This window comes from Mesorhizobium sp. M1A.F.Ca.IN.022.07.1.1, from assembly GCF_003997575.1.
In the GTDB taxonomy this organism is placed as follows: Bacteria; Pseudomonadota; Alphaproteobacteria; order Rhizobiales; family Rhizobiaceae; genus Mesorhizobium.
In genome coordinates this window covers 1-115,343 of record NZ_RZST01000001.1, presented here as the reverse complement: position 1 = coordinate 115,343, position 115,343 = coordinate 1, and the positions used below count along the sequence as shown (strand labels likewise).

The window sequence follows — 115,343 nt, the reverse complement described above, 5'->3', positions numbered from 1 at the left end:
TCTTCATGCAATCAGTCGTAATGCCGGCTTTTCCTTCATTCAATGCGTTGGCCTGTCCCAGCACCATGTTCAGCAACCCTTTGAGCTGGTCTGTGCGTTCGTGCACTTTGGGTAGCTGGGTGGAGGTGAGTAGCAGGCGTACATTACGCCCCTGCAACCCGGCGAGACAGGTTTGCATCTCAATGGCCTGGGCTCGCAGGTACTGGGCCACATCGTCCACGACCTTACCGGCCTCCTCAGGCTTCATCTGGCGCACTTGGGAGACGACGCTTTGCTGACCGGCCAGATCGAACTGCAAAAGTTCGTCCAATCGTTTGAGCCGCTCCGTCAATACCTCCATTGACAACGCGGCGCCCCCGATTGTCGAGCCTGCCCCCGACGAACTCGCAGCCACCTCTTGCGCTCTCACCTGTGTACTCGCAACTTGATCCGAGCGCGCGAGAACCTTGGCTGCTGGCACTGTGCCGGCGTTCGCAGCGACTGGTGTTGATGGCTGCCCGGCGGCAGAAGTCCCGGCGCGAGCTGCCGACTTATGCTTTGACTTCCCTTTCCTTCGCGCTGTAGTGCCTTCTGACACTGCAGCCGTACCAGCAGTGTCAGCCGGTATCGCAGCGCCTGCCCTGGCCGGCATCGCAGCGCCCGCCTGGGCCTGTGGCGCCATGATGGCTGACGGCGGAGACTGCAGGTTCAACAAGTGCATGGCATCGTGCGCAGTGATCCATGCATCGTCCACGATCCGTTCGAACAGTTTCAATGGGAGGCCGGCATCTGGGTAGGTATGGCTTAGCTTGGTATGCACCTCGTGCAACGCCAATCCAAAATCCGAAAGCCGCTCCATGATTTTTTCTACAACCGCGCAATCATGAGCGTTGAGTGCTTTGCCATCATCCATTATGCCCTTCGCCAAAGAGAGGGCGCGAAGAGCTTCTTGAACGGCGCTTGCCATCAGCTGCACCACTCCATTTCGACCGACGAGGAGTTCCTTCAAATCTGGCTCGAACCTGCTCGCCCGCAGTTCAATCTTGGCCCGCGCAAGACCGATCCGCTCACGGACCAGCCAGATCCTGACACTCAGTACCGAGCCGGCACGCAGCCGCAGTGCGCACCGCTCGGCTTCCCGCATCACGGGCGTTCCACTGGATAGGCTAGCGGTGGCAGCGCAGGCGGATCGCTGCCGTTCGGAGCGCCATGCCTTTTTTTCCCACCACTTAATTGCCGCCGTATGGTGGTTCTCCACATTTAAAATCAACAGCTCCTGCCGGTCCGCCTGGGAGTAGGAGTAGAGTTTATCGACCATACCTGCCGCTTTCTTGGTCTTTTTGTCCAATTTCGTGATCGTCGACAGGCCAAGTTTGTCTACTTCATTCGCGGCGTCGCACACGATCTGGCAACATCTACGCACCTTGTCGTCTGGCATAATTGTCTGCGCCTCAGCCGCAGGCAGGCTAGCGCGGTACTCCAGAATTGCTGAGGCTGCATCGACGACCCGACTGATCAGCTCCACCGCCTCCTCGGGGACGTCGGTTTTCCTGGCCGCAGCCTCGCAATCAGTCAGTTGTTGAACAAGACTGTTCATTCTGAGCTGTGTCGGACTGATATCTTCATTTGACGATGAGCTGGTGCCTTCCACCTGCGCGGTTGATAGTTGGCTACCGACCGGCGCCATGGCTTCGCCCTCAGACATGGAGGGAGAACCGCGCCGCCTTGCGGCTGCGCCACGTGGCGCTACGGTTCCGCGTGGTGGCGCAGCGGCTCCACGTGGCGGTGCGTTCAGGATTTGATCTTCGCCAATCGAGGCGCCTGGCAGACTTTCGCGGGCATCGCCTGGACCGCGCGCAACTGGAAGGGAGGAGGGCCTCCTATCGGCGTCCCCAGAGCGCATCTGCTCCACAACGGAATCGAATGACTGTCCACCTTCTCCCGCAGCAAGACTTGATTGCGAAAGGGAACTGCTCGCCCGCCCCGCGCGGCTGGCTCCAGTTTCAGCCTGCGATTTCCGTGGTCGGCCAATGCCCTTCATATTGCGTCTCCGTAGTAGGCGAGAATGTGCTGCTATTGTGCTGGCGGCTGACGAGACCAGCGGCATCTTTCGGTTAACGTCACGGTCAGCCAGACCCGCGACGGCGTAATGTTCCCGCCAAAGTGCTTCTCAGTAGCAGGCCAAGATTGGCCCGAGCTCACAGGACTTTCGCAACGTTGCCATCGATGTCCTGAGATTATCAGCGCTTCAGTCCGCCGATTTCCAGGAACAGCGAATGAAATCAGACCAACTCGGCTAGCTCCCCTTCCTAGACACGTGCCTGACGATTTTATTGAGGCGTCACTCCTCTCGTTCGCCACCGACAAAGTCACACATTTGCTTCAGAGAAGCGTGTGCGTTGCGTATCGCGCGGGAAACCATTTCGATCTATAGTTACAAAAAGTGTCGAGACGGGACCTTTGGATCCGAAGGTCAGGCACGGCCGGCCTAGATAGACCGCTTGGCTGACGATTAGCTGACGATGGGAGTTCTCACGAACAGGGCAAGAAAATCCGACCGCTTCAAGCTTTCGATATGGTGAGAAGAGGATCCGCACCGGCCTCCCAAAGCCGGCAGACCATCCCATGTTCGTACTCGCCGACCTTCTCGAAGCCAATGAGCTCACCGCGCCGGGCCGTGATGTGCAGGCGAGAGAATGGTGATGCAAAGACCGAGTTCCTGCTCGTTGCGTGCGCCCGTGGAGCCAGCAAGAATACGGTCATTGCGGTCATGCAGCACGTGGACCGTGTCTCCTGTTCGACACCACAGCATCGAGGATGCAAACGAGCTGCTGCGGCTGCCATTCGGTCGCGGCATGCGTGGACGGCGGGATTGGCCGAACAGCCGAGATCGTGGTCGACTGTTCGATGCGAGAGCAACATCCTGCAGAGCATACGTTTTTGCGCTGGCCGGTTTTTGTCAAAAGCCGTCAGGTTCTCGAAAGCTCCCGCCCTTAGCTTGATCGAGGTTAACCTTTAACACGTCGCCGCCAATGGCAAATGCCGGAGTACCTGATGATAGCAGCAATTGGGAGTGGAGTTGGCAACCTCGGGACTTCCTTGATCCGAAAGGGCCATGGGGATTCGAAATCCGAGCATTCTGGTGATGGCAAGCCGGCTGGTGGCAATGATGGCAAGCCAGCTGGTGGGAATGATGGCAAGCCAGCTGGCGGGAACGATCGGGCGGATAACCGGACCGTTTCAAATGATCAACTTCAAGACAACTCACAGTCTGCAGCACAAAGTGAAGCCTTCCAAAGTATCCTGCGATCGTTCGCGTTCCAATTCGCGAACGATGCGATGGCTGAGGCCGATGAAGCTTTGGATGACACAGAAGATGCCTGACGCGGGAAAATCCGGCGTGAGGTCATACAGGCCGTTATTGACGGCACAACTCCAACAGAAAAAGGAATGATCATGGCTGCAGTTGATAATAATAAGAAATCAGGCAATACCAATACCAGTAGCGCCGGCAATACCGATAAAACTAACAGTGGCACTCCCGGCAATACAAGCGGAGCTGATGCTACTGCTTTTCAGGCGCAAGTGCAAGAACTAACCAATGTTAGCTTGGAGGCGACGAAAAGGAGTGTCCAGTTGCGCACTCTAACGACCAATCTCCAGACCATCAAGAAGGCCGCCGACGAACGCGTTTCGTAATGTCGGAAGCGGCTTTTAGACTGCCCCTAGCGCGTCTCCTTATTGACGCGACGTAGTCCCGAAATGAGCCGCATGGCAATTGCCGTGCGGCTTCTATCCTGTTTGAGAGATGCTCTGTGGATGACGCCGTTTCCCTCCGTTTCGAAGTGCTTTCGGGGCTCTATTGCGGACTGACCGGCAAGACGGATCTTCAAACGTGTTTAATCGGCAGCGGCTTCGATGCCGATTTGGTCTTTGTCGAGCAAGGACTGGCACCGCATCATCTTCGTGTAACTCTTCTTGGCAAGTCGATCGAACTCGAGGCGCTTGCACCCGGACTCAGTATCGAGGGCAACCGGAATATCGCCGCAGGCCAGTCCGTTGTTGTGCCCCTTCCTGCCGTCCTGCTCGTAGGCGAGATGTCCATTGCTTGGTCCGTGCAGGATGCAGAGCCGCCTGGTTCGACCGGCATACCGCGCCTACCGATCGGTGTGCTCGCCATGGTCATAATCAGCTCACTCGGGATCGGCGCGCTTTCGGGCATGTTCTCCTATCTTGGCAATGCAAGTGGATCGAGCCCCAATTCACTTCGGGCTGAAGTCGCGTCCAGAACGATCAGTCACCGCGCTGACAATGAACTTACGGGGGCAGCGGCCAAAGAGCTGCAGGAGGAAGTCGATCGAGCGGGTCTTCTCGACGTCAAGATTGGCTCCGCAAAGGGTGTTGTGACCGCCGAGGGCACCGTCACGTCTGAATCGGTCATCAGCTGGCAGAAGCTTCAGCAATCGTTCGATCGTCGCACCAAGGGTACTCTAACACTGGTGAACGGAGTGCTCATCAAAGAGGAGAAGGCGCCATCCGCAATCGCGGTCGAAGCTGTGTGGCATGGGGCCCAACCGTATCTTGTCATCGACAGCGAGAAGTATTTTGTCGGGGCCATTTTAGCTGATGGATGGGTAGTCGATCGTATTGAGGACAGCCGTGTGCTGCTGAGCAGGAATGGCCGCATTGCTGCTCTCCCATATTGAAAGCTCGCAGGCCCCATCAAGCAGCACTCTATGGCCAGCCAAACATCCTGTGGCGCTCGGTGCTGACAAGCTGGCTGCGTTGGAAACATTTGCTGCCCAGCCATTTCGCGCCTGTTTGTGGCTCTCATGCAGGGTCACGCGCTGGCCAAGGCCGAGGCGCCTTCGGAGTTCGAAAGCTACGTTTCAGGGCGTAACAGCAGAGTAAGTCTCAACCGATTGCAAAGGTGTCTCGATGGCCAACGTCCTGCGTGACTTCATCAAGCGTGCGCCGGCCAGCCCGGATTTAATGGTTGCGTTGATGCTGCTTCTGGCTGTCGCGATGATGGTCATGCCTATCCCGGTCGTGGTGGTCGACGCACTGATAGGATTCAATATGGGGTTGGCCATACTGCTGATGATGGTTGCCCTGTATGTCAGTACTCCACTTGATTTTTCCTCTTTGCCCGGCGTTATTTTGATTTCCACTGTATTCCGTCTCGCGCTGACGGTCGCAACGACGCGACTGATCCTGGCCGAGGGGGAGGCCGGCAGCATTATTCATACCTTTGGCGATTTCGTCATCTCAGGCAATATCGTGGTGGGTTTCGTCATATTTCTGGTCGTCACCATGGTGCAATTCATGGTCCTCGCGAAGGGTGCCGAACGGGTGGCAGAAGTGGCGGCGCGTTTCACGCTGGATGCTCTGCCGGGCAAGCAAATGGCGGTCGACGCAGAGCTACGCAACGGCCACATCGATGCCAACGAATCCCGCCGGCGGCGCGCCGAATTGGAGAAGGAAAGCCAACTATATGGCGCGATGGACGGCGCGATGAAATTTGTGAAGGGCGATTCCATCGCCGGGCTGGTGGTTATCTGCATCAACATGCTGGGTGGAATTTCGATCGGTCTGCTCTCCAAGGGCATGTCCTTCGGCGAGGTGCTGCATCACTATACTCTGCTGACGATAGGCGATGCATTGATATCGCAGATTCCGGCCCTTCTGCTCTCCATTACTGCGGCGACCATCGTCACCCGTGTGACTGGGACGGCGAGGATCAACCTCGGTACCGAAATGGTCAGTCAGCTCACGGCCAGTACTCGAGCCTTGCGGCTGGCGGCCGGCGTCCTGGTCGTGATGGGGTTCGTTCCTGGGTTTCCCCTCCCCGTCTTTCTGATGCTGGCCGCAGTGTTCGCTGCGGTAAGCATTGTCAAGGCTGATGTGCTGGGCGCCGGCACTGCCGATGCGAAAGATGGAACTGCAGCGGAGCCTAAGCAAGCCGCGCCTGCGAAGGAATTCCCGATCGCATTTTTTTTAGCGCCAAATCTTATGCAGGCGATCGATCAAGCCGAATTGCAAAAACATATTGGGCGCGTTTCGCTCCTGGTCACAGCCGATCTGGGCATTATCGTTCCCCGCATCCCTGTCTTGGTTGACGAGCAGCTGCCTACATCGCAATTCCGGATAGATGTCGAGGGCGTGCCAGTCGAACAGGACGCGATAGATCCAAGCCAGATGACGCTCCGAGCCGATGTAGCGCACGTCGACTCGAGCGGTATCCCCCTTAGGCGTGAGCCGAAAACGGACAGACTCCCGGTCGAACATACCCCTGCACAGGCCCTTACGGGCGCCGGCACGGAGCATTGGGCTCCCGGCGAACTCCTCGCCTTGCGCGTCCATGCAACGTTGACCCGCTACGCACCGCGATTGGTGGGCATCCAAGAGACCCGACATTTCCTGGGCCGAATGGAGCAGGAATATTCTGATCTTGTGAAAGAGGTGCTGCGCACGACGCCGATTCCTCGGATTGCCGATGTTCTGCGCCGCCTCCTGGAGGAAGGTATCCCAATCCGCCACACCCGTCTCGTGTTGGAGGCATTGGCCGAATGGAGCGAGCGTGAGCAAAACGTTGCCCTGCTGACGGAATATGTCCGTTCTGGTTTGAAGCGACAGATCTGCCACCGCTATGCCAACACCGAGGGCATCGTGTCCGCCCTGGTCGTCGAACGCGAGAGCGAGGATGTGATGCGTGGCGCGGTTCGAGATTCGGATGCAGGCCCCTATCTCGCACTGGAGGATCGGCAAAGCGAAGCGATGCTATCACAGATACGTCAGGTCCTTTCGAACACAGAACCGGGTCAAACCCGCCCTATTCTGTTGACGTCAATGGATGTCCGACGTTTCGTCCGCGGCTTTCTGACGCGAAACGGGATCGATCTCGCCGTGCTGTCTTATCAAGACCTCGCCTCCGACTTTACAATTCGCCCGGCAGGATCCGTCAAACTCCCGCACGGATCGAACAGCGGATTGTTAGAGTAGTTCCACCTTTCCTAACTGAACGCGACCCGCCTCCCTGATAACCGAGAGATAATATGAAATTTGTTAGAAATACAGTTTCTCCATCGCCTATGTTTCTGCGCCGGAGCTCACTTCTTTTTGCCGTACTCGCCATTCTGCCTTTGGGCGGTTGCGCCAGCTGGCAAAAGCCCGCTCTTTCCGTGCAGGAGACATCTTCCCCAGAGTTGCTCAGCGCCGATCAAATCGATCCGGCTATGCGCGAACGCATTTTGCGCGAAGTTGGTCAGGATGTTCAAGAGCGGGCTTTGCGGGATGAGGTGAAGCAGCACCCGGACAATGTTGATGCGGCGATACGGCTTACAAAAGCCTTGGTGGCCCAGAAGCGCCCGCACGAAGCGGTTGAGGTGCTCGACAGCGTCTTGGTTGCAGCCCCAGCAAACGTACGTGCATTGAATGCGAAGGGCGTGATCTTGGACATTGAGGGGCGGCATGACGCGGCACAGGCCCTGTATCGGCGAGCTCTCGAAACCGAGCCAGGGAATCAGATGGTGCAGCATAACTTCAATCTGTCGCTTGCCTTAACGGCAAGTCCGAACAGCCAAGGTTAGCACGATCGCAATAGGTGGGCACAGCGCATGTGCAGCCTATTCCCCGGCTCGAGACGCGCTCGGCTCCCATCATAGATGGCCTCTGAAGAGAGCCATATCTGCGCAAAGCTGTTGCTCCAGATCTGGCCGGCAGAGGTCGGCAGGAGAGCCGGATGACATCTCTCGGCCACCCGCAAGGCCATCCGCCTCGCTTCGTTGCCAGAGCGCCTTCGTGGTTGCCACGCGAGATACGCTCAGGATGGATTTGATTAATTCACGCGCGAATGCCTGCCTCTAACTTGGGGCAGGCGCGACCGCTCCCATAATGCAATACGCTGCCTCTAGGCCGATGGACGATGACGGGATACTTCCCCGAGACTTCAATGGTGGGGAGCAGCGCACCCGTCGATCCATTTGCTTTCAGCGTCAACCGCCACTATGTAGCGACACTTCGCCCGACTGTGTTTCAAGCTGCCCGGAGAAGTTTATGACAGAAGAAGCCCACAACACCGACATCCTCATCGAGCTCACTGCCGAGGTTGTATCAGCCTACGTCTCCAACAACCCCGTCCCGGCGGGGGAGCTTCCTGCCCTGATCGCCCAAGTGCACGGGGCTCTAAAAGGCACGGCCGGACTAATACCGGCAGAAGAGCCTGTGCCTGTGAAAAAACCTGCTGTCCCGATCAAAAAGTCGATCGAACCGGACTACATCATTAGCCTTGAAGACGGCAAGAAATTCAAATCGCTAAAGCGCCATCTGTCGACGCACTATGGTCTGACCCCGGACGAATATCGCGCCAAATGGGGTCTGCCGTCGGATTATCCGATGGTGGCGCCGAATTACGCCGCTACGCGCTCCGCCTTGGCCAAGACCATCGGACTCGGCCGCAAACCGAAAGAGCCGGAAGCCCCGGTGCCGGCGCCGGCGAAACGGACCCGCAAAAAGGTCGCAGCCTAAATCCGTATCAACAGTCGTTCGGGACGCGCGGCAGCCGTAGGCCCAATCTGCGCGGAATCAAAAGGCGGGGACGAGCCCCGCCTTTCCCGTCCAAGAGCCTCATTCCAGAGGAATTCGCGACGGCTCCAGCAATCGCTGCCGCGGCATTACCTGGTTGCATGCTCCGGCCGGGTTTCGAGCCGGTCAATGCGTTCGGAGTATGCCGCATCCTTGCCGCACGCGTTAGCCAGCCTTGCTGAGGCTGCCTGCAGAGGACTTGCCGGTGCGGCGATCCTGTTCGACCTCGTAGTTTATCTTCTGGCCCTCATTAAGGGTCGACAGGCCCGCTCGTTCAACAGCGGAAATGTGGACAAAGACATCCTGACCGCCGTTGTCGGGCTGAATAAAACCAAAACCCTTGGTGCTGTTGAACCACTTCACCGTTCCAGTCGCCATATATCCATTCCTTTGTAACAAGTCGCAACTTAGGCAGGCCATTCACGCCAGCCTGATTTGTACACGAGACTTTAGGCGCAGCAAAATCGGAAAATTGCAAGGCCCACTCGACCGCCTGATCTCCAGCAGCACCTGCCACACATGCGAGGCGCGTGCCAGACGAGGCGTATGCCAGACGTTTCGTCGTGCGCTGTCGCTCAAACGTCGACAGAAACAATGACCCAACCCTGCAAACTCGGCACATCTTGTGGACGTGCTTGGGTCGCTGCTCGACCGCAATACCCGCTCCTGACCGATATCGTCGGCCAAAATGACGATGTTTTTGTCATCAGACCGAAAGATCAGGCGCGCAGCGACACTGCACACTCAAACCGAGACCCGCGAACCTCGATTAGCTTCGGCCTGCTACGAAGCGCGGTTGCCTGCTTCTGAGGCGGGCCATTGTCGGTTTGAATCAACTGTCGGGTTCGGAACCCCAGACTGTCGGCAAGTTGACAATGCGCGTTCAGACGGCACAAACCACCCGATCGCTTGTGAGCGAGATGGTTTGGCAGATTGAGCAAGGGCGGGACTCAGCTATGCCGCCCAGGCTGCTGACAAGGCCAAAGCAGCGTAGGTGCGGAGTGAAATCCAAGGTCCACATGGGTCGTCGCGCGTCCCGTGCGCCTGGGAAGGCGCCGGCCCGGCCAAGCTTTTCCCAGATCGTCCGGATGACGCAAGCTTCGCTGAGCGTCAATGAACGTTCGGGCGATGACCAGGCGTCGTGCGTTGCAATCTGGACGGTCCAGGATATCCCAGCCCGCTTGGCTGGCCACACTTGAAGCTCCAGCATACCGGCTGGCACAGGCCAATTGGACTCTGCGCTGCCCTCAATGCGCTGGTGGCACGGTCAATGCTTGTCTATCGATCCGGCCGCCCATGCGTGATGCTGTCGGTCGACGTTCGCAAACCAGACCCTCGGCGAACCCAGCGAAGGGGCTCGCCGGTACGACGAGGGACCTTACCTCTTTATGCGCGGCATCATTGTCGAGGATGACATGTTGCCTTACACGTCGTCCCCTCGCGCTCGGGGCTTTGAGGGGCGGATGAAGTCCTGATGGCGGTGGCACTGCTGCATGTTTGCGTAAGACCCATCAGTCACGATCGCGTTGTCCTTCGATGTCGCGGTGCTGATAGGCGGGCAGATCGGTGTGCGCGGCGCCCGCCAAAGGATCGTCGTCACGCCGGAGGAGGCGAGCGCCGTAGCCGGCGCGCCGGCGAAAGGCGCTTTCTGTCGGATGCCCGACAATGTCGGATATCGCAAGTATCAAGGTTGGATCAAACCTTGCAAATCGGGGCTTTCTTACTTGGCACGGCGCATGCTCAGGTATCCGCAAACACCCAATGGATAACGAGCAGACTTCCCATGGCCCCACCAAAATACTGCCGAACGTTCCCCGGACGCATCCAAAGATGAGGCCCGCGTCAGGCCCGGCAACACGCTGACGGCTCATCTGGCTCGGCGTCGCGTGCCGATCCACTTTCTCCCAATAGGCGTCGGGAGACATAGAGCCTTCAAAATGAGGAACAAATCACTTTGCCAGGAACCCAGCCCATAATCCCACTCTCCCTATCAGAACTACCAAGCAAGCCCCGCACTCACGGGCTTCGCAGGACGTCCGTTGCGACCGAGTTGGGCGGCGCGAGGACGGCTCCGGTCCCCGTCGCATGGGAGGACGGCAAGGCGACGGATTTCGTGCTCGACAACGGCATGGAGGTGGTCGTCATTCCCAACCACCGGGCGCCGATCGTCAGCCACATGGTGTGGTACAAGATCGGCAGCGCCGACGAGCCGCCGGGCAAATCCGGCATTGCCCATTTTTTTCGAGCATCTGATGTTCAAGGCGACGACCAACCATGCGGCCGGCGAATTCGACCGCGCAGTGTTCGAGATCGGCGGCTCGCAAAATGCCTTCACCTCCTCCGACTACACCGCCTTCTATCAGACAGTGGCGCCGTCGGCGCTCGAGCTGATGATGAGCTTCGAGGCCGACCGAATGCGAAACCTCATCCTCACCGACGATGTCGTCAAGACCGAGCGCGACGTGGTCATCGAGGAGCGCCGCTCAAGCACCGACACCAACCCGCAGGACGTGCTCCATGAGGAGATCGACGCGACGCTGTGGCAGAACCAGCCCTATCGCATCCCGATCATCGGCTGGATGCAGGAGATCGAGCAGCTGAACCGCGTCGACGCCACCGCCTTCTATGAAAAATACTACTGGCCCAACAACTCCGTGCTGATCGTGGCCGGCGATGTCGAGCCGGAGACGGTGAAGGTGCTGGCCGAGAAGACCTATGGCAAGGTGGCGCGCGGGCCCGACCTGCCGCCGCGCATCCGGCCGGTTGAGCCCGAGCAGAACACCAGGCGCACCGTCACGCTCTCCGACGCCCGCGTCAGCGTGCCCAGTTTTTCGACGCAGTGGGTGGTGCCGTCTTACCATACCGCCAAGCCGGGCGAGGCCGAAGCGCTCGACCTGCTGTCCGAAATCCTCGGCGGCGGTAACCGCAGCCGGCTCTACCAGGCGCTCGCTGTCCAGCAAGGTATCGCTTCCAGCGCCTGCGCCTATTTCCAGGGCACCATGCTCGACGACACCAGGTTCGCCATCTATGGCGCGCCGCGCGGCGATGCCAAGCTGGCCGATCTCGAAGCGGCGGCCGCTGCCGAAGTCGCTCGCATTGCCAAGGATGGTGTCAGCAGCGAGGAACTGGGCAAGGCCAAGGAGCGCTTTGTGCGCGATATGATCTTTGCCGAAGACGACCAGGACGACCTCGCCTGCATATACGGCTCGACGCTGGCCACCGGCGGCACCGTGAAAGATGTCGAGGAACGGCCGTCTCGCATCCGCAGGGTTACCGCCGCGCAAATCAAAGCAGTTGCCGCCCGCTATCTCGCGTTCGACCGTTCGACCACGGGCTATCTCTTGCCCAAGACGGAGAATGAAGAGATGACGCTCGGCGCTCAGCCCCATGCTGCGATGAACATCCAGGAGGTGAAGTCCGAAAAGGGCATGATCGCCTGGCTGGTGGAGGACCACACAGTGGAAATCGTCAACATCGGCTTTGCCTTCAACGGCGGCATCACGCAGGACCCGGTCGGGAAGGAGGGGATGGCCAATCTGATGGCCGGCCTGTTCATCGAAGGCGCCGGTAATTACGACAGCGATGCCTTCCAGATGAAGCTCGACGATGCCGGCGCCGAGATGGGTTTGGAGGCGCAAAGACACTACATCTGCGGATCGGTGTGCATGCTTCCCAAACAGCAGGACGCCGCGTTCGGCCTGCTTCGGCTCGCACTCAACGCGCCGCGCTTCGACCAGGGGCCGATCGATCGCGTCCGCGCCGAGATTGTCTCCGACATCGTCGGCAGCGAGCGCGACCCTGACGCAATCGCTCAGCGCAAATGGCTGCGCGCGATCTATGGCACGCATCCTTTTTCGAGGCCGGGAGAAGGCACAAAAGAGAGCCTGGCCGGCATCACGCCGTCCGACCTCCTCGCCTTCCACAAGGCGATTTTCGCTCGCGACGGGCTCCATATTGCCGTGGTCGGTGACATTGATGCAAACACGCTGAGGGAAAGGCTCGACCAGCTGTTTGGTGACTTGCCTGAGCAACAAACCCTCGCCCCCGTCGCCGATGTCGTACCGAAGCTCGGCCAACTGGTGGAGGAGAACTGCGACCTGCCGCAGACTTCGCTGCGATTGGCCTGGCCTGGCGTGAAGCGTAGCGCGCCGGATCACTTCGCCACCGTGCTGATGAATGACATCCTCGGCGGCTCGGGCATGACTTCCCGCCTTTTCGAGGAGGTGCGCGAAAAACGCGGCCTTGCCTATCACGTCAGCTCTGAACTGACCCTTGACAAGCTTCTGGTTACGACAGAGACACGCTCGGACTGCGCCGCCCAAACGCTGAGCATCGTGCGAGATGTGGTAAAGCAGATGGCGCAGCAAGGACCGACCGGGGCCGAGCTCAAGGCGGCGAAGAAGCACCTGATCGGCACCTATGCCATTGACCGTCTGGGCTCGACCAGCTCGATTGCAGACCGGCTCCTGGATTTGCAGATTCACAAGGCCGACGTCGACTACAACCAGCGTCGCGCCCGCAGCATCGGTCGGGTGACGCTCAAACAGGTCAAGGCGGCGGCCAAGAAGCTGCTTTCGGCCGAGCCCGCCATTTTGGTGGTCGGCCGCCGCTGGGCGGCAAGGATGAGTAAAGAAACTCATCTCGCCTTCCTTCTTCCTTGGGGCTTCTCGTGGGAAGAGCGAATATGGAGGCCGGTGGGCCAAGCAGATCATGCAGACCCGCGGAGTCGTTTCGCGGGCCTTGCGCGGCATTGGCGGTCCAGGCGGGCCTCTCGCCGAAACGGCGCTCCTCAGCATGTATGCCGCCTTTTGCAGAATACACTCGCACGCCACCAGCAGGCAGCGGGTGGATGAAGCAAACATCCGGCTGCTCAATCCATCAACTGATGAACCGCGGGCACTCAAACTAACGGAACTGTTGTCGTATGTTTGGTCTACCAGCTGCTTTGCCGAGGCCCTAGGACGAACCCGCTGGTGCAGAATACACACCGACGGCCTGTCGACCTGGATGTTCGCTGCGTTGAGGAGGAATCCGGTATTGCCCCTGTGCCTGCCGATGATCCGCCGTCTGAAATCCCCGCACCTGTTTGGAGCCATCGACCGCCTGCCGGCACTCGGCAGACCGGTTGGCAATAAGACGTTCGAGGTCGTCAATCCGTCGACCGGCGAAGTTTTGGCAGAGCTTCCCGATATGGGCGTGGAGGAGACACGTGCTGCGGTAGACAAGGCCTATGTTGCGCAGTCGGGATGGGCCGCGTTGACTGCCCGAGAGCGTAGCGACGTTCTTTGGCGATGGCATCAGCTGATCATCGACCATGCAGGCGATCTCGCCGCGATTCTGACTGCGGAAATGGGCAAGCCGCTTGCCGAAGCCATGTCAGAGGTATCGCATGCGGCGGCGTATCTGCAATGGTATGCCGAGGAGGCCAATCGCGTCTATGGCGAGACGATCTCGGCACGCTCGACAGACCGCCGAATGCTAGTGATCAAGCAGCCCATCGGCGTTGTTGGCACGATCACGCCATGGAATTTCCCGGCCTCCATGGTGGCGCGCAAAATCTCGCCGGCCTTGGCTGCGGGCTGCACGATCGTGCTCAAGCCCGCTGAACAGACGCCGCTCGTGGCTGGCGCAATGTTCGCCCTTGCCCATCAGGCCGGCTTTCCCGATGGCGTGGTCAACCTGATCTATGCGTCCGAAGGTGATCGCGTCGGCCGTGAACTCTGCACCAATTCCAAGATCCGCAAGATCAGCTTCACCGGTTCGACCGAGGTCGGGCGGCTGCTGATGCGTCAGTGCTCTGACCAGATCAAGAAGGTTAGCCTTGAGCTCGGCGGCAACGCACCTTTCATCATCTTCGATGATGCCGACATCGACGCTGCTGTTGACGGTGCGATCCAGGCGAAGTTTCGCAATGCCGGCCAGACCTGCGTTTCGGCGAACCGTATTTACGTCCAATCGAGCGTTCACGATGAGTTCGTCAAGAAATTCGTGGAGAAAGTCCGGCACTTGTCGGTTGGCGACGGATTCGATGCCGGAGTGGACATCGGACCGCTCATCGACAGGCATGCTCTGGCCAAGATAGAGTCTCACATCGCAGATGCCATTGCGAAAGGCGGCACAATACGATGCGGGGGCCAACGTATCGGCAAGAATGGCACGTTTTTCAAACCCACGGTCCTCACCGAGATTTCCAGCGTCATGGCAGTCGCGCAAGAGGAGACATTCGGGCCGCTGGCGCCGATCATTCGCTTCAACGATGCGGATCAGGTCGTGCGCGAGGCCAATGACACGATTTACGGCCTCGCCGCATACTTCTATGCCTCCAACATGAAGCGGGTCTGGCGTGTGGCAGAGGCTCTGGAATATGGCATGGTTGGCATAAACACGGGACGCATGTCCTCGGAGGCGGCACCGTTTGGCGGCATGAAGCAATCCGGCATCGGGCGGGAGGGTTCCCGCCATGGCCTCGAGGACTATCTGGAAATGAAATATCTCTGCATGGGCGGGATTTGAAACCTGCTGCACTGTCTCTCCGCCCACCGGCCGCCCACCGGGGGCGGCCTGCGGTCAATGCCGCCACCTAATTTGAAGTTCCTAACGCCGTTGACCTGAAACACGGATGCCCGGCAGGAGACTGAGCTCGCTGCCGGGCCGGACATGCCTTGGGAGGGCATAAGTCAGCGCTCCTAGGGCCGATGGGGCCACTCAGTTCGTGCGCCTTTTGCCGATTGCGTTGCATGTGCCGTGCCAAGCAAAAAAGCATTGATAAACCGCCGATGGATCAGCTTTTGCCCTGTTGCGCACTCTACATTGTGGGATATGCGACAATGCCCAAGCGGTTGGATCGTCGTGTTGCAGACCCCCAGACGGGTCATGATTGCTATTCTTAGGACAGTGCGCAGCAAGCGCTACCCGCTGTACTACAGGCCCACCATTTCCATAATCAAGCGGTGAGTGCGATGTCTGACCGAGCTGTCGGTCCAGGGGACAGTGTGAGGTCTCAAATCCCTCCATATTGTTGCACCCGCCGGTCCAACAGGACTGCAGGTCCGGACTCAAAGGATCTTGGCTGCTATGGCGACATTGCGGTGCACGCCGCTTTCCGACCACTGATGTGGGTTCAGGTCGAGGCCGGCCCTAATGAACCACCGCCTTGGCAACTTCACCGATGTCATTGTGGCGTCGGCCGACGCCTGACCAGAGCGTACCCGCAAGGCGCCATGCAGATCTGTCGGCGGGCGAACTGTTGGTGACGGGTCAGCTGCGAGCGAACGTTCATCCACTGACGCACAGCGCGGACTGTCGCATTTCAAACTAGGAAATCTCTGTAGCCACCATTCATGAGCGCGCGGCCACGCGAGACGGCCCGACGGATGCGGTCGCGCAGATGATCGCGAGGATCCGCCCAGTCGGCATGGACGCGCCGTTGACCGATGAGAACTTCGGCGAGCTCGCGATGTGGTGCTCCGGCGAGCGAACCGTCGAGCGCACGAAGAACGAAGGACAAACGGACGCCGCGCTTTTCCGGCGCAAACAAGCGGGGGGGCAAATGTTGCCCTAGACTGAGAGCATTGAGGCACTCCAGTCCCCTCAGTCGATGCTTTAAAAGCACCGCGGGCCAGATGGCTTGCGTATGCAGGCAAACAGGGTGGAGGATATTCGCGCCCGAGACGGCGAGCTGCAGCGCGTGGTCCGCATTGCGAAGAAGAACATGCTGGCTCTTGTCGGGCGCCTGCAGGACGGTTGCACGACAGGGCAATGCCGAGAGTTCGAACGGCGGTGTCGGCGACGAGGCAGGCAACCGTTCCGCAATGAGCGGCAGCACATGGACGCACCAGAGCGGACACCAGAATACGACCGAAGCGCGGCCACAAGACTCCGCGAAACAGAACACCCCAGCGTGACAGGTCGCCGGCCGACGCGACCATATCGAGAAAGGGTCGGAGAGACCAAGTCTTGCAATGCTGGCGCGCAGCGGTCAGATCGCGCTGGAACGCCGGGTTGCGGCGTAAGAACTCCCAAGCCCACTCCCGCAGCGTCAGGCCAGCGGTGTAGTCGTATGATCTTTCATCCCGCCAATCGGCCTGATCCGCGCCAGTCAGGAGATTCATGACTGACACCCCCTGCCCGCGCCTGCGTGCGTAGAAACATTATGCCACTTCGCAAAGCACCGGCGAAGGCAGCAGACGTCGAAGGCACCTTTTTGTTGAAGCGTCAGCCATCGCCACTGTCGGCGACAGAAGATGTGCGCAAATTGCCACCAGACCGTTGAACCCGCACAGTGACGGCCAGCGCGACCTGAGCACGCCGAGGGAATTGATTCCGTCACCGTCATCGGCTCCTGCGTCCCATCCAGACGTCCCTTGAAGGCGCAGAAGCGCGGCAGTGGATGGAGCTGCCTGTCGGCAAGTTTTCGTAGCGGCGGCGCCATAGGCACGGTCATCGGAGGGTCTCCTGCGGCAAGTTTTCGCCATTGGAGGCCAATCTCCCCGCTATGGCAGCCTGTGCAGTTGCACAGGTGAAGCGGACCAATCAGGGGGGAGCTATGGCGGAAACTGGGTGATGACGGTTTGAGGAGAGCGGCGTATCGAGGCGGGTGATGAAGCCTGCCAGTACCTCTCAAGGAGAGCGATACGCCATGAACGAGACTATCAACATTGTTCGCCTTCGTCAGCCCGACGAAATCGGTGATACCTGACGGATGTACTTCGCAGCGGCGCGCGCAAATTGCTTGCGCAGGCGATCGAGATGGAAGCCGAGGCGTATGCTAAGGCGGTCGACTGCCTGACGAAGGATCAGAATGCGTTCCTGGCGTTTTACGATTTCCCCGCCGAACACTGGGATCATCTGCGAAGGTCCAATCCCATCGAAAGCGTCTTTGCGACCGTTCGCCACCGCACGGTGCGTACCAAGGGCTCGCTATCCTCGAAAACCGCCCAGCTGATGGTCTTCAAGCTGGTCATGGCCGCGGCCAGGACGTGGCGACGATTGAAAGGACAAAATCAGTTGCCGAAACTCATCGCAGGTGCCAGGTTCCTGGACGGAATCGAGGTCATCGAAACGAAGCCGCAGAGCGCCGCTTGATCAGCCTCGTCACCCAAATTCCAGCATAGCTCCATCGGAACTGCCAGCCTTCCTTGCCAATCAGGCGCAGATCAGCGCTGACGATACCGAGGACGGCGACGGCGATCACCTCCAGGCCGCCGAGTAACGACCCTCAAAACACCGCCCTGGGCCCGGCCGTCCCATCGGGCCTTTTCTGTTTCTGGACAAAGAGCAAACATACGTCCGCAAGCGACATTTACGAGAATGCCCCACTCGGGAGCCTGATCAACTATGGTGATCGTGCCCCCAAACAGCTTGCCCGACAGGACCTTCTCATGAACGCCCTTCCCGCACGAGCCGCCGGCATTCCGGCTGGCTTCCTCGATCAGACCGCGTCCGACCGGACCAGCCGCGCCACCCGGATTCTGCATGCCGCCGACCAGATCACGCCCTTCCTCGAACGGGGTCGGCCGATCGGCGCGAATGCAAGGGAGCGGGCTTTGCAAAGACCGGCAAGGCAGAATGGGATTTCTGGGAACTGGTCGAGGCCAGCCTGAACCGGTATCTTGTGCCTGCCCTCGGGAGTCGCTCTATCCCCCATGTGACCGACACCGACATTGCTAACATCACCAAGAAGATCGTCGCCGGGGGTCACCCGCAAGCGGCTAACACGGCCTTCTGGTATATGCGGGCATTTTCAACTGGTGTCGCAAACCGCCGCAACGGCTCATCGCGGTTTCCCCGCGAGGAATTGGAAAATCCGGCCCCGATCGTCAAGCGCAAGCGAGTGATGAACGATGCCGAACTGGCGGCTATCCGGTGTCGCAAACCGCCGCAACGGCTCGTCGCGGTTTCCCCGCGAGGGATTGGAAAATCCGGCCCTGATCGTCAAGCGCAAGCGAGTGGTGAACGATGCCGAACTGGCGGCTATATGGACGGGCTGTGAGCCCGAACCGGGCGATATCGGCTATTCGTTCGGCTCCATCGTCAAGCTGCTCATGCTGACCGGACAGAGGCGTACGGAAGTTGCCGCGATGCGTTGGTCTGAACTCAACCTTGAAGCCGGAACATGGGACCTATCGGCGGACCGCACGAAGAACGAAGAGCCTACGCTTATTCCGCTGTCCACACTGGCGGTGTCGGTCCCCCAGTCGGTACCGAAGACCAATGACACGTTTCTTTTCCCTGCGAGGGGCAACGGCTTTGGAGAACTGGACCCTTCACGATCTGCGCAGGACGCTCGCGACAAATCTCGGCAGGCGGCAGGTATTGCCACACGTCATCGAGCACATACTGAATCACAAGGCAGCGTCCCTGACAGACATAAGCGAAATCTACAATCTCTATACCTACGTCAAGCAAAAGCGCGAGGCGTTGCAGATGTGGTCAAATCACATCGAATGGCTGATCAAGCAGGCTGCGGAAATGGACGCTCTGGCGGCGTAGCTGCTGGCATGGGCGGAAGATGCGGCGCAACAATCGTCAGCGCCTCATCGAATTGGAGATCATGCTTGACCAGCAAATGTGCGGCCAATGCTTCGATGGCCGACCAGTGATCGAGTACTAGCCGGGCCGTGCGATCTTCGATCCGCCCCCAATCGGGGCGGCGCGGCATCAGGAACCGCAACTCACGATAGATTCGCTCGGCATTCGCGTAGTCGCCGCTCCCCTCATTCTCGTCGGACGCATTCATCGCCATATCGAACGGGTCCAGATAGCCTTTGAATGCGGATTCTGCAAAAGGACCTGCCAGATACGCAACTATCTGCCGGATCGCACCATCGCGTTCGAAATATCGATCAAAATCGTCCTGGAAAATCGGCTTTCGCTTCGAGGTGAATCCTTGCGCTGAATAAAAACACTTGCTCATGACAACACCAAGGTAATCTCCGTCACCGGGGTCGGGGTAAATACTAACACTTGAGAAAGCAGGGAATTCACGGTCGTCGTCGAACACCTGACGCATCAAAACGATGGCGGCCACCGCGTGCCCGGCTTCGTGGTGCGCCACAGGCGCGAGAGGTTGGGAGGCTACATTCATGCGGTGCGGCTCTCAGGTCTAGTTTGCATAGGACCGCAACCGTCGTGCCAACTGGGAAAATCGTTTCGGACAATGCGATCGCTCCGATAGCGTTGTGTCTCCTGTCTGACATGGTTGGGAAGTCGACACGCGCCCGTCGCAATGCGGTCGACCTTCCGCGCGAGTTGGGTGACCCGTGAAGGCGGCCGACCAGGACGATGTTGCGCTGATCGGCGACGAAGGCGCCGCCGGGGCGAGATCGCGCATCAGGGGTTCGGTGACCGGCGTGTCGGCGAAGTCGAAGTCGTCGATGTCCTTGGCCAGCGGCAACTTGGCGACGGCGAACTGGTATTTGATGGAGCGGGCCTGCTTCTCCGATATCTCGGCCTGCAAGAGATCACCGACAATCCTGGGCGGCTCGTGCTGTCGCTTGATGGCGACGCCCATGATCTCGTCATAGGCGCTGCGCATTCCGTAGAGCTTCAGCGCTCCCATCAGTTCCAGTACCTCGGTGCGTTCCATGGCTGTTTGTCCTCCTGAGACTGTCATAGCGGGCGCAGTCGGCGACCGGCTCGTGAGCCAGCGTCAGGGCCTGGGGAATGGAAAGGATCGTGCCCGCCGCCGGATCGCGGCTGCGGGCCAGGATGTTGAGGATCACCGCCGCCGAACAGACGCCATGCTCGAGCGCTTCCTGGCAGGCGCTCTCGACCGCGCTCAATCCGTCGGTCAGAACGCAGGTGAGGATCGACACCATCTGCCGGTCGCCGTCATCGGCCGCCCCTAGCTTGCGGCGCACCTTCTCCATGGCTGATGGCAGAACCCATTCCCGGAAAGGCGCGCCGTTGCGCAGGCCGTTCGGTTTGCGGGCCAGCACCGGCACGTAGTGCCAGGGATCGTAGACGACCTCGTTGCGGCCGAAAGAGCGTGCGTGCTCGCCGACGACCGCGCCATCCTGGCGGATGACGATGCGGTCGGCATAAGCATGGATCTCGACCGGCCGACCGACGGCGCTCGACAGCACCGAGTATTTGTTGTTGTCGAAGCGCAGCGTGCAGGTCTTCGACACCGACGCGGGAATGCAATGGTAGCCGTCGAAGCGACCGGCATAGGGAATGAAGCTGGCGCGTTCTTCTTCGAATACGTCCCAGATCGTGCGCTCACCCTGTTCGGGATGCCGACGCGCCTTGGCATTGGGCAACGCATTTGTCGGCCAGCCAGCCGTTGAGATCCTCCAACGTCTTGAAGCGCAGCCTCGGTGTGAAGAAGCGCTCGCGCACCAGCCCGACCTGGTTCTCGACTTGCCCCTTCTCCCAGCCCGCCGCCGGTGTGCAGGCCTCCGGCTCGACAAGGTAATGCCCCGCACATCTGCGCAAAGCGGCGGTTGTAGCGGCGATCCCTGCCGATGAAGATCGCGTCCACCGCCGTCTTCATGTTGTCGTAGATGCCGCGCGTGCAGGCGCCACGGAAGAAGGCGAACGCCCGGTCATGCGCGTCGAACACCATCTCCTGCGTCTCGCGCGGATAGGCCCTCACGAAGAACATGCGGCTGTGGCAGAGCCGCATGTGCGCGACCTTCACTGTCACCGTCATGCCGTCGAGCAGGACGATCTCGTGACTCCAGTCGAACTGGTAGGCCTCGCCAGGTGCAAAACTCAGCGGAATGTAGGCCTCGGCCACGGCGCTGCCGCGTTCCGCCGCCCAGCTCTGAGCATGCCGCCACCCCGAACTGTAGCTGCCGTCATAGCCGAGGCCGCGAAGCTCCTCGAAAATACGGATCAGCGTCAGCCGCTCCCGCTGCGGCTTGGCCGCATTCGCCGACAGCAGCCGGTCCAGCGTCTCACGCCAAGCTCCCATGCGGGGATAGGGCTGGTGCTTGCGCTCGTAGCGGAACTCCGTCTCCTCAGAACGCAGGACCTTGCGCACCACCTTGCGCGAGATCTTCAGCTCACGGCAGATCGCTTTGATCGACTTCCCCTGGACCAGCGACAGCCGACGTATCTTTGCAATCGTCTCCAAAACCAACATCCAAAACACAAACGCCTCCGATCAAACCGGAGGCATCTTGATGACCCCATCGTTAAGGGGTCCCGTTTGGACGAAAATCACCCCTTAAACAGGGTCCTCATCCACGAAAAATCAATGCACTACCTTCCAAAGCTGAGAGAGATCGCCACCGACCGCTTTGAAGGGGCTTTCGGCGGTCTCGTCAGCGAGGTTGTGGCATGAAGAAACATCAATCCACCGCATTGGGCCGAAGCATGCCACGGGCTCATGCCGCGGAGAGCGGGAAGATATTCTTGAAAGAAGCGGTCTCCGACATCAATACCGACAGGATCGGCAGTTTTCTCACGTCACTTGAGGTCGAGCGTGGCAGTTGCGACCCGCAATGCAAGGCTGGCGGCGATGCATACCTTTGCGCGGTCCCTGATCTCGGAGCACCCCGAATATATGGATACGCTGCAACTGGTGGTGACACTTCCCTTCAAGAGGGCGCGCGGGTGGCACCTGTCGAATATCTCGAAGGGCCCGGAAAATCAAGAGCGTCCTGGCGCGTATTGACCGCCGCACGCCTCTGGACAGCGGGATTACGCGCTGTTCTCGCTGATGTTCAATACGGATGCACGAGTTCAGGAAATCCTGAAACTTCGAATTTTGACCTTCGTCTGGTATCGCCCTGTCCCGCCGAGCAAAGGGGCTTTCTCAACGACCGCGGCACACCGCTGACCCGGTTCGGTGTTCGATACTTGCTGCGCAAACATTTTGATATGGCTGCGGGGGAAGGAACCACCCTGGCGGAAAAAGCATCCATCACCGCTCTTTGCGGCACACGACGGCCATCCACCTTGTCAAGGCGGGTGTTGACATCGCCACCATCAGTCAATGGCTAGCCACTCGGGGCTGAACGTAACGTGCGCTACGCCCGGGCCGGTATCGATATGAAGCGGCAAGCGCTCGAACAAGTCTTTCCCGACGTGATGTCATCGGCAAAAGATCAGACAATCATCGCTATGATGGCGGGATGTTACGCTGGCTGCAGCGCTTGTAGACGCTCAGTTATGTGGAGTTGTATCGTGGGAAGTCGCGCGTCTGTGGGCTCTTGCGTTGTCAGCTCCACATCTCTCCGCAGTGCACGTTGTCGCTGTCGAAGAGCCGTCTGTTCATGACTTCGTGCTGGCACGGCAAGGATTGTCCATATTGTGGGCGTCTTGCGCTTGCCGAGCTTGTCCGAAATCCAGCGCCGGATCAGGCGTGAACACTGTTGCGTAGTTCGTCAGCCAGAGCGCGGAGAACGTCGGCGCTCCCTTCCAGCGCCGTAAAAGCGTAGGGATTGAGGAACTGTCGGCCCCAGAACAGATTGCGATCTGTGCCGGATAGCGCAGCTTCCTCGCTGACACGCGGCCAATTCTCCGCAATGCATCGGAGCTGGCCTTCAACAATCGCAAGAGCTTCCGGCGCGCTGAGCAGGAAGTGATGCGCGGCTTCAAGGCACGACGCGATCCGGCTCATGCGGTTATTGCCGCTGATGAGCATGGCCTGGCTGGCCTCCTGGCCACTGCGGGCCTGCGGACAAATATCGTAAGCAGGCGTGAGGGTGAGCTTAGCCCCGTCCCAGAATGCCGCATGGTTGCGGGCATGATCGTCGGTGTTGCCGCAAAGTATGTTGAAGACAATGCGGCCGAACAACTCGCGCAGAGTTTCCGACGGCGCGGTGAATCGGTGGCGAATGATCTCCGCCAAATCCTGGTAGCTGGCGTAACGCGCCATCATCTCATCGAGCGCGAGCATCGTCAGCGCTGAGACCATGGATTTGCGTTGCCAGCCGCCCGTGACCTTGATCCGGTCGAATCGCTCGACGAGCAACACGTCCTTGCCTGCGGCGCGAACGAGCGAGACGGATGCCGCTCTGATGCCGCACAAGGCGGCAAGCCGCATGGCTATGAATTCTCCTTTGACGACGCTGTAAAGGTCGGCAGACGAGGAAAATTTCGCGACATGCTTGATGGCGTCGTCCTCGATCAGCGCCTTTGGCCTTGCGCCGCCGATCGAGCTGCCGTGATGCAGCGCCTGATCTAATTCGGAGGTGAGCGGAATACCTTTCTCTACCCGCTCCGCCGATTGGACAAGCTCTTCGAGAGTGGCATTGGCCAGTGCGCGCGGCTCGTAATTCGTGGGCGAAAACTGAAAATCGAGCGCGCCGATGCGGTCCGAGCCTGATTCCAGCAGGAACGTCAGTTCTGAAATATCGAGCCGCGCGATTTCATCGCCCTTCACACCGAATTTGCGGTTTAGGATAACCCGTCGTCCCCAGGCATCGGGGGCAGCATCGCGGATGCATCCCGGCATGGTTAGGCCAGGAAGCAAAGGCAATTCGCCTGCCTTCAGGGGCAGTTCCGGGAGATAAAGCGGGATCGCGCTGCCCAGTTCACGAAAGCTCCTGCCATAGTTGAAGCTGACGAGTCCGTCATGGGCATATAGCCGCCCGGCGACAACCGGCGCGGTCTCGCCCGGCAGCCAGACCCAGACATAGGCTTCGTCGTACTTGGGGACCTTAGAACTCATCGACGATCTGCTTGCCGGCCTTGTAGACGTGCTTCGGCAGCAGCGCGATGCGATCGTCCATGCGGCCTGTGAGGGCTGTGATGCCCTTGCCGTCCGCATCGAACAGCTTCACACCGACAATGGCAGCAGCTTCGAACATCAGTCCGATTTCAACTTTGGGATCGCCCTTCTCGATGCGCTGCAGGGTGCTGCGTGAAACACCGATTCTCTCGGCTAACTCCTGTGCGGTTAACCGGTGCTGCATCCGGCCCAGCCGGATGGTCTTACCGAAAAGGCCAAGCGCTTCCATTGCGTAGCGCGAATAGGTGCGTTTATGCGTTGCCGTCATTCGGGTCTCCGTGACCTATCCATGAGCCATATCACCTCATTTCGACCTATATAGGTAACGTCGCAGAGCGACTGCCAAAGTCAAGCCTCCGTATCGTATGATCCAAATCCCCCTGATTCGACTTTATATGCAGCAAGAGTTCGCATCACGGCTACGTTCGGAAAGCGAGGTAGAATGCGACGGGAGACGCAAGCGTTACCCATCCGAACAAGGACGGCGAATATTGCCTACGGCTCCTGCACAACCGGCCAGCTCTGCGCGCCTCGGGCGAGGCGGAGATCTGGCGCTGGACCGCGGACAGCCTTGAGATGCCTCGCATGAGTCATTCGATGGGCGGTCCCTGGTGCCACTACGCCAAGCGCGATGAAGCGTTGCGGTCTTCGTCGCGCGCAACGGCGAAAGCGTGCAGGAGGATGGCTCGGGTCAGGGTGGACAAGCATCTGCGTAACAATTTGCTTTTCGAGGACGGGACGAGTCCAGGTTGGCCGCTGCTCAAGGCGCTGGCTCCGCAGCAGAGCGGAGTGAACTGGAAAGTCTGGTCCGGCGTCGAGGCACGGCGCAAGGCCTGCCGCGACGGGCGCGGATAGTGCTGCTGGCCAGCGAGAGGATGTAGAACAAGGAAATTGCCTTACGCCTTGGTGCAACGCCCAACACAGTGGGCACATTGCGTCGGCGCTTTGCCGAACAGCGGCTCGATAGCCTTTACGATGAACCGCGTCCCGGCGCGCCCGATGAGGAGATTGCCGAGACGATCCGGTTGACGCTGGGAGACGACGCCGCGGGACGCAACCCACTAGCCTGACTCTGCAATCTTGAGGAGCGCCAAGTTTATTCTGGCGTGCGGCGAGCTCAACGCCGAGCCGCTTGGCATCGATGCACGACACGACGTGATGCGGCGGTGTCGCACGGGTTCTCACGGTTTGTGGCTTCGGGATCGCGCGGAAGGCCACGCTTTTCTGGCGGCTCGCGCACCGGTGCCAGACGGCCGTCGGGACCTTAAAATCGACGGGATGACCGGCGGACAACACCTCCACGCCGGCCATACCAGGCCTGGCGGACCGCCCGGACAATCCTGAGATCCTGGCCAACGTCGGCGCCGCTTGGATAGCCGCGATTGAATGGATTGCGCGCAGAGGCATTGTGCGTCCTTAATGCACGCATGGTCTTACGTGCTCAGCGTCAGAAACGACTGCGCTTAAAACGTCAGCTTGAAGCCGGCCGACAGGGTCAAGGCATAGAAGTCCATGCCAGCGCTATCCTTGTGGGCTCCTTGTTCGCCGGTCGCGATGCTGTAGGCCGTTTTCTAGCCTTTGTTGCGAAAATATTTGTCGACATTGCCGGCCAGGAAGACGCTGGCGCGGTCGGTCATCTGATAATCGATCTTGGCGCCGGCCGAGATGAACGGCACCGTGAAGAAGTCGTCCTCAAATCGCAGGCCGCGCCCCTCCTCGCGCAGCCAGTGATGGTCAACAGCGCTTGCATCAACGGTGAAGCCGCTGCGGAGCAGACCCGAGAGCGTCAAGTTCCCGAGCGTCGTGGTCGCTTTCGCGCCAAGGAACAGGCCGAAATAGCGCTGTTCGTAATCGATGACCGGTTCGCCGTCCGGGAACTTGCCGCGATCCTCGCGAAAGCCGAAGCCGTCCCCACTCTATATGTACGAACCGCCATAGGCCTTCCACTTCATGTTGGTGTATTTGAAGCCACCATGAAGGTTGATAACCGTGGCATCGTTGATCACGAAGTCTGGGCCTGCTGCCATGTCAAGGTTGATGTAGCGGTCAAGGCGGGTGTCGGGGTGGATTGACTGATCCGACCAATCCTGTCCGGCAATACGCCGTTGGCTGAGATGGTCCAGTTCTTCCAGACCTCGGCCTTTAGCCCGGTGGTCAGAACCGGCGCGCCGGTTTCCCAGATCAATTTGCTGATACGATTGCCCACTTCGTCGTAGAAAAGCTCGTTGCCCTTTAGCCAGGTGTAGCCAACGCCACCAAGAAACACGACGCTCTTGTCGGGCGCTGAATAGGTGGTCGAATGCGCCGCCATGGCGATGGTCGACGATGTGCAGAACGTGCCGAAAGCAAGAATTGCAAATGCTGATGTGCAGCGATTCATGGGGCCTCCTCGGGACATCCGTTGGTGATCTTTCGTTGAACGATGGCGGCTCACAGCGCCCGTTCGCAGGCGTTGTTTGTCGCGGCGACCATTGCTGGGCATTGGTGCAAAGACGTTGAACTCCGATGCGATGTCCGGGACGGCTTTGGTCATTGCCCTTTGTCTGGTGCGCTGCATAGAACGGCTTGGTCCGCCCACTACCGCGTTGCCGGGCCATATAAGAGATTTGGCCCGACGCGAGAGGCGGCACTCGTGGCCAGAGAACGGGATCGCACCGGCCGCCACGCTGTCAAAATGCCGAAGTTGGTGATCCGGCACGACGCTTAGCTTCTTCCCGCTCTTTGGCGATGAAGCGTTCCAGCGTGTGAATCTTGAGCACACCTGAAATCACTTCGCCGCCGAGAACCAACGCCGGCGTGACGTTGATGCACAGCTCCTTGGCGAGCGCGCAATTGCGCTCGAGGACGTTTTCGATGGCGCGGTCTTCCATGTCCCGCTTGAGCTGCTCAACCTCGAGGCCAACGTGTCGTGCGATAGTCAAGATGTCGAATTCGCTGAGCTGCGCGACCGCTCCGGGACGTGGGACTTTCAGTAAGCGCCCCGAACCAGCCTATTTCCTTTCACAGCCAACCGCGCCGCTTGAAAAAGAGATACGGAACCACGGCGGAGAGCACCATCAGACCCAGCGCAAAAGGATAGCCCAGAAGCCATTTTAGCTCGGGCATGGCATCGAAGTTCATGCCGTAGATCGAGGCAACCAGCGTCGGCGGCAAAAACACGACGGCAGCGACCGAGAAAATCTTGATGATCTGGTTCTGCTCCAGATTGATGAGACCCAGCGTCGCGTCCAGCAGGAAGTTGATCTTGTTGGACAGGAAGGTCGCATGGTCGCTGAGGAACGTGGCATCGCGCTGGACGAGCTTGATACGTTGCCGGATTTCCTTCTGCAACTTGCGACCGGACGACGCGACTGCCCAGCTGGTCGAGTCACTCGCGCTATGGTAGGAGACGAGCCGCGCGATGCTCACGAGACTCTCCTGAATTTTCGTCAGCAGCTCACCCTTCCGGCCGATTCGCTCGACAAGGGATTGAAGGTTGCGTGTTTTCTTCGAGGCGCTCGGAGACGTGTTGCGAAAAATTTCGCGTGAGAGTGCATCAATCTCGTCGCCGATGCGCTCAAGCGTGTCGGCCGCGCGGTCGATGATCGCTTCGATCAGACCCAGCATCACCAATTCGCCGGACGTGCAGGGAGGGCCGCTAGTACGCTGTGCTTTCGCCGCATAGATCAAGAACGGCTTCGGTTCGGCGTGGCGGACAGTGACGAGCGCCTGGCCCTTGATAACGAAGGTAACCGGCGCTTTGACAGGGTCCTCGCCCTCGATATTCGCGACCGCGGTGATCGTCATGAACTCGGCGCCGTCTTCATGATAAAGACGGTCCGACAACTCGATTTCCGCCATCTCGTCGCGCGTCGGGATATCAATGGCCAGATGCGCCTTAACAAGCTTCACTTCCTCAACAGTCGGGTTGAGGAGGTCGAGCCAGAGAGCACCGAGAGCTTCGGCCTCCGGCAAGCCGTCAATTGCTGTCAGATGGCCGTTCTGGCCCGTGTAGATGCGCAGCATTTATGGCCCCTTCGGCAAGGCAGTATGCCGCCCGCGGAGCCTTTCCGTAACCGGGGCTGAAGCGCTCTACACTGATCTCGGTCATTTTGGCCGCCGGCCGATTGTGCTGGCTTGGCTGGCGATCGCATTTCCGTGCCTGCTGCTTAGCTATTTCGGGCAGGGCGCGTTCGTTCTTTCCCGAGGCGGGACGATCTGACATCCATTCTTCGAGATGACCACGGCTGGACGTTGGTGCCGATGGTGGTGATGGCTACGGCGGCAACTGTGATCGCCAGCCAGGTCGTGATTCCGGCGCTTATTCACTTGTGCGACAGGCCGTCCAACTCAACATGCTTCCGCGCTTCGAAATCCGGCATACATCCGAAATGCAATTCGGGCAGATATACCTGCCGCGCGTCAACCTGCTGCTCGCATGGTCGGTCATGTTGCGGTCATCGGCTTTGGTGAGTCCAGCGCCCTCCCGTCAGCCTATGGCATATCGGTCACGGGCGAAATGGTTGTGACGACAATCCTGCTCCACGTCGTGATGAGGCGTATCTGGAGGTGGACGCTCCTCCCGGCGCTCGGCCTTGCGCTCGTCTTCGGGGTGGTCGATGTCGGCTTCTTCTCGGCGAATATCATGAAAGTGCTCGACGGCGGCTGGGTCTCAATCCTTGTCGCCGGCGTGTGGTCGTGATGACTTGGGTTCGCGGAACCCGCCTCCTCTTCGAGAAGTCCCGCAAGAGCGAAGTCCCGCTCGATTTGGTTGCCGAGCAGATGACTGCCAAGGTGCCGTCGCGGGAGTGGTTGGAATTGTGAGTTGGCGTAGTCTCCGGGGTGTCAACCTCGAATCATCCGGCCTTGCGGTGCCGGACAGGAGACTACGCCATGACAAGGACTACCATGAAAGCCGAAGCCGTTCATCCGGGGGATGAGGCGACGAGCTATCTTTTCGACAACTGGTTTGATCCGATCGAAGCTGGCCTGCGCGAGCGGGTGCGCGGCTTCATCGAGACGATGCTCGAGACCGAGTTGGAAGCGGTGCTTGCCCGTCCCCGTTATGGCCGGCAGCCGGCGGCGCGCCAGTGATGAGACCACCGGTGTCGCCGGCCACCGCCACGGCAGCCGGACGCGCACGCTGACGGGGATCTTCGGCACCACTGAGATCACGGTTCCGCGGGCGCGCCTCGATGTCGACGAGGACAAGACGGTGGAATGGAGGAGCAAGGCTCTGCGCGCCTATCAGCGGCGCACGAAGGCCGCCGACGCACTGATCGCGTCGAGCTACCTGGCGGGCACGAACACGCGACGCGTCCGTCGTGCGCTTGCCGCCTTGTTCGGCGGCGCGATCGGCAAGGACGTCGTCAGCCGCACCTGGCGCAAGGTGAAGACGGACTGGGACGCCTGGAAGGGTCGCTCGCTGGCCGACGAGCCCGATCGTGCGCCTGATCCTCGACGGGATGGTGGTTCGTGTCAGGCTCGACCGCAAGGCGACCTCGATCCCGCTGCTCGTTGTCATCGGCGTGCGCGCGGACGGCCACAAGATCCTGCTCGCGGTCAAGAACATGGGCGGCGAGACGACCGAGGCCTGGCGGGCGATCCTCGACGATCTCGTCGCACGCGGCCTCCGCCGCCCTGAGTTCCTCATCGTCGACGGCGCACCCGGCTTGGACGGGGCGATCGCTGGGCTGTGGGACGGGGTGCCGGTTCAAAGATGCACGGTTCACAAGCACCGCAACCTGCTCGCCCACGCTCCCGAGCGCCTGCACAAGGAGATCAGCGCCGATTACACCGACATGATCTACGCGGCCACGCCGGAGGAGATCGAGAGCCGCCGCAAGGCGTTCCTGCGCAAATGGCGGCTCAAGTGCCGGGCGGTGGCCGACAGCCTGGAGGAGGCCGGTGAGCGCCTCTTCGCCTTCACGCGCCTGCCGCCGAGCCAGTGGAAAAGCGCACCAGAACTACAAACGCGATTGAGCGTCTGCATGAAGAGTTCAAGCGGCGCATCAAGACCCAGACCGTGCTGCCTTCGGCCGAAACCGCGGCAATGTTGTTCTGGGCGTTGATTGCGTCCGGCGAAATCTCGATGCGAAAAATCGACGGATGGCACACGCTCCCCGCCAAGCCACTCGATCAGCAGATTGACCTCGCCGCATGAACCGATAACCTCAATTTGCCGGAGGCTGCTCCGCCAAATTCCAACACGATCCGCTACGGCACCGACTCCAGAGCCTTCTATGACAAATATTACACGCCCAGCAACGCCGTCCTGGTGGTGGCCGGCGATGTCGAGCCGGAAACGGTCAAGGCGCTGGCCGATAAGACGTAGGGAACCGTGCCGACGGCTCCTGGTCTAACCCGCATCCGCCCAGTCGAGCCGGAGCAAAACGCCAAGCGCACGGTGACGCTGACCGGCGTGCGCAATTCGGTGCCGCGCTTTTCCACGCAATGGATGGTGCCGTCCTATCATACGGCCGCACCCGGCGAGGCCGAGGCGCTCGACTGCTGGCCGACATCCTCGGCGGCGGGACCCGCAGCCGGCTATACCAGCAGTTTTCGACCGCATACGCGCCCAGCTTCTCTCCGAAATCATTGCCGATGAGCGCGAACCTCACGCGATCCCCGAGCTGGCCTGGCGGCGCGGACTCTACGGCACGCATCCGTATTCGAGACCGCCCAAGGGAGCCTGACCAGCGTAACGCCCGCCGATCTAAGCGCCTTCCACAAAGCCGCTTTCGCCCGCGACGGGCTGCATGTGGCGGTCGTAGGCGACATAGATGCCAAAGCCCTGAGAGCAAGGCTCGACCAGCTGTTCGGCGATTTGCCTCAGAAACAGGCGCTCGCCCCCGTACCTGATGTCACCCCGAAGCGGCGAGCGGACGCAGGTCGCAACGCCCTCCCCCAGACTTCGCTCCAGCTGGCTTTTCCCGCCATGGGACGCAACGACCCGGAATTCTACGCGGGACAGCTGATGAACGATATAGTCGGAGGCTCACGATTTACCTCACGTCTGTTCCAGGAAGTGCGCGAAAAGCGCGGCCTTGCCTACGGTGTCTCGTCCAGCTTGGAAGACTACCAGCCCAACATGCTTGTCGTGACGACGTCGACGCGCGCCGACAGGGCGGCCGAGACGCTCGACCTGATAAGACAACTAATCAAGGAGCTGGTGGACACAGGCCCAACAGCGGCCGAACTCGAAGCGAGCAAGAAGTATCTGATCGGCGCCTATGCTATCGACAATCTGGGTTCCTCCAGGCCGATTTCCGCCACGCTTGTCGGGTTGCAGCTCGACAAACTCGGCATAGACTACATCCAGCGCCGCCCGGCCCTCATCGAGCAGGTGATCCTCGAGCAGGCAGGGCGGCGGCGAAGAAGCTGCTTTCGGCCGAGCCCGCGATTATGGGCGTTGGCCCGTGACAGCGAATAATCCCACGCTCTACAATAGCTGAAGGACTCGCCGACCTACGTGTGGCTGATCCGACTATGGTGTGGCAGAATGAACGCCTTGAGTTCTGCCTGCTCGCCCTCGCAGACCAGGTTCTCTCCCGTGGTTCGATTCCCGACCCGAGAACGCCGTCGTTCCGAGAAAGTATTCTAACTTTTCCGTATGCCAAATACGGGAAAGTTAGAAACTCTTGAATATGAAGCGGACTATGCTAGCTTTCCCGTATCTCAGATACGGGAAAGTTAGAAAATGGCCCTTCACCTCGTTGGGGAAAACATCGATAAAACCCGCAGCCACTATCAGGCTGAAACGGGCAAGCTCGTCCAGCTAATGCGCGGCATCTATGTCGATGCCGGGGAGGATATCGAGGCCACGATACTCAAGCACGCCGTCCGCATCGCCAAATACCTGTATCCGAACGCTTACCTCTCGGCGGCGAGCGCTGTGCTTCTCGGCCCGACCCGGGATGGCCGCCTGTTCCTGAGCGGGCGACGAATACAGCGCAGGCGCTTGCGCTTGCTGGAAATCATTCAGAACGCAGCTCCCGACCACCCATCAGTCGCTCAAGCGATTGTCGATGATGGAATGGGAGAATTCCGGATCGACGTCTCCTCGATGCGCCAGCGCTTCCTCGAAGCTTTCCGCCTGCGCAGCGAACACGCGGCATCCATCGGCGAGACGATGCGCGAGGCAATCGCGAACCGCCTCATAGAACAATACGGCAGCGCCCAGGGCGCTGCCGACGCGACATGGGCGCTTGCCCGCGCGAACCAGTGGTATCGCGAGGGCGAGCACGCCGAGCGCTTTTTCCTCCGCCCTCCACTGACCACAGAACCGGCACGCAACGGAGCCGCGCTCGATCTGATCGTGGCGTGGCACGGCGCTCCGCTCGGAAATCTCACACATGATGGTTTTGAGTGGCGCTGGAATGCAGACGATCAGGGCCCGCCACTTGTTCGCCAGACCACGCCGGGCAAGCTCCCTCCTTTCATTCTGTCGCTGCTGCCTGAAGGCTGGCTTGAGTCAGTGTTGAACGACCGCGACGAGCGCGCGACGCTACGCTCGGGCAAACGCTACATGTCCAACATCACCATCGTCGAGCGTGCGAGCGATCTCTCCGCCCTGCCGCCCGACATCCTGTTAACCCGGCTCAATGGCTTCACTAGAAACACTGTCTTCACTGGCCAGTATGCAGGGCCGGGTCGCGGCGACCTGGAGCAGAGTTTCGAACGCAATCTCGCACAGATATTCGAGCGTACTGATACGCCTCGCCTTTCGGGTGTTCAGATCAAAGCGCCTATGTTCCTCAGTGCGGATGGCACCCTCTCTCCCAGTATCGGCCGGCCTTTTACCCACATTCTCAAACCTGCGGGTACGGGCGGATTTGAGGCCCTGCCAGTTATCGAATGGCAGTCGCTCGCTTTGGGCAGCGCGGCCGGTTTCAAGACGCCCGCGACAGCGCTCGTCCCGATGCCTGACGGGATGCCTCCGGCGCTACTCGTGGAGCGGTTCGATATCAGAACGAGCCTCGAGGACAAACACCTGCTCGCGCTTGAGGACTTCTGCTCGGTACTTGGCGTGCCCACCGAAGCAAAATACGACGGCACGATGGAGCGCATCGCGCGGGCACTAAGGCCGCTATCGACCTCTCCCGAAGAAGACGTCCTGCTTGTCCTGAAGCGATCCTTATTCGCCTGGCTGATCGCCGATGGCGACATGCACCTGAAGAACATGGCACTGCTGGAAATCGCAGAGCCCGGCAGCACGCAATTCAGCTCAGTTCGCATGGCTCCGCTCTACGACGCGGTCACGACTCGCGTGTTTCCACGCCTCGAAAAAGACCGGATGGCCCTCAAGCTGAACGGCAAGGACGATCGTCTGCGGCGCGCCGACTTCAAGGCTTTCGCGAGCACGGCTGGCCTCAAGGCAGCCGATGCGGATACCAGCATCGACGATCTTGTTGCAGCCCTCTCACGCGCGCTCAACCACCTCGAATTGCCGCCGCCTCTATCAGACGGCTCTCAAGGCGCGAAGATGGCGGAGCAAATGCGCGCGATTGTCCACGAACGCATCGAAGGGTTTGCATAGATGATCGATCTAACTGATACGCCGGTTTCCATGGACCGCACTTCCCAGCCGTGATGGGCGAGACCGCCCCGACAAAGCTTGGCAAGGGCTCGAAAGTTCAGGCTAATGATAGATGCTCAGTGGAGGGCCTATTTTCTAGCGCCGGCGACGTAACCGCTCGATCGTCTGCACAATCCCTCCGGGCGTCGGCTGGCGCAGTCGATGCGGTCGAGATCTCTGCTCGTCGTGGCAATGTTCACGGTGGTCTTTTTGGAGATCCATCCATTCCAGGACGGCAATGGAAGGCTATCGCGTTCTGACGACGCTTCTGCTGATGCGCAGTGGCTATGCTTATGTGCCTTACTCTTCGCTCGAAAGCGTGATCGAGAACAGCAAGGAGGGCTACTATCTGGCGCTTCGGCAAACTCAAAAAACGATCCGCAGTCCGAGGCCTAATTGGCAGCGCTGGGCTGTTTATTTCCTGCGCGCTCTTCAGCAGCAAAAGCAGCGGCTTGAGAAGAAAATCGAGCGCGAGCGTCTCGTGCTCGGTACGCTTCCGGAATTCTCCCTTCAACTAGTTGAAGCCCTCAAGGAGCGCGGGCGAATGACCATTGGCGAGATCGTCAACCTGACCGGTGCAAACCGGAACACCGTCAAAAAACATGTGGCAACCCTGGTCGAAATAAACCATCTAGCCCCAACATGGAACCGGCAAGGGAACGTGGTTTGGCAGACGTTAACACAGACTACTTTATGTGATTCAACCCACGAAACGCACCACGTCCATTTACTTTGAACACAATATGATAAGGAACACTCTTTCCGAGCTTAAGCCCCCGGGCAAAAAGTTTTCGAGGGGTGGTTGCCGCCGCCCTCAGTGCAATTAACCGGTATTGAGTTCCAGCTTGCCAGCAGCGGTTATCAGCGTGGCGTCGATGGCAAGTCCTCCTTTGAAGGCGGTCGCATTCGAGGGGAATGCTCTACAGGGACGACCCGCCGTAAACGACGCTCTTTCGAAAATCCCCGACCTCTTCCACCACAACGACCCCCCTTCTCGTTTTTTGGGGCGCGACCTGCACGGTCCCGAGCCCAGCTGGCAGATGATCTGCGTGCCTACGGTCGCAAAGAAGGCATCACCGTGCTGATTCTCGATTGTGGTCCCTTTTGATTTTCCACGCCCGTTTGTGGCGCTCGCGATGGGGGGCGGCAAGATCGAGGACTTTTGAAAGCAATTTCAATCCGATGATGCTCAAAAAAGGCATTTGGCTGCACTGCTGCTATTCGGACCGATGGCCGGTATGCGCGGTCGGGAAGCCGATGTCCATTGTTCAGTTTGCACCTGATGAGAACCGCAAGCCATCGACCAGAAGCGTTCAAGAATTCTCCCTTTCAAGTTGAGTGGATGGTCTACCAGCCGTATGGCCGAGGCCCTATAAGGACCCGCAGGTGCGGAGTACACGCCGAGGCTCTGCCGATTATACATATCAGCTGCCTTTGAGAGGAACCCGGTTTGCCCCTGTGCCTGCCGATGATCCGCCACTGAAATCCCCGGACCTGTTTGGCGCCGTCCATCGCCTGCCGGCACTTGGCACGTCAGTTCGCGAGCGGTCATTTGTGGTCCTCAACCCGTCGAGCGGCGAAGTGCTGGCAGGACGTCCGACATGGGCGTGGAGGAGACACGGGCTGCGGTAGACGAGGCCTATGTCGCGCAGCCTGGATGGGCGGCGCTGACCGCCCGAGAGCGCAGCGACCTTCTTTGGCGATGGCATCAGCTGATCATCGCCATGCAGGCGATCTCGCCGCGATTCTGACTGCGGAAATGGGCAAGCCGTTTGCCGAAGCCAAGTCGGAGGTTTCGCATGCGGCCGCGTATCTGCAATGGTACGCCGAAGAAGCCAATCGCATCTATGGCGAGACGATCTCCGCACCGTCTACAGACCGTCGGATGATGGTGATCAATCAGCAGATCGGTGTCGTCGGCACGATTACGCCATGGAATTTCCCAGCGTCGATGGTGGCGCGCAAGATCTCGCCGGCCCTGGCGGCGGGCTGCGCGATCGTGCTCAAACCTGCTGAACAGACGCCGCTCGTGGCAGGTGCAATGTTTGCCCTCGCGCAGCAAGCCGGCTTTCCTGACGGCGTTGTCAACCTGGTCTATGCGTCCGAAGGTGATCGCGTGGGGCCGCGAACTCTGCTCCAATGCCAAGGTCCGAAACATCAGCTTTACAGGCTCCACCGAGGTTGGCCGACTGCTCATGCGCCAGTGCTCGGACTAGATCAAGAAGGTCAGCCTCGAGCTCGGCGGCAATGCGCCCTTCATCGTCTTCGACGACGCGGATATTGACGCTGCCGTTGACGGGGCGATCCAGGCGAAGTTCCGCAATGCCGGCCAGACTTGCGTTTCATCGAACCGGCTTTACGTCCAATCGAGCGTTCACGATGAGTTCGTCGAGAAGTTCGTGGAGAAAGTCCGGCACTTATCGGTTGGCGACGGCTTCGCTCCGGGAGTGGACGTCTGACCACTCATCGACATGCATGCTTTGGCCAAGATCGAGTCCCACATCGCAGATGCCGTTGCTAAGGGTGGGATAATTCGATGCGGGGCCGAACGTTTTCAACCCACAGCCTTCACCGAGATCTCCAGCATCATGGCGGTTGCGCAAGAGGAGACTTTCGGGCCGTTGGCGCCGATCATCCGCTTCCACGATGCGGATCAGGTTGTCTGTGAGGCAAACGACACGATTTACGGGCTCGCCACCTTTCCATGCCTCGAACCTGAGGCGTGTCTGGCGCGTGGCCGAGGCATTGGAATATGGCATGATTGGCATCAATACGGGGCGTATGTCTTCGGAAGCGGCGCCCTTTGGCGGCATGAAGCAGTCCGGCATCGGGCGGGAGGGTTCCCGCCACGGGCTCGAAGACTACCTCGAAATGAAGTACCTCTGCATGGGTGGAATCTAAATGACGTCGCCCCGAGTTTCTCCAGTTTTGGGTTCGTTTCCGGCGTGGGTTGTGCGCTGCTGGGCGGATGAAGCGACGGGGGCTGGCGCGGAGCCTTTCGCATAGCGCAGCGCGAGCGACCGTCGCGGATTGAAGGTGGTGGCGAACTTGGCCGGTGTCTGCCAGGCGATTTGGGAGTGCGGCCGCGCGGTGTTGCAGTCGGCGCGCCACAGGCGATAGCGATGCTTGCCATGCGCATGGAATGCCATTCGACCGGTTCTGATCCGCGCAGGAGAGGATGGCGTTCGAGATGAACTGGCTGGCATTATCACTGACCAGTGATGAGCCGGTTCAATTCCCGGGCAACCAAGTGCCCTCGACCGTGCTGAATAGTGCGCCTTTGCCATACCGGCGGATTAGCGCGGCCGACCTTACTTCGGCATGATGCGAGCAATTTCTGCACCAGGCGCGCAACGTATGCCACTCCCTCAGATCGCCCAGCGATACGTCTGGGCCTGCATGTTTGCTGCCTTCTGCGATGGCTTGCCGACACTTTCGGCTCGCCGGGTGTGATGATCTTCTTCTGCGTCTTTCCCTCTCGGCGATATTGCCGTTCGGCCGTCCCGACCAAGGCCAAACCTCGGGCCGTTTTCCCGTTCCCGGGTCGAGCTTGAACGTCTCGTCGATGATGTTCTGGCGTGCTGCGAGCTCAACGCCGAGGCGCTTGGCATCGATGCATGGCACGACATATTGCGGCGGTGTCGCACGTGTTCGACGGTTTGGGCTTCAGGATCGTGCGGATGGGCCACGCTTTTCTGGCGGCGCGAAACACGGGCAATGCGCGTTCAAAACCTGACAAAGGCAGAAACTTGTCAGGTTCAATCCAACCGCCATCCGGGCACTGCGGAGGGTTTTCAAAGCATATTCATGCACTTGCGCGCTGAGCCCGCTGGCATGGACCTTGCAACGCTTGCAGCAGGACGGTATGCAATGGAGCAGACGAGGATGTTCTCTCCCCTGAACCGTGTGCCGTCTCTGAGAGGGAAATAAGCTCGTGCAGAAAATCTCACAACCTTTGACAACGGCTTTGGAGAACAACGTGGTGTTGCAGATCGAGTCCCCGGCTCCTTCGATTCAAGCGGAAACCTGGCTGCGTGGCGAGCCCCTCACCAGCTTCGAGCCCGGCAAAGTGTACATCGTCGAATTTTGGGCAACTTGGTGCGGTTCGTGTGTGGACGGGATGCCGCATCTGATGCAGCTGCAGGAGAAATACAGGGAAAGCGGCGTTGAGATCGTAGGAGTCGCGGCTAGTGAACGCGCTCCAACGGCCGATGAGGCCCGAAGCACGTTGGACGCTTGGTTGACGGAAAAGTTCCCGAATCTGAACTATCGGATCGCATTCGACTCCACAGGCGAAATGGACAAGCTTTGGCTGGAGCCCAGCTTTTCTTTCTGGATTCCCACCAGTTTCGTGGTCGACCGAGACGGCTGCATCGCCTTTATTGGTGAACCGACGGAACTCGATGAGGTCTTGCCGAAGGTGCTTAACGGCAGCTGGCGCACCAGCGATCAGGCAAAATCCGCCGATGCGGAGCGGATCGCGGAAGGCGAACCCATAGCGCGCGAACAAGCGCTGAAGAAGCCGATCAAGGACAGATATCGGGCGGCGGTGGAGAAAAAGGATTGGAAGACGGCGCTCTCGGCGATCGAAGAAGGCATCGCCTTGATGCCGGACAACCTCGGTTTCCGCCGTTCTCATGTGAATCTGTTGCTTCACAAAATGAAGGACATGCAGGTCGGCTTGCCCGTCATGCGCCAATTCGTTCGCGACGCGATCAACAGAAACTCCGAGAATTGGATGGTTGCGGCGTTAGACGAGCTCTTCTTTCCGAACCTTGACCATTCGCACTTTCCGTCTGCTGAGCGCTTGGCGATGGGAAAACAGCTGTCCGAACACATCCTGGCACTGAATCCCCCGGAAAGCGACAAACGTAAGCTCCTGCCTTATCGTTTGGCAGCCCTGTACTATCACGAGAGCGGCAACAAAGATCGGGCGATCGAGTTGATCGAGCTGGCACTGAAGTCGCAGGGCGGTCCGGAGCGTATCCGGGACCAAGATGAACAGGACGAAATATCGCATTTGCTGCAGTTCCTGGCCTACTTCAAGGGTGAGAAGGTTTGTTACGGCGCTCTGTGTGCGGCTCCAAACAATGGCCGATTCGACAGCTGGTATACCGTTTGCGGCTGACCGCCAGCTTATGTGAGGGACAGAATTGGCCGGGCGGACAGCTCTTGATGCGAACGGCGCAAACCCCCGCCCGGCTTGCGAAATCACCTGGGCCGCTCTTTTGGACCTAAGTCCGAAGGACTGCGGCCTTCTACGATGCCCGCCTTTGTTTAGGCGGGCTATGAGCTGAGCTACGGGTTTTGCCCGCTTCTAACCGTTCGCCAGCCTGGCGCAGGTGCCTCTCAACACCTCCACCACACCAAGGTTTCATGCGGGTAGCGAATTCGATCTTGGCGGCATGGCCATTAAGCACATGGGATGGCCTCGCTGGCGGCATGCCTGTGATCTGGTGCTGCAGCCCACGCTTGCCTCCGCCAGCGGTTCGATGAGGCAGCCTGTCGCACAATTGATATCAGGACTTCAATGCCGGAACACCGGCGCCACCCTCAATTCAATAAATGAGGTGTCGCGCACCACGGTTGGCTGCTTGATCCAGGCAATTCCGGCCGCCGTCATCCTCAATGAGGTGACCTCGACCAGAGCCTCGGCCTTGAATGGCATGATCGAGGTGCATGGGTGCGGCCACCGTCATTTTCGTCAATCCGAACGGGATTTCTTGCAACCGCTTTGCGGCTTTATCCAACACGCCAAGGGCCGCGCTGTCGACAGGTGGCGCGAGCTTGGCGCCGAGGCGTCCACGTCAACAGATTCTTCTGACAATCGGGACTTGTACGATCACCCCAGGGGGGCGAGAGCCCATGACGATCATCGTCGCGCCGGCCGCGATCTGAAGCAGGCGTCGGCGCGTCTCCCGCCTATCTTCTGGCGAGGCTTCGGTGAAAGACGCCGATGGCGGAACGGAAACACCAGGACCGGCTGAATAGATCCCGAGCTGTGCGATCGCGTTCGGCCAAGTTGAGGAAAGCGAGCTGAATGCAGGACTTTGCACGCTAGCACCGCGTTGCCGGGCCATATAAGAGATTTGGCCCGGCGCGAGAAGCGGCACTCGTGGCCAAAGAACGGGATCGCACCGGCCGCCACGCTGTCAAAATGCCGAAGTTGTGATCCGGCACGACGCTTAGCTTCTTCCCGCTCTTTGGCGATGAAGCGTTCCAGCGTGTGAATCTTGAGCACACCTGAAATCACTTCGTCGCCGAGAACCAACGCCGGCGTGACGTTGATGTACAGCTCCTTGGCGAGCGCGCAATTGCGCTCGAGGACGTTTTCGATGGCGCGGTCTTCCATGTCCCGCTTGAGCTGCTCAACCTCGAGGCCAACGTGTCGTGCGATAGTCAAGATGTCGAATTGGCTGAGCTGGCCGCGAGCAGCCATAAGGGCGTGATGGAACGCCTCATATTTTCCCTGTTTGCTGGAGGCGAGCGCCGCCAGTGCGGCAAATTTGGAACCCGGTCTCTTGCCCGGACAATGTTTGTAGACAACCTTCAGCATGGGATCATGCTTGAGGGCTTGCTGGATTGTACGGTCTTCCGCCCGGCACCGCGGGCAGTTGTAGTCCAAAAATAAGACGAGAGGGACGTCGCCATTCGGGTTGCCAGCAGTTGGCGCAGCGGCGTCGTTTAAGAGTGCGTCGCGCCGCTCTGGAATGAGCTTCCGCCAAAACGCGACGAGCCGGCTATGGTTTTCATGCTGGCGCACGTAGTCTTTGGCAACTGGACCATATTGCGTCGCCAGCCCGAAAAAAAGCAGGGCTAGGGCTGAAAGAGCGATACGGCCGGCTTTTGGCGTAAGGCATGGTTAGGCTCCAATTAACAGTGAACGGCAGGGCGGCAACGGCTGGCCTTTTGACGTCAAAGGGGGCACCGCTTTAATGCCTCACCCGCTGTTCGCGGATGACGGGAGGTCAAGGGGCTCGTGCTATTCGAAGAGATGCGGTGGGATGGCTGGGCCCAACAGCCGACCCATCCGTGAGCGGCGCTGTGTGCGTGCGAACTGCCCCCGCGGTCGCCGTTCGCCGAGCGGCTTCAGGCGGCCGAGTGCGATGGCTGAGCGTGACTGCAGCAAACACCTGCACGTAAAGCTGGGATAAGAGGGCTTAGGGCGCGCGGGACTCGCGCTGCGGTGTGCGGGATTATATTCAACAATTCTTGTCTCCTAACCGGATCGAGGCAGGTTCCTCCCTCCCGGGCATCTCCCGTCGCTGCGCTCCGGTCGAACGTTGCACCAAGGGTCCTTGCAAGCCCCGCGCCAATCGCGATGTCGGCACTTCAGGAAGTGATTGCGCGGGCGGCAGGTGGGCAGTGGTCAGCGCGCCTTTCCAGAATATCGCTCGCATAAACGTCCGGCGAGCGGCTCCGAGCGTACCTGCCATCGCCGGGCTCTGCGACAGCCTGAAATCTACGAACCAAATCCGAATCGCTCGTTGAGTCTCGTCCCTCCCAGCGCGGTAAACCGCGCCTCGATCTCGGCATTCCAGCAAGCCTCCCACGAAGTTCGCCCGCTGGACAGGGTGAAGGTCTGCTGTCCGATTAGCTGGTTTAAGATCAGCTCAGGCTGCGGCGGCCGCTCGATCTCGCAAAACTCTACAATTCTGCGAATGGTCTCGAGCTGAACTTCGCGTCCTTGGTCGCCTATGATCTGCTCATAGCTCAATCCAAGAACATTCTCCTGATCCGCCCACGGTGCCACTGGATGGCAGCGATCATTGAAAATGAAAGGCGCGATCTCATCGAAGTACTTCAGCATTTTGTCAGGTCCGTCCGGCTCATTGCGCCACGTAATCTCAGCCCTCTCAGGCGGGCACCAATCGCTGTCACCTACATATCGCATCTGCGACACAATTGCCGCACGCATTTCGCGCGAAAGAAAGACGATCTTGAAATCCGCTAAACAATGGCGAGTGCCGATGTCGCACGGTAGATGCCCATAGCCAAACTGACCGGGCTGAATAAAGCGCGAGGATATCTCGATCGGTATCCATAGAATATTTTCGGAATGAGTGAAGCGAGCTCGCTCGACATCCACAAAGCGGAAGTCTCCAAGATAGTCTTTATTAAAGAACACATCCGACTGTACAAGCCCGAGCAGTCCAAGCAGACGGGCATATAGGTGGGTGCCCGCCTTCGGAATGGAACATATCATAACCCGCGAGCTTGAGCGGCCGGCCGTCGGCTTGATTGACCAAGATTCATTCGAGCAGGGATAAAGTGGAAAGGGTTGACCCGCGATATCGCGCAGCTCTTCTGGAAGCGGGTGAAACATTGTGGTTTCCTCACTGTTGCAGCGGCTTTTTTAAACAGCCGGAGCCAATGCGCGACAGGACAAGTTCCTGACCAGCTTGACCCCAAGCAGTCGCGCCCTCTGTTGCCGTACCAGAGAAGTAAAGCCCGTCGCATGCGCTAGCCGCGAGACGAACCGCTAGTACGGGTGGCATCGGCAAGCTCGTGGCCAACTTGCTGAGATGAGCTATTTACCAAACGCCACGTCGGCGTTCCCTAGAGATGTAGTCACCTTGTCATGCCCCCGTTTTCGATCGGACGATGAACCTAATCATAGAAGAACGCAAGTAAGATTGGTTATGTCGCCAATATACTAATGAATATATTTTCCCAGACGGCACCGCTTGCGTTGCCGTGCAGTCGTCCCCACTGCCCTGACGACGAGGACACCACGGTTTGCGCGGCGCATGCGCAGCCAGTAAAGTAAGCTCCATTGACAGCATCGGGCCAGGAGACGTCGTTAAACGAGGCCACTCGCAAGACCGCCTCGCGAGCGGCCGAGCGCATGCCCTCGCGTCCATTGCCCCGACTGCCGAGACATGGGCGCGAACGGAGCGGCAGCCGGAATCCGATATCGACCTTGTCTATGATCTGCGTCAGTGAACCGTCAGCGAGACTCGAATATGCAGGGCTTTGCTAGGCCTTCGCGGGTCGACTGCCAGCTTGGAACGAACACTAAGACACATGCGGAAGCCCCGACATACACAGAAATTGCTGCTAGACATCATCTATGATGCAATTAACACGGCTCCGAATGCGCTCGCACGTATAGCTCTGTATGTTGCACAAGACCCCGAGGCTGTTCTGGCGCTGTCCATTGCCGACCTTGCGCGCAACACCGCTACCGGTTCTGCTTCAATTGTAAGATTTTGCCGAACCTTGGGACTCTCGGGATTTCGCGAGTTTAAGATTGCGCTCAGCGGCGAAATTGAGCGGCGGAAGTTGAGCGGCGAACTGGCTGAACGCGCGCCATCAGAAGCTGTAGACACAGCTCCTCGGATCGCCATCCTCAGTTCTGCTTTACAAAACTCAATTTCCGCGTCCGCTCGTGGTTTTGACGACCTTCAAATTAGTGGGTTTGCCAACCGCATCCGAGCGGCCCGACGCGTCGAACTGTTCGGCACGGGGCCGTCATCCGTCTGCGCTGATATTCTGGCCATGCGACTGATCTGCCTAGGTTTCCCCGCACATTGCTCGGGGTCCGCCACCGTGTCTCACGCTCTCGCGCGAGGGCTTGGCTCGTTGAGCCTCGCCATTGGCATTTCGTCGCGTGGCCACACTGTGGAAACCAAGGATTTTCTGGCTATTGCGCGCGAAACCGGAGCATACACGATTGCCATTACGACCCGCGTTGACTGCCCGATCGCCCGGACTGCGGACGAGGTGGTATTGTTTACCTCGGCTGAGGCTTGGCCACAGGCCGGGTCGGCGATGCACGTGCCGCCTCTGGTGTTGCTGAGCGAATATCTTTGCCAGTGTCTGCAGATGGCGGAAGTCTGAATCCCCACCAAGGCCAATTCGGGCAGTTCCGAGGTTATTTCCGGATCCCACCTCGGTCTTCGTCGCGCGTGCTCGCGTGCACGAGCCATTGAAGCGATAAACTTGAACCGCACTTTCGACTGTGCGTACTGCGTGCTTGTTACATGGAAACGACGAACTCACCGAGCAACCCTCTTGCCACGGCGCGCGGGTGTTTGGTGATCATAGGGGAAGCTTCAACAATTGAGAAGCTGACGAACTACTACACCGGGATCAAACCGGAGGACAAGGCAGGTTCCTCGTCGTTGGCAAGGCTGCAGCACCAGGTCGACTCCGTGACCTAGGCGGTCCATGCGCAAGGTTCGACGGCGCGCTCGCCGACTGAGTGGCGCTGGAGGGCCTCGAGAGGGCATGGGTCGGCCGCAGCAGCGTGGGACGCAGGAAGGCAGGCAAGATCCTGGCTTCCTTCTTCACCGACAGCAAGTCAGCGGCTCCTTTTGCCGGTCGGCAGATCGGTGGACCAGGTCGAGCTTCTTCCATGTCCACTTCTACGTTTGCCACGGTGTTCGGGAATTCCCGGGAGATTGGGGGCTGACATCTATCGCGTGCTGCCACGAAGGTTGGTATTGACGTATTTCGCGAGGTCTAGCGCGGAGATGCTACCAACCAATTGGTCCAGACTCATTTCGGCCGAGATTGAGGCGGAATGCTCCAGGAGTGCAAGGAGATCATCCCTGTGCTTCGAATGGTGGTTCTCCAGGTGCATCTCGACCTTTCGCGCGATGACGTCCGCGAAACTCGCCCTTGTCCCAAAAAGCGGATCGTTGATTAACGCCGTCGGTCGTTCCTGTTCGAGAACCCAATTTATCGCCAGGGTCCCGTTCGATCTCAAGAATACGATCTCCAGCTCCGCGTCGGCAGGTCGCGATGTGGCAATGGAGAACCCCGCGTCCGCCAGAGCCCTGGTATCCTTATCCACAGCCTGATTGAATGCGGCCAAATTGACATGATGAATGTCAATGTCGTTCGGCGCACGCTGGATGAACTGCGAAAGGACGCTACTGCCCGCTACCCAGCTATCTTTGCTCCGATTGCGCGAAATGGCGACCAACGCAATGCGCATCAGCTCGGGCATCATGCGCTTGTGGCCTTCTTTGATATTGAGAACAGCCTGTAAGTTACGTTGACGTCGGGATAGGTCCCGGCTCGCAGAAGCACAGATGTGAGATCATTTGAACCCGCAATCTTTTCAAGAAGGTCGTCACGGGCATTAGTGCCGAACCCAAGAACGATACGACCTGATTCCGTAAGGAACCTTGGGCCATCTGAAAGAAATCTCTCGAGCAAGTTGTACCCTGGATCGATCGCACCACCTTCGAGGTCGTGGACAAACTCGTAATCTTCTGGAGCGTAGCTCGACGGGTAGTTCCAAAATATGATGTCGAACCTTCTGCCAGGTGGAACATTGTTAAATATATCGCTTGCGATGACCTCGACGTTACTAATGCCGTTTCTTGCAGCATTCTCCAACGTGTTCGCGACGGCCCTCGGATTGATGTCACAAGTCAGCAACGACAGCGCGCCAGTCTTTGCCAACAGAAGGCCGGGAAGACCGAAACCGCAGCCGATTTCTAAGACGGTCTTTCCGTCGAATGGGGGAAAATTCTCGCTAATCCAACGCCAACTCTGGAAGTGCTCTGGAGGAAAAACCCCTTCCTGTACGACCAGATCCAGTCCGAATGCCTGCATCTGACGCGGGAAAGTGGCTTGTTGACTTGTCCGAAGCGTTGTCCTGATACGATCAAGTTCGCTCATTGTTCTCCGGCCTTCCGGCGCGGTGCCATGCCTGGTTGTTTTCCCGGCTCGACGGCATCAACGGTTCGCTTCAGTAAGCAATTCCAAAGAGGCATTGAAAACAGACCGGCCTCAAGAATGAGGCGGTCCCAAGATGAGCGGAGGGGTGCATACCGGAAGAGGCCTTCTAGACCGGCTCGATCCCCCTGGAAATACCGCTGGACGGCTGTCGTTAGGCCCGACTTTGCTGCGGTTAGGAGTGCTCTGTCGTAACAGAATCTTGCGTGGGCAAACGCGCTACCATCACTCCGATTGTCCGGCATCGGCGCAGCTCCCCTGTCGCCGAGAACGTTTAGCAACATTTGGAAAGATGAATGGGCAATGTAGCCGGAATCGAGAGAAATCCAAGCAGTCGCTTCGTCGCCCAACGACCGGCACCTAAGTATTCTCAGCTCAGCATCCATTACTTGATGACTATCGCTCACATGAAGGAGGTTCGTCACGGGATTATCGCAGAAAAAGAGACTACGTACGGTGCCGGATAAAGCCTGGGCCGGCTGTGTGTTACCCTTCAGTTTTTGCGACAAGTGCAGCGCATTAGGTCCGCTCCAGATCGTGGCGCAAACCGGACGCATGTCGAATAAGTCCAGCACCAATGGCCAATGCTTCCCGCCGGTGGAACAGGTAAGGGTATAAAACGCATCAATGGATTTGCGACTATGAATCGAAAAGAACCGTTCCGAGAGTTCCAAACCGGTTCGCCGGCGAATAAATTCGTCGAGCAGCGAGGTTAGGCCAGAGCGCGCGACTTCCGGGCCATACACTATCAGCGCCGTGGATGACATCATGCCGCCCCCCCCAAAGGGTCGCTTGTGATATGGGCCTTCCTGCTCGCGACGGTGATCCTAGTCGCTCTAACGCGTCTCCCTTCCAGCCAATCGGCGAGACGAGCGGGATGACGGGCATTAATCACAACGCCGGGAAGGCTTTTCTTCGCCATGAATTCGACCGCGCAGGCGTCAATCGAGGTGTGGCCGAGAAGGACAAGATCTTGAGCAGCGATCTGCTCTATAAGTGCAGCGGGATCGTCGGTTGCTCCACCGCGATGCACGCCATCGACATCTGTCAAAATCACCAGCTGTGGTGCCCCAGTTAACCAAGCGATCCACGCGGCAACGGCGTCGGATGTGACGTCCCAACTCCATTCCACTGGGTCAGCCGCAAACAGCAAACGGGAAGGCAGCAGCACTGGAATCTTCCCAAGTCTCGCGAGAGTTCGGCATTCGCCTAGGCTGGCCGATGGAACTAGTTTGGAAGAGAAGGCGGCATCCGCAAGCAAATACCCCGTTTGGTCCTGTGCTAGAGCACACGCATGATGCGCGGTACACGGATCTAATCGCTCGGCTGCATCAATCGCCTCAATTGCTTTGTCCGGGATGCCGCCGCCTGGAACAAGTAGGATTCGATGGCCCTTATCGGCGAGACGCTCAAGTTCAGCCAGTGCGAGCTTACACACGGCAAGATCACGCATGATGCTCCCGCCGAATTTGAGAACAATCGAAAAGCCATATGGTGGAAAACCTTTTATTGAGCAGTCCATCGGCTTGCCATCCCGCCCTCAGGCAACAGATACGATCTCAGGAATTTTCGAAGCTAGGTTTGGAAGCGCTGCCCAGACCTTTTGAAACGCGGCCGCGTACAATTTCATCACTTCAACGTCGTTTGGTGGAGCGATCTCCGACACGTAAAACATGGTGTTCAATATCTTCATGACGTTTGGAAAATCGGTCCTTGACCATTGGCCGCAGATATCCGGCAGATATTCAAAGACGGGCTTCGTCAGCCAGACCGCAACGGGAACTCCCTCGGCTTGAAGAAGCTTAATGATGAAATCCCTGGCCGTAGGGCCAGGTAGAAAACCGAGCTTTTCCGGCTCAAGACGCAACGGGAGATTCAGCATCGATTGTTGATGATCTGCTGGATCGAAAAGAGGCAGAAGCCCTGAGAGGTGGCCAATCTCCTGCCAAAGGAACCTAGCATTCCTTCGCCTTTTTTTAAGCTGCCGGTCAAGCTGCTTGAGCCTGTGATTAGCAATGGCAGCAGAGAATACATTGGGTCGGTAATTGTAGCCTTTGGAGTTCGGGGAGAATATCCTAGCTCCACATCGCGACGAGCTTGTCAGCGAAACATTATCTACATGGTGGATCAGAGCAGGGTCCCTCGTCAGGACAAATCCAAGCTCACCTGCCCCGAGGTGTTTAGCTCCGTTGCCGGAGAGAGAGAGTGCATCGCTCTCCAAGTAAGCTCCATTGACAATATCTTTCGCAGCGCCAATTGATTGGCAAACATCATCGATAATCGCCACGCCTCGCGCTCGCGCCGCCAATCTCAAGCTGGGAACCAAGAGGTTATTTCCGAACAGATGAGTTATGAGCGTCGCCGCGTCACCTGGCTTGATGAGGGAGGCCGCCATCTTCTCATCAACTCCGGCAAGGTCTGGCTCAACATCGACAAAGACCGGTTCGAGTCCACTGATCGTGATTGGGCCGACGGCTCCCGGCCAGTTCAAAGCCGACGTAACGACTCGGCGACCTCGGTTCCGGTAGTAGTCGAGAGCCACGTGAATAGCGGCTGTGCCGCTTCCAACGGCGCGCACAGACCAGTTACCCGACCAATCCGCTAGCCGCTTTTCGAGCTCAATCACCATAGGGTGATTGACGCGATGATATTTGCCGCTTTCGACAACATTTGCGAGCGCCTTCAAATGTTTACGTTTCGCAGCTGGCCAAAGAACAACTCGCCCAGCCGGCACCGTGGGATCTCCTCCAAAGAGCGCAAGAGAAGTGTCCTTCTGGTGGGCGCATCGTGTGCTTGCTGCCGTGGCTAAGCTTACATCCTTGGTCATATGATCTAGCCTGGTTGTGTTACATCGGCCATCGGCCACTCGCGAAGTCACGAGCCGAACCGACCCGTCTCTCGCATACTTTTGCGTCTTGCAACGAGGCTCGGCTAACCCACAAGAGCAGAGTCGCTCCTGAGAACAGGCTGGGCGCCGTAGCGCCCTCGCTACGTTGAGTTCAGGAAAGAGCTTTCAAGCTCGCAACCGGCGTATGAGGCGTCAACCTCGTCGGAAATGAACTCGCTGAACGATGCAGTCCCTCCTTCGTAAATCAACACCTAATAGCCCTTGACAAGAAGGGGAAGTGGTCCTCTGAAATATATTTATGGATATATTATTTATTCTCCGCCTACCTTTAGCCTCCTATCTGGGATATTTTAGTATCGGAAGTGACAACGCGAGGTTGCTTTTTCAGCCTCTAGTACCGGCACCATTTAAAAGATAAAAAGCGCAGCGCGGATGCGCAGGAATATCATCCCGCCAAAGCCGCGGGCCAGATAATCAGCCAACCTTGGCGAGCTGGGAGCACCCCGAGCTTCCGTAATTGGTTGAAGCACTCGCCGGACCGAGGGCCGGCGTCCAATGTTAGTAGCCCCTTTCGCGAACACTCCGGCTAGTGGGTTTGTGTCAGAATGACCTCCCGGGATCGTATTCTGAGCGCTCAGTGAGGATGTATCTCGTTGTAGTCATCCCACCGGGCGATCTGGCGGAGAACCATGGGTGATCATGCAAGGAGTGATGCGAACGCAATCACGCTTGAAGGTTTTGACCCAGGCTTCCGACACGTCGCTGGAGTGGGGCGCTTCACGGGCGTGGAGCAAGTAACGCGGTCAGCGCAGAGGCGAAGGCGCGTGTTCCTTGCCGGTGTAGGGGTGCCATTTTCCGACAGGTCTCGATCGGATGAGGCACCCTCGTCGATCCGAAGCGTCTCTTGACCGCCTCCAGCATCATATCGCACGGGACCCGCAGCCCTCCTGCGACGGCCCAAGCCGAATGGCTCAGCTACTCGGCTGATGTCGGCGAAAATCGCTCACCAATACTTCTTTGTAAACGTGAAGTTTGCCAGCTGTCTCCTGCTCATATTTTGCAAAGCGCGCGACACTGCGCGCTGTTCTACATCAAGGTGGTTAGTCAATGCGGATGCCACTGCGCTCGTAGTCTTGCCGAGCTGAGGCATTGCGTCAGTTAGCCTTGCAAGACTGGTTCGAAAAGCCGGGGAAAGCTCAGACGCGGTTATTTCCATGCGAAGGGCATGAGAGCAGAAACAGAACTTGTCGATGATATGGCAAATTTCGCAATTACATGCCCCCAGAGCTATGTCAGTGAATATTTCTTCCGCTCGAAGAGCGAGCTCCGTTGGAGATAACTCACCAGAGGGGGCGGTTCGGTCGAGAGGGTGAGTCCGTGTACGAGTTAGGGCGAAGGTAAGTGTTTCGCGCGCCACCACATACGAGTCCAATAGAACCCACTCGACCAGAGGTCTCGTAAAGTAGCCCCTTTGAGGAAAGGACACGATCTTCCCTTCCGCTGCAAGTCGGATAAGTGCTTCGCGTATAGGAGTCCGGCCGATGTTGAGGTCGGACGCTAGCTCTTTATCGCTGAGATGCTGCCCCGGCATGTGGGATTTGCTGTAGAGCAATTGAAGTACCGCGTCGTAGGCTGCATCGGCTTTTGCGTTCTTCTTGGCTTCAATAGCCAAACTGGGCATTTCTGTCCGACGACATTGGGCCGCATTTTTGCAGAACCACATCTCTACGCTTCCCCTTGTTTCGACGTCCTTTGAACGTTCGATTAGCAGAATTTGAGTTTCTGCGGCGTGCTATTTCTCGACATCCGGACATGACGCATGCACCGCGCGCCGCCTCAGCTGCATACACCATGCGTATGAGGTGTGACCATGGCCAGCCGTGGCGCTCGGATGCGGAAGCCTCAGAGGACCGGACGCGGAAAGATCTAGGAGGCGTTAGGCGCTCGACGCACCTGACCTGCGCGCAAACCATTTCCTGCGCTCGTCGCTTCGCCACGCTAGACGTCATGTTCCAGGGCTGAGATCGGTGGCCCGCCCTTTCGTGCGATTAAGAGACGAGGGTTGCTCGGATGGGCCGAGCCGATCCTCACGCACGGAGGGCGAGCCATGGGAGAGTATAGCGAAGCGTTTGTCGCGTTTGATGTAGCCAAGAAGAAGCACGCGGTGGCGATCGCGGAGGGCGGCCGCACCGGCGAGGTCCGGTTTGTCGGCGAGGTCGAAAATAGTCCTGCAGCGATAGAGCGGACGATCAAGAAGCTGGGAAAGAAGTATGATCGACTGCACGTCTGCTTCGAGGCCGGGCCGACGGGTTACGGGTTGTGCCGGCAGGTTCGCGATCTTGGTCACGACTGCATGGTGGTTGCGCCGGCCCTGATCCCGAAGCGGTCGGGCGAGCGGATCAAGACGAACCGACGGGACGCGGTCACGCTGGCGCGGCTGCATCGGGCGGGCGAGCTGACTGGAGTGTGGGTGCCGGACGTCGTCCATGAGGCTGTCCGCGATCTGGTTCGGGCCCGGGAAACTGCAGGCGACGATCTGCGCCGTAAACGCCAGCAACTGCTCTCCTTCCTTCTGCGCCATGGCCGGATCTACGAGGGCGGCGGTCATTGGACATTGGCGCACCGGCGCTGGCTTGCCCGCCAGAGCTTCGAGCATATGGCGCAGCAGATTGTCTTCCAGGAGAAGATCGACGCGATCGAGGACGCCGCTCAGCGGCTACGCCGCCTGGACGAGCAGTTGCGCACCATCGTGCCGACCTGGTCCATGGCACGGGTCGTCGAGGCCTATCAGGCGATGCGCGGCGCCTCGTTCCTGGTCGCAGTGATCTTCGCGGCCGAGATCGGCGATGTGCGCCGCTTCGATACGCCGCCGCAGTTGATGGCCTTCCTCGGCCTGGTTCCGGGAGAGCGCTCGACTGGCGATACGGTCCGCCGGTCGAGCCTTACGCTCGCCGGCAATCGACGCGCCCGCCGCGCCTTGGTCGAAGCGGCTTGGACTTACCGCTACCCCGCCAGGGTCAGCGAAGCGCTGAGGCTCCGGCTCGAGGGTCTGCCGAAGGCTGTCCGCGACATCGCCTGGAAGGCGCAAATCAGGCTCTGCACTCGCTATCGCCGCCTGAACGCCGCCGGCAAGAAGCCACCAGTGGTCGTGGCCGCGATCGCACGCGAGATGGCCGCCTTCTTGTGGGCTATCGGTCGGGAGGTCGCACCGTCATAGACAGGTCTCGACCCGACCCGCTGCACAGCGTTGGGGGTGGGGCCACGGTGGGGAACTCCCGTCGCTAGTTATGTGGCCGAGCCAACCCGCTCGACGCCCGCCCTCTAGACAGAGGACAGCCCCGAGACGAAGACACGGAAGGCGGTATCCAACCCGCGGATGAGAGTCTGATCAACCGTCGTCTCAGAGCTCCACCCCCAGCCCTGTGCAGCTTCAGCCGATCCGACTGCTTCGCCCACGCCGAGCAGACCATCCGTCTTGCGCTCAGCCTTGACAGGGAACATGAGAGACTAGCGGACTGCGCAACCCTGACCAGTTCCGCCCGGCGAGCGCTTACCACGGGGGCTTTGAACCCACTCTCGGTGACATTTCTTTACACCGCCGACTAACGGCCTTTAGATCCAACTTGCCGCGGCCGTACATCTGTCGTTTCACCAGTTTGCGCTTGGCCCTCTCTTTGTTCGTAGACCATACTTCGGTGGTCGCCGCACGACGGCCGTCGTCACTAACGGAGCGACCGTTCTGACGGAACTTCCCGGGGTGGCATCTCTTGTCATTGCCCTCGGAGAGGCCCGGCTCCGACTAAAACTACACTTGGCGATCTGAAGAGCGAAAGGAAGGCTTCGCTGAAGGCGGTGTTGGCACCAACAGAGATCTTACCAAGCGTTCGCACAGCTATGCTTTGGTTCGCGAGGCATTGGGAGTCTAGCATTTCTGTGCCCCTTCAGACACTCGGCGATGCACTCACTCAGAAGAGCCATTGAAGGCATAAGCGTTGCCGGTCCAGGTTCGGCCAAGGCCCGCGCCGGAGCTGAGTAGGAGCACCTCATGCGCCACCTCAGAGACTGGCGATTTGTCACGCGTCGTTATTGCAAGCGTATGCGCTCCTCGGTCGCGGCCAGTTCTGAGAAAGGCGACGGTCTCTCGCTCATATCTTTCATAGGAGATGCCGATAGCATAAGCCGAAGCGTCCAGCCCATGAGCCAGACCGCGAGCGATGTTCACAATCCGGGGTCCCCAGCTAGATCAGGCGGCTGTGACAGTAGCTCTGCGCAGATTGCGGAGACGCCCATACCAATAGCTTCGACACGCGTAGCACTCTGTAGTCGCTCCGTCAGGCGCTCGATCTGGGCGTAGTCGAGAAGGCGAGCTGAGGCCTCAACCGAATGTAGGAAGGCCGCGCTCAGGTTCGCACAATTTCCGGTCTTACATGCGAGTTCAGTGGCGAGGTGCTGTGTCAGTCGCCGGGCTTTATCGCGCTCAATCTCCCCGGTAACGCCACCCTGAACTCGCGAAACCCAGAGAGGCCAAGAGTACGGCAAAAACGCAAAACCGACGCTTCTCCGCTGTTTGTTTGACTTACGAGTTTGGAGATAGATAAGTCCCCAAGAAGCTCGGGGTTTTAGGCAACAAAATGCGCGATTCTGGATTGTGAGCTAGGCCCGCTGGCGACCAGATCGCATACCGCATCCCGCACCAAGCTTGATGACCTGTCCGCCATTGCACTGCCCGCCGGGGTATGGTGTTCCGGATGCAGGCGCGGGCGGACCGTCCACGCCGCTGCCCTCTTTCTACATTGGGCAAAGCAAACCTTTAAGTTCCGCCAAGTTCAGCAACAATGCCTCCGGCTCAAAGGTCCGGAGGTCATTCCTCAGTCGACTGGTATGGTGGCGGGCGCCCCCGAATGCGCAGTAGCGCATATTTGCATTTCGCGCGGCACTAAGACCGATGACGCTGTCCTCAATGACAAGGCACTCTCTGGCAGACACGCCCATGATTTCCGCCGCCAATAGCAGCACAGAAGGGTCAGGCTTCCGGACACCGATGTCATCGGAGGAGAAGAACCGTGAGCCTACAAGCCCCAAGAGACTGGCGGCTCTCATGCGGTGGATGAGTTCGAAACGAGATGTGTTCGATGCGACACAAAAGGGAATGGAAAGCCACTGGAGCAGTTCAATCGCGCCAGGTGTCGCCGACAGGGTCCCAGAGGCGGCCAGCTGGATCTCAGCCGCGGCCGTTTCCATGAAGTTCTTCGGCAGGCTTACACCGACAAGTCTTTCCAGATGCCGTTGTTGATCGTCCCGCTCAACACCGGAGAGCGTTGCCGTTATTTCATCTGGATGCACCTGGACACCTTCCGCGGCAAGTTTTGCCGAAATCACCTCCGATGCTACGATTTCCGTCTCCGCAAGGGTGCCGTCAAAATCGAAGATGATCAGTCGAGGCCGCGACCGATCGGACGTTTTGATCGATGGTGAAGCCATCATTTCGGATCACCGGGACGAATGACAGGCAGCTGATCAAGTCCCTCGTGACGATGGACAACGACATCCGATCCGTCCAACATGACGACATCGTATGATGGCGCAGCCGCCACAAATATGGGCTTGCCATATTGTTCCCAGTCCAGAACGATATGCTGCGCCGTGCCACGGCTGGCAGTAAACGATATGCCCGACAAACTGCCTGCTGCAGCAACATGCCGGTGACCAAAGAGCATGTGGCGGACCGATGCGTTTTTCCGAAGGATGGAAAGGAGCCGATCGGATTCCTTCATATCGCTCGTCTTAAAACAAGGCACATGCAAATCCGCCGGCGTATGGTGCATAGCAACCACGACTGGTCGGCCGGCGGCACGGAAAAGCTGGTCCTGCAGCCATTCAAACCGGCCACCGTCAAGACAACCGAAATGGCTGATGTCGTCCTTTGTGTCGAGCAAGACGACGAGCCAGTCGTGCAAGTCGACAGCCGCCTGAACGAATCCTTCCCCGCCGAATACGCCTCGAAATGCGCCGCGGTCATCGTGGTTGCCGATCGTCAAATGGACCGGGAGCCGGACCTCCGACAAGATCTCGCGCAAGAGTGCGTAAGCGGCTGGATCGCCTGTATCAGCAAGATCGCCGGTAATAAGGATGAGCTTGGCATCTGCGTGTACGCACGAGACATGGTCCAAGGTGTCGCGCAATCTCTGCGCCGGATCGATGCCGTAAAGCGTCTTGCCAGGGGCAACAAAATGAGGATCCGTGATATGAATGATTTTCTGCATTGCTCCACACTCAGATTGGGCCCGACCCTGGGAGGGACAAGAGACCGCTGCTGCGTCAGGCCACTTGATTGCCGTCGTTGTGGTGACCATCTATTTCAGGCGTCTGACAGCGAACCGTGAGCAGTGAGGGGTCGCCCCTCTCTGCCGCCCGGATCGAGGTGTTCGATTCCAAGCAAACACTTGACCGACGAACGGCAATAAATGTCGCGAGTTGTAAATGCTCGGGCCGCATAAGGGACCTCGGTCGCTATCGCTTTCGGTTGATCATGAAGTAACTCGTCCATCATCGAAACGGTGCCACGGGCCTGTGCTTCGAGCTCCGGTGAGTTCCCCCACGCAGACACGAATGCTCCTTCTTGACCCTCAATTGTAATTTGTGAGCAGCTCGGTCGAACACCGTTGAGTGTCGCTTGCGCGCCCGCCCCATGCCGCATCCGCCTGTCAGACTTCGCCGATATCGAATGCAAGGGATATCAAGTGGACGGAATCGCCGGGACAGTCGGTACAGGAAGACATTTTTGTGGGGTTGAGTGGATGGGAAGCTGCTGCAGTTCACCTTACGGCACCTGCTGCCACCGGGTCCGCCTCCTGCCATTTTGTATTGGGCTGGACTTCGCTCGTCATCAGCAGGACGCTAAGTTCTTCGGCTGATCGCGCGACCACCGCAGCGCCGGCTGACAGCAATCGTTGACCGTGGTCGTCGTGGCAGTGGCCGCCCGCGGTGAAACCGATCACCATCATCCCCGCGGCCACACCGGCTCGAACGCCTGCAATGCTGTCCTCGACCACGACGCAGCGCGCTGCCTTAGTGCCCATCTGGGCGGCAGCGAACAGGAAGAGGTCCGGTGCAGGCTTACCGGCCTTTACCATGGCGGAGCTGAACACGTGGGGATGGAAGTATGCCCAAAGTTCCGTCAGTTCAAGACCAAGCCGCAGCTTGTCGGGGGCGCTGCTCGATGCGACGCAGCGCGGCAATCGCAACTGATGCAGGAGTTGGTCAATGCCGCTGATCGCTTGCAGTTCCGTCTGGTAGCTTTCCTTTATCCTGGATTGCACGATGACGTCGAAGTCGCTGGGTAGAGGGCGGCCCCAGTCTTCTTCGATCATTTTCCGCATGGTGGCTGAGGAAAGGCCGGTAAACCGCAGAATCACATCAGAATACGACATGGGATAGCCAATGCGGGTAAGTTCTTCGGCATCGATTCGACTTGCCAGCGTCTCGCTATCGATCAGAACGCCGTCGCAATCGAAGATGACCAGTTCATAAGAGGCCTGTTGATTCATTGCATGCCCTCGGGAACCCAACCTTCTGCGGAGACCTCGACCACATGTCGGTCGCTAACTTCGAAGCGATGCACCAGGACCCCATCAACGTCGATTATCGCGATGTCAAAAGCGGGCGCATCCTCGACGAAGTCCGCGTCTCTCCGCGTGAAATGTGGAATGATCTGATGCGCCACGCCGCGGTTTGCACTGAAAGGGATGCCGCTCCAGGTGCCGCCAACATCGACATGCACATGGCCGTGGAAAATGTGCTGCACATTGCCGGCGCTGACAATCGCCTGCATGATCGGGCGCCAATTCTCGGTGCTCCAGGGTTCGAAATGCGGCAGGCCGATCGGCTGCAGCGGATGATGGACGAAGAGGTAGGCCCGCACATCCGACGCCTCGGCCACCCGGGCCAGCAGCCACTCGAGCCGACCATCGTCCAAGGAGCCATGACCGAAACCTTCCACCAATGTGTCGAGAAAAATGAGGCGCCCGGCAGATCCGTCGTGAACCGACTGGATAAAGCCGTTCTCATCGCGCGGCTCTCCAGGAAACGCCCGAACAAAATTCTCGCGGCTGTCGTGATTGCCGAGCAGAAGGCGGGCGGGCACGCGCAGTTCCTGCAGCACCTCGCGAAGCAGGACATAGGAAGCGAAATCTCCCTCGTCAGTGAGATCGCCAGTCACGACGCAAAGCTCGGCGTCGGCGTGATCGCGGTTGATGCGCTCAATGGTCTTGCGAAGCCGTTGGGCAGGATCGAAGCCGAAGAGCATGGCGCCTAACGGCACAAGATGGGGGTCGGTCAGATGAATGAGTTTCATGGATAATCCCGAAAAAGGGAGGGATGCCGCACAGGAGCGTGCAGCGTCTCGGACGAGGCGATCAGTTCGTTTTCGGCAGGAGTGCGCGAACCTCGGACGCCATGTCTGCGAGAGCGGCTTCCGGTTCCTTGGATCCAAGCGCAATAGCCGTCATCTCGTCGCGGAGGACCTCCCCGATCTGCACGCCGTTATCACCAGGCCAGGAGAACCACGGGCGGGCGCGGGGCGTCTGAAGCACGCTGGTGTACCAGTTCGGGTGCTTATCGTAGAAGCCGGCGAGATGATCCTTGTCGAGGGCAAGCGTGTTGGTCGGCATATAACCAGTATTCGGCACGACAATGCTCTGGCCTTCAGGACTTGTGGTGAACTTGACGTAGTCCCAGGCGGCGGCGCGCTTGGCGGGATCGTCGGTAAGGATTATCGCAACCATGCCGCCCGTCGGCATCGTCGCATCTTCAGCGCCGAGCGGCTGCTTGGCTGTGCGGAGCTTGAACCGATCTCCAATTTCACCTTCGAAACCGCTCACACTGCCGGCAGAGGCGAAGAAGAAGCCGAGCTTGCCGGAGGTGAAGAGCTGCCGGGCGGCATGGGAGTCGATCGCCGGCTGAGCGCCGTCGGTGTGGAACCGCTTGAACAGCTTGACGGCAGCCTGGCCTGCAGGACCGTCAAAAGCGATGTCGCTCTCCTTGTCGTTCATCATCTGGCCGCCGAAGTTGCGTACCAGGTTCTGCGTGGCCCAGTCGTCCGAGCCGAGCTGGTAATACATGCCGGACGTTCCATTGCCGAGCGCACCGACCTTGCCGGCCAGTGCGACGAAGCTGTCCCAATCGGTCGGAACCTTGTCGGGGTCGCCGCCCGCCTGCTTCACGAGATCGGCATTGTAATAAACGACCGGCGTCGACATGGCGAAGGGAAGTCCGTACAGATGGCCCTCGATTCTTGCCAGAGACAGGATTTGTTCCGTGTAGCCCTTATCGGCCAGGTGATGGGCGGCAACGAGATCGTCGATGGGCTTTACGAGCCCGCGCGTGACGAGCGGACGGAGCACGTTGAAGCCGACATAGTGAACGTCCGGCAACTCGCCTGCCATGCTCTGACGAATCAACGTCTGGACAGCTTCGTCATAACTCGGCGCAGCAGCGCGGAAGCTGATCTTGATTTCCGGGTGGCCCGCCATGAAGCGGTCTGCAATTGGCTTGTGGATCACTTCGTGTTCGGGCCAGGCGTAATAGACATTGAGTTTCGTCTCGGCTTGCGCTGGCATGGCTGCCGCTGCGACACCGGCAGCAAGGATCATTGCAACTGTTTTCACATTGCTCTCCTGAGTTTTGAGATGGGGGTTTTTAGAGACGGAGCTAGTGTCGGCCGAGCACCAGACCTCGGATGAAGTGTTTCTGCATGAGAAGGAAAAAAGCGACCAAGGGAGCAGTTACGAGAACGCCCCCCGCCATCAGCGCACCGACATTTCCGGCGCCCTCGCCGGCCTGCCGGAAATAGGCAATGCCGAGCGAAGCCGTCATCATGTCGGGATTGGTTATCACCACCATTGGCCAATAAAGATCGTTCCAATGGGCCACGATAGAGAAGATCGAGAAGGAGACGACGGCCGGCCAAGCTGCTGGCAGCATGATCCGCCAGGCGATCGATAGCTCGCTGAAACCGTCGAGCCGCGCCGCGTCGAGCACCTCATCGGGAAAGGTCACGAAGAACTGCCGGAACAGGAAGATGGCAAACACCGAAATGATCCAGGGCAGAACCAGAGCGGCATAGCTGTCGAGCAGTCCGGATTTTGCGAGGGCTATGTAGATCGGGATGGTTGGTATCTGCACCGGCACCAGAAGGCCGAGCAGGACGCCGACAAGCAGAATAGGGCGGCCCGGGAAGGACAGCTTGGCCAGCGCATAGCCACATGGGATGGCGATCGCGATCTGCAACACAAGAATTGCCAGACACACGACAAAGCCATTTGCCATGAACCGAAGCAGCGGAATTGCCGAGAGCGCAGTGCCGTAATTGTCGATTGCGCCGTGAAGGGTCGGCGTTGGAAGCAGGCTGCCGTCAAAGATCTCGCTCTGTGGCGTCAGCGAGGCAAGGATCATCCACAGAAACGGAAAGACCATGATGATCGCGCCGGTGACAAGCACAGCATGCGAGACAATGCGGGAAGAGGAAGATTGCCCCAGGATCATCACTGGCCTCCATTTGCTTTCCAGCGCGCCCGACGCTCGGAGACGCGCATCTGGACGAGCGACAGCAAAGTCACGAAGACAAAAAAGGAAACGGAGATCGCAGAAGCATATCCGACGCGGAAGAAGCGGAAACCTTCTTCATAAAAAGTGTAAAGAACGACGGAGGTAGATTTCATCGGCCCTCCCTGTGTGAGGACCGCGACCGTTTCGAAAACCGAAAAGGCGCGGATAATTGTCATCACGGTGACGAACACCGTAACTGGCGCCAGCATCGGCCAGGTGACCAGAAGGAAGCGCTTCAGTCCCCTGTCCGCCCCGTCGATAGTCGCAGCTTCGTAGAGCTCCTCTGGAATGGTCGAAAGGCCAGCCAGGAAAAGGATCATGTTGAAGCCAACCAACTGCCAGACGCCGATCGCCGCGAGCGCATATATGGCCGTCGCCGGGTCGGACAGGAACCTGACGGGCGATGCGCCCAGGAGCTGCAGCAGCGTGTTGGCAAAACCCAGACTTGGATGCAGGATTGCTTCCCACGCGGTCGCGAGAGCAACCAAGCTTGCAGCCACGGGCAGAAAGTAAGCGGTTCGATAGAGAACTGCGAACCGTGATCTAGCGATCAAAACGGCGACGAGCAGCCCCCACCCGATTGCCGTCGGCACGACCACAGCCACATAGAGCGCGGTGTTGCGCAGACTCTGAGCAAAGCCAGGGTCGGTCAACATGCGCGTATAATTAGCAACCCCGATGAATTGGATTCCGGCCAAGCCGAGCGACGCATTCGTGAAGGACAGAAAGGAGACAAGAATGGCGGGTCCGATGACAAGGGCAACAAGCAACAGCGTCGCCGGCACGGACAGAATTATGCCAGCTTGCGCCTGGGCCCGAGCCGGCCGGTACCTGCATGCAGTGTTCGGAGCTAAGGAACTGAGCGGAATGTCGTTGGCTAAGGCCATGTCAGGCTGCCCCGCTGTGATCGCCACGCTGGCGCGAGCCGTTGGAAGGAAAGAACCATGCCTTTTCAGCGTCGATGGTCAGTCCCAGATTGTCGCCGTCACGCAGTGATCGCGCGCGCTCGGCGGAAATGCGGGCGACGAACTGAGCGCCGGCCTCGGCATCGACAAAGACGTGAGCGTCGATCCCTGCGTGCTCAATGCGCGTGACGCGAACCGGCAGGGCTCCTGGATGATCCTTCTCAGCCAGGGTCGCATGCTCGGGGCGGAAGGCCAGCGTTCCGGCCAGCCCGGATCCGAGCGCGTCGCGAATGATGATCCTGCTGCCGCCGATCATGAGCCCGCCGCCTATAGGTGCGGCCACTGCCAGCTCGTTCAGGAATGGCTGCGCCAGGAAGCGCGCTACGTCTAGATCGACGGGTTCGCGATAGAGATCGGCAGGGGCTGCGACCTGACGGAGTTCGCCGCCAAAGATGACTGCGACGCGGTCTGAAAGCGCTGCCGCCTCGGCCTGGTCATGGGTAACGAAGATAGTCGTCGTTTCCATTTCCTTGTGAAGCCGTGCGATCTCGCCACGCGTATGGATGCGCAGCGCTGCGTCCAAGTTTGCCAAGGGTTCGTCCATCAGGAAGATCTTCGGCTTGCGCACCATGGCGCGTCCCAAAGCCACGCGCTGGCGCTGCCCGCCCGACAGCGCCGACGGTCGACGCTCGAGCAGCGCGTCGAGCTTGAGAAGCCCTGATGTCTGCCGGACCCGCTCTTGGATCGAGCGTTTGCGTTGGATGGCTCCGGGCAGCAGCGCGCCAATCACAGGAAGCCGTTCCAAGCTGCTTAGCTCACGCATGACCAGCGGGGCAGCAATGTTGTCGTGCACGCTCAGATGCGGATAAAGGGCGTAGCTCTGGAACACGAAGGCTAGGTCGCGGTCCTTCGGCGCCACCGCGTCCAGCCCCCTGCCGCCTGCACGCACATGGCCCTGGTCGGCACGCTCCAGCCCCGCGATGATCCGAAGAAGCGTTGATTTACCACACCCGGACGGCCCCAGCAGTGTCACAAACTCCCCCGCAGCAACCCTTAGACAGATGCCGCGCAGGACATCAATCGCGCCAAACCGCTTGCCGATGTCGTCGATGTGAAGGTCTAACGCTGCCATTCCGAGTTCCCTTTCGGTGGGCGTGACTTCTATCGGTGCTTTATTTCATTTTCGTGACAATATGGAGTTTAATTTCATTTGGCAACCGGTTTATCCATCGCCTTTCCGAGCGCCAGCATGAGGCTTTCGATCACAAAGATCTTGCCGATCGTCGATGTTAGGGTGCCGCCGATCGGGTGGTCTTGAAGGCCGGAGGCCTGCAGGGTGAAGTCAGCCGCTTTCTCGAGCGGGCTGCGGGCGCGATTGGTGATGGCGACGGTCAGTGCCCCCGCAGAACGGGCGCCCTTGAGGAACTGGACGGTGTCAACCGTGAGGCCGGAGATCGAAAGGCCGATCGCAACGCATCCGGGACTAAGCCCGCTGGCGACTTCGTGAGCCATGTTGGAATTCCTGAACGCAAAGGCCGTTAGCCCGACACGCAAAAGCCGATAGGCAAGCAGTTCTGCCGTTATACCGGACATTCCGGCGCCGTAGAGGTCGATCCGTCTGCTTGCCGCAAGCGCGGCGGCGACCTTCGCGAGAGTTTCGGAATCGGCATTGTTGTGTGCGATGCTGAGGTTTTGCGCCATGGTGTCGTGCAAGGATTGCAGAGCGCTATCCGCAGTTCCAGCAGCAGTAGGAGGCAGTCCCGGGCGGCCAATCTCGGCCGCCAATGCCAGCTTGAAGTCGCGGAAGCCGGAAAAGCCTATCTGCCGGCAAAGCCGCAATATGCTCGCTTCACCACTGGCCGCGAATTCACCTAGCTCCGCGACCGATTGGTGCAGCACCTTTTCCGGGTTTTCCAGAATGTATTTGGCAATGCGAGCGAGCGCATTGGGCAATCGATCGATGTCGTCCTGCAGGCGAGCCAAGATGCTCTCGTGCGATGCCGCTTTCATTGCAGGTGAGTTGACGCTCATTTCCACAATCCTCACCCCTTATGAATGAAGGAAAGAGCAGCGAGATACCATAAATTATCGATCAATTTCTGGACAATCGACCGAGGGCGGCCCCAAGGTCGCGAGAACAATGCCTCGCTCGTGACCATCCTGGCGTCGGTCCGCCAAGGTCAATAGTCCTCAATTCTCTCCGGGCCGGATCCACTTCTAAGCATCATTGCGGAAAAGCTGCGGCCTAATAGGTCGTATTTCAACCCCCTGTGATGGTGGCTATCCCATAGGTCATAATGCTCATTGGGGTCCTCTTTATGATCGAACAGCTCTCCTATTCCAACATCGTGATATACATTTAGTTTGTGACGTCCATCATAGTACATCGATGCGCGAGACCCTCGGCTGCCGCGGAACCTGAGGGAGTTGTGATACTCACTGACAACGTATGGCTTATGGCAATCCAGTGAAGTGTTCCCAAGCAGCATCTGGTCGAGTGACAGCCCCTGCATGGCCTTTGGGACCTCAAGCCCCGATAACGAGAGCAATGTGGGCGCAATATCGACCAGCTCGACAAGTGCATTCGACACCGATCCTTGGGCTGGGCTGCCAGGCACGGAAATCACAAGTGGGACATGCACCACACCCTCATAGAACCGGCAGCCTTTGTAGAGCAGGCCGTGGTCGCCCATCATATCACCATGATCGCTCATGAAGACGATGATCGTGCGATCCAGCTGGCCGGTTTCCGTCAAAGTGTCTAGTATCCGGCCGACCAGATCGTCCACCTGTGCCACCTCGGCGTGATAGGCCGCTCTCATCTCCCAAATATTGAACTTCGTTGGTGGCGCTTCATGCGTAGGTCCTGCCAATTCGTCGTTGTGCGCCTCACCCGCGTCTGTTGCTGCGTGCCAAGGATCCACCGCGAATTTCGCTTGCTGATCGACTCGTTCAAATTTCTTCTGGTGCTCGAGATCAATCGGCTTGAACGCAGGATCAGGCATATCATTTGGATTGAACCGCCTGAGGTAGTCTGGCGGGGGATTGAGGGGCGGATGAGGCGCGTCGATGTTAACGCCTAAATACCAACTACGATCAGAATGCATCTTGATGAAGCGCTCAGCCCGATCGCCTGCCCAACGCGCCTGCCGATATTCTGCGGCTGGTCCCGGACCATAGTGTTGGTCAAGATAGGGTTTGAAGTAGGCTTCGGGATTGATCCCTTTTGACCACATCCACGCATGATAGTCGTGGTTGCCTGACCACTCCGGAAATGGCTCAGGGCTCCAGTAGAACTCGGCAAATCCATCATCGGGGCGCTTTTCTATCATGCCACGTGTGGCAGACAGGTGCAGCTTTCCTATGTGCCCTGTATAGTATCCGGCGTTCGCCATCAGTTTTGGGAGCAAAACGAGATGCGAAGGAAATGTGCCGGCGCCGTTCTGATGCACTTGGTGTGCGATCGGATACAAGCCTGTCAGAAAGCTCGTTCGGCTCGGCGTGCAGATAGGGCTCTGACAATACGCACGGGCGAATGCCGTGCCCCTCGCCGCCAGGCGGTCAATATTGGGAGTCTGCGTGCCTTTGAACCCTAGGCACTGCAAGGTGTCCCAACGCTGCTGATCGCTGCAAATCCAGACTATACTAAAGTTCCTCAACTCTCATCCCACGCGCTATGAAGGTTCAGTTCGCGCGCGCACCGGCGCGCAAAACCGCGCCGGTGGCGACGTGTAACGGCTATTTCAGGTATCCAGCGCGCTTCACGATTTCGACCGCATCACCTTGAGCATCGTCCAAGGCAGCCTCTGGGCTCTTGCTCCTGACAACCGCTTCTTGCAGGGCACGGCCAAGGCGATCGCCGATCTCCTTGAATTCTGGAATGCGAGGATAATACCACTCGGGCGCCCCGCGAAGCGTTTCTGCATACGTTGCCGCAAACGATCCATGGCCATAATCATAGTCATGTTTCGCACGGATTTCCGGATCGTCCCACAGCGATGTCCTGGTGATGGCGACAAAGGTGCTGTCGAGCGAAATCCGCTTCATGAGATCTTTACTCGTCGCCCATTGAAGGAAGGCCGCTGCAGCTGCCTTGTTTTCTGATGCAGCTGGAATGACATACGCCTGTCCCGCAAAGGGCGGGAACCTCCCACTTACGCCGCCAGGGGGCAAAGCAAACCCAAGCTTGCCGACGACCTTCGACAGCTTGGGATCGAGAATGCGACCTGCGGTGGGAGCGCCTTCGACAGTCATAGCAATGCGGCCCTGCTGCATCGCGATGACAACATCATCGAAGGTTGCTGAGATGCTCCCAGGCACAGTGAAATTGGTCATCACATCCGTGTACCATTTCAGCGCCTCCACCGCAGCGGGCGAATTTACCGTGGGCGTCAGATCCGCTGGTTCGTTCGCAAAATATTTACCGCCAAAACCATAAAGAACCTGGCCCCAAAACCATATATTCTCGCCAGTATCCGGTTGACCCCGTAGCGCCGTGCACTGAATGTCTGCCTTTCTCAGCAGATCACAATCATTACGGAACTCTTCCCACGTTTGCGGTGGCTGTTTGATTCCGGCTTTCTCGAACAAGTCGGCACGATAATACAGGAGCTGTGTCGCCGCGAAATGCGGAAATGCCAGCTGTTTGCCGTCCTTATTGTAGAGGCGCAGCACGGGAGCGATGAAATCCTGTACGTCCGCACTCTTCATGTCTATGTAATTATCGAGCGGCTCCAGGATATCGCCAGATGCGTATCGCCCGAACTCCTCGCTCCCTAAATATACCACGTCGTAACTATCTGAACGCGTTAGGAGCTCGACCGACACTTTTTGAACGGTCGGCGCATAACCGAAGAGATCAAACTGCACTTCAGCGCCAGTCTTCTCTGTGAATTCGTGCGCGAATTTTTTGAGCTCCAAATCGTATGCCGAGTTTGTCGATAGGACCTTTATTTTCACGCCGTCATAGCGCTGCTGAGCCGACGCTCCGCCGCCGACGGCAACACCTAATGCAACAGCAAGAATTCCAAGACATCTCATTGCTTTTCTCCTTGAGCTAGCGTTTCACCCTTTCACGGAACCGGTCGTTGTTGGGCCGGCGACGTATTTTTTTACGAACGGCACGAACACCACGATCGGGACCAGCATAAGCACGCATGCGGCTGCCGCCTTGCCCCAATCGGTCCCCTCAAATGGGATGAAATTCAGTATTGCGACGGCGGCAGTTTTCGCGTCATCGCGTGTCAGTGTCAGCGCGAAAAGAAACTCATTCCACGAACCAATAAATATCAGTATTGCTGTTGCAATGATACCAGATTTGGCGATGGGTATCGAGATGAGCGTCATCGTCTGCAGCGTTGACGCGCCGTCTATCATCGCGGCTTCTTCAATTTCACGCGGCACTTGGTCAAAAAACGCCGACAAATACCATATCGCAAGCGGAACCGCGAACATTGTGTTGACGATGATCAGCGCAATCTTCGTGTCGACGAGGTGTACTTGGCGAAAAAAGAGAAAGTAGGGGATGATGTAGATCATCGCTGGCGCCGCCCGGAGTGCCAACACCAGCGTCAATAGCCTTCGCATCGCAGTTTTCTGCAAATGAGAGATGCCAAAGGCTGCCGGGATCGAAAGCGCCATGGTCAATATGATGGTGCTGCATGAGACCACAATTGAATTGATGAGCGCGGAAGAGAAGTCCTTGTCAGCGATTGTCGCGGTATAGTGCTGAGCGGATGGCTCCCTCACGATCACGGGCGGCCATTGAAACATCTCGGTCGGCTGCTTGAGAGATGTCGATAGGGTCCACAATATCGGCGAGAACAGGAATAGCGCAAAGGCAGCGGAGACAAGGTATCCGTAGATGCGACGTCCGAGGTCCCGACGCATGGGCTCACCTCCCAACGCGAGGGGCCGAGATTTGGCGAGTGGATGATATTCGGAGATGTGACGTCCAAAGTATCGATGCATGGGCTTACCTCCCAACGCGAGTGGCCGAGATTTGGCTAATAGACCAAAAACACACGCCGACGATCGTTGTTGTGAATGCCACGAGAATTGCGGCGGAATAATCTAGATCGAGATATGTAAATGCGGTCAGAAAAGCGTAGAAGTTTAGGGGTTCAGTCGCCCCAGCCGGCCCGCCACCTGTCAACACGAAGATCACGGGGAAAATCCCAAGGACCTCTAAAGCTTGAAACACGGCGACGGCTCCCATCGCAGGTAAGACAAGCGGTATGGAAATATGCCATTGCGCCTGGGCCCAACTTGCTCCGTCGAGGTTTGCCGCCTCATAAATCTCGTCTGGGATCGAGTCCAAAGACGAGAGAAGCAGCAAAGCAACGATGGGAACGCCAAACCAAATCGATACGATGATCACCGAGATCAGCGCTGACGTTTTGCTTCCAAGTAAGTCAGCTTCGAAATTGTGACCGAACAAGCTTGCGAGATAAGACAAGCCGCCGACACCAGGAATGAGGAACAGCTTCCACACAATTCCGCCTACCGCTGGCGGAACTACGGACGGAAGCAGGAAAGCTGCTCGCATCCACCGTGTGCCAACGAGCTTTTCCTTAAGCGCTATTGCCAACGCTAATCCACACAGTAATTGGAGGACGACGGGGACGACGACCAAAATGAACGTAACCAGCGCGGCGTTGATAAACCGACCGTCGGACAAGAACCGCGCGTAATTGTAAAGCCCGATAAAGCGCGTCCTTTCCGGGAAGGCTATGTTGAAGTCCCCGAACGAGAGGGCAACGACAGCTGCAATCGGGACGAGCGTCGCGAGACATAGGAACCCGATCGCGGGTGTAATGAGCGCCGAAGACACTTTAGGCCGGGAAGATGCCATCGTCCGTTAGTCCTGGAGTTATTTATTCTCGCCCTGAATGGGTCCCCAAGCTGCTGCCAGCAATGCTAAAGCGAGCTTCAGTAAGCAGAGGGCGTCACGATGCAGTGTTCCCCGTGGTGAGCTATTCGCGGCCGTCGACGTGATGAAGTGCCGAGACAATTCCACGGTGTATAGTTTTATTGTAGGGTTACCTTTCCAAGTTTCATACGCCTTTGGAAACAGAATGCTGCGCAGCATTCAATCGGCAGGCGAAGCACGACGCATTCTTGCCCGTCAACGGGCTCGAGACAGCGGGATCACTGCCACTGGCTCGCCATTGCTGTCTTGATCAGGGCCAAGAAGGATGCCCGGAACGTGTCATCTCGTGACGCGCGTGCTCAGACCCGGGGCTCCGATTCATTCACGGTCACCTTTGTGTCATTTTGGCTATAACGAAACTGGGCATCAGTAAGTCCGGCCGCGTCGGACAGTTCTGCGGCTAGCAGCTGAGCGGGCAGGATGTCCACGATTGATCGTCCCACACGGTTCTGCAAAGATGGCACCTTCACAACTGCTAGGTTTTTGGCGTCCTGAGGCGACTCGCTTGCGGTTACCAGAAGAACTGCACAGCCGATTTCAGCCAATTCCTGCGCCAATCGCACTTCGCGGCCGTCACCAAATATCAAAATCCCGGTTGCCTGATCCATCGATTCCATCGGGCCGTGCAAGTAGTGCAGCGTGTCTGCGACGCCGGTGGGCACCCTCGCAGCCTCGCGAATGAGCAAACAAGCCTCGCCCGCCGTACCCAAAGCCGATATCGCGCCAACGCAATCGATCGCCCGCTGGTCATGAAACATTTCTCCAATGCGTGCCATCTTTTTCGCAGAGGTTTCCAAGACCTCGCTTGCTATCAGAGGAATGTCGTTCCAATTGAAGCTGTCTTCACCGCAGAGCGCATCTATCAGCAGCCCGCCTGCCAGCAGCGAGCCTGTGTAGCCGGTGCTCGACGGCAGTGAATCCGGACCGGACTCGAAGCGAAGTGCTGCCGAAGCGGTGCGTGACAGCGGGTCGTTGCCTCCGCTTGTAATCGCGAGGGATGGTAACGTGCTGTGGATGGTGAGTGCAGCGATTGGCTCGATGCTTCTTCCTCCGACAGAAAAGACTATGATCGCGTCGCCAGGGTCCCCCGGCTCCATGAGATCGACTGCGCGCCAAGTATTTGCTCGTCTGCCGCGGCGTTGCAGCTCACCGGCCACTACCCCCGCTGCCTCGTAACTCGCGCCTATTCCTGTAACGACGACAGTCCCCTTTTCAAATGGCGCGAGATCAAGGTCGCGAAGCTGCGTTCCGACCACTTCCAAGGTATGGCGAAACTGATTGGGTTGACGGGCGATCGTTGACCTGTAAATCATTGGATATCCATATGTTGAGAGACAATTGAGGTCTCTGGGCCATCCCCGGCACTGCAAAGTTGCCGCGCCAAGACGCAGGCGCCTAAGACCGGCGGCTTGTCGAGGAAGGTGACCGCCACTGTCGCCCCGAAACGATCGGAAATTTGATGGGAGAACGCATTGGCTAAAAGTGGCTGGGCGAGGATGACCCCTCCGCCTACCACCACGTCTTTGTCGGACACGCCCGCCAACTTCAGGTGGTGAACTAATTGGGTCAGGGCCGCTGCGCCCTCGTCAATAACGCGCTTAGCCAACGACGAGCCTTCATTGGCTGCGTAGAAGATAACGGGTGCGTGTCGCCCCAGAGCCGAGGCACCGCCTTCCTTCGCGATAGCGGTGCCGATGTTCGTGGGGCTATTCAGTCCAAATGCCTCACAAAGCGCTTCGACAAGCGGCTCTGACCTTGCCCCTCCGAGGTCAATGTGCCGTCGCACTGCTCGACCAGCCTCACGTACTAAACCGGGAGCGCTCCCTTCGTCTCCGATTGCCCAGCCCCAACCGCCTGCGACATGCATCCTGCCTTTCTGGTCCCGAGCAACAGCGATTGAGCCAGTTCCCGCGACGACACCAATTCCGCTGGAAAGCCCCATGGCTAGGGGAAATAGCTCTGCATCGTTGACGACCCTCAACGGGCAGGCAAAATGATTAGAAAGTGGTTTTTGCAGGATGGCACACTCGGCCTCATCATCACATCCATGAGAGCCAATCGCGATGCCGTTGGGAGTGGCGCCATCCGCAAATCCGCTGATTAGCGCGATTAGTCCAGGAATATCGTGGTCATAGGCTCCACAACGCCATTCACTGGTCCTCACCACCAAGTCGCGGCCCATGCCCTGTTCCAGGCAGCTTCTCAAATGCGTTTTGGTGCCTCCGATGTCGACACCAATCGATATAGAACCCATCTCGTCATCTCTGTTCGCATTCGCGCCCAGCGGCCGCGGTCCCAGTCTCTCGCTGAAGGAATACCACTTTTTTTTCGTCTGCGGAAGATGGTTTTTTTCATCATGCGCGACTCTCTCCCCGCGCGGCGATGATGGTCAAATGCCGTGCAAAAAGGCTGGCAGGCGGCTGGGGGCTCTAACGAAAACAATGTTCACGGCTTGGCAATCTGCTGAAAAATTCCTATTGCTTTCACTGCCCGTGTCAATCAAGCCTAGGGAGCTGGAGCTCGGCGACATCAAGGGAATCGTAAATGCAGGAAAAGATCTTGGCGCGCTTGCGTTCGTCTCAGCCCAGCCTCAGTCCGGCGCTCCTTCGCATCAGTGAGTACGTCCTTAACGATCCCGCGAAGGTCGTGAACCAAACTATCACGGAGGTTGCTGACGGATCCGGATCGAGCGAAGCGAGCGTCTTGAGGTTCTGTAGAGACATCAAGTTTTCGAGCTTCCAGCGTTTCAAACTGGCATTGGGGATCGAACTCTCCACTCACCAGACAATCAGACACGCCAGCCCGTCTGGTGACGTCATCGACGACACGCTGTCGACGGCCATCACCGCGCTCAAGCAGACAAAGGACCTGTTGAACCACGCCGCTCTCGAATTGGCGGCAAAACAGATCATACGAGCAAAAAGCATAGATCTGTACGGGTTCGGCGGCTCTGCGAATGTGGCCCGATACGCGCATTACTTGTTTGTTCGATTCGGACTGGTGTCGCGCGTGCTGGACGACCCACATCTCGCCGTCATGAGTGCAGTGAATCTCGGGCCGAAGCAAGTCGCACTGGCAATTTCGGAATCTGGCTCGAGCAAGGATACAATCAACTCACTTATGGCGGCCAAGGCGGCTGGCGCATTTACCATCGCAATCACCTGTCATATACGCAGTCCGATCGCTGCCAACGCGGACGCTGTACTGGGAGCATCCTCAACAGACACGCCCATCACGCGAGGAGCATTCTCCAGGGTCGCTGGACAATATTTGATCATCGACATCCTCGCCAACATGATCGCTAAAGATGGCAGCAAGTTCCAGGCGGCTATGCAGCGAACCGCAGAAGCCACCATAGATAAAAGCTTTTAGCCGAAACGTTCGCGCAGGTAGTCGTTCAGGAAGCGACCGTCCGGGTCGAAGCGAGCCCTTTGAGAAATAAAATCCCCGTATCTTGGGTACAAGGCTTCGATCTCGGACCGGCCCAGGCTGTGAAGTTTGCCCCAGTGCGGACGACCTTTTACCCAGGAAAAGATTGTCTCGCAATCGCGGATGAAATCCCAGTAGTCCTCTCCTGCTGCGCCGGACACCGATATCATTGCGGTCTTCCGCTCAAAGTATGGACTCAACCAAATATCGTCAGCCGCCACGGTTCTATACTCAACCGGGAATATCTGCGACGGATGCTTCATCTGGATCAGCTTGCGTATTTCACGCAATACCGCCGGACCGTCCTCGTAGGGCACCGAGTATTCGCATTCGTTATGGTTCGGCATCGGAATTGAACCCGGAAATATCCGATAGCTGGGCCCTATTCTCTCGCCGGCCTGTGCTTCGACAGCTGCTGACGGCTGAGTTGTGACGTTCAGCGTTCTGATTTCGCAGACATCAGCTTTACTGCGCGTACGACCAATGCCAGACGTGTCGGGCAGGCTGTATAACGATGCCGAGTGTTCGGTCGGGCACCAGAACACGCGGAGGCTCCGGTTTTCCTGACATAGCTGATCCAAATGATTCATGCATTCTTCAAAATCCTCACGCCATATTTTGTCATGAAGATCAAAAGCAGGAACAAGCTTCATCGTGACGGAAAGCACCACGCCAAGCATTCCGAGACAAACTTTCGCAGCGTTGAGGACATCGATGTCTTGCGAAGCATCGAAATTGGCGATGGATCCATCGCCCATCGCTATCCGCATTCCAATTATCGGGCCCGCTAAGCATTGCAAACTATCGCCGCTGCCATGCGTACCCGTCGATACGGCCCCGCTCATCGTCTGCAGATCGATATCGCCCTGGTTGGGCAATGCCCAACCAGCAGAACGCAGTTCAAGGCCAACGTCACAAATCCGCGTTCCGCCGCGGAGGGTTACGCTGCCGTTGGTTGGGTCGATATTTTCGATCCCTGTTAGACGCTCCGCGGAGATTAGAACTCCGTCCGTGGGGACAATCGGCGTATAAGAGTGCCCCGTACCCACTACGCGGACGCGCAGATTGGTTGAAGCTGCTGTCTTGATCGTTCTGCAGACGTCATCGTCCGAACTTGGCATTTCGAAATGCTTCACCCGACAAACCTGATTGCTCACCCAGTTCCGCCAAATCATGCTAGGGCCGAGTGTCTGCGCTCTGGTCTCTGAAGAAGGCAATGGAGTTCTCCTTGCGTGTGTTTTCTCGCTGCTAGGTGCTGGGGCAGCCGCCTCGGCCCGCCAGAATAGGGTCGTCACGCTGTGCCCAGCGCCGACTCATTTTGGCAGGCATGACGGATATCATCATCGACCTAGATACAAAAGAAGATTATCTCCATTATAACTCGGTGCCCCGGCAGACCGACCATTGGCGCGGGGCAGCGGTGACCGCTGGTGGTCCACACTCGCTTCTCCCGTCGATGCGAACGGAAAATTATCGTTTCAGAGCCTTCCCCCCACAAGAGCCGACGACTGGCACCGGCCGGTTGCGTCGGGCCTCACCACGTATTTCGTGCGAGGCTTTCGCCGAAGGACGCGTATGCTGTCTTGTGCACGTCAATCAGCCTGTTGGACAGTTCTGGCTCTTGGCCCGGCGGCCTTGCAGTGCAGGAGCGTTTGGCGAGTCCTGGCCCCAGCTCTTGACCTTGTCCTTGCCCTTGAAGCGCATCATCAGACGCCGCCTCATAGAGCGCGCGCCGCACGTCGACGTCGCCTGCCTTCGAGATGCGGCCCTGAACGTCGATCGAGGTGCCCGACTGCCGGCGTCGCGACCTCAGCCCGAAGTAGGCCGCGACGTCGCGCGAGCGGCGGAACCGCGTGGGATCGTCCATCGCCGTTCATGAACGAAAGCGCCGTCACCGGACCGACGCCGGGGATGAACGCAGCGCTCGAACCGTCGTGACGCACTCTTCCATCGGACGGACGGAGCATCGAAATCGAGCGCGGTCCGGCTGTCTCATTGTCGGCGCGGCGGCAGGCAGGATAACGTGGTTCAGTCGTTCCTGGTTTGCATCGGTGCTCATCCGCCGGAGCGGATCTCCTTGCTCAGATGGGGTCCGTCAGCGCGCCGGCGCCATGCGTTTTATCTGCCGCCGCACCGCTCATCGATGCGCTCCCAGCAGCTTGCGGTCCTTGACATGGGCGCGCCGCGTGGCATCGGCCTCGCTCGCGGCCGCATCGCCGACGTAAACGTCCATCGCTCCACATGGCGTGTATGATCACCGCCAGCTTGCGCGCCACCGCAACGCAGGCCTTGCGGTGGCAGGAGCGTTTGGCGATGTCCCGGCCCCAGCTCTTGACCTTGTCCCTGCCCTTGAAGCGCGTCATCAGTCCTGACGCCGCCTCGTAGAGCGCGCGCCGCACGTCCGCGTCGCCGGCCTTGGAGATCCGTCCCTGAATGTCGATCGTTGAACCGGACTGCCAGCGCCGCGACGTCAGCCCGAAGTAAGCGGCGACGTCGCGCGAGCGGTGAAAGCGCGTGGGATCGTCGATCGCCGTCATGAAGGAGAGCGCCGTCACCCGACCACGTCGGGAATAGCCATGAAGCGCCGGCACGGCTCGCTGTGCGCGACGATCCTCACGACGAGATCATGCAGCCGGCAGTACTGTCGCCACAGCGCCGCGCGCGCCGTCAGCATGGCGTCCATCAGCTCGGCCGACAACGGATTGTCCGCCACCGCCTGGCGTACCGCGCGTTCGAAGGCGCCACGTCCGACCTTGCCTAAGGCGGATGCCGAACGACTTCAGCGAGTGGCGGATGGCGTTCTCCAGGTCGAGGAACTTCGGCCTTCAGATTGCGCCGGTGCGTCAGCAAAAGGCGCGTCCGGTAGCTCAATGGCTCGACGGACACGAACTCCGACGCCATGCTCGAACATCAAGTCGGCAAGTTGGCGCCCATCGAGCAGAATGACGCGTTGAGACAGGTGCTTCACGAATTCGTGGGCATGTGGGCTGAATGTCGAGGTGGTCACGAAAACACCCTTCGTCGCTCCTAGCCCTACCAGACTGCCGACGAATCCTTGAACATCAGGTCGCCCAATAGCGTTTGCGACAGCATAACGCTTCGCTTGAACATACACCGATCGAGACCGAGCCGATCCTCGTTGATTACGCCATCAACCCCGCCGTCGCCCGAGCGCCCAAGCTGGGCGGCTGCGTTCTTATGCGATCCGCCATAACCCATGGCGACAAGTAGATCGACAATGAGCCGCTCAAAGAAGGCCGGGCTGTTTTGGCCTATCCTGTCCAAAATGTCTGCCCGCAAAGCGGTTAGTACCGCCTGATAGGCACTTTCGATCTGCTCTTCCGGCGTCGCCTCCGTCGCGACGTCGGATGGCGTCTCCCCTGCACTATCATCGGAGCCGTTGCCCTTGTAAAACTTCCTAAACTCTGGGTGTTTCAATAGCAGCTTCACGTCGATGCGGTCAGGGCCGCTGGTGAGCAATGACAGACCTGCTTCGGTGGCAACGAACCGCCCTCGTGCGGGAGAGGCGAGCAGTCCCGCTTTGCTCATGTAGAATTTCGCCCAGTGGATACGGTTGTGTAGCACGTGCTGCTTGCCGCTCGGCAACAGCTGCTCACGCTATTCAGCGGTGAGACCAAACCGTGCAGCAATCTCGGCCTCGGCTAGTGGGCGGAGGTTTCGTCCTTCGAAGAGACCTCAAGAACCGGGAGCATGAGCGATTGGTAGTCAGGGATCGGCATCGTGCTTTCAGCCTTCGAATACACGGAATGCAGTTGAGGCGGCGAGCGCTGACACGTGGGAATATCCCCGACTGTCGGGGGCATTACTGTCGATCGGCTTCGCTGAGCTTGACCTGCGGCAACTCATCGCCGCGACACCTTACTCGTGGAGGCAATCCCTTCGCCAGCGGGGGCCTCCGACGGAGTCGCCAAAGCGAAACGCGCAAACCTACCCAATCGCGTTCCAATTCTTGCTTACGAACAAGCCAGTCTGGAAGCACGCTGTCCATCGCTTTCCAGAATTGCTTGGAGTGGTTGTGATGCAGCAGGTGAACCTGTTCGTGTAGCACCACGTAGTCGATAACCTGTACCGGCAGCTGTAGAAGTCGCCAGTTAAAGTAGAGTGTCCTATGCTTGCCGCACGAACCCCAGCGGAATCCAAGGTCCCTCACAATCACCTTAGATGATTGTCTGCCCGCTTAGTCGTTCAAGCTCGGCCGATCGTGATCGGAGCCATGCAGCCCCTTCGTCCATGAACCATCGCTGAAAATGTAGAGCAGCCTTCGGAGATCGTGGACAAGCGCGTGCGCCGTTACGATTTGACGGTGAGTGGTTTGAGCTCAGGCGCAGTGCAACGAAAGTATCTTCTATCTCGGCCGAAGCTACCGACTTCGCAGCGTTGCGGCGCGTTGGACGATCTCGTCGAGCACATATCCGTCCTGATCAACCGCTCTCCACACCCAGGATTTCTGACCGTTGATGCGCACCACGACTTCATCGAGGTGCCAGACATCGTTTTCGTTTGCGCCTTCGGCGTATGCGGCGGGCATAATCAGGCAGTGCATCGGCACCATCGGAGGATGGTCTCGTGGGGAACGACAATCCCGCGATCGAGCAGCATTTCCCTGACATCGCGCAGACTCAGATTGGAGCGGAAGTAGCCAGATAGCACGGGCCACAATTTCGATCAGGTAGTTCGATCACACGTCATTTCGTCAGTATCGATTGTCGCGCATCTCGGAACCAGATCCGCCCTGCGTGTGAACGATCTTGAAACGAGATGATGTGGGACGACAATCGGTATTTGACCACTACCATTTAAATAGAGATTCTTTGGCCGCTCGCTTCCGCTGAGCTTGATAAAGCGCTGACATTAGCACGAAACAATGAATGGGAGGAGGAACATTTCATGTCGCAAGAACTCGAATATCTTAGCCGTTACGTCGCTGCGGGCCGCCTGAGCCGACGTGAATTTCTCGGCCGTGCGACGGCGCTCGGCGTTTCAGCGACGTTCGCCAATTCGATCCTCGCCAGCGCTGCGCGCGCGCAGGGGCCTGTCCGCGGCGGTATCACCAGGGGCGGCCTTAGTGGTGCTGGGGCAACCGACAGTCTCGATCCGGCGACGTCCTCGAAGATTATATCAAGATCGTGGATATGATCAGGCGCTTAGCGTTATTGCGAGGAACGTTAGTGAAGGAACTTCAAGCGCGTCGTAACGACACTAGCTCCTGCGAAACGTGATCATCACCTAAGTGGAAGAACCGGAGCTGTGGCCGAACAGCGACAATCACCGCAATAGGTCGGAGAACAACCCGCTGCGCGGGATGGACGCGCGTGGTAAGGTAGAGGTCACGATCCGGTTGCCGCGCCCGCATTGAGCGTCGTTCGGCGGGGCAGAGCATCACAGGCTTCGTCAACAAGAAGCCTGACCACCCCCACCCTGTTCTCGATGCACCGATCAGCCCGCCGCGCCAATGGTTGATTGACGACATGACCATGCGCCGGTTCAGCCAGGAGGCGCAGCGCAACTACGTCCGCGATGTCGGGCGGTTCGCAAGCTTCCTTGGCCGATCGCCTTGCGAGACGCTGTGTTAGAGCAGCCAATTGTTATGCGAGTGCATCTTGCTTAAGCAAATTGCACTTTTGCCAAACGTCTTTATAGACAAAATGGGCTCTGGCGTAGAGGATTAGAATAGCCAATGGGAGGGGAACGAAATGCACAATGGTCGTAAAGAGAGCGAGCTGCTCGCCCATGCAAGACTGGTCCACGGCAGCGTAGAACGACCAATACAGGGCCGCTAGCCCGAACAAGGATGTGACGGCCGCGCAGCATGTTACCCAAGTGGCCAAACTATCGTCATTGATGACGATCTCTCGCTTTGCCGATTCCAAACGTGCCCGAAGGCTGCCGGCTGATGAGGGGTTTCTCACCTTTCTTGTTCCGATTAACGTTTCGATTGCCGCGATCTGGCGTGCAAGCGGTCCTCGAGGAACGATTGCCAGCTCTCTAAAAATCGACAGCGCCAAATTCAATCCGAACGCTAGTTGAAGCAGTCCGGAAAACTCATTCAGACGAAAACACTCTGTTGCGAGCGACTGAGATGCCATTGAAACTTACCCCCCGACCTTCGGCAGTGGAAAGCATCCGCCGCGCGCGACGATTGTCAATTGAAGCGGTCGCGATTGAGGCGAATATCCGACCAGATTTCTTGACTGAAATGGAAACAACCCCAACCGACGTCAGCAAGCGAGTGGCGTTTTCACTTGCCTCCGCTCTGGCTGTACCGGTCCAGTTCCTGTTCGCCAAAGACGTAGAAATCGACGCCAATATGCCTGATTTTCGCGCCGCCAATAATAGGCCAGCGGTTCTTACATCGGCAGGACTAACGCGAATCGCGCGTGCTCGTTCTATCGCCGCCTACCTGGCGGACCGAGCGTTCGAAGACTGCGCCAGGTTCGCCAATACAAATAGCGTGACCATCCATCAGCAGTCGACCGCGCGAAAGCTATTGAAATCGCTCTATGTCCCCGTCCAGCGCGTCGATGGATCGGTGGATCCTACCCTAACGTTCAGGGAGACGCGTGTATCGCTAGAGCGGAAAGGCATCATCGTGCTCTGCGATAGGGTAGCGGACCCGTTCCGTGGGTTTTGTTACTCTCCTACCGGTGACTTTCCCATCATCTTCGTGAATACAACCGGGCAGCGGCCCGCTACCAAGCTGTTCACACTGATGCATGAAGTGGTGCATGTGCTCCTTGGCAAAACGGGAGTTTCAGACCCCGCCATTCTCAACAACCAGGTTGAAAGATTCTGCAACTCGGTGACTGCCTCGGTCATGATGCCTGCGGAGGAATTTTCCCAAGCCTATAAAAGCGTCGCGGGAAGGGGTGCTAGGGCCGTCGTTGATCTCCTTTCCAGACGATTTGGCGCCAGTAAGCAGGCGAGCGCCTTACGCGTCTCTGATTTGGGCTTGAGCAAAGGCTTTTACGCTGCGTGGTCTGCGACCCTGCCGTCTGAAGTCCCCATGATCGAAGAAGAAGACGAAGGTGAGGAAAACAGCGGGGGCGGTGGAATTAGCTCGCAGATTGCCAGGTTCGGATATCTTCTGCCTAACATGCTCACCGCCGCGGTCGACAGGAAGGCAATCTCTCAGTTCGATGCGTACCGGCTCACCAATCTGAAGCCAAGTACGATAAAGCAGATCGCCGCCATCGGTGTTAACCGGCTGGGGCCATAACAGCATGGCCTATAGCGGCATCAACTTTGTGCTTGATCTAGAGGCATGCCTCTATTTTAGCGAAGCTGGCGGAAACCTGAAAGCCGCTCTGTTCCAACGAGCGAAAGTCGAACGCATTGCGGTACCCAAAGAGGTTTTCGACCAGGTTCGTATCTTCGACAAGAGCTTGGCCGATGAGATATCGGAGTCGGACATCGAAATTGTCGAACTCGATTCCGACGTATACGTGGCCGCTTGCGCACTCAACGAAATCTTTATGACCTCAGGGCATCGGTTAAACGCGGCCGCAAACGAAAAGGTCCCCTTCATAGCTCTCGTCCATTGTGCGCAAAATGGCGCTAAGCCGCCATGCCATTTGGTATCCGGCGACAACGGACTCCACTCCTCGTCGATGAGAAGCCTCTGTGCCGCCCTGAAAGTCCCTTTCATGGAAGTCACCAGCTTCTAGCAGCATTTTGGCGCTGTGCGGGAACTTGGTGTGGGACCAAGTGGCAGCTTTGCTCGAAAACCCATCTAAGCGACTGTGCCCTTCCCGAGAGATGGGTGCACTTCACCATGTCTCCGGTATAAACCGTAACCTATGTGTCCAGAATGGACCCCTGATTTCTTTGGCGCACCCTATCTCTTAGAAACTTTTAGGCAACTTGAAATGCCGAGCGACGCTCGAATCCGAAACTGCGCTCCGACTTCCGCCCTCGTGCTTACGTGGTTGCTTACGCGAGAGATCGGTGCTGGTTGGAGAGAACGTCATGACTAAGATCACCAAAAGGGTTGTCGACGCCGCCCAGGTCCGCGAAAAGGACTACGTCATCTGGGATGAGGAGCTGCTCGGTTTCGGCCTTCGTGTGTTCGCATCCGGCAAACGCAGCTATGTCATCAATACAGGGCAGCCGGCCGCTCGCCTCGCTACACCATCGGCCTCCACGGGATTGGACGCCCGAGACGGCACGACCGGAAGCGAATGTCCAGTTCGGCCGTGTCGCTCAAGGCGACAATCCTGCCGACGAGCGTGAACTCGACTACAAAGCAATCACCATCAAAGAGCTGTGTGCGCGATATATCGCCGATCTGAACGCGGGGCTTAACCTGCAAGCGGTATGAAGCCCAGCTGCCGATTTAGTATTTCTCGAAGGTCGGATTGTAGTCTTTACAGGCCATTTCGCTCAGAATCGAATTCGAGTCGCGCAAGGCACGTAGCAAAGACGGTTTAGTAAGGCCGGCCAACGTCACTTTCTCTGCCGAAACGCCAACAATGACGCGCAGAAGAACGGCGAAGACGTGACGAACGAGATCAAGAGAGTGATCGTCCGGCCCAATAGTCGCTGACTGGTCTCTTTCGCTTCTCGCCATGCCAGCGAGGATTGTTCATGAATGTCAGCGTGTCTCCCAAATTGGTGGGCACGCCATGAGCGATGTCATTCCTGATCGCAAACGCGAGACGGGCTGCATTGCACCATGTCTCAAGCAGGGGTGCGCTCCTCTCCTGCTGGCAGGGTTGAGGCGAATGTTTCAAGCATCCGATCAAATCAGAGATCATCTTCGCGTCGGTCTCGGGTCGAATGCCCGTTGGATTGGCGCCCTCGAGCTTCCACAGTGCCCGCTCCAGGTGATGTTCGATGGCGGCGGCGAAGATGATGATCGCCGCGATACGCTGGCTGACCATGGGCGTCAGCCCAAGCCGCTCTTCGAGGGTGTCGGCCCTTCCATACGTCATTACAGGGGTAGTTTCATCTCGCTCACTCCTGACCGTATCCCCACAGCCGTTTCTGCCGCGCGATCTTGAGCCCGACCGTATTGATGGAACCCCCGGCCGCAGGGCAGATCCCCTGCGATAGTCACGGAGCGAGGAAAAATCCATCCAAATCGAATTATCCTCGTTGATGGACTTCGTGACGTGAATTTCCGACGCTAAAAAGGTCGAAATGCCAATTCTTCTCAGTAGGATCAGGCTGTCGAATTACTTATCCTAAGGCATCATCGTCATCTTCGGAAAGGACGCCCCGATGACTGACGAGCGTTCCCGCGGCCGCCCTCGCGGCACAGGCAAGAACGATACAGTCTTCCTGACCATGGTTGCAGATCTCATGGTGAAGACGCCTGGCCTGAAGTATACCACAGCCATGACGCGCATCGTTCGGCAGCGCACGGACTGGGATGCGGCGAGTCCAGAGGCGGCGGTCCGTCGCTGGCAAGTGAAATGGAAGGTGCAAGGTGAGGCACTTCTCGCCGCTGCGCATGAGCGCGCCATGCCGAAGCCTGTAGCTCGGATAGGCCGTCATTCGCGCTTGCCAGACATGAGCGAGGCGCAGGCGATCGTCACGCTGATCCTAGATGCCGTGCGGAACCACGACCCCGTTCATTACCGCTCGCTTGAAACCACACGCTAACTCCCTGCGCTGAGTGTAGGTGATTATGGAATTCGCGGAGCGGCAATAGTCATCGTAGGATTACAACGTTGGCAACACTTTGCGACCTGGCAACACGGCTACCTCTTGTGATCGGGGGACTGCTCGACCGCGAGACCAACCTCAAGCGCGGTAGGTTCCGGGAAGAAACCATGACCGACATCCTCACGGGCGCGCTGGCCGCGTTCGCCGGTCCAGAGCTCGTCATCTCCTACCCGATCGAAAAGGACACCGGGGGTGATCTTGATCTGCGGTTCTGGAACGTGTCTGAGGGTCGCGACCTTTGGGTGCGGATCCAAGCCAAGCGCCTAAACGCCGCCGTGGTCCAAAACAAGAACCGCTCCTACAGCGAGCTGCTGCATAGGCCCTCGCCCAAGCATGACTATCAATTCCGCACCCTGCGGGACACGCCCCCGCCGTGGGTCCCACTTTACCTCTTCTACAATCATGCGAGTGTGACGATGGACCCTAACTTCAGGGGGCTGGTCCCCTCTGTCAGCGGGGCGAACCTAGCCTTTGCGAGCGACATCGCCGCCGAACTGGAGGCGAAGCTCGCTGGTGCCAGTGGGACGCCGAAAACGGGAGCGCTTAACAAGCGTCTGTCCATCTGCGGCCTCATTTCTTTTGCCTCGAGGCACTACTTTGTCCTCGGAGCACGGTTCGGAGCGAGACGGTTCCGACACCTGATACGGTCTCTGCCTTCCTGAGAGAGCGATATGTTCGTAGCGCCCCTGCCAGGCCTCGCGAAAGGTACGGGGACGAAACCTTCCGCCGGCTATCTGAACCTCATGAGCTCATGACAGCTGATGGGATTGGTCGGACCTTGCAGGACGGTCCGGCGGTACGTATCGACCGGCAGCTCGATTACCCGTTAGTCACGTTCATCTCCGGTCGCACCGGAGACTCCCGTACGCCTGTCATCAGCGACGTGCCCTCACAGCGAGGCTGAGCTGGGGCTCGCCATTAATAGGGATTGGCTGGCTAAATTGGGGGGCGGACTAAAGACATTTGAGCCCAGCGGCCCATTTCAGGCAAAGCTTGCGTAGTAACTTTGCGCCTCATTTTGGCTCTGGTCGACTTCCAAGCACTTGACAAACTACTGGTCAATTCGTCGATCCAGCGGAGCGGAGGTCGGAAGAGAACCGCGTCGCGTGGAGCCGGTCCATCTCTGTGTCGAACCGGTGCCACAGAAGAACGCCCTCCTCACCGAGCATTTCGCTGTCGCGTTGGAAGCGGTTCTCCTCGTGCACGGCGTCCAGCGGATCGCGCCAAGGGAAGATTGCCGTGGCTTCGAGCTTGGCCAGTGTCGTTTCCAGACGCGATCGGATCGCTACCCGCTCTGATTGCGATAGCGTGTTGCGTTCGGCGTCGTCTTGCGCGAACAAGTCTGCTTGAGCGAATCTCATGGTGGCAACTTATGCTCTCGCGCATGCGGCGGCAACGGTACAGCCTCAAGCGGGAGGGGAAAGTGGCAAACAGTTGGCGCGGAGATCGTCTGCCCGACATCGTCCGATCGATGGCTTCCCGGCCACGACACGAGGCGTTGCGGGGCCTGATCACGGAACTGCTGCGAGAAGGCTTCGGCGCCGCGTTCAGCGAGTTAGAGCACGAGCGCTACCTTGTCGACAACAGTGGGCGGATCGACGTGGCGTGGGGCGCCACCGTGATCGAGCTGAAGAGCGATCTACGGCGCGAAGAGCGTGATGTCGTCGCCCGTATGCCCGACTATCTGGCCGATGCAAGCCGCGGCAGCGCACCTGGCCGTACCACCGTCGGTCTTGCCACCGACGGCGCGACGCTGCTCGCTTACACGCTGGATCTCGGCAGGCTCACGAGCATCGGCCGCTATGACGTCGACGTCGACCACCCCGAACGGTTGCTGACCTGGCTCGAGCCGCTGCTCTCGCCCGTTCCCGAGGTGATGCCGACACCGATCGCTGTCGCGCTCGCGTTCGGTCGATACAGCCTTGCCTTCGGCCGCGCGCACGCGCAACTGCAGCGCCTGTGGTCCGAGGTCGGCGACCATCCCGAAGTGCGGTTGAAGCGGAACCTGTGGGATGGGTTGCTGCGCCAGGTATACGGCGATGACGTGGGCAGTGATGCGCTGTTCCTCCAACACACCTACCTGACTATCCTCGTGAAGGCGATCGCGGCGCGCGTCCTCGATCTGGAAATTGGCGATCCGGCGGAGATGCTGTCGGGCCGGTTGCTGGCGAATGAGGGTATTGTCGGCGCCGTCGAGGCTGACTTCTTCGACTGGCCCCTACTCGCAACGGGCGGCGATGACCTGGTGCGTTCGCTTGCCGCCGAAACGATTCGTTTTCGCCTGCGCGATGTCAAGGTCGACGTGCTCAAGAGTCTCTACGAGAGCCTGATCGACCCCGACGAGCGCCACGACCTCGGTGAATACTACACCCCCGACTGGTTGGCCGCGCGGGTGGTCACGGCGGCTATTCCTCGCCCGCTGGAACAGCGGGTGCTCGATCCGTCCTGTGGCTCTGGGACCTTTCTGTTCCATGCGCTTCGCCGCCTGATCGAAGCCGGTCGGCAGGCTGGGGTGCCACCAGCCGAGATCGTCGAGACTTGTGCCGATCGCGTGTTCGGGATCGACGTGCACCCTGTCGCGGTCGCGCTCGCGCGCGTCACGTGGCTGCTGGCACTCGGCGATTTGGTACAGGATCGGCCGCCCACGCTCAGCGTGCCGGTTTATATGGGCGACTCGATGCAGTGGAACCTGCGACCGCTGGGCGCATCGGCCGAAGTGCTGGTCGACGTGCCGCCCAACGATCCGCCCCTGCGCATCCCCGCCGGCTTGGCGAGCGACCAACATCTGTTCGAGCGTGCGCTCGACGAGCTCAACCGCGGGCTCGACACGCTCGCCGAGCCGGAGGCCATTCGCCATGCCATCGCTCTCGCCGGCGCGACCACCGAGGACGCGGCCATGCTCGGCCAAACGTTCGCGCAGCTCAAGGAACTCTATCTTGACGGCCGCAACCACATCTGGACTTTCATTCTGCGCAACTTGCTGCGCCCAGTGTGGCTGTCGCATCCCGATCACCGGGCTGACGTCCTGATCGGCAATCCGCCCTGGATCGTTTATCGCCACCTGAGCGCGGACATGAAGGACCGGCTGCGCGAGGCGCTGCGGAGCTACAATCTCTGGGTCGGTGCAGTCTGGCCACACAACAGGACATGTGTGCGCTGTTTTGGGCGCGCGGCGCGGAACGCTACCTGCGCGACGGCGGCGTGCTGGCGCTCGTTCTGCCCTATGCCGCGCTCAACGCTCCCGTGTTCGCCGGAATGCGCGACGGGGGCATGGAGCGCGTGCGGGTAGCGATCATCGGCGGTTGGGGTCTGGAGCGGGTGTGGCCGATCTTCGGTGCGCAATCCGGCAGCAGCACGACGAGCACCTGTGTGCTGTTCGGTGAGCGTGACCGTGCCGGGCCGCCGCCGGCGGAATTCGATCGCTGGGTAGGTGTGCTTCCACGGCGTGATGCCAGCGAGGCCGAGGCGGCCGAGGTGCTCGCGCATATGCGCGCGGCTTGGCCAAGGCCGAGAACGCTACTTGCTGCATCTCCATATCGGACACGCTTCCGTAATGGTGCAAGCCTCTTTCCAAGGCGCTTTGTTCTCGTGGAGTATGCCGCAGCCGGACGCCTGCAAAGCCGCCGCGATGCGCCGCGCCTGCGCGGCCGTGTTGGTAGTCTCGACAAGCGGCCGTGGACCGGCGTCGAGCCTCCCGAGGGCCCGGTCGAACGCATATTCGTGCGTCGAATTGCGCTGGGAGAGTCCGTCGCACCTTATCGGGTCCTCGACCTCGTGACGGGCGTGGTTCCGATGGAGAGCGGTGCAATCCTCACGGCGGCAAGCGCTGACGCACGAGGCCATCGTGGCCTTGCGGCGTGGTTGCGCGATGCCGAAACGAAGTGGAACGAGCATAGCAACAAGGGGGTAGACGGCGCGCCTCGTATGACGCTGACGCGGTCGCTAAACCACCTTCAAAAACTGGTGGCGCAGGCGGCGAGATCGCCGATTCGAGTTCTCTACACCAAAGCTGGAACGCGATTGAGCGCGTGCTGGCTAGAGGACGACGATGTGATTATCGACCACAAGGCCTATTGGTCGGCCGCCAACTCACTCGAAGAAGCCGCGTACGTTGCTGCCGTCCTGAACACGAGTATTGTGCTTGATCGCGTAAAGGACCTTCAGCCAGTCGGACAGCGAGATCCGCGTGACTTCGACAATCTCGTCTGGACGCTGCCTATCCCTGAATTCGACGCTTCCGAGGCACTGCACGTGGACCTTGCCGCGGCGGCGCTGCACGCTGCCGGAATCGCCGCCCGCATCGAACTACCCGACAGCGCGCACTTCACCGCCAAGCGGCGGGCGATCCGGCAAACACTAGTCGACGACGGCGTAGCGGAAACGATCGAACGCCTTGTCGACGCGCTACTTCCACCTTGACACCCGCACTAGAGAAGGTCCGCTATCGGAACCAATCCGCCCGTCCCCTGCCGTCCGCTCCCGGGCCTTATGCTGCCCCTTAGCCTGACGAATTGCAGAGTGCCGTTAAACCAAGTCATATAATTCGTGTCCACTTGCTATGCATTCAAATGTTAATATATTGTGCGTATGAGAGGTCGTAATTTGTCATAACCTACGCACAGCTCGCACACTCCAAGGCGGTCTCAGGCTTTGTCGATAGCCTTCAGGAGCCGCGCACGCCTTATATCTCGCCGAAGCGCCTGTCGCAGGCGCTGGGCGTGAAGGTGGCCAATCTGGCACAGTTGACCGGGGTTCATCGCAACACGCTCCGCAATCCCTCATCGGAACGCCTGCAGGGCCGGATGCGCGAGATGGTACAAGTGATCTCGGCCGCGACGGAGCTCACCGGCGACGTCGACAAGGCGATCTACTGGTATCGCAACGAACCGATCGCCGACTATGGCCACCACACGGCTGCCGATAGGGTGCTACAGGGCTGAGCATGCTCGTCGCGTTGGTTGAGGACGAGGGGCACGACCTCATTCCCCCGCTTGCCCGATCGGCCCTACAGCAATTGCGTGAGGTGCACGAGAAGGTCGGTGAGCTGGACCGACAGATTCACATCTGGCATCGTTCGCACGAGTTGAGCCGTCGCCTCGAAACGATCCCCGGCATCGGTCCGATCACCGCCAGCGCAATCGTTGCGACCGTGACAGATGCTTCCCTGTTCAAATCCGGCCGGCAACTCGCGGCTTGGCTTGGCCTGGTGCCGCGACAGAACTCATCCGGAGGAAAGGATCGGCTCGGGCGGATCAGCAAGCAAGGCGATCCCTACATCCGTCGCCTTCTTGTTGTGGGAGCCCATGCCGTGCTTCGCTTCTGTCGTAAGGGCAAAGCGGCACCCACTCGCTGGGCTGCCGAGCTTCTGGCGAAAAAGCCGTACAACGTCGTTGCGGTGGCCTTGGCAAACAAGATGGCCCGGATCGTCTGGGCGCTGATGACTACGGGCAAGCGCTTCGCGGATTCACCGGCGTAGTGACGTAGTCGCAGAGGATGCACAGAGGTTGGTGAGGTGCTGATGGTGTGATGACCGACGGTCGAACCGGGATCGGAAAAACCCGCTCAGTGGGTGCCGCTCAAAAAGCGCGTTGACCTGTCTGGGATCCGATCCGCGGACTTCAAGGCCAGCGGCATGAACAGGCCGCACTCAAAGGCCGAATACATGCCTGCACCCGACCAACCTGTCATCAATGTCAGAAAGCCCTTGCCACGCGGAGGCTGTCCATACATGCACTGTCTTCTCGGATCCGAGACCGGAAAGGCCGCGCTCGGCGATCTCGATCTTGGCGCCGACTGCGTGCGGCACGCACGAATGTTTTTCGACCGTCCCGACTATGACCTCGCCTCAGCAGTCCCGGGCAGCTTCGCGATCGCGCCCGCTCCAAAGATGGTGGACGCGCTCACGCGCGACTATGCCAATACGGCGGCCATGATCTTCGGCACTCCGCCGAGTTTCGATGACATTCTGGAATCAGCACGGCAGATTGAGCAGGACATCAACACCCATTCCTAGTCGCCTGGCCACGTCGCCGGGGCATCATCAAGGCGGTGTCGAGCAAATGGTCTGCTACTTCAAACCCGAGGGCATCGAAAAACATCACGCTGGCCGAGAGGACATGCATTGGCAGTTCGCTGAACTGCGGGATCGCTTTCTTGGTCGTAAGTATCAAACCGAGCGTGGCCACGAGTTCGAAATCACCGAGAGGGACACGGTCTTCGACGCGACGCTGACTATCCAGGCAGCATTGGCAGCCGCACAGCAGGCTGCGGAGGACGAGGATTTATTAGGCGAAGGCACCGCCGACGTGCCCCCTGTAGAGTCGCCTGACTGGCTTCTAACCAGAGAAGAAGTAGCCATTCTCCAAGAGGCCGGCGTCGAACTGGAAGATGAGTACGCGCGCAACCTCGAGCGCTTAATGGAGGGTCCTGCACAGTCTCCGTTTCGTCTCCCAACGCACCAAAAAGGCAACTGCGCAGAGCAAGCCTTCTATCCATCAATCTCCCTTTTCAAAATCATCATATCTCTGACCAACACTGCGATATTTTTCGCGGCGGAAGGAGCCAGGCACAGTCATTTCATGCGCAACAGCATTTCTCAGTTTCTCAGCTCGCCGGAACACGTCGGCGGCCGATGTCGCGCTCCGGGGGAGCTCTATTCCTTTTCGAACAATATCAGATTTGTCGCAGAACTGAGTGAATAGGATCTCGTCCACAAATCCATCATCACTCTTCGCATCGGCGATCACTTGAGAAATCTTCTTTCTTCTTTCGGCGCTAAGCTTCTCCAGCCAGCGGCCCGGCGTTTCGAAGCGTCTCCCTATCGCATCCGCCATGGACATCTCGAATGCTGTCACGAGAGCAAAGAGCGCTGCTCGCACTGGCAATTTCTGCATGCTGAAATGCTGACGAGACCTTCGATCTGGCGTGAGGAAACAACTAGGGTCAGGACCCATTAAATTGTTGAGTTGAAGGAGCGATGATGATTCAAGGTGGCTGGAGGTGGCCACCATGGGTGATTTGTTACTGCTGTCGCCGACGCAGATGCGGCGGATCGAGCCATTCTTTCCACGCTCGCACGGGGTACCTCGGGTCGATGACCGACGGGTGCTGAGCGGGATTCTGTTCGTGATCCGTAACGGGCTGCGCTGGCGGGATGTGCCGGCCGCCTATGGTCCGCACAAGACGATCTACAACCGGTTCATTCGCTGGAGCCGGCTGGGTGTGTTCAACCGCATTCTGGCCGAACTCTCGGCCCGGGGCGGCGGCACAGACAAGCTGATGATCGATGCCACCCATCTCAAGGCGCATCGCACGGCAGCCAGCCTGCTCAAAAAGGGGCTCTACCCCGATGTATCGGACGGACCAGAGGCGGTCTGACCACCAAGCTGCAGGTGGTTTGCGACGACCAGGGACGTCCGTTGCTGCTGCACCTGAGCGAAGGCCAGGCCAACGATCACAGAACCGCCGCTGCCGTGCTCGACGAACTGCCACCTGCCCGCCATCTGCTGGCCGATCGGGCCTACAGTTCCACTGGCTTCCGCGAGGCGCTCATCGGCAAGGGCATCACACCCTGCATCCCGCCTCATGCCAAGCACCGTGTCCAGCACAGCTATGATCCGCTGCTCTACAGGCAGCGCCACAGGATCGAGAACATGTTCGCCCGCCTCAAGGACTGGCGACGCATCCACACTCGATACGACCGATGCGCGCACACATTCTTGTCAGCAATCGCCTTCGCTGCAGCGTTCATCTTCTGGATCAATGAGATGCTGTAACGGGGCCTGCGTCGTGCGCTGCCCGTTACCGATTGCATGCTGACCGGTTGCCGCCGACGCTCCCGTATCTGATTCTGACAGGAGGATTACGGGATGAAACTGTTCATTGGGTTGGATGTCTCACTCGCCAAGACTGCGGTCTGCATTGTCAGCGAGCACGGCAAGATCGTGAAGGAGGCTGAGGTCGGCAGCGATCCCGCGGCGCTGACGCAATTCGCGCTGGAGCAACAGGGCGAAATTGCGATGATCGGGATGGAAGCCGGGCCGTTGTCGCAATGGCTGCACCGGGGGCTGACCGAAGCCGGCCTGGAAGTGGTTCTGATGGATACCCGGCAAGTGAAGGGTGCTCTGAAAGCCATGCCGATCAAGACAGACCGGCGCGATGCTGAAGGTATTGCCCGGCTGCTACATTTGGGCTGGTTCCGGCCAGTCCATTGCAAGTCGGTGTCTGCCCAGGAGATCCGCGCACTCCTCGGGGCGCGCAAATCCATCCAGCAGGGCGTGATCGCTCTGGAAATGTCCTTGCGCGGGTTATTGCGGAACTTCGGCTTGAAAGTCGGCGCAATCTCCAAAGGACGGTTTGATGCTCGCATTCAGGAACTGGTTGCCAGCAACACTACGCTGGTGGCGGCAACCGAGCCGATGCTTCGCGCCCGTGCCACCCTCCGCCATGAACTGGCGCGACTGGAGCGGCATGTGCGCAGCCTAGCACAGGACGACCCGACCTGCCGCTTGCTGATGACCATGCCGGCCGTTGGCGCGGTGGTCGCATTGACCTTCAAGTCGGCCGTGGATGATCCGGCTCGGTTCTCGTCGTCGAAGAAAGTCGGCCCGTGGGTCGGCCTCCCCCCTTCACGGCAGCAGTCCGGCGAGCGCGACGTGACAGGCGGTATCACCAAAGCCGGTGACGCCCATTTACGCCGCGCCTTATGCCAGGCCGCAACCGTCATGATGAACCGGGGCCGTGGGTCGTGGTTGCGGACATGGGCCTCGCGGGTCGCGAAACGGCGCGGCACCAAGCGGGCCATGGTGGCCTTGGCGCGTCGGATCGGTGTGATCCTGCATCGGATGTGGCTGGACGGAAGAAACTTCCGCTGGGAAGGAGCGCCAGAGCCGATCCATGCATGAGCTAATCTCCGTGTTGATGTCTGCCTGAGCGCAGACCTGCGAGGTCCCCGACCCGGGACGTGGTCCCGATGACGCCGCGGTCTGGACTGATGCCGCCCCGCCGGGCGAGCACGCCAATGAGATGGGCGCATCGGAACCATATTGGACAAGCATCATGTTGGCGGCCGCCGCGCCGACCACGGACCGAAGCATGAACCCGGGCAGAACCTCATACGGCAGGAAAGCAGGCGATATAGCACAACCAAAATGCAATCACGCTCTCCGCGCACCCGGATGGGCGATCCCTTCTTGCATCAAATTTGCCTTGACGAGGACGGCCCCGTTACCGAAGTCCTGACCCTAGCCGACACGGCCTTTGGTCGGCGTCTCGGATGAAGTCTAGAAATGCTTGCGTCGGCTCCAACCAACGTCTCTTCTGGAGCGGAAACACGCTCAGAGATTTTTCCACTCGGCGGTGTCGCGTCGAAGAAGCGTTCTGCAAAGAATAGTCCCCCGAAACCACCGTCATGAACCACAGGGACATAGCTGTGACGATTGATATTTCGCGTAGTTAGATCGGAAACCGACTCGCAAGTCATAAGATGAGCTCTAGGTGTCATTATCATTCCAACCGTAAGGCCTGCCTGTACGTGCCAATTTCCGCACTTACGTCGGCGAGTTCTTGATAATCGTTTTTCCGCACGAAACTTAAGCTCCCATGGGAGAAGGCGAGGAAATCAATGCACGGGTAGCAACAACGAGCCTGTCTCTCGAGTAATTGTAGAAGCGAGAATCAATTCTGAGTTTCACGTTTGAAGGACGATTCCCAGTGCAGCGTCTGGACCCGGAGGCGTCTAGGAATCCAACAGCAGCATTCAACCAGAACCGAAATTCACCCACGTCGAAATGCGCAATGTTCGAGCGTATGGTCTCAGCGGCATGCTTTTCATGGACCCGCGCCAGCTTGCAGATTGTCATTGCCAGCATGATTGGCTGGTCGTTAGCCCGCTCCCACAGGAAGTCGTCGTCTAGAAATGATGCTTCGTCAGCATCCGAAAACTCGAATCCACGAATGTCCCGTACCTCGGCAAGATTTTCATAGGTATGACTGTGGAAATCACCGATGAGCGTCAAGTGTGGTGCCCATCGATCCATCAGTTCGCTCTTCAGGCGGACAGCCTGATCGTTGGGCTTCACGCTGTTCCGTGATCGCTTGGCTGAAATGCTGAGACTCATAAGATCGACATGGAAATGGGTCGTTCCTTTCGAGTCCTCGCGACTGAAGCCCCAAAGATACCCCAGCGTTTCCAGCTTTGTTCGGCGCGGACGACCATCTCCGAGAACATAGGCTTCCAGTGTGGCAAGCGTAATAGTGTGACGAGCTGCATCAGAAAGGGAAATGGTGAACTTCATCGTGCGTTACCTGAAGGTGCCTCCGATTCGTTTCCGATCAACGGCCAGCCACGATCCTCACTGGGGCTTCGCTGGTCCAAATCGCGATATATCCGACCTAGTCGGCCCGAATCCTGACCTTGATCAGGATCTCGCACGCGAAGTCCTGACCAAGAAGCAATCGCTGGTACGTCGGGGGCTTTATCGTTCCCGCCTACGACGGTGTTGCGCCTGTGATACCTGACGGCGAGGAAACCATCGAAGAAACCGCCGACGACCTTCTCGCCAGTGAGACGCTGGACTCCGCTGTCGAGGAGGAGGTCGATGAGAAGGATTCGACTGACCAACCACCGCGGGACAGGTTTCTTCCGTCGTCGATAGGGTTGACGGTGGTTCTTCCGGAAACGGTGAGTCAAGTCACGCTGCGCGCAACATGGGGGAACTATAAGACGGAGCCCCCATTGCCCGATGCGCTCCTCATTCCCGAAGTGTCGGGAAAGGGCAAGCCAAAGCCAGAAAAGCCCGAGAACCTCCGTTGGGTTCGGGTTTCCGGCGAAGCCGCGATCGTCCTCGACGTCACTCGGAACCAGTCCGGGATCCCGCTGCCGGAAAGCGCTGCGCCTCACAGGCCGGGCGGCGGCATCGAAGTCGCCGTTCACACCGTGTGCTCCGTTAAAAGACTCCGGAAGGGGCTGAAGAGCGTCTGCGCGTCATCACCGTCTTCTTGGTAAACCGTCGACGGAGCACAAAGGCTCCGTACAAGGACGTGGCCTACGCGTTCCAGACCCGGATCGAGCTCGAATGTGCGGATGGATTTTATCCGCGCAGCGACCTGTCCACCTACCAGTCCGATGATTTCGAACTTAGGCTGGGCGATCTCCATTATCGCGATGTCCGCGAATATGCCGTTGGTCACAACACATCTGCCGGCTGGCAAGAACGGCGTGACGCGACGAACGATCCGCTCCCCGTGACGCGTGTTTGGACCGATTTCCTTCCGCAGCAGGAGGTGGAGCGTGTCGTCCCGGCAAGGAGCGATGGCGTCGAGTTCGGCATGGAGGCTCTCGCTCGGGCTGCCGTTTCCGGAGCCGAAGCGGTCAGTGCAGCCTTGGATTCACTGCCTGAACTTTACGCCGAGTGGCGGCGGGGTCAGGAAGGAATGATGACAGGGCTTGCGCCGAGACGGCTAAAGACGGGCCAGGCGCTTCTGGAAAAAGTTGACACCGCCGGCAGCAGGATTCGCGATGGGATAGATCTCCTTAAGCGTGATACGGTGGCGCGTGAAGCATTCGGCCTGATGAATACGGCGATGGCGATGGCCAACCGCCGGCGCGAGGCAGTGATCCAGAAGAAGCTGCCGGGCGATGTAGACCCGCCAACATGGCGGCCGTTCCAGCTAGCCTTCGTCCTCCTCAATCTCGTTGGCGTGACCGACCGAAACAGTGGTGAGCGTGAGATCGTCGACCTGCTTTTTTTCCGACCGGCGGCGGCAAGAGCGTATCTTGGACTTGCCGCCTATGCGATTGTGCTGAGGCGGCTCCGCGGATCTGGCGTGCTGGGTGCGGGCATCAGCGTCATCATGCGCTACACGTTACGCCTGCTCACGCCGCTGGTCTCGTCTGCGCGCTCGAATTCCTGCGGACCCATGATGACAATGGCCGGAAGACGCTTGGCGAATGGCCGATCGAGATTGGACTCTGGGTGGGCGGCGCAGCCTCACCGAACAATCCAGCCGCGAAATTCTTCCGACAAGGACGCCGCGACGACCTGGCTGAAGCGGTACCAGAGCAGACCTAAGACGAAATCCCCGGTGCCACTGAAGGCATGTCCGTGGTGTGGTGAGCCCTTCAAGCCAGAGAGCTTCCACTTCACGCCCAACAGGACGGCTCCGCAGAATCTAGTGCTCAAATGCGAGAACGCCGAATGCGACTTCACGCGGGATCGACACCTGCCGGTGCTCGTGGTGGACGAGCCAATTTACCGCCGTCTTCCCGCATTTCTCATCGCCACGGTGGACAAATTTGCCTCCCTTCCATGGATTGGCAAGAGCGGCGCATTCTTTGGACACGTAGACCGGTATGATCCGGACAAGGGGTTCTTCGGCGCGTATGGGCCAGGCGAAGGTCGCCCCTTCGGAAACGGGCATCGGCTCGATCCGCCGGATCTTGTCATCCAGGACGAACTGCACCTGATCTCTGGCCCGCTTGGAACGGTGGCCGCACTCTACGAAACAGCGATCGACCTGCTGTCGTCGCGGCCGGGTCTTCATGGACTCATTCGTCCAAAATCGTCGCTTCGACCGCGACCGTCCGAAGGGCGGAGAAACAGATCGCAGCCTTGTTCGATCGTTCGGAGACGGCCGTATTTCCGCCACCCGGCATCCACCGTACCGACAGCTTCTTCGCCAGGACTGTGCCATCGACACGAGAGCCAGCCCGCCTCTACATCGGTGTGGCGAGTCAGGATCGCGGGCCTAAACTCCTCTTTCTTCGGAGCATGCAGACCCTGCTGGCAGGCGCGCAGGCACTGACTTCCAGCCCGACGCAAGAAGGGGAAGATCCCGCCGATCCGTATCTGACAGTGCTCACGTATTTCAATGCGCTTCGCGAGCTTTGGGTGGCGCTCGTCGCATCTCCTCAGAACTCCGCTGCTTCCAGCTGGCGGCTGAAACCCACAGGCGCAGCCAGCTTGGTCGCTAACCGCATCGATCGCCTCATGGTGTCTGCCATGAATCCGTGTTCGTGAAGCGCTCCAGAGCGAAGATGTTGGGCGTCAACCAAGTTCACCAATGAGCTTCACTGCTCGAGTTCTGCACGGTGTCACCGACTGGCGCCGGAGGTTGATCCGGTGATTAGGAGGAGCACTCGTTGTCGGATTCTCGACGATGTCGGACATGTGACACAACGCTTCCAGAGCGATCGCATTGTTCCGAAACGATTTTCCCAGTTGGCACGACGGTTGCGATCCTATGCGCAAAAGCCCTGCGATGCCGCACCGACTGGAAGAACTCATCAATGATCACGCTTTTCGAACATGTGGGCGCCGCTACCAACACTGAGCGTTCCCGAGCCGACGGAAGCCTCTATCCCTTCTTTCTGAAGGCTGTCCGGACATGAACGCATTTGATGTCCGTCCAACGCTGGATGCTCCCGACGACGATCCCTATCTCTGGCTTGAAGATGTAGAGGGCGAGCGGGCACTTGCCTGGGCCGCCGGCCAGTCGGCAAAGACCCTGAAGCACTTCGGTGGAACGCAGTTCGAGCGCGACCGGGCGGCTCTGACAGCCATTTTCGACAATTGCGACAACCTTCCCCTGATCGCGCGCCGTGGTCAGTACCTCTACAATTATTGGCGAGATGCCGGAAATCCACGCGGACTGTGGCGCCGGACCACCCTTGCCGCCTACATGAAGGCGGATCCCCAATGGGAGCTACTGCTCGATCTAGATGCTCTCGCGGCTAGCGACGGAGAGGATTGGATCTGGGACGGCGCGTCCGTCGAGCCGGAGAGACGGGAAAGAGCCGTTCTGCGCCTGTCGCGCGGCGGCAGCGACGCGGTCGTGCATCGCGAATTCGACCTGATCTCTCTGAGCTTTGTCGCCGACGGTTTCAATCTCCCCGAGGCCAAAGGCTACGTTAGTTGGCTGGACCCTGACGCGCTTCTGCTTTCCAGTGCGCTTGGTAATGGCATGGCCACCCGCTCCGGCTATGCGCGCACCGTGCGACTGTGGAAGCGTGACGCGGATCCCCTCACCACGCCGGTAATCTTCGAGGCCGGGTTCGAGAGCCTCAAGGTGTCTGGTCATTCGGACCGCACCGGCCGCAGCGAGCGCCTTTGGTTCATCGAGAAGCCGGCCTTCTTCGAGAAGATCAGCTGGATCGGCGACAGGAGCGGGCCGAGGAGGCAGATCGATCTTCCTCGTGACGCGTCGTGGCGGGTCTTCGGCGACTGGCTGGCGGTAAGGCCGCGCAAGCCGTGGACGGTGGGAGGCACCACCCATCCCGCCGACGCGCTGATCGTCATCTCGCTTTGCTCTTTCCTCGCCGGCGGACGCCGTTTTGAGACCCTGTTTCAACCAGGGGAAAGGCGCTCTCTGCAGTCATTCTTCTGGAATGACGGGAAGCTCATTATCTCTTACCTCGTCAATCTCGTACCGCGTTTCGAGATGTTCACTCCCGGCCACCAGGAATGGACGCGCCGAGTCCTGGACACCCTGCCGGCCGAAGGGACTGTCCACGTCTGGTCATTCGATGCGGCAGTTCACGAGACCAATGGAGAGGTCCTGGTCTGTGCTCAGGATCCGATCACGCCGCCGCAGCTCTTGCTATTCGATCTCAATGCCGCGCCGTCTCTCAGCGCTTCAGCAATCCTGAAGCGCAGCCCGGAGAATTTCGATGCATCCGGACTGGTGGTCACGCGCCACGAGGCAGTCTCTATCGATCATGAGCTGATCCCCTACACGCAGGTTGGTCCGGCGAACGGGAACGGAGATGCTCCGGTTCACCTTTCCGCTTATGGCGGGTTCGGCACATCACTCCTGCCCTACTACAACTCCCCGCTGGGCAAGCTGTGGCTCGAGCGCGGCGGCACGTGTGTGGAGGCGAACATCCGCGGCGGCGGCGAGTTCGGCACCCGCTGGCACGATGCCGGGCGCAGGGAGGGCAAGCGTCTCGCCCATGACGATTTCGCCGCCGTTGCCGCCGACCTCGTGCGAAGGGGCGTCACCCTGCCGAGGCGGATTGCCGCTGAGGGCGGCTCAAATGGCGGCCTGCTGATCGCAAACATGCTGACCCGCTATCCTGAGCATTTCGGGGCTCTGTTCTGCACAGTTCCGCTTATCGACATGCGTCGCTACACCAAGCTCTTGGCGGGCGCGAGCTGGATCGACGAATATGGCGATCCGGACAAGGCTCACGATTGGGCTTTCCTAAAGGAAATCTCCGCCTATCACGCCGCGGCGCCGGGACAGCCCTATCCGCCTATCCTGATCGCCACCACGAAACGCGACGACCGCGTCCATCCGGGCCATGCGCGCAAGATGGCCGCAAAACTGCAGGCTCTTGGCTATCCCGCTTACTTCTACGGGGCCAGCGCAGGCGGGCACGGCTACGGCAAGGACAATCGGGAGCAAGCCGCATTCATCAGTCTAGGCACCAATTTTCTCCGCAGCGTAATCGGCTTCAACGATCACCTTCCGGAGATGGCGGTACGCGTTGCAACGCAAGAGGAGCATTTGAGCTCCATCAACAATTCATTCGAGCAGGAGACGAAATAGTGCAGTGCATCCTTTCTGAACATCAAGGAGTGAATATCATGGCGAGAACGCGAATGGGCGTAGCGCGGGCAATAGCAGCGGCGGTGGCCCTAATCATGGTGGGACAGCAGGCCGTCGCCGCGGAGCCTGCGCAAGCAGAGACTGTCCTGGCGGAGACGGGAGCCTCGGTCACCGAAGCGCCAAGCCCTTGGCAGGTCCGCCTGCGAGGGTTGGGCGTCGTTACGAAAGATCTGGGCTACGTTGATACGCTTCCCGGCTCCGGTCTTTCCTATTCGGACACGGTGACGCCGGAACTCGATATCTCGTATTTCTTTAACGACAACATCGCCGCCGAACTCATACTCGGTACCACCTATGCCAACATCGCGGGCCAAGGGACGATCGGTGGGTTGGGCAACATCGGCAAAGTTTGGCTGCTGCCGCCTACGTTCACGTTGCAGTACCATTTTACCGATCTCGGCGCGTTCAAGCCTTATGTCGGCGCCGGCGTGAACTACACGATCTTCTATAACCAGGACACCGGCAGCGCTGACGCTCTCAAGGTGAAGAACACGTTCGGCACGGCGCTGCAAGTCGGATTCGACTACATGGTGGACCAGCACTGGGGCCTCAACTTCGACGTGAAGAAGCTTTTCCTGAAGCCGGACTTCGACGTCACGGTGGCCGGCGCAAAGCTGACGGGGAAGGCGGAGCTCGATCCCTGGCTGATAGGCGCAGGTGTCACCTACCGCTTTTGAATATCAAGTGAAGTCCGCTTCCCAACTGCCGGTTTAAAATGAAGGGCGCCTCGCGCGCCCTTTTTTACGGTCGACACTGCAGGGCGAGACCTCATGAAGCCATTGTCGAGAGGGCGGGGCTCTCTTCCGGCGGACCAAGAAGGTGCATTGGCCAACCGGCCTCGCGCCTGAGATCGAGTGCTTAGAAGCGCTTTGGATCGGGACGGGCTTTGGTATTGTGGGTGGAATGCTTCGGCCAAATCCTTTGCGGCATCGTCTCCCGGACGTCATGTGTGAGCTTCTTTGTCAGCGCAAGGCGAACACGGATCTCCTAGCAGGCCGTTGAAGAAGTGTCCCGTTTGGCCTTGAGGATTGCCTCGTCGCCGTTGTGATAACGAAGGTGATCTCGATGGAGCCGTCGTCGAGCAGTTCAGCATGGCCGTCGCCTGTGACCTCGTCCATTTCGTTGAATCCGACCCATGTGAAGAAGACCGTCGACGGGCCGTAGCCGAGTTCGAGGGTTAGATGAGCCAAACGCCAGTGGGGCGTCCTGGGGACGACGCGCGCGAGATTCTGGTCGTGGTGGCCAGCCCAATACAAAAACCGAAGAAATGTCCGGATGTGAGAAGTTGCTGCGGTGCGGGTACCGGAGGTCGCCGAGAGTGACAGCCGATGTTCGACAGCGGCAAGGACATGCTCAGCCGTCAACGCGCCGAGGTCTTGGCCGGAGCGCCAGACGTCGGTCTTCGACTTGCCGATGCGGCGCATGACCTCGCCGGTGCCGACGCCGTCGGCGGGCAAAAGCACGATCTCGGCGCGCCAGACATGCTTTTGCGGGGCGTTGCGATCCCTGATCAGCGCCGTCAGACGGACGCGATCGGCCGACGAAACGGTGAACGATCTTCCTGTGCGCATGCGCCAGACTCGCACGCGCAGGCCAGAAAGGGAATCTCTGATTGGACTCCTATGTCAGGCGGGAACCACTAGAGGCCGAGACCGCCGATGCAGACATGTTTGGTGTCGAGATAATCCACGATGCCCTGGAGGCCGCCTTCCTTGCCGAGGCCCGATTCCTTGACGCCGCGGAACGGCACCTCCGGCGTGGTGATCAGGCCTTCATTGACGCCGGTACTTCAGTCCTTCCATCACGCGGAAGGCGCGACCGAGATCGCCGGTGTAGAAGTAGGCCGCGAGGCCGAACTCGGTGTCGTTGGCGAGCGGCGTGCCCGACCTGAGACATGGGTGACGTTTTGTACCGGACACGGATGAAGTGCACCCCTCGGGTGAGCGTTTGCTCGATAATATCCACTGAAGTGAAGCAGTCGGTCTTAATGCTGGAACTCATGCCACCCGACCGACCCGGGAATTCGCAGCAGCGGCGCCGTCGAGTGCAGAACGAATGCCGTCAACCAAGGCGTCGATCTCGCTTTCGGTGATTACATAGGGCGGACAGATTGCAAGCACGTCTCCCATATTGCGGATCATGACGCCGTGCTCGCGGCACCGCCGCTCGACATCGCCGATCCTCAGCTCGGGCGCGAAGACGCGACGGGCGCACGATCCTCGACGATCTGAACCCCCGCGATGAAGCCGCGGCCGCGGGCTTCACCGACAAGCGGATGGTCGCCGAGCGCGTCCGCGAGGGCTCCATGCAAGTGATCGCCGAGACGACGCGCCTGGGTCACGAAATCGATCTCGCGGTAGATCTTGATCGCCTCGGCGGCGACGGCCGCTATCACCGGATGACCGGAGTAGGTGAAACCGTGACCGAACACGCCGACCTTGTGGGCCTCGTCAGCGACGCATTGATAAATCTTGTCGGAGATAATGACGCCGCCAATGGGCAGGTGACCGGATGAAAGCCCCTTGGCGATCGAGAGCATGTCCGGTTCCATGCCAAATGTCTGGCTACCAAACCAGTTCCCGGTGCCTCCGAAGCCGCAGACCACCTCGTCGGACAGCATGAGGATAATTTCTCACTTTCTTGCGAAGATCGGGGGTGACCACGGTCATTCGTATTACGCGAGATCCGCGAGGCCAAAAACCATCATACCAGAGGAGGCGAAACTGCTATCTAGGTGTTTAGATGCAAGAAATTAATCCTGCATTGTTCCCGCACCAGGAACACCCGAGAGGATACCAAGCCGTATTGAACCTTGTTGAAAATGCTCTCGGCGCGCTGGGCGTTATAATTTCTCGAAGGCGATCACAAGGACGTCGCGATAAGCGTACGGCATTTTCAGGTTTTCGGCCACAATCGACGATACATCGTGAAAGGTTTCGCGGTCGTTGCAGATCACAAAATCATTCGGGGAGTTCATTTCGACCTCGCCGAGGAACTCCTTTGAGGCGTCGGTGATCATGCTCATGCCGCCGGTGACGTTGACCCGCCCAATCATATAGCAAGCAATGAAGTCCACCCCGTCCTGGTGAAGGCCCTCGGGTGCCGGTTTGCCGTTTACACCATCGCGCGCGACAATCCGGTAGGGATGGATCTTGATATTCCAACGATCATGTCGGGCGGCTTCACATAGAATTCTGCAGAAACCTGTCAGAATCTTTTCTAAGACGGGATGGTCTATAAAGGAGTTTTCAAGGGGCTCGAAGTGGCGCTTGAAGCCGCCATTCAGATGATTGACACTTTTTGATTGTTCGTAGGGGGCGTGGGGTAGGAGCCTAAAGATTCTGTCAGTTGCGTCATATTCAAAAGCGCTATAGCGCCGGTAACGATATGTTCCGCCGTCACGCATGTATTCATCGAGAAGAAGTCGATTCCAATGGTCAGCAAAGTTCTTCCAGGCTGCATCAATTTCGATGCCAAAGCAGGCTGCGGCGCGCTCGCCTTTTGAAAACCACCATCCATTTGTCACCAGACCGTCAGTGCATTGTTGACTGAGGTTGGCCGGCGCCTGGGGTGCGTTGTTTTCCACGGGTGTCTCCCTTTTGGCGACTTGGCGAGGACGGAACGCTTTGGACGACGCTATGTGGGTTGCGGCTTGGTATTCCCAAAGGTGGCGGTCCCTAATGTATCTCGGCGTCCTGGCTCGGATCGACCGAGGTAAAAAGCGTGTGTGATCGACTATGTAGCTGACGCTCCCGCTAACGCCCTCGAGGGCGGATGCAATGGCCCGTTCGCACATCTGGTGAATAGTACTGCCCCATGCACCTGAAACCGCCTCTTGGGACCAGGCTTGCTCAAGCCCTTGCTTCAAAACGATTGATGCCACGTCAAGAGAAGCGGTTTCGAGGTGACGCAGCGCGTCGAAGATAATGGCCGCCGCAGGGGCCTCGCGGACTTCGAGAACCTTTTGGCCGGTTGTGATGTGTTCAAGCCCGACAAAGCGGCCGTGCCCGAATTTGCCGACCGTGTTATTCAGGAACGGGATTGCGTCGACCAATGCAACATCACGGTCATCAATTGACACGAGACTTCCGTCTGCAAACCCGAGTTTGATCTCTACCGGCTGCTCTGCGGGAATGTTGCGCGTCCAAGCAAATGCCTCCTCGGGGATGGAAAAGTTCTCGGGATCTTCCAAAGGCCCCGACTCGAACTCCCGACACCAGAGGTTTTCGTCCGCGCTCCACGTACGGTCCGCCACAAAAGTCGCTCCACACTTGGACAGGTCGGAGGTCTTCTGTTGTCGGGATATCACAGAGCATTCATACGGACTGCCGAAGTTGCCGGAAAATCCTGAGCGCTTAATGCTATTGTTAAGGCGCGGAAGACTGTTTTGAGAAAGGTTTGCTGTATGAAGAACCAGCCGTGAGCCGATTGACCTTGCATGATTAACAACCAAAGATGCGATTATGGGACGGCTCAACGAACTGCTCAACGGATAGATGCCAAGGTACTTGGCGTGGGCTCGAATGGCTGATTTCACGCCTTGTTCGACAAAGGCATCCCGCCCTTCGAGGCAGACAAAGCGCGCGCCGAACATGGCTGCCGTCCGTTCCAACAAAGGCTGATCGATGCGCGTTCCGACATCCGCTGCGACAGCTTCAATGTTCGCAAAGCCAAGGCTTTGCAGCTTGTAGAGAAGATAGGTGCTGTCGAGACCGCCGCTGAACATGGTTGCAACTGGTGCGGTTCGGTCCGGAAAAGCCTCCAGATCTTCAAAACTCGAAATGCCGCCGATGGCGGGTTTGGTGGAAGCCAAGATGGGGTTCATTTGGATGTCCTGCTCTCAAACCAGATGCCAGCAAACGTCCCAGCGAGGACGAGGCCTGCGCCTATCAAGCTCGGTACTGTCAAAGGCTCATTCAGAAGAAGGTGCGCTAGAACGAAACCAAAAAAAGGTTCTGTTCCCATCAAGAAGCCAACCCGTGTCGGTGTGGATTTTCTCACTGCGGCATTTTGAATGTAGAATGCAGCGAGGGTGCAGAAGAGTGCAAGGAAGGCAACAGCGCCCCAAAACTGAAGGGTGGCCCTCACAACAAGGCCTGAAATTCCGAACTGAGCGACGGCCAAAACGAAAGTAAGTGTTGCCACCGTCGATCCCTGGATGGCCGTCAGGGCTGCAGATGAAATCTGCCGGCCGGCCAGAAGGCGTTTGGTGGAAACGACCATAACCGCTCGCAGAATCGCGGCCCCCAAGACAAGCGCGTCACCCGGGCTGAACCTGCTGATCCCGCCAGTGAGAATGCCGACACCGATGCACGCTATGGCAGCACTTGCCAAAATGCCCGTAGGTGGAAGTCGCCGTGATAGCCCATAGTCGATGATCGGCGTGAAAATCACACAAAGCGATATGATCAAGGCCGTGTTCATTGCGCTTGTCGATGCAACGCCGTAAGTTTCAGCAATAAAGATGCAAAAAAGTATTGTTCCCAATGCGAAGCCGCGGATGAAATCGCCCCAGGAGACCAATGCGATCTCATGTCTTGCAGCCACTGCCGTAATGATCGTAGTAATCAGGAAGCGATAAAGAACAAGTATCGAAACCGGCGCGTAGAACAGTGCGCCTTTCCCGACCGGATAGCTCGCCCCCCAAACGAATGCGACTCCCAGCAAGGCTAGATCCACCGAGAAAGATGGCGTCCGTGTTTTCCTGACAGGTATTGGAGAACTTTCGAAAACGTCCACCTTCAAAGTTTCCTTTGTGTTAGCCATCCACCCTGCTGCGAGGGTCAAACAGATCAGGTCGTTCAGCCTCTTGGGCGATCCGTGCCGCGGCGTACTTGTTTTTGGCAACGCAAGTGCCGTGCCGATTCGGAAAACCATTGCTAGACAACAACCTGGTCGCCTTGATAGTTCGGCGGTTCATGTCCATAGTTGTCAGAATGCCGACAATGACTTCAACTGCAGGGATCCTACCGGCAGGGCCTCAAGGCGAACACGCGGCTCCTAGATGCCGACAAGATGGCTGGTTCAGCCATGCTGCGACAGTTGCCTGTTTTTTTCAGTTCCTTTGCTGTTCGTGCGCTAACCGCAACGCTCCATACTAGTCTCGCGTGCCTGTCCCCGTGGGGTGGGCGGCAGAAAGCGATTAGGCCCGCTGAAAGAGGCGAACCGCATCCGAAGGACCGTAACCAAGAGAAGGACCTGAAGCGAGAGCGAAGGTTGCGGGAGGCCGCGGCGGGCCTAAAAGGCAATGCCGACCGCCCCAGGAAAGGCTGACAAAAACCGCAGCGGCCGACTGTCCAATAGGGTGCGCCGCGCCAGGGCGAGCCAAATGGCAGGGGCTGCCGGGGGGCCCTAAGAAAAGCGTGGGTTCACGAGCACCCGGCGCGCGCCATCAGGCCGCCAGCTACTTGGAGGGCGGGTGTATCAGGCCTGTTTGTCGGGCCGAACCAGATCCATGTGGCTGACGCCCAAGGCCAATGCCAGTTCATAGATCGTGATAATTGTCGGATTTCTTCGGCCTTTCTCCAAGCCGCTGATGTACTGCTGACTGAACCCGGAAATCTCCGCAAGCTGCTCCTGCGTCAGACGCTTCCTTTGCCTGATCCTCTGCACATTCCGTCCGACCAACTTGCGCATATCCATGCACGCAAGCCAGCGGATCAGGCGGCTTGAGTTTATCAACTATAATATGTAATCCACATTTAGCAGCCAGAGGGCTTCGCCGGTCCATTCTCCGGAGATAGAATTAGCGATGTTACAGCCCAAATCGAACACGCCGTTTGCCGACGAGGTCCCCTGGTCGGACCGCATTACAGCCTACGACAAGGACCACTTTACAACCTATATGAGGCTCCTGGACGCCTCAGCCGACAACGCCACTGAAGAGGAAATGGCCCATGTGATCCTCGGCATTGATCCGGCACGCGAACCGGAGCGCGCACGGAACGTCCTTCGCAGTCATCTCGACCGTGCAAACTGGGTGGTGACGAGCGGCTACAAGGATTTGTTCGCCAGTTGACGAAATGGGCGGTGCGGTCGCTTCGCTTGAAGCAACGAAGTCGCGTAACCACCATGCATCGACGCATCACCACAGCGCGAATGCGCTCGAAGATGATCGCGAGGACTTCCAGTCGGCGCGGATGGCCCAGCCCTTCGCTGTCTCATCGTTTTGTCCTCCGCTCGCCAATGGCTGCTTCCCAGGAAGCGGTGCGGCGGCGAGTCATGACAGGAACGGGCCCGCCGTCTGAGCCGCACCGCATCCGAAGGACCGGATGGACAACCTACTGAAAGCTCACAGCTAGCTAAGGGTTGCGGGACGCCGCGGCGGGCCTAGAAGGATGCGGCGCCACCTGCTGGGAAGGGCACAACAGAGAGAATTGCGAGAGTCTAACGACGCGCTAGGAGGAGGCGCAGCGGAATGGTCGAGACGCCCTGAGCCAAGAAAAGCGGGGATCGACCCACCGGCACCCGGCACGCGCGGTGATGGGCGCGGGCGCCCACTACGTCCGCAGGCTCAACAGAATCTCACACGGATCAGCGTCGAGGGCCGCAGTTACGTCGAGAAACTCAATGATATCGAGACGCCGCTCTCCACCCTCATATTTCGCCACGAAAGATTGCGGACGGCCAAGCATCTCAGCCACCTGCGCCTGCGTCAGCCCTTTGACCTTGCGCAGTGAGATCAACTGGGCCAGAAACCGCTGGTGGCGGGGAGATCGAAGAGATTTTGGCATTTAGGTGAACCGGTCAGGTAGAGACCGGCTCAGCGACTAATCCCCGTTTCGGATTATCCCATTTTGGGATATTCTGCTTTGAATCCAGCGATCAACATGCGAGGTTCGCGGCAGACATGAATCGATCAACGGGAACAGATAGGATTCAAAGCCCAACACTGCTCGACGAAGTCCCTTGGTCTGACCGTCTTACCGCCTACGACAGGGCGCACTTTACCACCTATATGAGGCTCCTGGACGCCTCAGCCGATGAGGCGCCCCAAGAGGAAATGGCCCATCTGATCCTCGGCATTGATCCGGCACTTGAACCGGAGCGCGCTAGGAAGGCGCTTCGTAGTCATCTCGACCGCGCGAACTGGATGGTGACGAGCGGCTACAAGGAATTGTTCGCCAGCTGACAAATGCGCAGTGCTCGGTCATACAAGTAGGCAGTTCCTGTGGCAGCCAGTGGTCAGGCTGATCGGGACCTGCACCACAGACGCGCCGGCAAAATGGACTCGGTGGCGAGCACAATTCAGTTCCCAGGAAATCGGGGTTTTGGCAATTGTCCGAGCGTCTGACGTGATAGAAGGTTCCGCTCTGTCTGGATGGGTAATAGCCCGGAGCAGCACTCCATATCGTGCCGGCGCTCGACGCAGAATGGTCCACCTCTTCGCTTTCAAGCCGGATAACCGAAAGCCATCGCCCTAAGTCAACGGTTAGAGATTACCGGCAGGCAGGTATGCAAGCGGGCCATTCTCGGAAACTATAAACCGCACGACTAGCTCGTCAGCGACGAAACACCCGCTCGAGCACCGGTAGACTAAGATCACCGGCGCGGACTGGAAGGATACGGCTGCATCGCCCTGACCGAGCCGGCGGAACAGAAGATCTCGGCATCCAGTCAACGCTCGATACAAAGCGCGCGATCGAATGGACCAAGCACAACCGGATCAAAAAGCTTCTCAGAGAATTGAGGACCCTTCGGACCCCAAAAGGGCTATAGCCTGATTTTGGGTTCGCACGCCTAGCTTCTTCTTGGCATTGTCCAAATGAAAAGCGATCGTGCGTGGCTTGATGCCCAAGATGCGGCCGGTCACCCAGGCTGAATTACCCCGCGCTGCCCACCGCAGGCACTCATATTCGCGGGATGTCAGCGAAATCCCATCCACTGTTCGATCGCTCGGAAGTTTGCGGCGAACGCAACGATGAAAGCAGGCCGCCATCAGCTGAAGAGCTTGTTCGTACCGCTCAGCGACCCGAAGAAATACTGGACGAGGCTCATCGGCGGCAAAAGTAACCGCAGCGATGCGGCCGCGGAGATCGACAATTGGGATCGTCAAACCGCAGCAGATGCTGAATTGAGCCGCCTCATCGAATAGCTGCTGTTGAGCCGGCGACATTTTATCGCCTCCCAAATTCGATCCCCAGTGAAACGGGCAGCCGCCATTTCGAGCACGCAAGACCACAGGATCGAGTTTCTCATACTGATTTTCCAGATACTGTCTGGTCCAGCGGGGTGGATAGTTCGAAATTAGCCTCGGTTTGCCGGAAGGCCGTGCTGGCAAGGAGAGGTAGGCAAAGGAGATTAGGTCAAGTCGTCCGGCCGCCTCAGCCATGGCATCCCGGAAATCTGCCTCATCGATACTCTGTGACAGTCTTTCAAGGAATGTCTCGAAAACAAGTGGCAGGTCCCTCGTCATCGTCGCGCTCGATTCTTCCTCTTTCTGCACGCCTTCCGGCTGCGTCGTGTATGTCCCGACAAACGCGATTGACTTCGCGGGCGTCGCTGCGCTGACCAGGCTCCAGAATGCTGCCACACTTTCGATCTTCGCCGGTCATCCCAATCATGCTGGGCTCGCCCGTTGGGCGTCTGGCAGACGCCTCTTGATCTTTCAACAGCTCAATCAGAGAATCTCCATGCATTAAATCATGACCGCCCCCGCACCGTCCAAATCAGGAGAAATCATCCTGCGCTGACCAAAAGCCATCATTGACCCAGCTTTTGCAGGAATTTGGGTCGGCACGAGCATAACAATTCGGATAGCCGCTCATCCCCCACCCGGGGCGCCGTGATCCGGAACGAAGTGTTGCGATGCTTTCTTTTCATTGATAGGCAAATCGTCTCAACAATATTAAAATGCCTTTTCCTTGTGAACGGGATGGGCGTGTGAGTATCGTCCTTTTATATACCTGACGTGATAAAATTCACCGCAATGATTATTCTGCTCTTTGTGATGTGAAGGAAGATATCTTCGGCGTTGCCGCGCTTTGGAACCGGCGACCGTGGCCCGCTGCAATGATGTAAAGGGCGAGTCTAAGCTCAATCTGCATCGGAACGTGCAGATGACCTTTACCAGACCCTCGATTCCGGACGGGCCATAATGATTCTGATTACGTGGGTCAAAAAGGGCGCCCTGCCGGCGGGGAGGTACACCCGCAGGGCGCGCCGCACAGAGGTCCTGGTCGTTGGGCAACAGGACAGCGGCGGCAGAACTGATTCGGTTACAGCTTGCGATCGAAATCCGGAACATGGTGGGCGGGTTGGGTGGAATTTGTTGGTTGAGCCAAGGAGGTCGCTCGCTTATATCAGCTTCACTGGACCGATTTGCACGATTCATCGTCCATTCGCGCAGGGAATCGGCGTTTTACCCCCCAATGCGTAGACCCAGACGTTTGCAGGCTGCCCGCAAAGCCTTTGACCGGTAGCAGGAGCCACTGTCGGTTATCACGGGCTCGACCCGGATGCCCAGCTTGGCATAATAGGCGACGGCGGCCTCCAGGAGGCAGCGGCGCTCGCCTTGCGCTCATACGGCATGGCCTGCACGAAGGTGACGCGAGAGGCGCCGTCAATGCAGACGTGGACGAACTCCCAGCCAATGCCGAGATGCCGGTTGACCGTGCCTGTCCGCCGTCTAGTGATGCGATGCCCCACCTAGACTAGCCGATGCGGCCAAGTTTCTTGAGGTCGGGATGAATGAGTTTGCCCGATGCTCCCGTTCATAGCGGCGAACGGGTTCGGGTTCCAAGGCGCTCAGCTCCTTGAGGCCCAACCGGTGTAGAACGCGGCTGACAATTGCCGGCGAGACACCCGCCTCGGCAGCGATCTGCTTCCCCGTCCAGCGCTGGGGACGCAGCCGCTCGATCGTCTGCACACGGATCTGTGACGATGTCGGACATGAGACACAAATCCCGTCAGAGCGACTCATTGTTCTGAAATGATTTTCTCATTTGGCACGACACGTGCTGTCCCAATCTACCAAAGCACTGCCGCGCCGCACGGACCAATCCCATGATCACGTTCGCCGAACATGCGTTCGCCCCCGCGACACCGAGCGTTCCCGAGCCGACGCAAGAAGGTGCGTTTGCTTTCCAATCGGCATCGAGTAACGCCGGCACGTCGAACGTCCCGAGCTTGGCTACGGCTAGACGATACCGGAAAGTTCGTGACCACAAACGCAACTTCCAGAGCAATCCGTTCTACTCATTCGCCGAAGACAGCCGCACTTGGATCGGAAAGAATTTAGTTGCGATGGCGCTCGCCCGACCAAGCGCGCGCCATCGGATCAGGACAGGTGCTTTCCGCCGTTACATGCCCGACCAAGACTGTTCTGGTCCTGGCGCCATACGGCCGCGGTCCGTCGCCCGCCAGCCCGCCATACGGCTCTGGCCGGGCACTCTCGCGAGGGCGACAAGGGATAGCGACCTGCGGTGGCCTCGTGGTCTCGCCAGGCTCACCATTCATCCCGAACAACTGGACGGCGCGCCCCCCTGGCTCTGGCGAGGGTGCCGAAAAGAAACTGAACAGGAGCTTACAATGATAGTCGCACCAGAATTTTGCCGGGTTGAGGTATCGGAAATGAAGCCACTGCCTTCCAAAGCACGAGCCGTCATAATCGGAGGGGGCGTGTCGGGGTGCTCCGTCGCATATCACTTAGTGAAGCTAGGATGGACGGACGTGATCCTGCTCGAGCGTAAGCAACTTACGTGCGGCACGACCTGGCACGCCGCCGGATTACTCAGCGAGCTTCGCGGGTCTAGCGACATGACGAAATTGACCAAGTACTCAATGCAACTCTACTCGAGCCTGGAGGAAGAGACAGGGATTGCAACCGGACTTCGCCGCGTCGGCTCATTGTCTATCGCAGTTACCCAAGAGCGCAAGCACGAGCTCTACAGGCAACTCTCTCTCGCACCCGCCTACGGCGTGGAGGCGCGAAAGATCTCTGTGCGAGAACTCGAGGGAATGTACCCTCATATCGATGTGTCTGATGTCACTGCTGCGCTTCATTTCCCTAATGATGGACAATGTGATCCAGGCAACGTCGCGATGGCGCTGGCCAAAGGCGCACGCCAGCGTGGCGCCGCAATCTTTGAGGGAGTGAAGGTAGCCGGTGTTCAGGCGAGGAACGGACGGGTGTCGGGCGTGACGTGGGAGAAGGATGGTGAGCGAGGGGTAATTGAAACAGATAACGTAGTAAACTGCGCGGGGATGTGGGCACGGGAATTCGGCGCCAGAAGTGACGTCGCGGTTCCATTGCATGCGTGCGAACATTTCTACATGGTTACAGAGCCAATAGATGGGCTAAATCGACTGCCGGTCCTACGAGTTCTCGACGAATATACGTACTACAAGGAGGATGCAGGGAAAATTCTCTTTGGGGCAGTCGAACCGAAGGCGAAGCCGTGGGGGATGAACGGCATCCCGGAAAGCTTCTGCTTCGATCAGTTGTCCGAGGACTTTGCGCATTTCGAACCCATTGTTGAGAAGGCTCTCAAGCGAGTTCCGATGCTGGCAACAGCCGGTATTCGTACTTTCTTCAACGGCCCGGAAAGCTTCACTCCGGACGACCAATACCACCTCGGTGAAGCTCCTGGTGTTAGGGGCTATTGGGTCGCATGTGGTTACAACAGTACAGGAATAGCTGCCTCAGGGGGTGCGGGCTTAGCGCTGGCGCAGTGGATGAATGACGATGAGCCGCCCTTCGACTTGTCGGGCGTGGACATCCGTCGGATGGAGTCCTTACAGAAAAACCGTTTGTATTTGAGAGAGCGGGTTTCGGAGGTAGTGGGACTCTCGTTTGGCAACCACTTCCCCGCTCGTCAGATGACAACAGCACGCGGCATTCGACGCTCGCCAATTCATGAACATCTCAAGGCACGTGGGGCGGTGTTCGGTGAGATGGTGGGCTGTGAGCGAGCCAACTGGTTTGCCAGGAAGGGCCAGGAGCGTGAATACCGATACTCCTGGTATCGCCAAAACTGGTTCGATAATCAGCGCGAAGAGCACCTGGCGATACGCGAACGCGTTGGTATCTTCGACTTAACCTCATTCGGAAAAATCCGAGTGGAGGGCCGAGACGCTACCACGTTCCTCCAGCGACTTTGCTCCAATGATGTCGACGTGCCGGTTGGCCGGATCGTCTATACGCAAATGCTGAACGAGCGAGGCGGGATCGAGAGCGATCTGACCGTGAGTCGTCTCACGGAGACTGCTTTCCTGCTGGTCGTGTCAGCCCTCACATTACAAACCAATCTCTGTTGGCTTAGGCGGCATCTAGGCGACGAGTTCGTTGTTATCGTCGATGTGTCGGCGTCGGAAAGCATCCTGGCAGTGATGGGACCGAAATCGCGCGAACTGCTCGGCAAAGTGAGTCCGAATGACTTCTCCAACGAGAACAACCCTTACAGCACCTGGCAGGAGATTGAGATCGGGATGGGTCTGGCGCGGGCCCATAGAGTGGCCTCTGTCGGCGAGCTGGGCTGGGAGATCTACATTTCGACTGACCAAGCCGCACATGTGTTCGAAGTAATCGAGGCGGCGGGTGCCGATGTCGGACTCAAGCTGTGTGGGCTCCATGCCCTCGGCTCGTGCCGCATGGAGAAGGCATGTCGGCACCTCCCCGATGATGTTGGCAGCGGGGATCACGTGCTCGAAGCGGGGCTGGGCTTCGCTGTCAAGACGGCAAAGCCTGGATATATTGGCCGCGATGCGGTGCTGAGAAAACTTGAGGCGGGACTCGACCGTCGGTTGGTTCAGTTCCGACTTAAAGACCCTGCCCCTCTACTTCATAAGAACGAAGTCGCTTTCCGAGACGGTCGGATCGCCGGAACGGTTACTTCCGGAGACTACGGGCACACGCTCGGTGGAGCTCTCGGCCTTGGCTATATACCGTGCAAGGACGAAAGCGAGGCAGCTCTGCTCTCCTCTTCTTACGAGATTGAGATCGCCGGCGAGTGCTATGCCGCGGAAGTCTCCCTCGAACCGATGTATGACCCGAAGGGCGAGCGGATGCGGGCTTGATTTACCAATTGGAGCCGTTCGGCATGCACGAACGTATCCTAAGTATCGAAGCTCGCAGGCCGCGCCTAATAAACGGCCTTCTGGGCCTCGAAGGCGCGGTTCATGAGCCAATTGGTGCGGATGCCACGTGTTCGACTGGATTCAGCTCGAGCGCGAACGCAGGGGATGGGCGTAATCGCCGGGCAATCGAAATGCAGGCCTTCCCGTTCAATGCAATCAAGAAGAACTGTTCGTTTCACTCTTCTACTCTTCTACTCGCCGAACGAACGCCAAGTTGCAAGAGGTATTCGCTACCGAGAGCGCGGTCGTCGTCGGGTCGACATGAGGCCGCCGGATAAGGACTTTGAAGGGATGAGCTTTGAGCAGCAATCGCGGCGCTGTGACACAAAGGAGGCAACTGAGACAGCAGAATGAATTGGCCCGCGTGCCCGTGGCAGTTTGTCGACCTGCCGTTGGTCACGTGGTGCCCAGCATGGGTGGGCGTCATGTCGGTCTTGGCCAGGTCTCTTCGATGATGCCCAGGCCGGACGGATCGATCGAACCGTTGTAGGTGTGCCGCTGGGCATGGCGGGGACTTAGACCAGGGCGGTCTTTCCCGCGCGGCCAGCGCCATTTTTGAACGTGAGTCGGCGCAAGTACCGGCCCAACGTTGAGGTATGGCCCCAGGCAGCGTCCGGCCAGGGGCGGCCCAAAGATTGGCATCGGCCAAACCGTCGAGGCTCTCACTAAGACGAACCTTCAGAGGCAGGTCACCAACTACAAGCTGGTTCGCCGGTAAACTGAGATGTGACCTTTGGATTCATTGGTGAACGCGCCTCTCGCCCAATCTCCCCAACGCTCCGCCAACTCCAGCCCAACGCATTCGGCCATCGTATCGAGCTCCTGGTGGTAAACGTACCGAACGCGTTGTGGTAAACGTCGGACGGATGTACCCGAAAACCAGAGGATGGTCGAAGTCAAGTTCTGGTTTACTGGATCATGGAGTACCGCATTGACAAATGTATTCTCATGATCAACGTAAGTTGTAGTCGTTTTCTGACCGCCCACAAAACCCTCCAAGGGTGGAACACGAACTTCTATTACCACAACCCCCTGCTCTTTTAGCGCCTCCGCAGCCGATCGAAGGCAAGCTATTTGCTCTTCGCGCGTGGAGAGCAGGGTGAATGTGCCATAAACACAATAGACCAGATCGAAGCGTTGTTCTGAGCTGAAATCGGAAATGTCCCCCTTCCAGGCTTTGATCAGATCAGTTCGTTTGGCGAGAAGTTTTAACATGCTGTCTGAATTGTCGATGCCTTCGACCCTGACTCCCCGCTCGCTCAACGGCACCGCTACGCGCCCATTGCCAATACCGAGCTCAAGAGCCGCTCCTCCTCTGGAAAGTCGCTCAAGGAGGGCAGCAGTTTCGTCTGCCTCCGCAACTTTTCCTAATAGGGTGGTAAATTTTTCATACGTGGAAGCCATACTCTCGTCATAGGCACTCTCGGACATGCTATTCTCCACATTGGACCATCGTTTGTTTTCATTGTTACGGAAGTACGCTAAAGTAGTTTTTCCGTGTGTAAATTGGCAAATTTTGCTATATATCGCAAAGTTATCGGAGTTTTAAGCCAAAATATTTCATCTCCGTTCGAGAAGTCGCGCATCATTCAACGAACTTGATATCTTTCGGATAATCGGATATGTTCGTGTATGTTTGTGTTATTTCCTCGTCCGCTTTTATGTCTCTAGTTGCTACAAGGTTTGCCCATGCGCCGGATTCTTCATCAGTCCAAACTGTTTCTGAATTAGGGTTCACAGAGTGATTAACTAACGACGCCATTCCAAAAACAACATAGCGTGCCAAAGGACCAATCTTTTGATTCTTATTACCACGCACGAAGTAATATTGAAGTATTCCTGTAATATCTATAACGCTTGCTTGCCGATCGTCAAATTCCCATGTTGGAGCCCGCTCAATTAAATCGCCCGCCTTGAAGGTGACATTGGCGAATAATCCACGACCTTTTCGGGGAACTGTCTTCACATAGAGAGCGTTACTGCGATCAAAAACCCTATCGACCATCGTGTGTACCTTCTTGTGCTGAGCTTGGAGCTGATGGGCAGTCATTGAGATTCCGGACGTGATTCACCAGCAATGCTGACTTCAAAGAAGTCCGCGGCGTGTTGATCGAGTGCTCGGCTACGAGGCCCACTGTTCTCGCCGCAAACCTCCTCCTTCACGGAGGTGCCATTGAGGCCTCAGCCAAATCCAAATATACTTTCGTCACTTCTAGTGCCATGCCCTTGATAACGGGCATCCGTTCCACTAAGATGGGATCGGCACCCGCTTCCAAGGGGCGAGATTCTAAGAGATCGTTCCACATTCTCCGTGAGCGAACATAGCTTGTTCTCAACCTCGTCATACCTACCAACATGCGTGGGTGACGTTAGCTGCCAACCTCGGCTCTTACGTTTCTTCCAACCAACCCGGTTCACGTATCTTGCCAAGGGTTGGACCACGTACTCGAATGGGAACTGATCGGCTACCGCATCAAAGACGCCTCGGGAAACGATATCGAGCTCTGGTACGAACCGCAGGCATTTGCCATCAGCATCCGGCCCGAACCGCGATCGGATCGGCCCGATCGAACCAGGCGAGTTCCTTGGACTTACAGCTTCCGATCGCACGATGCTCAGCATCTACAGCGGGGTTCATCACCTGGCCAACAGGCGAACCACATCGCGGTCTGTTTGACACCCTCGCGCTGAAAAGGAATTGTCGTTCTAGGAATGATCGTTCCTATTCTTTATGGCTGGCAGCTGTCGACGGCGCTCGTTCGTTCCGCAACCGGGCGATCGCCACCATCTGCGCGAAATCAAACAGTCAAAGCGCGCACATGAGGCCAAGCATCATGGACGAAGTCCCCTGGTCAGACAGCATCACGAGCTACGACATGCAACATCGCACCATTTACCTAGGCGTCCTAAACGCCTGCGCCTACAATGCCAGTGTAGAGGAAGTGGCCGATCGCATTCTCGGCATCGACCCGATCCTTGAACCGGTCCGCGCCCGTAAAGCAGTCCGCAGCCATATCGACCGCGCCAACTGGATGGTGACGTGCGGCAGCAAGCACCTGTTCGGCGGCTGAATACGGCGCGGATTGCCACGCCTTTTCAGACGAGAAAGTCCAGATACGCGCCATTCATCAGTGCGCGGCCACCCGAAACGGCGCGGCGGATGCGATCGCGCAGGTGATCGCGAGGATCGTTTCAGTCGGAGTGGACGCGCCATTGGCCGATCAGCGTGAGGGGGGCGCCGGCGCATGGCAAAGGCTCGTTCGAAAAGGGCCTTCCCCGTCGGTATGATATCGGGACTGACTGTCGCAGAGTCACTCGTCTCGAGATACTTGATGCTGCCGCCGGCGCCGCTGGTCGGAGGAGGAGAAGCTGCTGATCGTCGAGGAGAGCTATGGACTACGCGGCAGGCATCGGCGATGTCGCGGCGCCCCGGGCTTTCCAACCCACTGCTGTTTGCGCGGCGCAAGGCGCATGGCGACGGTCGGCTTGGCGCAGCTGGCGTCTGCGGTTCTCGTGCCGGCGATGATCGTTCCGGATCAGCGGAAGAAGCAGAACCGGCTGGCAGGCGCATTGAGGTGGTGAGCGTGAATGGTAGCAGGGTGACCGTCGAGCCCAAGGTGGACGTGAAAGGACCGTTTCGGATCATGCGAGGCCCGGAAGCGCTGCGATGATCCCGATTGCGACGGGGTGCGGGTGTGGTTGGCGACCGGACACACCGAAATGCGCTACGGTTTCCCCCAGCCTTGCTCTACGCGTGGAGGAGACCTTCACGAAGGATAGCTGAGCGGTGATATGCAAATACGAGAGCATTCACCACTTGCCTGCGGATCGTGGATGGCTGGCCGACAATGTCAGCGTAGAGGAATGGCCGATCTCATTTCTCGGTCTCCCGATCCTTAAACCGGTCCGCCGTAAGGCTGTTCGCAGCTATATCGACCGCGGATCGCAATGACTGTTCGCCGGTTGACGCCCAGCCCGGGTTCCCACGCAGTCGAACTGACACCAGAGATGACGCCGCGGGCGCAGTCGCGGATGTGATCGCGAGGATTATTCCAGCCAGACTGGACGCGACAGTCGCCGAAGAGCGCCTCAGCGACGGTAGGTGCCAGCGTGACCCGTCGAGCGAGAAAGACGAGGCTCCCGTCGTTCAGCAGCCGACAGGCTGCCCCCGCGCCAGTGAGCGAAGCCGGATGCCCGAGACCGCCAGAGCTGCCGGAGAAAAGCGGGCATCGTTCATGAGCACGCGGCGCCGCCGTTGTTCGAGGGTCTTTCGCTTGATCCTTTCTCGTTGCAACAGGATGGTCTGGCCGCGTCCGAAGTAGACGTCGGTCGGGGTGAGATTGTCGAGGCTTTCGTGGTAGCGCCGGTAATTGTGGTGCTCGACGAAGGCGGCGATCTGCCTGTCGAGATCGCCGGGCAGGAAGTAGTTTTCGAGCAGAATCCGGTTCTTCAGCGTCTGATGCCAGCGCTTGATCTTGCCCTGGGTCTGGGGATGGCTGGGCACGCCACGGGTATGCTCCATGTTTTGATCCGAGAGCCAGTCGGCCAGGCCGCCGGCGACGTAGCACGGGCCGTTGTCGGAGAGCAGCCGCGGCCGCTGATGCACCGTCGCCCGATCGCAGCCCGATGCCGTGAGCGCCAGGATCAGCGTGTCGGTGACGTCTTGCGCCCTCATGGTCGTGCACAGCTTCCAGGCGATGATGTAGCGGGAGAAGTCGTCGAGGATGGTCGACAGGTAGAACCAGCCCCAGCCGATCACCTTCAGATAAGTGAAGTCGGTCTGCCACAGCTGGTTCCCTTTAGACCATCGACCAAGAAGCCGAAGACTTTTGCCTCGTCGTCGTGGACTTATGAGGGCGGCTGCAGTGTCCCGAAAACAGCGTCCAGTCGTCTCGCTGGTAACAGCACGCCAACGGTGACCAATGGAGGGGCCTAGCGAAGCAGGGCCGCCCAGCACCTCGCCCCGCTCCATCTCCGACGGCCTATAAACGGCGACGCACGGAGCAATGCCGCGAGCCACAGCAGCAGACCGGGCCAAATGTCCGGAGCACCAGCGCGCGAAAGCACTCGTAGTAAATGGCGCCGTTTCGCGAACCGCGTGCCATTAAAAACTGTCGAGGGCAGAAGATGGACGCAAACAGCGACCGGACCGCCAACACCGCGCAGGGAGTGCGGTGTGAGCAGGTAAAAGGCATCGTTTCACAGCACAGTCGACTCCTGAGTTCCGTTCCAGACTTTCCTGGAGACGCGGTAGCGTGGAGGCTGAATTGCAAGCCGTTCGCTTGCGTCGGGCTCACGCGCAGCCGGTCTTCGTCGTTCAGATCGTTAGTCAAGGGATTGCCATTTAGAGCCGGGTACGTGAAGCGTCGCTGGAGCGAAGGTGCTGCGTGCCAACCAAGCTCGCTGGGAGTTTTACTGCTTGAGTTTGCAGGGTGTTCCTGCGAGCTCGCACAGGAGACCGATCAGGCGATTAAGTTGCACTGTCGTCGGATCTCTGACGATGTCGGACATGACGCCGATCAACCAGCTTCGGGCGATCCTGCTGGAGCGCGGCCACATCATCGCCTAAGGGCCGCGCCGGCTTGATCGGGCGCTCGATGAACTGCTCGCCGATGACGACTTCGCCGTAATACCAAAGGCTCTGAGGGCTGACTCTCTAGGGGTTCCCGCCTCGACTGATCCGTGATTCCTTGTTGCGAGGAGGATTCGGGCGATGGGATCAGCGGTGAAGATGCGGACGGACTATTCGGCTGTGG

87 protein-coding genes and 22 pseudogenes (1 of these 109 running past the window's edge) are annotated in these 115,343 nt (G+C 58.6%); 52 read left to right on the top strand and 57 right to left on the bottom strand.

The window, feature by feature from the left end; translation table 11 throughout:
• Positions 1-1,684: the 5' portion of a hypothetical protein gene (locus tag EOA75_RS00550; RefSeq protein ID WP_029354840.1), read on the bottom strand. It extends 431 nt beyond the left edge of the window; only the first 1,684 of its 2,115 coding nucleotides appear in the window; the start codon lies at positions 1,682-1,684; the stop codon falls past the left edge of the window.
• Between the two features lie 1,349 nt (positions 1,685-3,033).
• On the opposite strand from EOA75_RS00550, the gene EOA75_RS33830 reads away from it, so the two are divergent.
• The 6 genes from EOA75_RS33830 to EOA75_RS00520 all read left to right on the top strand — a co-directional run bounded on the left by EOA75_RS33830 (position 3,034) and on the right by EOA75_RS00520 (position 8,505).
• Positions 3,034-3,363, top strand: coding sequence for a hypothetical protein (locus tag EOA75_RS33830; RefSeq protein WP_091595908.1), 330 nt, complete (start codon positions 3,034-3,036; stop codon positions 3,361-3,363).
• 72 nt (positions 3,364-3,435) lie between these two features.
• A complete protein-coding gene (locus tag EOA75_RS34760; RefSeq protein WP_224570034.1) occupies positions 3,436-3,678 on the top strand; it encodes a nodulation protein NopA in 243 nt (80 codons plus the stop codon).
• A 116-nt stretch (positions 3,679-3,794) separates the two neighbouring features.
• Entirely contained in the window at positions 3,795-4,685 is an 891-nt protein-coding gene (locus EOA75_RS00535; protein ID WP_029354836.1) for an EscD/YscD/HrpQ family type III secretion system periplasmic domain-containing protein, read from the top strand.
• A gap of 232 nt (positions 4,686-4,917) precedes the next feature.
• Positions 4,918-6,981, top strand: coding sequence for a type III secretion system export apparatus subunit SctV (gene sctV, locus EOA75_RS00530; protein WP_029354834.1), 2,064 nt, complete (start codon positions 4,918-4,920; stop codon positions 6,979-6,981).
• Positions 6,982-7,034: 53 nt separating this feature from the next.
• The gene (locus EOA75_RS00525; RefSeq protein ID WP_101918715.1) at positions 7,035-7,568 is read left to right on the top strand and encodes a tetratricopeptide repeat protein; all 534 of its coding nucleotides are present in this window, start codon (positions 7,035-7,037) and stop codon (positions 7,566-7,568) included.
• Positions 7,569-8,034: 466 nt separating this feature from the next.
• Positions 8,035-8,505 (top strand): MucR family transcriptional regulator, encoded by a 471-nt coding sequence (locus EOA75_RS00520; protein ID WP_091595855.1) that lies wholly within the window; start codon positions 8,035-8,037, stop codon positions 8,503-8,505.
• A 222-nt stretch (positions 8,506-8,727) separates the two neighbouring features.
• Here EOA75_RS00520 and EOA75_RS00515 read toward each other — a convergent pair whose 3' ends face one another.
• On the bottom strand, positions 8,728-8,940 hold the full coding sequence (locus EOA75_RS00515; RefSeq protein WP_008874821.1) for a cold-shock protein: 213 nt from the start codon (positions 8,938-8,940) through the stop codon (positions 8,728-8,730).
• A gap of 1,672 nt (positions 8,941-10,612) precedes the next feature.
• On the opposite strand from EOA75_RS00515, the pseudogene EOA75_RS00510 reads away from it, so the two are divergent.
• The 3 genes and pseudogenes from EOA75_RS00510 to EOA75_RS00500 all read left to right on the top strand — a co-directional run.
• Positions 10,613-11,918, top strand: a pseudogene (locus EOA75_RS00510) (pitrilysin family protein); the annotation flags it as partial.
• A 9-nt stretch (positions 11,919-11,927) separates the two neighbouring features.
• Entirely contained in the window at positions 11,928-13,415 is a 1,488-nt protein-coding gene (locus EOA75_RS00505; protein ID WP_329608815.1) for a pitrilysin family protein, read from the top strand.
• 184 nt (positions 13,416-13,599) lie between these two features.
• Positions 13,600-15,075 carry an NAD-dependent succinate-semialdehyde dehydrogenase gene (locus EOA75_RS00500; RefSeq protein WP_127323349.1) on the top strand — a complete coding sequence of 492 codons (1,476 nt, stop codon included), beginning with the start codon at positions 13,600-13,602 and terminating at the stop codon, positions 15,073-15,075.
• A gap of 796 nt (positions 15,076-15,871) precedes the next feature.
• Here the strand turns inward: EOA75_RS00500 and EOA75_RS00495 are convergent.
• Positions 15,872-16,387 carry a DUF2285 domain-containing protein gene (locus tag EOA75_RS00495; protein ID WP_236473688.1) on the bottom strand — a complete coding sequence of 172 codons (516 nt, stop codon included), beginning with the start codon at positions 16,385-16,387 and terminating at the stop codon, positions 15,872-15,874.
• Between the two features lie 869 nt (positions 16,388-17,256).
• On the opposite strand from EOA75_RS00495, the gene EOA75_RS00490 reads away from it, so the two are divergent.
• The 4 genes from EOA75_RS00490 (at position 17,257) to EOA75_RS00475 (ending at position 19,053) form a co-directional block, all read left to right on the top strand.
• On the top strand, positions 17,257-17,646 hold the full coding sequence (locus EOA75_RS00490; protein ID WP_268931540.1) for a transposase: 390 nt from the start codon (positions 17,257-17,259) through the stop codon (positions 17,644-17,646).
• A gap of 296 nt (positions 17,647-17,942) precedes the next feature.
• A complete protein-coding gene (locus EOA75_RS00485) occupies positions 17,943-18,164 on the top strand; it encodes a hypothetical protein (protein ID WP_127323343.1) in 222 nt (73 codons plus the stop codon).
• A gap of 44 nt (positions 18,165-18,208) precedes the next feature.
• Positions 18,209-18,553, top strand: a complete 345-nt coding sequence (locus EOA75_RS34755) for a hypothetical protein (protein WP_236473687.1) — start codon at positions 18,209-18,211, stop codon at positions 18,551-18,553.
• Between the two features lie 221 nt (positions 18,554-18,774).
• Complete coding sequence (locus EOA75_RS00475) at positions 18,775-19,053, top strand: tyrosine-type recombinase/integrase (RefSeq protein ID WP_126057763.1); 279 nt, start codon at positions 18,775-18,777, stop codon at positions 19,051-19,053.
• Here the strand turns inward: EOA75_RS00475 and EOA75_RS00470 are convergent.
• The 3 genes and pseudogenes from EOA75_RS00470 to istA form a co-directional block, all read right to left on the bottom strand.
• Positions 19,016-19,591: a hypothetical protein gene (locus EOA75_RS00470; RefSeq protein WP_127323342.1), complete on the bottom strand. Its 576-nt coding sequence runs from the start codon at positions 19,589-19,591 to the stop codon at positions 19,016-19,018. The two genes, EOA75_RS00475 and EOA75_RS00470, sit on opposite strands and share 38 nt — an antisense overlap.
• A 241-nt stretch (positions 19,592-19,832) precedes the next feature.
• Positions 19,833-20,149 (bottom strand): annotated as a pseudogene (locus EOA75_RS00465) (ATP-binding protein); the annotation flags it as partial.
• Positions 20,082-21,652 (bottom strand): annotated as a pseudogene (istA, locus tag EOA75_RS00460) (IS21 family transposase). The pseudogenes EOA75_RS00465 and istA, both read right to left, overlap by 68 nt.
• A gap of 272 nt (positions 21,653-21,924) precedes the next feature.
• Between istA and EOA75_RS00455 the strand changes: the two are divergent.
• Positions 21,925-22,515, top strand: coding sequence for a hypothetical protein (locus EOA75_RS00455; protein WP_127313432.1), 591 nt, complete (start codon positions 21,925-21,927; stop codon positions 22,513-22,515).
• A 355-nt stretch (positions 22,516-22,870) separates the two neighbouring features.
• On the opposite strand, the gene EOA75_RS00450 is transcribed toward EOA75_RS00455, so the two are convergent.
• Positions 22,871-24,187, bottom strand: coding sequence for a HipA domain-containing protein (locus EOA75_RS00450; protein ID WP_091595870.1), 1,317 nt, complete (start codon positions 24,185-24,187; stop codon positions 22,871-22,873).
• On the bottom strand, positions 24,177-24,515 hold the full coding sequence (locus EOA75_RS00445) for a helix-turn-helix transcriptional regulator (RefSeq protein WP_029354813.1): 339 nt from the start codon (positions 24,513-24,515) through the stop codon (positions 24,177-24,179). Before EOA75_RS00445 ends, EOA75_RS00450 begins: the two co-directional genes overlap by 11 nt.
• A 1,114-nt stretch (positions 24,516-25,629) precedes the next feature.
• Here EOA75_RS00445 and EOA75_RS35515 point away from each other — a divergent pair.
• Positions 25,630-26,319, top strand: coding sequence for a hypothetical protein (locus EOA75_RS35515; protein ID WP_280141194.1), 690 nt, complete (start codon positions 25,630-25,632; stop codon positions 26,317-26,319).
• On the opposite strand, the gene EOA75_RS34745 is transcribed toward EOA75_RS35515, so the two are convergent.
• The 3 genes from EOA75_RS34745 to EOA75_RS00430 form a co-directional block, all read right to left on the bottom strand.
• Positions 26,250-26,780 (bottom strand): hypothetical protein, encoded by a 531-nt coding sequence (locus EOA75_RS34745; protein WP_236473727.1) that lies wholly within the window; start codon positions 26,778-26,780, stop codon positions 26,250-26,252. The genes EOA75_RS35515 and EOA75_RS34745 overlap by 70 nt on opposite strands.
• Positions 26,781-26,916: 136 nt before the next feature.
• Complete coding sequence (locus tag EOA75_RS00435; RefSeq protein WP_281034021.1) at positions 26,917-27,168, bottom strand: DsbA family protein; 252 nt, start codon at positions 27,166-27,168, stop codon at positions 26,917-26,919.
• 79 nt (positions 27,169-27,247) lie between these two features.
• Positions 27,248-28,252: a magnesium transporter CorA family protein gene (locus EOA75_RS00430; protein ID WP_127313429.1), complete on the bottom strand. Its 1,005-nt coding sequence runs from the start codon at positions 28,250-28,252 to the stop codon at positions 27,248-27,250.
• Between the two features lie 40 nt (positions 28,253-28,292).
• Here EOA75_RS00430 and EOA75_RS00425 point away from each other — a divergent pair.
• The 8 genes and pseudogenes from EOA75_RS00425 to EOA75_RS00395 all read left to right on the top strand — a co-directional run.
• Positions 28,293-29,002: pseudogene (locus EOA75_RS00425) on the top strand (KUP/HAK/KT family potassium transporter); the annotation flags it as partial.
• 132 nt (positions 29,003-29,134) lie between these two features.
• Positions 29,135-30,389: pseudogene (locus EOA75_RS00420) on the top strand (IS256 family transposase).
• A 60-nt stretch (positions 30,390-30,449) separates the two neighbouring features.
• Positions 30,450-30,781: pseudogene (locus EOA75_RS00415) on the top strand (insulinase family protein); the annotation flags it as partial.
• A gap of 82 nt (positions 30,782-30,863) precedes the next feature.
• A complete protein-coding gene (locus tag EOA75_RS00410; protein ID WP_329608241.1) occupies positions 30,864-31,658 on the top strand; it encodes a pitrilysin family protein in 795 nt (264 codons plus the stop codon).
• Between the two features lie 267 nt (positions 31,659-31,925).
• Positions 31,926-33,764, top strand: a complete 1,839-nt coding sequence (locus EOA75_RS00405; RefSeq protein ID WP_091595876.1) for a HipA domain-containing protein — start codon at positions 31,926-31,928, stop codon at positions 33,762-33,764.
• Between the two features lie 201 nt (positions 33,765-33,965).
• Positions 33,966-34,022 (top strand): annotated as a pseudogene (locus EOA75_RS35705) (hypothetical protein); the annotation flags it as partial.
• 19 nt (positions 34,023-34,041) lie between these two features.
• Positions 34,042-34,539, top strand: coding sequence for a helix-turn-helix domain-containing protein (locus tag EOA75_RS00400; RefSeq protein WP_236473726.1), 498 nt, complete (start codon positions 34,042-34,044; stop codon positions 34,537-34,539).
• Between the two features lie 714 nt (positions 34,540-35,253).
• A pseudogene (locus tag EOA75_RS00395) lies at positions 35,254-36,704 on the top strand (NAD-dependent succinate-semialdehyde dehydrogenase).
• Here EOA75_RS00395 and EOA75_RS00390 read toward each other — a convergent pair.
• A pseudogene (locus tag EOA75_RS00390) lies at positions 36,701-37,022 on the bottom strand (IS3 family transposase); the annotation flags it as partial. The pseudogenes EOA75_RS00395 and EOA75_RS00390 overlap by 4 nt on opposite strands.
• Here EOA75_RS00390 and EOA75_RS33825 point away from each other — a divergent pair.
• Both EOA75_RS33825 and EOA75_RS00380 read left to right on the top strand, forming a co-directional pair.
• Positions 36,982-37,128 carry a hypothetical protein gene (locus EOA75_RS33825; protein ID WP_164747228.1) on the top strand — a complete coding sequence of 49 codons (147 nt, stop codon included), beginning with the start codon at positions 36,982-36,984 and terminating at the stop codon, positions 37,126-37,128. The pseudogene EOA75_RS00390 and the gene EOA75_RS33825 sit on opposite strands and share 41 nt — an antisense overlap.
• A gap of 609 nt (positions 37,129-37,737) precedes the next feature.
• Positions 37,738-38,931 carry a TlpA disulfide reductase family protein gene (locus tag EOA75_RS00380; RefSeq protein ID WP_236473684.1) on the top strand — a complete coding sequence of 398 codons (1,194 nt, stop codon included), beginning with the start codon at positions 37,738-37,740 and terminating at the stop codon, positions 38,929-38,931.
• Between the two features lie 399 nt (positions 38,932-39,330).
• Here EOA75_RS00380 and EOA75_RS33820 read toward each other — a convergent pair whose 3' ends face one another.
• The 3 genes from EOA75_RS33820 to EOA75_RS00365 all read right to left on the bottom strand — a co-directional run bounded on the left by EOA75_RS33820 (position 39,331) and on the right by EOA75_RS00365 (position 42,129).
• Positions 39,331-39,471, bottom strand: a complete 141-nt coding sequence (locus EOA75_RS33820) for a hypothetical protein (protein ID WP_164746818.1) — start codon at positions 39,469-39,471, stop codon at positions 39,331-39,333.
• Between the two features lie 204 nt (positions 39,472-39,675).
• Complete coding sequence (locus EOA75_RS00370) at positions 39,676-40,566, bottom strand: DsbA family protein (protein ID WP_236370657.1); 891 nt, start codon at positions 40,564-40,566, stop codon at positions 39,676-39,678.
• Between the two features lie 699 nt (positions 40,567-41,265).
• Complete coding sequence (locus EOA75_RS00365) at positions 41,266-42,129, bottom strand: sulfotransferase domain-containing protein (protein ID WP_126057760.1); 864 nt, start codon at positions 42,127-42,129, stop codon at positions 41,266-41,268.
• Positions 42,130-42,857: 728 nt separating this feature from the next.
• On the opposite strand from EOA75_RS00365, the gene EOA75_RS00360 reads away from it, so the two are divergent.
• Positions 42,858-43,646 (top strand): MurR/RpiR family transcriptional regulator, encoded by a 789-nt coding sequence (locus EOA75_RS00360; RefSeq protein ID WP_164746656.1) that lies wholly within the window; start codon positions 42,858-42,860, stop codon positions 43,644-43,646.
• Positions 43,647-44,223: 577 nt separating this feature from the next.
• Here the strand turns inward: EOA75_RS00360 and EOA75_RS00355 are convergent.
• The 6 genes from EOA75_RS00355 to EOA75_RS00330 all read right to left on the bottom strand — a co-directional run bounded on the left by EOA75_RS00355 (position 44,224) and on the right by EOA75_RS00330 (position 50,068).
• Positions 44,224-44,763: a hypothetical protein gene (locus EOA75_RS00355; RefSeq protein WP_051695334.1), complete on the bottom strand. Its 540-nt coding sequence runs from the start codon at positions 44,761-44,763 to the stop codon at positions 44,224-44,226.
• Entirely contained in the window at positions 44,760-45,440 is a 681-nt protein-coding gene (locus EOA75_RS00350; RefSeq protein WP_029354798.1) for a methyltransferase, read from the bottom strand. Before EOA75_RS00350 ends, EOA75_RS00355 begins: the two co-directional genes overlap by 4 nt.
• The gene (locus EOA75_RS00345) at positions 45,437-46,267 is read right to left on the bottom strand and encodes a nucleoside-diphosphate kinase (protein ID WP_236370659.1); all 831 of its coding nucleotides are present in this window, start codon (positions 46,265-46,267) and stop codon (positions 45,437-45,439) included. The genes EOA75_RS00350 and EOA75_RS00345 overlap by 4 nt, the downstream gene beginning before the upstream one ends.
• A complete protein-coding gene (locus EOA75_RS00340; protein WP_051695332.1) occupies positions 46,264-47,019 on the bottom strand; it encodes an aspartate kinase in 756 nt (251 codons plus the stop codon). The genes EOA75_RS00345 and EOA75_RS00340 overlap by 4 nt, the downstream gene beginning before the upstream one ends.
• An 18-nt stretch (positions 47,020-47,037) precedes the next feature.
• Entirely contained in the window at positions 47,038-48,324 is a 1,287-nt protein-coding gene (locus EOA75_RS00335; RefSeq protein WP_091595886.1) for a DegT/DnrJ/EryC1/StrS family aminotransferase, read from the bottom strand.
• A 1,024-nt stretch (positions 48,325-49,348) separates the two neighbouring features.
• Complete coding sequence (locus EOA75_RS00330) at positions 49,349-50,068, bottom strand: GntR family transcriptional regulator (RefSeq protein ID WP_029354792.1); 720 nt, start codon at positions 50,066-50,068, stop codon at positions 49,349-49,351.
• Between the two features lie 384 nt (positions 50,069-50,452).
• Between EOA75_RS00330 and EOA75_RS00325 the strand changes: the two genes are divergently transcribed.
• Positions 50,453-51,562 (top strand): IS110 family transposase, encoded by a 1,110-nt coding sequence (locus EOA75_RS00325; protein ID WP_127323341.1) that lies wholly within the window; start codon positions 50,453-50,455, stop codon positions 51,560-51,562.
• A gap of 1,571 nt (positions 51,563-53,133) precedes the next feature.
• Here the strand turns inward: EOA75_RS00325 and EOA75_RS00310 are convergent.
• The 15 genes from EOA75_RS00310 to EOA75_RS00240 all read right to left on the bottom strand — a co-directional run bounded on the left by EOA75_RS00310 (position 53,134) and on the right by EOA75_RS00240 (position 68,968).
• Positions 53,134-53,829, bottom strand: coding sequence for an HAD family phosphatase (locus EOA75_RS00310; RefSeq protein WP_127220032.1), 696 nt, complete (start codon positions 53,827-53,829; stop codon positions 53,134-53,136).
• On the bottom strand, positions 53,826-54,608 hold the full coding sequence (locus EOA75_RS00305) for a metallophosphoesterase (RefSeq protein ID WP_164747226.1): 783 nt from the start codon (positions 54,606-54,608) through the stop codon (positions 53,826-53,828). Before EOA75_RS00305 ends, EOA75_RS00310 begins: the two co-directional genes overlap by 4 nt.
• A gap of 552 nt (positions 54,609-55,160) precedes the next feature.
• Complete coding sequence (locus EOA75_RS00300; protein WP_051695327.1) at positions 55,161-55,892, bottom strand: HAD family hydrolase; 732 nt, start codon at positions 55,890-55,892, stop codon at positions 55,161-55,163.
• Positions 55,889-56,698, bottom strand: a complete 810-nt coding sequence (locus EOA75_RS00295; protein WP_127220044.1) for a phosphodiesterase — start codon at positions 56,696-56,698, stop codon at positions 55,889-55,891. The genes EOA75_RS00300 and EOA75_RS00295 overlap by 4 nt, the downstream gene beginning before the upstream one ends.
• Before the next feature lie 61 nt (positions 56,699-56,759).
• Positions 56,760-57,995, bottom strand: a complete 1,236-nt coding sequence (locus EOA75_RS00290; RefSeq protein WP_245466519.1) for an ABC transporter substrate-binding protein — start codon at positions 57,993-57,995, stop codon at positions 56,760-56,762.
• Between the two features lie 58 nt (positions 57,996-58,053).
• Positions 58,054-58,887, bottom strand: coding sequence for a carbohydrate ABC transporter permease (locus tag EOA75_RS00285; protein ID WP_127220029.1), 834 nt, complete (start codon positions 58,885-58,887; stop codon positions 58,054-58,056).
• On the bottom strand, positions 58,887-59,735 hold the full coding sequence (locus EOA75_RS00280) for a sugar ABC transporter permease (protein ID WP_245466518.1): 849 nt from the start codon (positions 59,733-59,735) through the stop codon (positions 58,887-58,889). Before EOA75_RS00280 ends, EOA75_RS00285 begins: the two co-directional genes overlap by 1 nt.
• 103 nt (positions 59,736-59,838) lie before the next feature.
• Entirely contained in the window at positions 59,839-60,987 is a 1,149-nt protein-coding gene (locus EOA75_RS00275) for an ABC transporter ATP-binding protein (RefSeq protein WP_126089930.1), read from the bottom strand.
• Between the two features lie 74 nt (positions 60,988-61,061).
• The gene (locus EOA75_RS00270) at positions 61,062-61,886 is read right to left on the bottom strand and encodes a MurR/RpiR family transcriptional regulator (protein WP_051695325.1); all 825 of its coding nucleotides are present in this window, start codon (positions 61,884-61,886) and stop codon (positions 61,062-61,064) included.
• 149 nt (positions 61,887-62,035) lie between these two features.
• Entirely contained in the window at positions 62,036-63,514 is a 1,479-nt protein-coding gene (locus tag EOA75_RS00265; RefSeq protein WP_126038496.1) for a sulfatase-like hydrolase/transferase, read from the bottom strand.
• Between the two features lie 79 nt (positions 63,515-63,593).
• Positions 63,594-64,895, bottom strand: a complete 1,302-nt coding sequence (locus EOA75_RS00260) for a sugar ABC transporter substrate-binding protein (RefSeq protein ID WP_029354766.1) — start codon at positions 64,893-64,895, stop codon at positions 63,594-63,596.
• 24 nt (positions 64,896-64,919) lie between these two features.
• A complete protein-coding gene (locus EOA75_RS00255) occupies positions 64,920-65,744 on the bottom strand; it encodes a carbohydrate ABC transporter permease (RefSeq protein ID WP_164747225.1) in 825 nt (274 codons plus the stop codon).
• A gap of 85 nt (positions 65,745-65,829) precedes the next feature.
• Positions 65,830-66,708: a sugar ABC transporter permease gene (locus EOA75_RS00250; RefSeq protein WP_127323339.1), complete on the bottom strand. Its 879-nt coding sequence runs from the start codon at positions 66,706-66,708 to the stop codon at positions 65,830-65,832.
• A gap of 377 nt (positions 66,709-67,085) precedes the next feature.
• Entirely contained in the window at positions 67,086-68,099 is a 1,014-nt protein-coding gene (locus EOA75_RS00245) for a glucosamine--fructose-6-phosphate aminotransferase (RefSeq protein ID WP_095521232.1), read from the bottom strand.
• Entirely contained in the window at positions 68,096-68,968 is an 873-nt protein-coding gene (locus EOA75_RS00240) for a BadF/BadG/BcrA/BcrD ATPase family protein (RefSeq protein WP_164747224.1), read from the bottom strand. The genes EOA75_RS00245 and EOA75_RS00240 overlap by 4 nt, the downstream gene beginning before the upstream one ends.
• A 362-nt stretch (positions 68,969-69,330) precedes the next feature.
• Here EOA75_RS00240 and EOA75_RS00235 point away from each other — a divergent pair, with 362 nt between their 5' ends.
• On the top strand, positions 69,331-70,158 hold the full coding sequence (locus tag EOA75_RS00235) for a MurR/RpiR family transcriptional regulator (RefSeq protein WP_029354755.1): 828 nt from the start codon (positions 69,331-69,333) through the stop codon (positions 70,156-70,158).
• Here EOA75_RS00235 and EOA75_RS00230 read toward each other — a convergent pair.
• The 5 genes and pseudogenes from EOA75_RS00230 to EOA75_RS00205 form a co-directional block, all read right to left on the bottom strand.
• Positions 70,155-71,372 carry a D-arabinono-1,4-lactone oxidase gene (locus tag EOA75_RS00230; RefSeq protein WP_164747223.1) on the bottom strand — a complete coding sequence of 406 codons (1,218 nt, stop codon included), beginning with the start codon at positions 71,370-71,372 and terminating at the stop codon, positions 70,155-70,157. The two genes, EOA75_RS00235 and EOA75_RS00230, sit on opposite strands and share 4 nt — an antisense overlap.
• Positions 71,373-71,857: 485 nt before the next feature.
• Positions 71,858-72,128, bottom strand: a pseudogene (locus EOA75_RS00225) (IS110 family transposase); the annotation flags it as partial.
• A gap of 224 nt (positions 72,129-72,352) precedes the next feature.
• A pseudogene (locus EOA75_RS34425) lies at positions 72,353-73,083 on the bottom strand (IS110 family transposase); the annotation flags it as partial.
• Between the two features lie 94 nt (positions 73,084-73,177).
• Positions 73,178-73,800, bottom strand: a pseudogene (locus EOA75_RS34415) (restriction endonuclease); the annotation flags it as partial.
• Between the two features lie 823 nt (positions 73,801-74,623).
• Positions 74,624-74,874 (bottom strand): annotated as a pseudogene (locus EOA75_RS00205) (DDE-type integrase/transposase/recombinase); the annotation flags it as partial.
• Positions 74,875-75,123: 249 nt separating this feature from the next.
• Here EOA75_RS00205 and EOA75_RS00200 point away from each other — a divergent pair.
• The 5 genes and pseudogenes from EOA75_RS00200 to EOA75_RS34735 form a co-directional block, all read left to right on the top strand.
• Positions 75,124-75,336 (top strand): annotated as a pseudogene (locus EOA75_RS00200) (twin-arginine translocation signal domain-containing protein); the annotation flags it as partial.
• 693 nt (positions 75,337-76,029) lie between these two features.
• Positions 76,030-76,263 (top strand): hypothetical protein, encoded by a 234-nt coding sequence (locus EOA75_RS00195; RefSeq protein ID WP_127220023.1) that lies wholly within the window; start codon positions 76,030-76,032, stop codon positions 76,261-76,263.
• A 52-nt stretch (positions 76,264-76,315) separates the two neighbouring features.
• The gene (locus EOA75_RS00190) at positions 76,316-77,452 is read left to right on the top strand and encodes an ImmA/IrrE family metallo-endopeptidase (protein ID WP_084831477.1); all 1,137 of its coding nucleotides are present in this window, start codon (positions 76,316-76,318) and stop codon (positions 77,450-77,452) included.
• A 4-nt stretch (positions 77,453-77,456) separates the two neighbouring features.
• Positions 77,457-77,900: a hypothetical protein gene (locus EOA75_RS00185; RefSeq protein WP_029354749.1), complete on the top strand. Its 444-nt coding sequence runs from the start codon at positions 77,457-77,459 to the stop codon at positions 77,898-77,900.
• A 301-nt stretch (positions 77,901-78,201) separates the two neighbouring features.
• Positions 78,202-78,541, top strand: a pseudogene (locus EOA75_RS34735) (Arm DNA-binding domain-containing protein); the annotation flags it as partial.
• Between the two features lie 202 nt (positions 78,542-78,743).
• On the opposite strand, the gene EOA75_RS00175 reads toward EOA75_RS34735, so the two are convergent.
• Positions 78,744-79,115 carry a hypothetical protein gene (locus tag EOA75_RS00175; RefSeq protein ID WP_127220022.1) on the bottom strand — a complete coding sequence of 124 codons (372 nt, stop codon included), beginning with the start codon at positions 79,113-79,115 and terminating at the stop codon, positions 78,744-78,746.
• Between the two features lie 340 nt (positions 79,116-79,455).
• Here EOA75_RS00175 and EOA75_RS00170 point away from each other — a divergent pair, with 340 nt between their 5' ends.
• Both EOA75_RS00170 and EOA75_RS35700 read left to right on the top strand, forming a co-directional pair.
• Positions 79,456-79,839: a hypothetical protein gene (locus tag EOA75_RS00170; RefSeq protein ID WP_091597881.1), complete on the top strand. Its 384-nt coding sequence runs from the start codon at positions 79,456-79,458 to the stop codon at positions 79,837-79,839.
• A 107-nt stretch (positions 79,840-79,946) separates the two neighbouring features.
• Positions 79,947-80,806: pseudogene (locus tag EOA75_RS35700) on the top strand (DUF6615 family protein).
• A 154-nt stretch (positions 80,807-80,960) separates the two neighbouring features.
• Here EOA75_RS35700 and EOA75_RS00160 read toward each other — a convergent pair.
• Positions 80,961-81,242, bottom strand: a complete 282-nt coding sequence (locus EOA75_RS00160; protein ID WP_029354740.1) for a hypothetical protein — start codon at positions 81,240-81,242, stop codon at positions 80,961-80,963.
• Between the two features lie 83 nt (positions 81,243-81,325).
• Here EOA75_RS00160 and EOA75_RS00155 point away from each other — a divergent pair, with 83 nt between their 5' ends.
• The 8 genes and pseudogenes from EOA75_RS00155 (at position 81,326) to EOA75_RS00125 (ending at position 88,805) form a co-directional block, all read left to right on the top strand.
• Positions 81,326-83,191: an N-6 DNA methylase gene (locus EOA75_RS00155; protein ID WP_164747221.1), complete on the top strand. Its 1,866-nt coding sequence runs from the start codon at positions 81,326-81,328 to the stop codon at positions 83,189-83,191.
• Entirely contained in the window at positions 83,104-84,321 is a 1,218-nt protein-coding gene (locus EOA75_RS33810) for a hypothetical protein (RefSeq protein ID WP_164747220.1), read from the top strand. The genes EOA75_RS00155 and EOA75_RS33810 overlap by 88 nt, the downstream gene beginning before the upstream one ends.
• Before the next feature lie 188 nt (positions 84,322-84,509).
• Positions 84,510-84,824, top strand: a pseudogene (locus EOA75_RS00150) (hypothetical protein); the annotation flags it as partial.
• Positions 84,825-84,880: 56 nt separating this feature from the next.
• Positions 84,881-85,378: pseudogene (locus EOA75_RS00145) on the top strand (IS110 family transposase); the annotation flags it as partial.
• Positions 85,379-85,534: 156 nt separating this feature from the next.
• Entirely contained in the window at positions 85,535-85,915 is a 381-nt protein-coding gene (locus EOA75_RS00140) for a hypothetical protein (protein ID WP_236473639.1), read from the top strand.
• Positions 85,860-86,603 (top strand): hypothetical protein, encoded by a 744-nt coding sequence (locus EOA75_RS00135; RefSeq protein WP_164747219.1) that lies wholly within the window; start codon positions 85,860-85,862, stop codon positions 86,601-86,603. The genes EOA75_RS00140 and EOA75_RS00135 overlap by 56 nt, the downstream gene beginning before the upstream one ends.
• A gap of 307 nt (positions 86,604-86,910) precedes the next feature.
• Positions 86,911-87,677 (top strand): IS5 family transposase gene (locus tag EOA75_RS00130; RefSeq protein ID WP_236370666.1). Its coding sequence is split into 2 segments (ribosomal slippage): positions 86,911-87,244 and positions 87,244-87,677, totalling 768 coding nucleotides; the frame shifts between segments, so codons are not numbered across the junction.
• Positions 87,678-87,770: 93 nt separating this feature from the next.
• On the top strand, positions 87,771-88,805 hold the full coding sequence (locus EOA75_RS00125) for an IS110 family transposase (RefSeq protein ID WP_029354722.1): 1,035 nt from the start codon (positions 87,771-87,773) through the stop codon (positions 88,803-88,805).
• A 687-nt stretch (positions 88,806-89,492) separates the two neighbouring features.
• Here the strand turns inward: EOA75_RS00125 and EOA75_RS00120 are convergent.
• On the bottom strand, positions 89,493-90,197 hold the full coding sequence (locus EOA75_RS00120; RefSeq protein ID WP_091597890.1) for a hypothetical protein: 705 nt from the start codon (positions 90,195-90,197) through the stop codon (positions 89,493-89,495).
• A gap of 212 nt (positions 90,198-90,409) precedes the next feature.
• Between EOA75_RS00120 and EOA75_RS00115 the strand changes: the two genes are divergently transcribed.
• The 5 genes from EOA75_RS00115 (at position 90,410) to EOA75_RS00095 (ending at position 96,188) form a co-directional block, all read left to right on the top strand.
• Positions 90,410-90,907, top strand: coding sequence for a hypothetical protein (locus EOA75_RS00115; protein ID WP_051695310.1), 498 nt, complete (start codon positions 90,410-90,412; stop codon positions 90,905-90,907).
• Between the two features lie 35 nt (positions 90,908-90,942).
• Positions 90,943-92,706 carry a hypothetical protein gene (locus EOA75_RS00110; protein WP_127323336.1) on the top strand — a complete coding sequence of 588 codons (1,764 nt, stop codon included), beginning with the start codon at positions 90,943-90,945 and terminating at the stop codon, positions 92,704-92,706.
• Complete coding sequence (locus EOA75_RS00105) at positions 92,673-92,921, top strand: hypothetical protein (protein ID WP_051695306.1); 249 nt, start codon at positions 92,673-92,675, stop codon at positions 92,919-92,921. The genes EOA75_RS00110 and EOA75_RS00105 overlap by 34 nt, the downstream gene beginning before the upstream one ends.
• A gap of 367 nt (positions 92,922-93,288) precedes the next feature.
• Positions 93,289-95,451, top strand: a complete 2,163-nt coding sequence (locus EOA75_RS00100; protein ID WP_095521222.1) for a prolyl oligopeptidase family serine peptidase — start codon at positions 93,289-93,291, stop codon at positions 95,449-95,451.
• Between the two features lie 38 nt (positions 95,452-95,489).
• On the top strand, positions 95,490-96,188 hold the full coding sequence (locus EOA75_RS00095) for an OmpW family protein (protein WP_127323348.1): 699 nt from the start codon (positions 95,490-95,492) through the stop codon (positions 96,186-96,188).
• 708 nt (positions 96,189-96,896) lie between these two features.
• Here EOA75_RS00095 and EOA75_RS00080 read toward each other — a convergent pair.
• The 7 genes and pseudogenes from EOA75_RS00080 to EOA75_RS00055 all read right to left on the bottom strand — a co-directional run.
• Positions 96,897-97,082, bottom strand: a pseudogene (locus EOA75_RS00080) (IS630 family transposase); the annotation flags it as partial.
• A gap of 68 nt (positions 97,083-97,150) precedes the next feature.
• Positions 97,151-97,385 (bottom strand): annotated as a pseudogene (locus EOA75_RS00075) (aldehyde dehydrogenase family protein); the annotation flags it as partial.
• 123 nt (positions 97,386-97,508) lie between these two features.
• Positions 97,509-97,652, bottom strand: a complete 144-nt coding sequence (locus EOA75_RS34730; protein WP_236473637.1) for a hypothetical protein — start codon at positions 97,650-97,652, stop codon at positions 97,509-97,511.
• Positions 97,653-97,693: 41 nt separating this feature from the next.
• Positions 97,694-98,131 carry an aminotransferase class III-fold pyridoxal phosphate-dependent enzyme gene (locus EOA75_RS00070; RefSeq protein WP_245466517.1) on the bottom strand — a complete coding sequence of 146 codons (438 nt, stop codon included), beginning with the start codon at positions 98,129-98,131 and terminating at the stop codon, positions 97,694-97,696.
• Positions 98,132-98,353: 222 nt separating this feature from the next.
• Positions 98,354-100,336 carry an argininosuccinate synthase-related protein gene (locus tag EOA75_RS00065; protein ID WP_127323335.1) on the bottom strand — a complete coding sequence of 661 codons (1,983 nt, stop codon included), beginning with the start codon at positions 100,334-100,336 and terminating at the stop codon, positions 98,354-98,356.
• Positions 100,333-101,250 (bottom strand): DMT family transporter, encoded by a 918-nt coding sequence (locus EOA75_RS00060; protein WP_236473635.1) that lies wholly within the window; start codon positions 101,248-101,250, stop codon positions 100,333-100,335. The genes EOA75_RS00065 and EOA75_RS00060 overlap by 4 nt, the downstream gene beginning before the upstream one ends.
• A 684-nt stretch (positions 101,251-101,934) precedes the next feature.
• Positions 101,935-102,153 (bottom strand): helix-turn-helix transcriptional regulator, encoded by a 219-nt coding sequence (locus EOA75_RS00055; RefSeq protein WP_029354714.1) that lies wholly within the window; start codon positions 102,151-102,153, stop codon positions 101,935-101,937.
• A 109-nt stretch (positions 102,154-102,262) separates the two neighbouring features.
• Here EOA75_RS00055 and EOA75_RS00050 point away from each other — a divergent pair, with 109 nt between their 5' ends.
• A complete protein-coding gene (locus EOA75_RS00050) occupies positions 102,263-102,529 on the top strand; it encodes a DUF2285 domain-containing protein (RefSeq protein ID WP_029354712.1) in 267 nt (88 codons plus the stop codon).
• Positions 102,530-103,010: 481 nt separating this feature from the next.
• Here EOA75_RS00050 and EOA75_RS00045 read toward each other — a convergent pair whose 3' ends face one another.
• A complete protein-coding gene (locus tag EOA75_RS00045) occupies positions 103,011-103,244 on the bottom strand; it encodes a helix-turn-helix transcriptional regulator (protein ID WP_091597910.1) in 234 nt (77 codons plus the stop codon).
• Between the two features lie 116 nt (positions 103,245-103,360).
• On the opposite strand from EOA75_RS00045, the gene EOA75_RS00040 reads away from it, so the two are divergent.
• Positions 103,361-103,642 carry a DUF2285 domain-containing protein gene (locus EOA75_RS00040; RefSeq protein ID WP_091597912.1) on the top strand — a complete coding sequence of 94 codons (282 nt, stop codon included), beginning with the start codon at positions 103,361-103,363 and terminating at the stop codon, positions 103,640-103,642.
• A 546-nt stretch (positions 103,643-104,188) separates the two neighbouring features.
• Here EOA75_RS00040 and EOA75_RS00035 read toward each other — a convergent pair.
• Positions 104,189-104,926, bottom strand: a complete 738-nt coding sequence (locus EOA75_RS00035; RefSeq protein ID WP_127248563.1) for a LuxR family transcriptional regulator — start codon at positions 104,924-104,926, stop codon at positions 104,189-104,191.
• A 960-nt stretch (positions 104,927-105,886) separates the two neighbouring features.
• Positions 105,887-106,360 (bottom strand): annotated as a pseudogene (locus EOA75_RS34725) (IS481 family transposase); the annotation flags it as partial.
• Positions 106,361-107,082: 722 nt separating this feature from the next.
• Here EOA75_RS34725 and EOA75_RS00030 point away from each other — a divergent pair.
• Positions 107,083-109,527 (top strand): FAD-dependent oxidoreductase, encoded by a 2,445-nt coding sequence (locus tag EOA75_RS00030; protein WP_127323347.1) that lies wholly within the window; start codon positions 107,083-107,085, stop codon positions 109,525-109,527.
• A 756-nt stretch (positions 109,528-110,283) separates the two neighbouring features.
• Here the strand turns inward: EOA75_RS00030 and EOA75_RS00025 are convergent.
• A complete protein-coding gene (locus EOA75_RS00025) occupies positions 110,284-111,018 on the bottom strand; it encodes a class I SAM-dependent methyltransferase (RefSeq protein ID WP_127323334.1) in 735 nt (244 codons plus the stop codon).
• A 154-nt stretch (positions 111,019-111,172) separates the two neighbouring features.
• Positions 111,173-111,637, bottom strand: coding sequence for an SET domain-containing protein-lysine N-methyltransferase (locus tag EOA75_RS00020; protein WP_127323333.1), 465 nt, complete (start codon positions 111,635-111,637; stop codon positions 111,173-111,175).
• 784 nt (positions 111,638-112,421) lie between these two features.
• On the opposite strand from EOA75_RS00020, the gene EOA75_RS00015 reads away from it, so the two are divergent.
• Positions 112,422-112,658 (top strand): hypothetical protein, encoded by a 237-nt coding sequence (locus EOA75_RS00015; protein WP_245466516.1) that lies wholly within the window; start codon positions 112,422-112,424, stop codon positions 112,656-112,658.
• Between the two features lie 1,178 nt (positions 112,659-113,836).
• Here EOA75_RS00015 and EOA75_RS00005 read toward each other — a convergent pair.
• Positions 113,837-114,382 (bottom strand): annotated as a pseudogene (locus EOA75_RS00005) (DDE-type integrase/transposase/recombinase); the annotation flags it as partial.
• Positions 114,383-115,343: the final 961 nt, after the last annotated feature.

Bases quoted from the DNA above. Each gene is read 5' to 3' on its own strand.
- EOA75_RS00095 (WP_127323348.1), top strand. From the start codon at position 95,490: ATGGCGAGAACGCGAATGGGCGTAGCGCGGGCAATAGCAGCGGCGGTG.
- EOA75_RS00305 (WP_164747226.1), bottom strand. From the start codon at position 54,608: ATGCAGAAAATCATTCATATCACGGATCCTCATTTTGTTGCCCCTGGC.
- EOA75_RS00505 (WP_329608815.1), top strand. From the start codon at position 11,928: ATGACGCTCGGCGCTCAGCCCCATGCTGCGATGAACATCCAGGAGGTG.
- EOA75_RS00245 (WP_095521232.1), bottom strand. From the start codon at position 68,099: ATGATTTACAGGTCAACGATCGCCCGTCAACCCAATCAGTTTCGCCAT.
- EOA75_RS00030 (WP_127323347.1), top strand. From the start codon at position 107,083: ATGAAGCCACTGCCTTCCAAAGCACGAGCCGTCATAATCGGAGGGGGC.
- EOA75_RS00400 (WP_236473726.1), top strand. From the start codon at position 34,042: ATGGAAGGCTATCGCGTTCTGACGACGCTTCTGCTGATGCGCAGTGGC.
- EOA75_RS34730 (WP_236473637.1), bottom strand. From the start codon at position 97,652: ATGATCCGCAATATGGGAGACGTGCTTGCAATCTGTCCGCCCTATGTA.
- EOA75_RS00260 (WP_029354766.1), bottom strand. From the start codon at position 64,895: ATGAGATGTCTTGGAATTCTTGCTGTTGCATTAGGTGTTGCCGTCGGC.
- EOA75_RS33825 (WP_164747228.1), top strand. From the start codon at position 36,982: ATGGCGTTCGAGATGAACTGGCTGGCATTATCACTGACCAGTGATGAG.
- EOA75_RS00405 (WP_091595876.1), top strand. From the start codon at position 31,926: ATGGCCCTTCACCTCGTTGGGGAAAACATCGATAAAACCCGCAGCCAC.
- EOA75_RS00025 (WP_127323334.1), bottom strand. From the start codon at position 111,018: ATGTCCGAGAGTGCCTATGACGAGAGTATGGCTTCCACGTATGAAAAA.
- EOA75_RS00235 (WP_029354755.1), top strand. From the start codon at position 69,331: ATGCAGGAAAAGATCTTGGCGCGCTTGCGTTCGTCTCAGCCCAGCCTC.
- EOA75_RS00300 (WP_051695327.1), bottom strand. From the start codon at position 55,892: ATGAATCAACAGGCCTCTTATGAACTGGTCATCTTCGATTGCGACGGC.
- EOA75_RS00190 (WP_084831477.1), top strand. From the start codon at position 76,316: ATGCCATTGAAACTTACCCCCCGACCTTCGGCAGTGGAAAGCATCCGC.
- EOA75_RS00290 (WP_245466519.1), bottom strand. From the start codon at position 57,995: ATGATCCTTGCTGCCGGTGTCGCAGCGGCAGCCATGCCAGCGCAAGCC.
- EOA75_RS00285 (WP_127220029.1), bottom strand. From the start codon at position 58,887: ATGATCCTGGGGCAATCTTCCTCTTCCCGCATTGTCTCGCATGCTGTG.
- sctV (WP_029354834.1), top strand. From the start codon at position 4,918: ATGGCCAACGTCCTGCGTGACTTCATCAAGCGTGCGCCGGCCAGCCCG.
- EOA75_RS00185 (WP_029354749.1), top strand. From the start codon at position 77,457: ATGGCCTATAGCGGCATCAACTTTGTGCTTGATCTAGAGGCATGCCTC.
- EOA75_RS00035 (WP_127248563.1), bottom strand. From the start codon at position 104,926: ATGACGAGGGACCTGCCACTTGTTTTCGAGACATTCCTTGAAAGACTG.
- EOA75_RS00515 (WP_008874821.1), bottom strand. From the start codon at position 8,940: ATGGCGACTGGAACGGTGAAGTGGTTCAACAGCACCAAGGGTTTTGGT.
- EOA75_RS00325 (WP_127323341.1), top strand. From the start codon at position 50,453: ATGGGAGAGTATAGCGAAGCGTTTGTCGCGTTTGATGTAGCCAAGAAG.
- EOA75_RS00340 (WP_051695332.1), bottom strand. From the start codon at position 47,019: ATGGACTGCTCAATAAAAGGTTTTCCACCATATGGCTTTTCGATTGTT.
- EOA75_RS00485 (WP_127323343.1), top strand. From the start codon at position 17,943: ATGAACGCCCTTCCCGCACGAGCCGCCGGCATTCCGGCTGGCTTCCTC.
- EOA75_RS00125 (WP_029354722.1), top strand. From the start codon at position 87,771: ATGAAACTGTTCATTGGGTTGGATGTCTCACTCGCCAAGACTGCGGTC.
- EOA75_RS00475 (WP_126057763.1), top strand. From the start codon at position 18,775: ATGACACGTTTCTTTTCCCTGCGAGGGGCAACGGCTTTGGAGAACTGG.
- EOA75_RS00175 (WP_127220022.1), bottom strand. From the start codon at position 79,115: ATGGTCAGCCAGCGTATCGCGGCGATCATCATCTTCGCCGCCGCCATC.
- EOA75_RS00055 (WP_029354714.1), bottom strand. From the start codon at position 102,153: ATGGATATGCGCAAGTTGGTCGGACGGAATGTGCAGAGGATCAGGCAA.
- EOA75_RS00135 (WP_164747219.1), top strand. From the start codon at position 85,860: ATGACATTCTGGAATCAGCACGGCAGATTGAGCAGGACATCAACACCC.
- EOA75_RS00105 (WP_051695306.1), top strand. From the start codon at position 92,673: ATGCAGACCCTGCTGGCAGGCGCGCAGGCACTGACTTCCAGCCCGACG.
- EOA75_RS00140 (WP_236473639.1), top strand. From the start codon at position 85,535: ATGAACAGGCCGCACTCAAAGGCCGAATACATGCCTGCACCCGACCAA.
- EOA75_RS00365 (WP_126057760.1), bottom strand. From the start codon at position 42,129: ATGTTTCACCCGCTTCCAGAAGAGCTGCGCGATATCGCGGGTCAACCC.
- EOA75_RS00170 (WP_091597881.1), top strand. From the start codon at position 79,456: ATGACTGACGAGCGTTCCCGCGGCCGCCCTCGCGGCACAGGCAAGAAC.
- EOA75_RS00045 (WP_091597910.1), bottom strand. From the start codon at position 103,244: ATGCCAAAATCTCTTCGATCTCCCCGCCACCAGCGGTTTCTGGCCCAG.
- EOA75_RS00355 (WP_051695334.1), bottom strand. From the start codon at position 44,763: ATGATGCCCGAGCTGATGCGCATTGCGTTGGTCGCCATTTCGCGCAAT.
- EOA75_RS00345 (WP_236370659.1), bottom strand. From the start codon at position 46,267: ATGATGTCATCCACGGCGCTGATAGTGTATGGCCCGGAAGTCGCGCGC.
- EOA75_RS00430 (WP_127313429.1), bottom strand. From the start codon at position 28,252: ATGCTGCGCATCTACACGGGCCAGAACGGCCATCTGACAGCAATTGAC.
- EOA75_RS00445 (WP_029354813.1), bottom strand. From the start codon at position 24,515: ATGACGGCAACGCATAAACGCACCTATTCGCGCTACGCAATGGAAGCG.
- EOA75_RS00240 (WP_164747224.1), bottom strand. From the start codon at position 68,968: ATGGGCCGCGACTTGGTGGTGAGGACCAGTGAATGGCGTTGTGGAGCC.
- EOA75_RS00020 (WP_127323333.1), bottom strand. From the start codon at position 111,637: ATGACTGCCCATCAGCTCCAAGCTCAGCACAAGAAGGTACACACGATG.
- EOA75_RS00065 (WP_127323335.1), bottom strand. From the start codon at position 100,336: ATGAACCCCATCTTGGCTTCCACCAAACCCGCCATCGGCGGCATTTCG.
- EOA75_RS33820 (WP_164746818.1), bottom strand. From the start codon at position 39,471: ATGCCATTCAAGGCCGAGGCTCTGGTCGAGGTCACCTCATTGAGGATG.
- EOA75_RS34745 (WP_236473727.1), bottom strand. From the start codon at position 26,780: ATGACCAAAGCCGTCCCGGACATCGCATCGGAGTTCAACGTCTTTGCA.
- EOA75_RS00520 (WP_091595855.1), top strand. From the start codon at position 8,035: ATGACAGAAGAAGCCCACAACACCGACATCCTCATCGAGCTCACTGCC.
- EOA75_RS00250 (WP_127323339.1), bottom strand. From the start codon at position 66,708: ATGGCATCTTCCCGGCCTAAAGTGTCTTCGGCGCTCATTACACCCGCG.
- EOA75_RS00015 (WP_245466516.1), top strand. From the start codon at position 112,422: ATGGACGAAGTCCCCTGGTCAGACAGCATCACGAGCTACGACATGCAA.
- EOA75_RS00525 (WP_101918715.1), top strand. From the start codon at position 7,035: ATGAAATTTGTTAGAAATACAGTTTCTCCATCGCCTATGTTTCTGCGC.
- EOA75_RS00310 (WP_127220032.1), bottom strand. From the start codon at position 53,829: ATGATGGCTTCACCATCGATCAAAACGTCCGATCGGTCGCGGCCTCGA.
- EOA75_RS00270 (WP_051695325.1), bottom strand. From the start codon at position 61,886: ATGAGCGTCAACTCACCTGCAATGAAAGCGGCATCGCACGAGAGCATC.
- EOA75_RS00120 (WP_091597890.1), bottom strand. From the start codon at position 90,197: ATGAAGTTCACCATTTCCCTTTCTGATGCAGCTCGTCACACTATTACG.
- EOA75_RS00040 (WP_091597912.1), top strand. From the start codon at position 103,361: ATGAATCGATCAACGGGAACAGATAGGATTCAAAGCCCAACACTGCTC.
- EOA75_RS00350 (WP_029354798.1), bottom strand. From the start codon at position 45,440: ATGAGCGAACTTGATCGTATCAGGACAACGCTTCGGACAAGTCAACAA.
- EOA75_RS00330 (WP_029354792.1), bottom strand. From the start codon at position 50,068: ATGTGGTTCTGCAAAAATGCGGCCCAATGTCGTCGGACAGAAATGCCC.
- EOA75_RS00450 (WP_091595870.1), bottom strand. From the start codon at position 24,187: ATGAGTTCTAAGGTCCCCAAGTACGACGAAGCCTATGTCTGGGTCTGG.
- EOA75_RS00050 (WP_029354712.1), top strand. From the start codon at position 102,263: ATGTTACAGCCCAAATCGAACACGCCGTTTGCCGACGAGGTCCCCTGG.
- EOA75_RS33830 (WP_091595908.1), top strand. From the start codon at position 3,034: ATGATAGCAGCAATTGGGAGTGGAGTTGGCAACCTCGGGACTTCCTTG.
- EOA75_RS00295 (WP_127220044.1), bottom strand. From the start codon at position 56,698: ATGAAACTCATTCATCTGACCGACCCCCATCTTGTGCCGTTAGGCGCC.
- EOA75_RS00335 (WP_091595886.1), bottom strand. From the start codon at position 48,324: ATGACCAAGGATGTAAGCTTAGCCACGGCAGCAAGCACACGATGCGCC.
- EOA75_RS00275 (WP_126089930.1), bottom strand. From the start codon at position 60,987: ATGGCAGCGTTAGACCTTCACATCGACGACATCGGCAAGCGGTTTGGC.
- EOA75_RS00070 (WP_245466517.1), bottom strand. From the start codon at position 98,131: ATGCTGTCCGACGAGGTGGTCTGCGGCTTCGGAGGCACCGGGAACTGG.
- EOA75_RS00100 (WP_095521222.1), top strand. From the start codon at position 93,289: ATGAACGCATTTGATGTCCGTCCAACGCTGGATGCTCCCGACGACGAT.
- EOA75_RS00255 (WP_164747225.1), bottom strand. From the start codon at position 65,744: ATGCGTCGGGACCTCGGACGTCGCATCTACGGATACCTTGTCTCCGCT.
- EOA75_RS34760 (WP_224570034.1), top strand. From the start codon at position 3,436: ATGGCTGCAGTTGATAATAATAAGAAATCAGGCAATACCAATACCAGT.